This window comes from Mycoplana rhizolycopersici, from assembly GCF_013378445.1.
Taxonomy (GTDB): domain Bacteria; phylum Pseudomonadota; class Alphaproteobacteria; order Rhizobiales; family Rhizobiaceae; genus Mycoplana; species Mycoplana rhizolycopersici.
The window spans coordinates 1-86,368 of record NZ_JABXYK010000019.1 but is presented as its reverse complement, the minus strand read 5'-3'; the positions used below and the strand labels follow the sequence as shown (position 1 = coordinate 86,368).

Genomic DNA, 86,368 nt, shown 5'->3' with positions numbered 1-86,368 from the left:
GCGCAGGTCCATCATGTCATTGGTCATCGGTGGTCTTTCCATCAGGTTGTGCTTGAACAACCCAACCCTACCGGAAAAAGCCGATGACCACCGCTAGCCTGATACACCACCTCTCGGGACGTCATCCCGGTGCGACTTAGACTGCCTGTACTTGTGCATCGAATCGGTGGCCGCAGTGCTTGCATACGTTCGCTGCAAGAAGCACCGTCTCAGCACATTCCGGGCAAGCCTTAATAGGTTGAGCGAGCTGAGGCGTAGGCGTCGCAGCGACAACCCGCTCCCGCTTCAAACTCGATAGGCACGCAACTATGATCAACGCAAATACTCCGAAAATGCAGCCGAGCAGGAACCAACCGAAACCGCTCCGACCTTTCGACGACGCAACAACGCCGGCCGCAACCCCGAACAAAATCCAGATTATCAAGAATATCATTGTGACCCCCAATTCCCTCAATAAGCGAAAATTGACACGATGCACGCGTGAGTCAAGCGGGACGAGTTGTAACTTCCTCTACAGGCTGTCGGAGAAACAGACACTGTCACGACACGGGGACAAGACTTCGCGACGTTGGCCCTCAACAGTCAGCCCCATGCTACGAACCATGTCAGATGGATTTGCCGCGTGCGGCCGAAACCTTTGAAAACTCAAGGCCACTCAGCCGCAACTTGAAAAGCAACAAAGGCGTCGGATAAACGACGCCTTAAGCTTTTTATTTAATGCGGGAAATAAGTGGAGGCCTCGCCGAGAATCGAACTCGGGTGCAAGGATTTGCAGTCCTCTGCGTCACCACTCCGCCACGAGGCCATCCGTATGCTTAAAAGCGTGTGGTGTCGGGCGTTTAGAACGAATCCATTTTCCGTGCAAGGGGCTATTTCCGAAATATGCCCTCTCGGAATTCTGAAATGAGGTTTCCACAGCCACGGTCATTGCCCGGCACGCCCAAGGTTTGCAGGAAAAGGCGCCACAACCTTTTCGACAACCGGCTGCTCGCGGCAACAGAAAGCCCCGGGGGCATTTTTTTCGACCCCCGGAGCTTTGGCAAGGCTTAGAAGCAGGGCTGCGTCAGGCGACGTTCAGGACGGCTTCGGGCGATACCATCTCGTAGCCCAGCGCGTCTGCGACCGCCTTGTTGGTGATGCGACCGCGGTGAACGTTGAGGCCGGCCCGCAGGTGACGGTCCTCGGTGATTGCCTTCAGACCCTTGTCGGCCAGTTGCAGGCCATAGTGCAGCGTGGCGTTGTTCAACGCCTGGGCCGAGGTGATCGGCACCGCGCCCGGCATGTTCGCGACGCAATAGTGGATAACTCCATCGACCTCGTAGGTCGGATCGGAATGGGTGGTCGCATGCGAGGTTTCGAAGCAGCCGCCCTGGTCGATTGCCACGTCCACGATCACCGAGCCCCTCTTCATGCCCGACAGCATTTCTCGCGTGACGAGCTTCGGTGCCGCCGCGCCGGGGATGAGAACGGCGCCGATGACGAGGTCGGCGGCGAAAACCTCCTCCTCCAGCGCGTCGATCGTCGAATAGCGCGTGTGGACGCGGCCGTTGAAGATGTCGTCAAGCTGGCGCAGGCGCGGGATCGAGCGATCGAGAATCGCCACGTCGGCGCCAAGCCCGGCGGCCATCCTGGCGGCATGCAGGCCGACCACGCCGCCGCCGATCACCGCAACCTTTGCCGGCGGAACCCCCGGAACGCCGCCGAGCAGGATGCCGCGGCCGCCATTGGCCTTCTGCAGCGCCGTCGCCCCGGCCTGGATCGAAAGCCGGCCAGCAACCTCCGACATCGGCGCCAGCAGCGGCAGGCCGCCGCGCTCGTCCGTCACGGTTTCGTAGGCGATCGCAGTCACCCCGGACGCCAGCAGGCCCTCGGTCTGCTCCGGATCGGGTGCCAGATGAAGATAGGTGTAGAGAATCTGTCCGTCGCGAAGCTGCGCCCATTCGGCGGGCTGCGGCTCCTTGACCTTTACGACCATGTCGGCCTTTTCGAAGATGTCCCTCGCGGTGGGGACGATCTTTGCGCCGGCAGCGCGGTAGGTGTCGTCATCCGCGCCGATGCCGGCGCCGGCCTTCGTCTCGACGATCACCTCGTGGCCGTGCGCCACGTATTCGCGCACCGAGCCGGGCGTCAGGCCGACACGGTACTCGTGGTTCTTGATTTCCTTCGGGCAACCGACACGCATCCGCGTTCCTCTCATCTGATTTGCCAATCCTGAAATGCCCGCCACTCCCTGCGGGTCGACAGGAATTGGATCAGAAGTCACGCGCAATGTCCTTGCGAAGACGGTTGGAAGATGGAGCGTTTTCCGCGTATCCTTGCTTAGAACACGCCAAACTTCGAAGGAAATTGCATTGAGCGAGCTGGATTCGATAGATACTGCAATGCTACGCATCTTGCAGCAGAACGGGCGCATCTCCAACGCGGAACTGGCCGAGCGCGTCGGGCTATCGCCTTCCGCCTGCTCCCGCAGGCTCGACATCCTGGAAAAGTCAGGCGTCATCAGCGGCTACCACGCGCACCTTTCGCAAAAGGCGCTGGACTACCGGATGATCGCAATCGTGCACATTTCGTTGTCGGGACAGTTCGCCAAGACGCTGGCGGAGTTCGAAGCGGCGGTCAAACTCTGTCCGAACGTGCTGGTCTGCTACCTGATGTCGGGCGAATACGACTATATCCTGCGGGTGGCGGCAAAGGATCTCGCCGACTACGAGCGCATCCACCGCGACTGGCTTTCCGCCCTGCCCCATGTGGTGAAGATCAATTCGAGCTTTGCCTTACGCGAAATCATCGACAGGCCGAATGTCGGCGTCTGACGATTCCTTGCCGACGACCCGGTTGCGGCCGCGGTGCTTGGCGGCGTAAAGGCGCTGATCGGCCGCCGACAGCAGGCCGTTCAGCGTGCCGCCATCGTGCTCGGTGCTGGCCACGCCGATGCTGACCGTCACCGGCGCACAGTCCGGCCGGAGGATGCGTTCGGCCACGGCGAGGCGGATCTGTTCGGCGCGTGCAAGCGCGCCCTCGTGCGAAAGCCCCTCGCACAGGATGACGAATTCTTCGCCGCCGAAGCGATAGACGCGGTCGCCGGCGCGCAGACCGTCCTGCAATGTCGCTGCCGCCTCCTTCAGCACCTGATCGCCAACGAGATGGCCGAAGGCATCGTTCACCGCCTTGAAGTGATCGGCATCGACGATCAGCAGGCTCGTCACCGTGCCCGCCGCATTGGAGGCCTGCAGAAGACGCGGCCCCTCGAACTCCAGGCGGCTACGGTCGAGCACGCCGGTGAGCGCATCGTGCCCAGACCGATCGAGCAGATCCTCATAGCGTTCGCGGAAGGTGAGGTCGTTGAAGATGTCGGCGATCGGGCGCGACGATGCGGGAACGGCGGCTAGGCGGGCAAAGCTCAGGTAGGCCGTCGTCAGCAGAGCGAACAGCGCCGCCGCCATCATCTTCGCCAGCCACCCGCCCCACAGGACGGACATCGGCGCATCGTTGAGCAGGTTGAGCGCGGCGAAGAAGCCAAGCTGATCGAATGTGAGGACCCCAGCGCCGGACACGAACAGGCGAAGCGCCATCGGCATCCATCTTCCCCGCCCCAGCCGCTCGTAGAGCAATATGATCGCCAGCGCATCGACATAGAGCAGCGTCGTGCCCCACAGCATCAGCCAGCCCATCTCGTCGATGAAGGTGAGATCCACCACGCGGCCGGGCACGACGCTGATCGTCTCGTGATACTGCAGGATCGCAGCGAGGATGACGGTCATGAAATTGCCGGCAAGCAGGCCATAGATGGGCGCCCGGACAGTCGCTGCATCCTCCTTGATATAGAGGAGCAGGATCATCATCAGCTTCCCGGAGAAAAGCACCGAGGAGCCCGGCGAGAGCACGCCGAACGGCAGCTCGACGTAGAAGACCGCCGCCAGGTAGGTTTCCAGAAAGTGCATCACGCCCAGTGCGATGATGAAAACGCCGATCCCGATGCGATGGCGCTGGTGCAGCAGGCTCACCATGAAGGCGAAATAGACCAGCGCCTCCACGAAAAAAAGGATAAGATTCTTTATTTCCATGCACTTGCCTGCAGAAATCGTCCGGAGCGCAACACGCCGACGTTCCGAGGCATATCAAGCAATATCTAAGAATTGAACAAGATCAGAGCCTGCACTCAGCAGTGTGTACAAACCGCTTCGTCAAACGGATCGGGACTGCTCACCGTCGGAGAAGAGCGACGGCCCGTTCTGATCGACGATCTGCTTGGCCTTGCGGAAGGCGGTGGCGACCGCATCATCCCGGCTCGTGAAGAGGTCGGCGCGAATGAAGCTGCGCACGAGCACGACGTCCCCGTCGTGCTTCTCGATCCGGCCCGCCAGGCGAAACTGCGCCCCCTCCTTCATCGGCGCGGCGATGAGGACAAGGTCGTTGTAGATCTCGCGATCCTCAGGCGTCGCCGCCGGAGGTTCGGATTTGCCGGAAAGACCGAAAAGCTTGGAAAAGAACGATGCCATGGCGGAGTGGTAACACAGCATGGCATCGTGTCAACGGTTGCCGACAAACAGCTCGGCCTTTGAGGACAGCCGGGGCGGCCCCTGCCGCGGCTTGGCCAAGGCAGGGCAGCCTCCTGCATGCTTCGCAGGGCAGCCTCGAGGCGCTTCAGATGATCAGGTTGGACAGGATCTCGTTTTCCGTGATGTCCTGATAGCGCAGGCCCACCCGGTCAAAGGCCGCCTTCAGCACGTCGAAGTTTTCCGGCGCCTTGGTCTCGATGCCGATCAGGATCGAACCGAAATTGCGTGCCGATTTCTTCAGGTACTCAAAACGGGAGATATCGTCCTCAGGCCCCAGCAGGTTGAGGAAGTCCCGCAGCGCACCCGGGCGCTGCGCCATGCGCAGGATGAAGTATTTTTTCAGGCCGCGGTGCCGCATGGCCCGTTCCTTCACGTCGGGAAGGCGCTCGAAGTCAAAATTGCCGCCCGAGACAACCGCCACCACGGTCTTGCCCTGCAGTTTCTCGCGCCCCAGCGCCTCCAGCGCCGTGATCGAAAGCGCGCCTGCCGGCTCCAGCACCACGCCCTCGACGTTGAGCATGTCGATGATCGTGACGCAGATCGCGTTTTCAGACAGGAGCATGGCCTGCTCCGGCCGAAACTTCCGGAGCCGATCGAAATTCAGCTCGCCGATTCGGCCGACGGCGGCACCGTCGACGAAGTTGTCCACTTGGTCGAGCGTGACCACCTCGCCCGCCTCCAGGCTGCGGCGGAGGCTCGGCGCGCCTTCCGGCTCGCAGAACAGGAAGCCGTCGTCCGGAACGTCCCCTTTGAGATAGCCGGTGACGCCGGCGGCAAGCCCGCCGCCGCCGACCGGCAGTATCACCAGATCCGGATGAACGCCGTCTCCCAACTGCACCGCGACCTCGGCTGCGACCGTCGCCTGTCCCTCGATGATGTCGGCGTGGTCGAACGGCGGCACCATGATTGCGCCGCTGTCACGCGCATGGTCCTGCGCGGCACGGTAGCACTCGTCGAAGATGTCGCCGACGAGCCGGATCTTCACGAAATCGCCGCCGAAGATGCGCGTCTTGTCGATCTTCTGCTGCGGCGTCGTTACCGGCATGAAGACCGTTCCCTGCACGCCGAAATGGCGGCAGACGAAGGCAAAGCCCTGGGCGTGGTTGCCGGCCGAGGCGCAGACGAAGCTGTTGCCGGTCCCCTTCTGCGCGATGACCTTGCGGAAGAAGTTGAAGGCGCCGCGAATCTTGTAGGACCGGACCGGAGAGAGATCCTCGCGCTTGAGATAGACCTGGGCGCCGTAGCGGACGCTCAGATGCTCGTTCAGTTGCAGAGGGGTTTCGGGGAAAAGCGTGCGCAACGCGTCGGTTGCACGCTCGACATCCTGTTTCATGACAAGCCGTCGTCCTTGAGTTTGATTGCGGCTATCGCTATTGCATATCGAAGAAGCGGAGGCCACCCGTCTTTCACCACCGGGACATGGCAGCGGTCAAGCCAGAACGAGACGCATTTGAACGCCACGATTCATCGCTCCGCCATCAATATCGCGGCCACCTGCGGTCTCTACCTTTCGCTGTCGATGCTGCTGCCGATGGCGGTGGACCTCTATTACGGCAGCCCCGACTGGGAAATTTTCGGCGTATCGGCCTTCCTGATGGGCGGGCTTTCGGCGGCGACCGCCATGGCGACGCGCGCCGGCCCTCCGCCCTACACCAAGAAGATGGGCTTTCTCGTCGTCAATTTGCTCTGGCTCGTCTTCTGCCTGCTTGGCGCCGTCCCGTTCTGGATGTCGTCGTTGAAGATGGACTTCGCAGAAGCCTTATTCGAATCGGTCTCGGCCGTGACCACGACCGGCTCGACGGTCATCGTCGGCCTGGAAAACGCGCCCCCCGGCATCCTGATGTGGCGGTCACTGCTGCACTGGCTAGGCGGTATCGGTATTCTGGCACTCGGCCTGTTCATCATGCCGTACCTGCGCGTCGGCGGCCTGTCGTTCTTCAAGCTCGAATCATCCGATACAAGCGACAAGCCGTTTGCGCGCATGGCAGTCTACACCCGCGCCTTTCTTCTCATCTATGTGCTGCTGACGCTCTTCTGCGCGATCACCTACAACGCGCTCGGCATGAGCCGCTTCGATGCGATCAATCATGCGATGTCCACCGTGGCGACCGGGGGATTTTCAACCCACGACGCCTCGTTCGGCTATTTTAACAGCCTGCCGCTTTTGTGGGCGGCCTCGTTCTTCATGACGCTCAGCAGCCTGCCGTTCTCCGTGCTCATCCTGTTTCTGGTGCGCGGCCGGCTGGACACGCTGAAAGATCCGCAGATCATCGTCTTTCTGGCTTATGTCGCGCTGTTTTCGATCGCCGCCAGCCTCTACCAGCGGCTGGAGAACGGCGTGCCGTTCCACGAGGCGCTGGCGCATGCCTTTTTCACCGTGACCTCGATCCTCTCGACGACCGGCTTTGCCAGCGACGACTATACGAAATGGGGCCACTTCATCGTCATTCTCGCCTTCATCGCCACCTTCATGGGCGGGTGCTCGGGCTCGACGGCCGGCGGCATCAAGGCCTACCGCATCATTATCCTGTTCAACTTCGTCCGCTCCGGCCTGTACCGGCTGATCTATCCGAACGGGATCCACGCGGTGCGCTACGGCCCGATCACCGTAGATGCAGACGTGCAGCGCAATGTGTTCCTGTTCTTCATCAGCTACATGATGGTCTGCGTTGCCGGTAGCCTCCTTCTCGGGCTTCTAGGCTATGATGCGCTGACGTCGGTGTCCGCCGCAGCGACAGCCCTTTCCAACGTCGGGCCAGGCGTGACGCCGTCAATCGGACCGAGTGGCACGTTTGCAGAGATGAGCGATCCGGCGCTCTATCTCCTGTCCTTCCTGATGCTGCTTGGACGTCTGGAAGTCTTGACCGTTCTCGTCATCCTGACTCCTCTGTTCTGGAAGAGCTGAAGTCAAAAGGCGCAGCCAAAACACTTTCTTGACTGGCCTGAAGCATCTGCGCATCTTTCGTGGACGATCCGAAGGAGGCCGCATGCCCGCAATGCCGTCCGCATCCGCACTACCGCTTGCCGCAATGCTCGGCCTCTGGGCCCTTCCCGCCGCCGCCGGCATGCTGGTGGATGCCGCCACGAAGGCGGAACAACTGGCAACGTCCGGCAATCCGGTCGGCGCGCACGAAGCTTTGCGCGAGGCCTTCGGCACCTTTTCTTCAACGCTGCCCTTCTCGATCGGCAAGGCGACCTTCGTCGCCGATCCGCCCGAGGGTTACGGCATGTACACGCCCCGCGCCAACGCGGTCTACAAGCCCGGCGAATCACTGATTTCCTATGTGGAACCCGTCGGCCTCAGTTGGCGGCCCATCGACGGCGGCAAGGTCGAGGCTCAGTTCACCGTCGATCTCGAGCTTCTGAACGACAAGGGCGATACGCTGGCCGAACAGAAGGCCTTCGGCTCGTTCACCTTCCGCGGCTTCGTGCGCAACCAGGAAGTCTTCGCCAAGCTGACGCTCAGCGTCGAAGGGCCACCGGCCGGCGAGTACGTGTTGCGCTACCGGTTCCGCGACGCGATCAGCGGTGCAGTCGCGCTTTCGGACCAGAAATTCTCGATCGTGCCGTAGGACGCCGCGGTTCAGGCTGCCGATCATCCAGGGTCGAGAGATACCCGGTCATCCGGATTTTTCAGCTGAAATATACGGCAACGTGGTGCGGACGACGGGGATCGAACCCGTACGGATTGCTCCGAGAGATTTTAAGTCTCTTGCGTCTACCAGTTTCGCCACGTCCGCCTGCCCGTGTTTTCAACAACTTGCGCCCAAAAATCAAGGCCATGTTTTTCGGGAGGTCCTTTGCGTTTTGTAGATTGTAGCGGCGTCGCGTGGCCGGATGATGGGCTGCACGCGACCAAAAAAGGAAGCGGCGGAAAATGGCCACCCAACGAATGCCCGATACCAGTGTCAAATTTAATAGATGGCCAGCCATACAAGGCGCACACTGCCTGATCGCTTCCACATGAATGGCAGGAACGACTGGGAGATGGCAGCTTCCGCCCCAACCGAGGGAGGTGTCTCGTGTCTACGTCCTTATACTACGACGCCGCCGGCTATCCGGTCTTTCCATGCGGTTCCAGCACGAAGGTGTTCAGCCCTGACGATCTGAACCGGCTTCAGCACATCTTCGACGACTGCCTGCACGAATGCAACTTTTCCATCGACAGCCAGGCTGCTGAATCGCTGGGAGTGGCCATCATCCGGCTCTACTCCCAGGGACAACGCGATGGAACGTTTATCAAGGCAGCGCTTTTGCCGTCGTTCAAGCGACGATCATAGCAACCGCTTGCCTGAGCCGGGGCCATAGCGGACCGCGGTGATGAAAATCTCGATCCGGCGGACCGGCGCCGCCGGAAAAACTCCCGCTCCTTCCTGCCTATCGACCAGCAAGGGCAGCCGTCAGACGAGTTCGACGTCGACGACGCCAGGGGCGGAACGGAGCGCGGCGGCGATCTCGGGCGAGATACGGTAGCGCTCGTTGAGCTCCACCTCGATCTCCCGGTCGCCGTTGTCCTTGATCACGATGAAGGAAACAAGGCCGTCGCCCTTGGCGTTCAGGTGCGCGGCGATCGACCGCAAGGGACCGGAATCGCGCAGGAACACGCGTAGCGCCTTCTGCTGCTGCAGGGCCTCTTCCTCCAGCGAACGCAGCGTCTGTATCCTGAGGCCGATGCCCTCCGGGCGCTCTTCGGCCTGCACCGTCATGACCAGAGACTTGCCGGGTTCCAGCAGGTCCCGATACTGGTGCAACATCTCCGAAAACAGCACGGCCTCGAACTGACCGGACGCATCGGAGAAGGCGACGATGCCCATCTTGTTGCCGGTGCGGGTCTTGCGTTCCTGCTTCGACGTGACCGTGCCCGCCAGACGTCCGGCCGTCGCGCCCTGCTTCACCGAGACGGCGAAGTCGGCGAAGTTCTGCACGCGCATCTTTGCGAGTATCGGACTGTAGGTGTCGAGCGGATGGGCGGACAGGTAGAAGCCCAGCACCTGGAATTCACGGTGCAGCTTCTCCGAGGCGAGCCACGGCGCATAGGAGGGAAAGGAGATCACCTCCGGGCCGGTCGCGGCCCCTGCCCCGAACATGTCGCTCTGGCCGCTCGTCTTGTTTTCCTGCGCGCGCTGGGCATAGCCGAGCAGCCGGTCCATACCGGCAATCAGGGCGGCGCGATCATGGCCGAAGCAATCGAATGCGCCGGCGCAGATGAGGCTTTCGAAGATCCGCCGGTTGACCAGCTTCGGGTCGATCCTGAGGCAGAAATCCTCCAAGCTCTCGAACGGCCTGTCGCCGCGCACCTCGACGATATGGTGCACGGCGGCTTCGCCCACGCCCTTGATCGCGGCCAGCGCATAATAGATGCAGCTCTCTCCGGTCTCGAAATGCGCATAGGAGGTCTGGATCGACGGCGGAAAGACCTTGATGCCGAGACGGGCCGCGTCCTGGCGGAAGTCGTTCAGCTTGTCGGTGTTCGACATGTCGTAGGTCATCGACGCGGCCAGGAACTCGACCGGATAATGCGCCTTGAGATAGGCCGTCTGGTAGGAGACGATCGCGTAGGCCGCAGCATGGCTCTTGTTAAAGCCGTAGTTGGCGAACTTGGCGAGCAGGTCGAAGATCAGGTCGGACTGCGGCTTGGAAACGCCGTTTTTCACCGCGCCTTCGACGAAGCGGGCGCGCTGCTTGTCCATCTCCTCCTTGATCTTCTTGCCCATGGCGCGGCGCAGGAGGTCGGCCTCGCCGAGCGAATAGCCCGACAGGACCTGGGCGATCTGCATCACCTGCTCCTGGTAGACGATGACGCCCTGGGTCTCTTTCAAAAGGTGATCGATCATCGGATGAATCGATTCGATCTCTTCCTCGCCGTGCTTGCGGGCATTGTAGACCGGAATGTTCTCCATCGGGCCCGGACGATAGAGCGCCACGAGCGCGATGATATCCTCGATGCAGTCCGGCCGCATGCCGATCAGCGCCTTGCGCATGCCGGCACTTTCAACCTGGAACACGCCGACGGTCTCGCCGCGCGAGAGCATCTCGTAGGTCAGGCTGTCATCGAGCGGCAGGCTCGCGAGGTCGATCTCGATGCCGCGCTTGCGGGCGAAGTCGACGGCGGTCTTCAGCACTGTCAGCGTCTTCAGGCCGAGGAAGTCGAACTTCACCAGCCCCGCCTGCTCCACCCACTTCATGTTGAACTGGGTGACGGGCATGTCGGAGCGCGGATCGCGGTACATCGGCACGAGCTTGGACAGCGGGCGGTCCCCGATCACGATGCCGGCTGCGTGCGTCGAGGCGTGGCGATAGAGGCCCTCGATCTTCTGGGCGATATCGAGCAGGCGCGCGACAACCGGCTCCTTCTCCGCCTCTTCCTGCAGCTTCGGCTCCTCCTCGATCGCCTTGGAGAGCGGGGTGGGATTGGCCGGGTTGTTCGGCACGAGCTTGCAGATCTTGTCGACCTGGCCGTAGGGCATTTCCAGAACGCGGCCGACGTCGCGCAGCGCCGCGCGCGCCTGCAGCGAACCGAAGGTGATGATCTGCGCCACCTGCTCGCGGCCATACTTGCGCTGGACGTAGCGGATCACCTCTTCGCGCCGGTCCTGGCAGAAGTCGATGTCGAAGTCCGGCATCGAGACGCGTTCCGGATTGAGGAAGCGCTCGAACAGCAGCGAGAAGCGCAGCGGATCGACGTCGGTGATCGTCAGCGCGTAGGCGACGAGCGAACCCGCACCTGAACCGCGGCCGGGACCGACGGGAATGTTCTGCTGCTTGGCCCACTTGATGAAGTCCGCAACGATCAGGAAATAGCCCGGAAACTTCATTCGCTCGATGACGCCGAGCTCGAAGTCGAGCCGCTCGCGGTAATCCTTTTCGCTGTAGCCCGGTGACAAGCCGAGCTGCGCCATTCGCCCCTCCAGGCCTTCAACGGCCTGCCGGCGCAGTTCCCTCGCCTCGGCGCGCTCGGCCTCCTCCGCATCGTCGGTTGCACCGGTGAAGCGCGGCAGGATCGGAGCACGGGTCTTGAGCACAAAGGAGCAACGCCGTGCGATCTCCACCGTGTTCTCCAGCGCCTCGGGAAGATCGGCGAACAACGCCGCCATCGCCGAGCGGCTTTTCAGGTAGTGGTCCGGCGACAGGCGGAACCGATTGTCGTCGGAAACCATGGCATTGTGCGCCACCGCCATCAGCGCGTCGTGCGCCTCGTAGTCGTCGGGTGCGGGAAAGAACGGCTCGTTGGTCGCCACCAGGGGCACGTCATGCGCATAGGCAAGTTCGATCATGCGCCGCTCGTGCCGGCGGTCATAGCTGGCGTGACGCTGCAGCTCGACATACAGCCGGTCGCCGAAGACCCGTTTCAGCTCCAGAAGCCGCGCTTCAGCCATCGCCGGCTGGCCCGCGGCAAACGCCATGTCCACCGGGCCGGTCGTCGCACCGGTCAGCGCGATGAGCCCTTCGGTCCCCGCCTCCAGCCAGGAACGGCAGATGTGGACGGAATGGCCGCCACCCTCGCCATCCAGATAGGCCCGACTTACGAGGTCGACAAGCCGCGCATAGCCGGCATCGGTCGCTGCCAGCAACACGAGCGACGGAGGCTTGGCGAGTGACTGCGCGCCGTTGCGGCGCTCTCCCTCGACGCTGTCTTCCATGTCGATCGAAAGCTGGCAGCCGATCAGCGGCTGAATACCGTCGCCGACCGCCTTCTGCGAAAACTCAAGTGCTGCGAAGAGATTGTTCGTGTCAGTAATGGCGATTGCCGGCTGGCTGTCGCTGACCGCCTTGCCGAGTATCTTCTTGATCGGCAGTGCGCCCTCGAGCAGCGAGAAGGCCGAATGGACGCGCAGGTGGACGAATTGCACGTCCCGCCCCGCCGCCTGCCCGACAACCGTCCCCGACGCAGCATCCGCCATCTTCAGCACTCCTTTTCAGAGCGACAACGATAAGCGGATTCTGGCAACGAATGTCCAGTCAAAGGTTCAGGACGGATGCCTTATCCCCGGCCTGCCCAATCCCAGGCACGCTCAGGGGCAGAAAGTCCTCACAGGCCAAGCGCGAGGATAGAGAAGCTCGCAATGAACAGGGTAATGGATGCAAAGGCGGCAAGATCGCGCATGAATTCGGTCATTTGACGGCTCCAATCTGTTTATGTTTGCATTTTGTTCCATCTTTGTTCGCTCGTCAACCACTAAACTGAAAATTGCTTGTCCGCCCGGCCGCGACGACACTTCGCGGTCTCTGGACGCTGTTGAACGGATTGCATATGGTCGCGCTGGACAACTTTTGAGGACCTATCATCATGAGAACCCTACGGATGCTTGTACCGATCCTTCTGTTTTCCGGTCTCGCTGTTGCCGCGCCGGCGCAGGACTTTCCTGCCGAGCGGATCTTTGCCGCGGCCATGGGCGACTGGAACAGGGACGACAGCCAGGATCTGGTGGTGATTGCCCAGCCGGCCGAGGGCAGCGACGAGGACAATGGCGTCTACATCTATCTCGCCGATCCCTCGGAAGCCCGACTGAAGCTGACGGTCGCCGCCCCGAACAAGGTGTGGGGAAACCTGACGCTGTTTGGCCAGGAGCCAGGCGTCACGGCACTTGCGAACGGTTCGATCAAGCTGACGTCGCAAAACAGCGCGGTCGGACGAGACCGTTGGGAACAGAGCCTCACGATCGCCTACCGCAACGGCCAGTTCGTCGTGGCTGGCTACACCTATTCGTCCTACGACACGCTCGAACCCAACAACACCTCGCAATGCGATCTCAACGTGCTGACCGGCAAGGGAACGGCCAACGGCAAGCCGATTGCGGCGAAGGCCGAGCCGGTAACGTTCGAGGCATGGAACGACGAGATCGGCCAGAAGGCCTGCGGCTTCTCCGCGCGATAGCAGCGATGGACCGATGATGCAGCAGGGTGCGAGATTCTGGCGTGCAGCAGAGCGGCAAACGCCATTCCCTACATCCCGTTCGACGGATCCAGTTCGACTGCACTTGCGGCCGGGGCAATCGAGCATCCCGCCGTGCGGCGGCGGGTACTCCCGCTCAGCGAAGTTCGCGGACCTTGCCGTCCTCGATCGTGACCTTGCGATCCATGCGCCCGGCGAGCTCCAGGTTGTGCGTCGCGATCAGCGCCGCAAGGCCCGACTGGCGCACCAGCGCCTGCAGTGCCTCGAAGACGTAGCCCGCCGTTTCCGGATCGAGATTACCGGTCGGCTCGTCCGCGAGCAGCACGATCGGCGCGTTGGCGACGGCGCGCGCAATCGCCACGCGCTGCTGCTCGCCGCCGGAAAGTTCCGATGGCCGGTGGTCCGCGCGATGGCCGATGCGCATGTAGTCGAGCAACTGCTTTGCCCGCTCGCTCGCCTCGGAGCGAGGCAGGCCGCCAATAAGCTGCGGCATCATGATGTTCTCCAGCGCCGAAAACTCCGGCAGGAGGTGATGGAACTGGTAGACGAAGCCGATCTCGTTACGACGAATGGCGGTCCGCTCCTCGTCGCCGAGCTGCGCGCAGGAGTGGCCGTTGACGATGACGTCGCCGCCGTCCGGCTTTTCCAGCAGGCCGGCGACGTGCAAAAGCGTCGACTTCCCCGTACCCGACGGCGCCACCAGCGCCACGATCTCGCCGCTCCTCAAGGAGAAATCGGCACCCTTCAGGATCGTCAGCAGCCTGTCGCCCTGACCATAGTGCCGGTCCACGCCGGCGAGTTGCAATGCCACGCGCGCGTTCATCGATCGTTCCGTTTCATTCATACCGCAGCGCCTGTACGGGATCGAGCTTGGACGCCCGCCATGCCGGGAAGATCGTCGCCAGGAACGACAGCAGCAACGCCATGATAACGATCGACATCGTTTCACCGAAATTCATGTCTGCGGGGAGCTGACTGAGAAAATAGAGTTCGGGATCGAACAGCGTCTGTCCCGATAGCCATGAGAAGAACTGCCGGATCGACTCGACGTTCAGGCAGACGACGACGCCGAGCAGCACGCCGGCAATGGTGCCGACCGTGCCGATCGCAGCCCCCGTCATGAAGAAGATGCGCATAATCGAGCCCGACGTCGCCCCCATTGTGCGCAGGATGGCGATGTCGCTGCCCTTGTCCTTCACCAGCATGATCAGCCCGGAGATGATATTCAATGCCGCGACGAGGACGATCAGCGTAAGGATCATGAACATGACGTTGCGCTCGACCTCCAGCGCCGAGAAGAAGGTCCGGTTTCGCTGCCGCCAGTCGGTTACATATATCTGCCGCTCGGCTGCCGCCTCGATCGGTTGGCGCAACTGGTCCACCGCGTCGGGATTGTCGACAAACAGCTCGATCGACTGCACCAGTCCGTCGGCGTTGAAGTAAAGCTGCGCCTCTTCGAGCGGCATGTAGATGATCGAGGCGTCGTATTCCGACATGCCGATCTCGAAGATCGCCGATACCGGATAGCTCTTCACGCGCGGATTGACGCCGAGCGGCGTGACGTCGCCTTCCGGGGAAACGAGGGTGATCGTGTCGCCGGCGGAAATGCCGAGCTGTTCGGCCATGCGCGCGCCGATCGCGACGCCGGTGCCGGCGGCAAAGCCGGTGAGATCGCCCGACGTGATATGGTCGGACACGGTCTTGAGCTTGGTCAGGTCGTCTGCGCGGATGCCGCGCACAAGCGCCCCGGTACCCGCGCCATCCTTGCCGGAGGCCAGCGTCTGGCCTTCAACCAGCGGGATGGCCAGCCTGACGCCCGGCACCTGCGAAAACCTTTCGGCCAGTTCGGCATAGTTATTCAGGGGACCGTCGATCGGCTGGACAATCATGTGGCCGTTGATGCCGAGGATGCGCGAAATCAGTTCGGTGCGGAAGCCGTTCATCACGGCCATGACGATGATCAGCGTCGCCACGCCCAGCATGATACCGATGAAGGAAAAGCCGGCGATCACGGAGATGAAGGCCTCCTTGCGGCGCGATCGCAGGTAGCGCCAGGCGACCATCCGCTCGAAACCGGAGAACGGACGACTTGCGGGCGCCGCCTTCGCCTTGGTCGCGCTGCCCTCGCCGGTCGTTTCTGCCATGATGCCTCCGGTCGTCTTGCCGGGGCGTATCGGCGACCTGCGGCCGCGAACGATGCCCCACTCCAGCCATGCGCTCCGCGCATCGTCTGCGACGCGCGAAAGCCGAATGTTCAGATCCTGCACGATCCCATTGCACGGCGCCGGGCCAGCAGGGGAATCATGCAGGAGAAGTCTGCGCACAAAGCCTGTCGAAAAGCGATCCCAACGGATCGAAATCAGGCTGCCACCAGGCGGGCGATCGCAGCCTCGATGGTGAGCGTCTCGCGCTCGCCGGTCTTGCGATCCTTCACCTCGACTTCGCCGGCTGCAACCGAGCGCGGCCCGACGATGACCTGGAACGGGGCGCCGATCAGGTCGGCGGTGGCGAACTTGGTGCCGGCGCGCTCGTCCTTGTCGTCCAGCAGCACGTCGATTCCGGCCTTGCCGAGCGCCGCATAAATCTGTTCGCTTGCCGCGTCGCAGGCCGCATCCCCCGCCTTCATGTTGATGACGACAACCTCGAAGGGCGCCACCGAACGCGGCCAGATGATGCCGTTCTCGTCATGAGAGGCCTCGATGATCGCTGGCACGAGCCGCGTCGGACCGATGCCGTAGGAGCCCATGTGCACGGCATGCTCCTTGCCATCGGGGCCCTGCACCTTGGCGCCCATCACCTCGGAGTACTTGGTGCCGAAGTAGAAGATGTGGCCGACCTCGATGCCGCGTGCGGAAAGACGCTCGCCCTCGGGGACCGCGGCAAATGCCGCCTCGTCGTGCATTTCCGAGGTGGCTGCATAGCGCGACGTCCACTTTTCGAAGATCGTCTTCAGGCCGGCGACATCGTCAAAATTCGTGTCCTCGCCCGGAATGTCGAAGCCCAGGAAATCCTTGTGGCAGTACACTTCGGATTCGCCCGTATCCGCAAGGATGATGAATTCGTGGCTAAGATTGCCTCCGATCGGGCCGGTATCGGCGCGCATGGGGATCGCGCGCAGGCCGAGGCGCGTGAAGGTGCGCAAATAGGCAGCGAACATACGGTTGTAGGCGTGCTCCGCCCCTTCCCGCGTCAGATCGAAGGAATAGGCATCCTTCATCAGGAACTCGCGCGAACGCATGGTGCCGAAGCGCGGACGGATCTCGTCGCGGAACTTCAGTTGGATGTGATAGAGGTTGAGCGGCAGGTCCTTGTAGGACTTGACGTAGGAGCGGAACACATCCGTGATCATCTCCTCGTTGGTCGGGCCATAGAGCATGGCACGGTCCTGGCGGTCCTTGATGCGCAGCATCTCCTTGCCATAGGCATCGTAGCGCCCGCTCTCCTGCCAGAGTTCGGCCGACTGCAGCGTCGGCATCAGCAGTTCGATGGCGCCAGAGCGGTTCTGCTCCTCGCGAATGATCGCGTTAACCTTGTCGAGCACGCGCTTGCCCAGCGGCAGCCAGGTGTAGATGCCGGCGGACTGCTGCTTGATCATGCCCGTGCGCAGCATCAGGCGATGCGAGACGATTTCCGCCTCCTTGGGATTTTCCTTGAGGATGGGCATGAAGAAGCGGGAAAGGCGCATGGCGGGTTCCAAATTGACAATTTTCGCCTAGCGATGGAATCGGGCGAAATGACGTTGAATTCGTGCGTTCATAGACGCTTCGCACGGCGAAGTGAACCCGCGTGCGCATGCCCATCACCAAATCGGCCGAGCGAGCCGCCGGACCGGCTAATCATGGAAAACGGGGCCGGTAATAACGGAAATTTCAGTTTCGAAGTCAACGGAAAAATTTTCCGCGACTGTAACAAATATGCAAAAAATCGGATGACAACGCCCAACCTTTGGGCTAGTTTCAGGCCACAAAACAGGCAAGGAGTATAAATTCTTGCCAATTTCGCGGTCAAGTCTTGGGAGGATCAGATCTTAGGCGCGCGCAGACGCTGCCACCGGCGACGGATAAAGATCACGCGATACTTTAAAAACAAGGCTTCCGGCCTTGTTTTTTTTTGTCTTTCGCAGCGTTGCTGTCCCTAACCTGCGATCATGACGGCTGAATGACAGACGCCTGCGGCAAACGCGCACATGCGCGCAACACCGCTGAAACAATGTACGAAGGCGATCGTTTGCAGGTCCGCAAGTGCGGGCTCAATCGAACTTCGGGTAGAGCTGTGGTATCGCGTCGATCCCGAAGCCGAACTTGACCGACAGAAGGTACCAGCCGAAGTGGATCACGGCCGCGGCAACAGTCGTGATCAGCACCACCCTCCCGCCGCGGAAACGCGCCGGCGCGCTCTCGACCGTGCCCGGCACCACGTCGTTTTCCTCGGCCTGGGTCCGCAGGCCGAAGGGCAAAACGGCAAAAAGCGTCACCCACCAGATGATGAAATAGACGGCGAAGAGTGAAAACAGAGGCATGAGCCTATCCCGTCGGGCGCGAACCGGACGGCGCGGCTCCACGGAACCGAACACCTGCCGCCAAGCGTATTGATACAAGACCGGGCCTCACACCCGAACATTTCCGGCATTGATGCCCGGCTCGGCCACCTGCCACTTTTAACGCCGACCGCAGTGGAATTCAAACCCGATCGCAGCGGCCAGCTGTCACACTTCTTCCAGTTCGATCAGCGTGCCGAAAAAATCCCTCGGATGCAGGAACAGGACAGGCTTGCCGTGGGCGCCGATCTTCGGGTTGCCGTCGCCGAGCACGCGTGCGCCACTGGCGGCAAGCCGGTCGCGCGCAGCCAGAATGTCGTCCACCTCGTAGCAGACATGGTGCATACCGCCGCCCGGCGACTTCTGCAGGAAGGCAGCAATCGGCGACGTCTCCCCCAGGGGCTCGAGGAGCTCGACCTTGGTGTTCGGCAGATCGACGAAGACGACGGTCACGCCGTGCTCCGGCAGCGCCTGCGGCTCCGTCACCCGTGCGCCGAGCACGTTGCGGTAGGACGCGACCGCCGCTGCCAGATCCGGCACGGCGATCGCGATATGATTTACTCGTCCAAGCACGCCTGGCCTCCCAAAGACAAACTCATGACGCGTCCCGGCACGCCCTTCAGGCGCGGGTGACAAACACCGTTACGACCGGCTTCTTGCCCCAGACTTCGTTCGCCATCGCCCGCACGGCCCTACGAACCGCTTCCCGGATCGTCGCCAGATCCTTGCGGCGCGCCCGCGGAATGCTCTCAACAGCGCCTAGGACCGCGTCGTAGAGCGTATCACCCATGTCCTCGCCCTCGTCGTCGAACTGCGGCAGGCCGAAGGGAACGATCTCCGGGTCGCCACGGAAGTCGTAACGGGCATCGAGCACGACGTTCACGGCAACATGCCCGACGAAGGAGAGCTTGCGGCGGTCGCCGATACCCATTTCCTCATAGTCGCCGATCAGGTTTCCGTCCTTGAAGATGCGGCCGAACGCCACCTCGTCCAGCACCTCCGGGACGCCCGGCGCCAGCCGCAGCATCTGTCCGTCGCGAACGCGCGGCACCACACCGATGCCGGACTGTTCGGCAAGCGCCGCGTGCGCCACGAGATGGGCTGCCTCGCCATGGACCGGCACCACGATCTGCGGCCGGGTCCAGGCGTACATCTGCTGCAATTCGCTGCGACGCGGATGGCCGGAGACATGGACCAGTGCCTCGCCGTCGGTGATGACGTGGATGCCCTGGTCGACGAGGCCGTTCTTGATGTCGTTGATCGCCTTCTCGTTGCCGGGAATGGCGCGCGAGGAGAAGATGATCGTGTCGCCGGCGGTAAACGCTACGTTGCGCATCTCGTCGCGTGCGATCTTGGCGAGTGCTGCACGCGGTTCGCCCTGGCTTCCGGTCAGGATGACGACGACCTTATCGCGCGGAATGTAGCCGAACTCGTCCTCGTCGATGAACGGCTTGATGCCTTCCATCAGCCCGATGTCGCGCGCCACCGCCGTCACTCGCTTCATCGAGCTGCCGAGCAGAAGCACCTCGCGTCCCGCCGTCTCGGCCGCCTTGGCGATGGAACGAATACGGCCGACATTCGACGAGAAGGTCGTGATGCCCACGCGGCCTTCCGAGCTTTCGATGATCTTCGCCAGGCTCTCACTCACCTCCTCCTCGGACGGGGAGACGCCATCGCGCAGGGCGTTGGTGCTGTCGCAGACGAGCGCCAGAACGCCCTCGTCGCCCAGCTTGCGGAACCGCGTCTCGTCGGTCAGCGGTCCGAGCGATGGGTGAAGGTCGATCTTCCAGTCACCGGTGTGGATCACCGTGCCGAGCGGTGTCTTGATCGCCAGCGACATCGGCTCGGGAATGGAATGGTTGACGCCGATGCCCTCGATTTCGAACGGACCGACATTGATGCGGTCGCCCTGCTTGAAGATCGTCACCGGGATCTCGGTGCGGCTGCGCTCGAAATCGCGCTTGGCTTCCAGCATGCCGGCCGTGAAGGGCGAGGCATAGACCGGCACGTTCAAACCCGGCCACAGGTCGTTCAGGGCGCCGTAGTGATCCTCATGGGCATGGGTGATGACGATGCCCTTGAGGTTCTTGCGCTCTTCGGCGAGGAAACGAATGTCGGGGAGCACGAGATCCACGCCCGGCAGGTCGGGTCCGGGGAACGTCACGCCGCAGTCGACCATGATCCATTTGCGATTGCCCGGTGTGCCGTAGCCATAGAGCGCGAGATTCATACCGATCTCGCCAACCCCGCCAAGCGGCAGGAACACCAGGTCTTCTTGGTTCGCCATATTCTACAAAAATCCGATTATTCGAAGAAAACATCGCCGGCTGCGATCAGGCGTACATCGCCGTCGTCAGTCTCAAGCTTCAGCAGACCACTATCATCAATTCCGACGAAACGCCCGGAAATTGATTGGGTCGGCAAATTGACCGTAATACGTTCACCGATACCGCCGGCGGCCTTTCTCCAGCGGGCCATGATCTCCCCGATCCCGTTGGCGCTGTCCCACAGCCGCAGGATATCTGCCATTTCCCGGAAGAGATGGGCGAAGAGTTCGGCAGGCCCGACCGTGCAGCCATAGTCAGTGAGGCGCGCGACCGGGTACAGCCCCGTCTCCGGCGCCACTGCCACATTGATGCCGCAGCCGATGACGATCGCCTGGCGACCGTCGGCCATCGTTTCCGCCTCGATCAGGATGCCGCAGATCTTCCTCCGCTCAATCAGCAGGTCGTTCGGCCACTTGATCTTCACCGGCGGCGCATCGATCGGCATTACAGAAGAAATCGCCGACTGAACCGCCACGGCGACCGCCAAAGGCAGCGAACCGAGCCGCTCCATGGGAGCCGGATCGATCAGCAGCAGCGATGCATAGAGATTTCCCGCCTCCGACGTCCACGGGCGACCGCGCCGCCCCCTGCCCCCGGTCTGCCGCGCCGCGGTGATCCACAGACCGGAAAGCGCGCCCCTGCGGGCGCGCTCAAAACAATCCGCATTGGTGGAGGAGGTCTCGACCAGCGCCTCGTGCCGGAAATCATCCAGCGTCAGCCGGCCGGTGCCCGTCCGCCCTGTCAAAAGAAGGTCCGCGCGGCCGCTTCGGCCGCTTCGCCGATCGGTCCGCCGATCAGGACGTAACCTGCCACGAACAGACCGGCGAGACCGAAGACGAGCTTCAGCTCGCCCGGCGTGCGGGCGAATTCGTCCGTCGCCGGATCGAACCACATCACCTTCACCAGGCGCAGGTAATAATAGGCGCCGACCACCGACGACAGCACGCCAATGATGGCAAGCGCATAGAGATCCGCCTCGATCGCCGCCATGAAGACGAAGTACTTGGCGAAGAAGCCTGCCAGCGGCGGGATGCCGGCGAGCGAGAACATCATCACCGTCAGAACGCTGGCCATGAAGGGATTGGTGGTGGAGAGACCGGCGAGATCGTCGATCGATTCCACGTTGCCGCCTTCACGACGCCGCATGGCGAGAATGCAGGCAAAGGTACCGAGCGTCATCACCATGTAGATGAGCATATAGAGAGCGACGCCGCGCACACCGGCCATTGAGCCCGCAGCAAGGCCGACGAGCGCATAGCCCATGTGACCGATCGACGAATAGGCCATCAGCCGTTTGATGTTCTTCTGGCCGATCGCTGCGAAAGAGCCGAGCAGCATCGAGGCGATCGAGATGAAGACGATGATCTGCTGCCAGTCGGCAACCACCGGCTCGAAGGCATCGATGACGATGCGCACGAGCATGGCCATCGCGGCAACCTTCGGCGCTGCCGCGAAGAAGGCGGTCACCGGCGTCGGCGCGCCCTCGTAAACGTCCGGCGTCCACATATGGAACGGAACGGCGGAGATCTTGAAGGCCAGGCCTGCGAGGACGAAGACGAGACCGAAGACTAGGCCGAGCGAACGGCCCTCGGCCGACAGCGCGGCTGCAATCTGCTCGAAGTTGGTGTGGCCGGTGAAACCGTAGACGAGCGACATTCCGTAGAGCAGCATGCCCGACGAAAGTGCGCCGAGCACGAAGTACTTCAGGCCGGCTTCCGTGGAGCGGACGCTGTCACGGTTGATCGCGGCGACCACATAGAGAGCCAACGACTGCAGTTCCAGCGCCAGATAGAGCGAAAGCAGGTCGTTCGCCGAAATCATCAGCAGCATGCCGAGCGTCGCCAGCACGATGAGAACGGGAAACTCGAACCGGTCCAGCTGCTGCGAGCGGGCATGGCCGACCGTCATGACCAGCGCCGTGATCGAACCGATCAGCGTCAGGATCTTCATGAAGCGGGCGAAGGGATCGGAGACGAAGGCGCCCCCGAAGGCAATGCCCTCGGGGCTCTTCATCACCAGCATCAGGCCGGCGATGATCAGAAGAGCCACGGCCAGCCCGGTGACGGTTGTCGCCGAGCGTTCGCCGGAGAACACGCCGATCATCAGGAGAGCCATCGCACCCAGAGCCAGAATGACCTCAGGCGTCGAGAGCTGAAGGCTGGCAAGGAGGAGTTCAGCAGTCATATCGAATGATCCCGTCGTCAGTTCGCCGAGAGCGCAACGGATTGCGCTGCTTCGAGGGCCGCGGTGTAATTGTTCAGGAGGGCATCGACCGAGGCGGCGGTCACGTCAAAGACCGGCATGGGATAGACACCGAAGAAAATCGTCAGGGCCACGAGCGGATAGAGAATGGCCTTCTCCCGTCCCGACAGGTCGAGCAGCGCCTTGAGGCTTTCCTTCTCGAGCGGACCGAAGATCACGCGGCGGTAGAGCCACAGCGCGTAGGCGGCCGACAGGACGACGCCCGACGTTGCGAAGAACGCGACCCAGGTGTTGGCGCGGAAGGCGCCGAGCAGCGTCGTGATTTCACCGACGAAGCCGGAGGTGCCGGGCAGACCGACATTGGCCATCGTGAAGATCATGAAGGCGACGGCGTATTTCGGCATGTTGTTCACAAGTCCGCCATAGGCGGAGATCTCGCGGGTGTGCAGGCGGTCGTAGACGACGCCGACGCAAAGGAAGAGCGCGCCGGAGACGATACCGTGCGAGAGCATCTGGAACAGCGCACCCTGCACGCCCTGCTCGTTGGCCGCAAAGATGCCCATGGTCACGTAGCCCATGTGTGCAACTGATGAATAGGCGATCAGCTTCTTGATGTCTTCCTGCACCAGCGCGACCAGCGAGGTGTAGATGATCGCGACGACCGAAAGCGTGAAGACGAACGGCGCAAAATAATCGGATGCCAGCGGGAACATCGGCAGCGAGAAGCGCAGGAAGCCGTAGCCGCCGAGCTTCAGGAGAATGCCGGCCAGGATGACCGAACCCGCCGTCGGCGCCTGAACGTGCGCGTCGGGCAACCAGGTGTGGACCGGCCACATCGGCATCTTCACCGCGAACGAGGCGAAGAAGGCAAGCCACAGCCAGGTCTGCATCTGCTCGGGGAAGCCGTAGGCGAGCAGTTCGGGAATGCTGGTCGTGCCGGCCTGCCAGTACATCGCCATGATGGCGAGCAGCATCAGCACCGAGCCGAGCAGCGTGTAGAGGAAGAACTTGTAGGATGCGTAGACACGATCCTTGCCGCCCCACACGCCGATGATGATGAACATCGGAATGAGGCCTGCTTCGAAGAAGACGTAGAACAGGACGATGTCGAGCGAGACGAAGACGCCGACCATGAACACTTCCAGGACGAGGAAGGCGATCATGTATTCCTTCAGGCGCTTCTCGATCGAGTTCCAGCTCGCCAGCACGCAGAACGGCATGAGGAACGTCGACAGGATGACAAACAGCATCGAGATGCCGTCGATGCCCAGATGATAGGCAATCCCGGTGCCAAGCCATTCATGCTTCTCGACCATCTGGAAGCCGGGGTTCGAATAGTCGAAGCCAACCCAGATGAAGACCGACAGGATGAAGGTGAAGACAGTCGTCAGCAGCGAGACGTTCAGGATGTTCCGCCGCCCGTAAGGGCTATCCTCGCGGGTCAGCAGCAGCAGCGCCACGCCAACCAGCGGAAGAAAGGTGACCGCGGAAAGAATCGGCCAATCGGTCATCAGATGGAACTCCCGAGCATCATCCAGGTAACGAGTGCCGCAATTCCGAGCAGCATCGCAAAGGCATAGTGATAAAGGTAACCGGTCTGCAGGCGGACGACGCGGTCGGTCACGTCGAGGACGCGCGCGGCGATCCCGTTCGGACCGAGGCCGTCGATGATCGCCCCATCACCGCCCTTCCAGAACACGCGGCCGAGCCAGAGCGCCGGGCGCACGAACAGGAAGTCGTACAACTCATCGAAGTACCACTTGTTCAACAGGAACTGGTACAGACCGCGGTGCTGTTCTGCCAGGTACTTCGGCAGGTCCGGACGGCGGATGTACATGAACCAGGCGGTGACAAAGCCCAGAGCCATTGCGGCGAACGGGCTCCACTTCACCCACAGCGGAACGTGGTGATACTCTTCCAGGATCTCGTTTTCCGGACCGGTGAACAGCGCACCCTGCCAGAATTCGACATAGTGGTGGCCGAAGAAGTAGTCGTGGAACAGGAAGCCCGCGAGCACCGCGCCGGCGGCGAGGATATAGAGCGGAACCAGCATGATCGCCGGCGATTCATGGACGTGGTGCATGACGTCGGAGGAAGCGCGCGGCTTGCCGAAGAACGTCATGAAGGCCAGGCGCCACGAGTAGAAGCTCGTGAAGAGCGCTGCGATCACCAGCAGGGTGAAGGCGAAGCCGGCAACCGTGCTGTGCGACGCGAAGGCGCTCTCGATGATCGCATCCTTCGAGAAGAAGCCGGCAAATCCGATGACGGTGCCCGGAATGCCGACACCCGTCAGCGCCAGCGTACCGATCGTCATCATCCAGAAGGTGACCGGAATATGCGTGCGCAGGCCGCCCATGTAACGCATGTCCTGCTCGCCATCGACGGCATGGATGACCGAGCCGGCGCCAAGGAACAGCAGCGCCTTGAAGAAGGCGTGCGTGAAGAGGTGGAACACAGCCGCGCCATAGGCGCCGACGCCAAGCGCCACAAACATGTAGCCGAGCTGCGAGCAGGTCGAATAGGCGATGACGCGCTTGATGTCGTTCTGCACCAGGCCGACGGTCGCGGCAAAGAAGGCCGTGATCGCGCCGATGATGGTAACGACAGTGAGCGCATCCGGCGACAGTTCGAACAGAGGCGACATGCGGGCGACGAGGAAGACGCCGGCGGTGACCATGGTCGCGGCGTGAATGAGTGCTGAGACCGGGGTCGGGCCTTCCATTGCGTCCGGAAGCCAGGTGTGCAGCAGGAACTGCGCCGACTTACCCATCGCGCCCATGAAGAGCAGGAGGCAGGCCGCGGTGATCGCATTGGCCTTGTCGAGGTGCATGCCGAACAGCGTGATGACGGGCTCTGCGGCATCTGCAGCGCCTTCGGCCGGCAGATAGGTCGCAGCCGTCGCGAAGATCGTCTCGAAGCTGACGGAGCCGAAGAGATAGAAGACGGTGAAGATGCCGAGCGCGAAGCCGAAGTCGCCGACACGGTTGACGATGAAGGCCTTCATGGCGGCGGCGTTCGCCGAAGGCTTCTTGAACCAGAAGCCGATGAGCAGATACGACGCCAGGCCCACGCCTTCCCAGCCGAAGAACATCTGCAGCAGGTTGTCCGACGTGATGAGCATCAGCATCGCGAAGGTGAACAGCGACAGGTAGGCAAAGAAGCGCGGCCGATGCGGGTCATGATGCATGTAGCCGATCGAGTAGACATGCACGAGCATCGACACGGTGTTGACGACGACGAACATTACCGCTGTCAGCGTATCGACGCGGAACGCCCATTCGACATCGAACCCGCCGGACTGCATCCAGCGCATCACCGAGACCTTGATCAGTTCTTCGTGGCCGAGGGCGACCTGGAAGAAGACGAGCCAGGAAAGCGCACAGGCGATCACCATGAAGCCGCTGGTGACGAATTCGGAAGCCTTGGCGCCGATGGTGTTGCCACCGATACCCGCGATCAGAAAGCCGATCAGCGGAAGGAAGACGATTGCCTTGATGACGGTATCCATGACCGATCAACCCTTCATCACGTTGACGTCTTCCACGGCGATGGAGCCGCGGTTACGGTAGAAGACGACGAGAATTGCAAGACCGATCGCCGCTTCGGCAGCCGCGACCGTCAGGATGAACAGAGCGAAGACCTGGCCGACGATGTCGTTCAGGAAGGCCGAGAAGGCGACCATGTTGATGTTGACCGCGAGCAGGATCAGCTCGATCGACATCAGGATGACGATGACGTTCTTGCGGTTGATGAAGATGCCGAAGACGCCGAGCGTGAACAGGATCGCGCTGACTGTGAGATAGTGGGAAATACCGATTTCCATGATGCGAATTCCTTAAGTCCAGCGCGCCTTAGAGACCCTGCCCCGGTTTCACCTTGACCACCTCGACGGCGGTTGCCGGCGTACGGGCCACCTGAGCGGAGATGTCCTGCCGCTTGATTCCCTCGCGATGGCGCAGCGTCAGCACGATCGCCCCGATCATGGCTACCAGCAGCACCAGGCCGGCGATCTGGAAGAAGTAGACATAGTCCGTATAGAGCACGTCGCCGAGTGCTGCGGTGTTCGTGCGCTCCGCGATCGGCGGGATCGGGTGCGCAGCGTTACTCGCAATCTCTGGCGCAAGCGTCGAGCCGCCGACGACGATGATCAACTCCGCCGCCAGGACGAGGCCGACCAGCGCACCCACTGGCGCATGCTCGATAAGACCGGAGCGAAGGGCTGCGAAATCGATGTCCAGCATCATGACGACGAAGAGAAAGAGAACCGCAACCGCGCCGACATAGACGACCAGCAGGATCATCGCCAGGAATTCGGCGCCGGTCAGAAGGAAGAGACCCGCGGCGTTGAAGAACGTGACGATCAGGAACAGCACGGAATAGACCGGGTTCCTTGCCGCGATCACCATGAACGCGGACGCCACCGCCACGAAGGCGAACATATAGAAAAAAAGAGCCTGCAGACCCATTTTGGTGCCTTTTCGTCTTCCCCGGAAAGAACCGCGCCAAGGCCGCCCTTCTCCGTCGAAGCTTGGCGGCCCGTCGCCACCAAGCACTTGTCCAGTATTGATGCCCGTCGCCCGTCAGGGCGGCAGTCCCCTTCCCGACCGCGTCTCAGCGGTAGGGCGAATCCATTGCGATGTTGCGGGCGATTTCCCGCTCCCAGCGATCGCCGTTCTCGAGAAGCTTCTGCTTGTCGTAATAGAGCTCCTCACGGGTCTCCGTGGCGAACTCGAAATTCGGCCCCTCGACGATGGCATCGACCGGGCAGGCCTCCTGGCAGAAGCCGCAATAGATGCACTTCACCATGTCGATGTCGTAGCGCACCGTGCGGCGCGTGCCGTCGTTGCGGCGCGGTCCCGCCTCGATCGTGATGGCCTGAGCCGGACAGATCGCCTCACACAGCTTGCAGGCGATGCAGCGTTCCTCGCCGTTCGGATAGCGGCGCAGCGCATGCTCGCCGCGGAAGCGCGGGCTTACCGGTCCCTTTTCGAAGGGATAGTTCAACGTCGCCTTCGGCCGGAAGAAATAGCGCATCGACAGGAAGAAAGCGCCGACGAACTCCTTCAGGAACAGCGAATTTACGGCTTGCGAAAGACTAGCCATTACTGAGCTCCAATGCTGCTGAAACGACCGGCCGCCATCAGGCGCCCCAACCGGTGAGCTTCAGCACGAATGCAACGATGACGACCATGGCGAGCGACAACGGAAGGAAGACCTTCCAGCCGAGACGCATCAGCTGGTCGTAGCGGTAGCGCGGCACGAATGCCTTGACCATCGCGAACATGAAGAACACGAGGCAGGCCTTCAGGGCGAACCAGACGATGCCCGGCACCCAGTTGAGGAACCACACGTCGACCGGAGGCAGCCAGCCGCCGAGGAAGAGGATCGTCGTCAGCGCGCACATCAGGCAGATGGCGGCATATTCGCCGAGCATGAACATCATGTACGGCGTGGAACCGTATTCCACCATGAAGCCGGCGACGAGTTCGGATTCAGCCTCCGGAAGGTCGAAGGGCGGGCGATTCGTCTCGGCAAGCGCGGAGATGAAGAAGATCACGAACATCGGGAACAGCGCCAGCCAGTTCCAGTCCAGGAACGAGCCCGGCAGGCCGATCATCGTGCCCAGTCCGTCACGCTGAGCGTTGACGATGTCGGTCAGGTTCAGCGAACCGACCGTCAGCAGAACGGTGACGATCACGAAGCCGATGGAGACTTCATAGGAGACCATTTGCGCTGCCGAACGCAGGGCACCCAGGAACGGGTACTTCGAGTTCGACGCCCAACCGCCCATGATGATGCCGTAGACCTCGAGCGAGGAGATGGCGAAGACGTAGAGAATGCCGACGTTGATGTTGGCGATGACCCAGTTCTCATTGAGCGGGATGACCGCCCAGGTGGCCAGCGCCAGCGTCACCGAAACGAGCGGCGCCAAAAGGAAGATCGCCTTGTTGGCGGTGGCCGGAATGACCGGCTCCTTGAACACGAACTTCAAAAGGTCGGCAAAAGACTGGAACAGCCCCCACGGACCGACGACGTTCGGACCGCGACGCAACTGCACGGCCGCCCAGATCTTGCGGTCAGCCAGCAGGATATAGGCGATGAAAAGGAGCAGCGCGACCAGCAGCAGCAGAGACTGGCCGATCATGATGACCGCAGGCCATACGTAGCTCGAAACAAAAGCGTCCATAATGCTTATTCCCTCGCGCTTATTCCGCTGCGGCTTTGAAGTTGTTGCGGGCGAGTGCCGAGCACTCGGCCATGACCGCGGAGGCACGCGCTATCGGGTTCGTCAAATAGAAGTCTTTGACGGGAGACGCAAACCCGGATTTCGTCATCTTCCCGCCTTTTTTCGAAAGAGCGGCCAGTTCGGCGCTGTCGGCGGGGGCGATCTCGTCCACGCCTGCAAAATGGGGGTGCGCCGCATAGAGCCTCGAACGAAGCTGGGCCAGCGAATCAAACGGCAGCTTCTTGCCGAGCACGTCGGAAAGGGCGCGAAGGATGGCCCAGTCTTCACGGGCTTCGCCCGGCGCGAAACCGGCACGGTTGCCCTGCTGGACCCGGCCTTCCGTGTTGACCCAGGTGCCGGATTTTTCAGTGTAGGTCGCGCCCGGTAGGATCACGTCGGCGAGATGCGCCGCGTTGTCGCCGTGTGAGCCGATATAGACGGTGAAGGCCGACTTGTTGGCGAAGTCCATCTCGTCAGCACCAAGCAGGAAGAGGACGTCGGTACCGGTCAGCATTTCGGCTGCCGTCTTGCCGCCCTCGCCCGGAACGAAGCCGAGGTCGAGCCCGCCGACGCGTGCGGCAGCCGTATGCAGGATGCCGAGACCGTTCCAATCGGCGCCGATCGCACCGACAGCTTCGGCCAGCTTCACGACATTTGCCAGAACGGCAAGGCCGTCTTCGCGCGCCAGAGCGCCCTGGCCGACGATGATCATCGGGTTCTTGGCGTTCTTCAGCGTCTCGGCGAACTTGCCGTTGCCGGCAACGAGCTCGGCCAGAGAATCCGGACCCGCGCCGAGGTATTCGTAGCCGTAACGCAGTTCCGCTTGTTCGCCGATCAAGCCGATCGGGAAGCCGTCCATGCGCCAGCGCTTGCGGATGCGGGCGTTCAGCACCGCGGCCTCGACGCGCGGATTCGCACCGACGATGAGAAGGGCGTCAGCCTGCTCGATGCCGACGATGGTCGGATTGAAGAGATAGCTCGCGCGGCCGAACGATGGATGCAGCGCCGTGCCATCCTGCCGGCAATCGATGTTGGCGGAGCCCAGCGCCGACATCAATTCGCGCAGGGCGTACATTTCCTCGACCGAAGCGAGATCGCCCGCAATCGCGCCGATCCGGTCGCCCGGCTTGCCGGCAACGGCAGCCTTGATGGCGCCAAAAGCCTCGGCCCAGCTTGCCGGCTGCAAACGGCCGTCCTTGCGGACGTAGGGGCGGTCGAGGCGCTGGGTCTTCAACCCGTCCCAGATGTAGCGGGTCTTGTCGGAGATCCACTCCTCGTTGATCTCTTCATTGACGCGCGGCAGCACGCGCATCACTTCGCGGCCGCGGGTATCGACGCGGATCGCCGAGCCGACGGCGTCCATGACGTCGATCGATTCGGTCTTGTTCAGTTCCCATGGACGGGCGGTGAAGGCGAAGGGCTTGGAAGTCAGCGCGCCGACGGGGCACAGGTCGACGACGTTGCCCTGCAGCTCCGAAGTCATCGCCTGCTCGAGATAGGTGGTGATTTCCGCATCCTCGCCGCGACCGATCAGGCCGAGTTCGCTGATGCCGGCCACCTCGGTGGTAAAGCGGACGCAGCGCGTGCAGTGGATGCAGCGGTTCATGATCGTCTTGACGAGCGGGCCGATATACTTGTCCTCGACGGCGCGCTTGTTTTCCTGATAGCGCGAACTGTCGATGCCGAAAGCCATCGCCTGGTCCTGCAGGTCGCATTCGCCGCCCTGGTCGCAGATGGGGCAGTCCAGCGGATGGTTGATCAGCAGGAATTCCATCACGCCTTCACGGGCCTTCTTGACCATCGGCGTGGTGGTGAAGACTTCCGGCGGCTCGCCGTTCGGTCCGGGACGCAGGTCGCGAACGCCCATGGCGCAGGAGGCCGCCGGCTTCGGCGGGCCGCCCTTCACTTCGACCAGGCACATGCGGCAGTTGCCGGCAACCGACAGCCGCTCGTGGAAACAGAAGCGCGGAACTTCGGCGCCGGCCTCCTCGCACGCCTGCAACAGCGTGAAATGATCCGGAACCTCGATCTCTTTTCCGTCGACTTTCAGTTTTGCCATATCCGTCTTCCCGCTTCCGATGCACCGCTTCCGCCGTGCCAGCGCCATGTCACTCGCGGCCGGTAGCGGCTAGCCCGCTTCCCGTCCGCGTCAGTCCGTTTCGTCCGCCGGTACGCTCCGGGCCTTCAGCCCTTCGCGCTTGCCAGCGCCTTCGCCTGCTCCACCCAGCCATCGCGGGCAATCCGCCCGTCGAGGCCGAGTTCGGCTTCGATCTTCTCCACGTCGGCGCCGGACCAATGCGCAATATCGGAAAAGCGGAAAATCCCCTTGCCGTTCAGCACCTGTTCCAGCTTCGGCCCGATGCCCGAAATCATCTTCAGGTCATCGCCCTTGCCCGCATTCTTCCCGCCCGCATTAGGCCCGGAACCTTTCCGAACCGTTGCCGGCGCCTTCGTCTTCGCGGCGACCGGGCCGGCTTTCGCCTTCACCTTGCCCGCCGCAATTCCCGTCTTCACCGGCTCTGCCGGCGTCGCGGGCTTTTTCACCTTCACCGCAGTCGCCGACCGGCCCGCCGAGCTGGCACGTCGCGCCTTGGCGTCCGGCTTCGGCGGCGCGGACGCGATGCCTGCGTCTCCTGCCCCGTGCGTATCCGGCATCTTTGCCGGCGTAGCCTCGCTCCGAGCCTTCAGCGCCTCCGCCTCGATCCCAGCCGCCTCGTCGAGCAGGGCCCTGGCGCGCTCCGCGCTTGACTGCATCGCTCCCATCATGATCCCGGCCAGATGGCTGGTCATGCCGAAACCGATCGCGGTTGCGGCAGCCATCGCCGCCATCGGGTGCGCCATCAGCGGCGGGATCGCCATCGACGGCATTTCCTTCAACCAGGGCGACAAGCCGAACGGATCGTCGCTCTCCGCTGTCGCCGGCGGGAACTGGGTTGCTTCTGCTTCCTGTCCTGCCGGCTTTGTCATCGCCTTACTCCGCTGCCTCGAGCACGGCGCCATGCGCCATGGCTTTGTGGGTGTACTGGTCGATCCGCTTTTCCATCTCGGGGCGGAAATGGCGGATCAGGCCCTGGATCGGCCAGGCGGCCGCATCACCGAGCGCGCAGATGGTGTGGCCCTCGATCTGCTTGCTGACGTCGAACAGCATGTCGATCTCGCGCTTCTGCGCATTGCCCTTCACCATGCGCTCCATGACGCGCATCATCCAGCCGGTGCCCTCACGGCACGGCGTGCACTGGCCGCAGCTCTCGTGCTTGTAGAAGGCAGCCAGCCGCCAGATCGCCTTCACGATGTCGGTCGACTTGTCCATGACGATGACGGCAGCGGTGCCGAGGCCGGAGCCCAGCTCGCGCAGGCCGTCATAGTCCATGATCGCGTCCTTCATCTGCGCGCCGGGCACGCAGGGAACGGAGGAGCCACCGGGAATGACGGCGAGAAGATTATCCCAACCGCCGCGGATGCCACCGCAATGGGTCTCGATCAGTTCCTGGAAGGTGATCGACATGGCATCCTCGACCGTGCAGGGACGGTTGACGTGGCCGGAGATCGAGTAAAGCTTGGTGCCGTGGTTGTTCGGGCGGCCGAAGCTCGTGTACCAGCTGGCGCCACGACGCAGGATCGTCGGCGTGACGGCGATGGACTCGACGTTGTTGACCGTCGTCGGGCAGCCGTAGAGCCCCATGTTGGCCGGGAACGGCGGCTTCAGGCGCGGCTGGCCCTTCTTGCCTTCAAGGCTTTCCAGGAGCGCGGTCTCTTCGCCACAGATATAGGCGCCGGCGCCATGATGAACGACGATGTCGATGTCGTAGCCGAGCTTGTTGTTCTTGCCGAGCAGGCCATAATCATAGCACTCGTCGATCGCCGCCTGCAGCGCCTCACGCTCGCGCATGAACTCGCCGCGTACGTAGATGAAGGCATGGTGCGCGCCCATGGCGAAGGAAGCGATCACGCAACCCTCGATCAGCGTATGCGGATCGTGGCGCATGATATCGCGGTCCTTGCAGGTACCGGGCTCGGATTCGTCGGCATTGACGACGAGATAGTGCGGGCGGCCGTCGCTTTCCTTAGGCATGAAGGACCACTTCAGGCCGGTCGGGAAGCCGGCGCCGCCACGGCCGCGCAGGCCGGAAGCCTTGACCTCGTTGATGATCCAGTCGCGCCCCTTTTCAAGAAGCTGCTTGGTACCATCCCAGTGGCCACGCGCCATCGCCCCCTTCAGGGATTTGTCCTTCAGGCCGTAGATGTTGGTGAAGATGCGATCCTGGTCTCTAAGCATGTTTCACCTCTTTACCGCGGCTTCTTGCCGAAGACGCGGATATATTCCGCTTCGCCGCCCTTTGCGAGCGCCTTGGCCTGCTTGACCCAGTCGTCGCGCTCGATGCGGCCCTTGAAATTCAGATAACCGTCCACCCATTCGCGCTCGGCCTTCTTCCACGAAGCGACCTGCGTATAGGTGAAGATGCCAAGATCGTTGAGCGTCCCGGCGATCTTGGGACCGACGCCCGAAATCAGCGTCAGGTCGTCCGGAGCATCGGGCTTGGCAACGCCGGCGGGACGGTTCTTGTCGTCAAGCGACGGCTTGCCGCCCTCGGCGCGCGTGTCGCCCTTGACCCTGGCATTTTCTGCCGCTTCAGCCTTGGCGGTCGCCGGCGTCTTCAGCGACGGATCGGTTTCCTCGGCATCGGTCCTGGCGCGCGCGGCGTTCGACGGCGGAACGCTGACGGCTTCCTCGGCGCTCTTCCTGGCACGCGGGGCAGACGGCTTCTTTACGGCCGCATCCGGCTCGCTGAGGGACGTCAGGCCGCCTGCGGGCGCGGAGAAGATGCGATCGACCTGCGGCCCGGGCTTGACGTCGGCGCCATGGCCGGCCTCGAACTGGTCGATGATCTCCTCAAGCCGTTCTGGCGTCAGATCCTCGTAGCTGTCCTTGAAGATCATCACCATCGGCGCATTCACGCAGGCGCCCTGGCACTCGACTTCTTCCCAGGACAACGTGCCACCATCATTGGTGTGGAACGGCTCGGGATGGATCTTGTGCTTACAGATGTTGATGAGGTCCTCGGCGCCACGCAGCATGCAGGGCGTGGTCCCACAGACCTGCACATGGGCGCGCGTTCCGACCGGCTTCAGCTGGAACTGGGTGTAGAAGGTCGCCACTTCGAGCACGCGGATATAGGCCATGCCAAGCATCTGCGCGATCTTCTCGATCGCGGCCTTGGTGACCCAGCCGTCCTGCTCCTGCGCCCGCATGAGAAGCGGGATCACGGCGGATTGCTCGCGACCTTTCGGATACTTGTTGATCGTTGCCTGAGCCCAGACCGCATTCTCCTCGGAGAAGGCGAAGCTTGCGGGCTGCACGGCCTCATCGGCCAATCGACGAACGGACATTCTTTGGCGCCTTATTCAGTGATCAGGCCGCAGCGCGTCGTCGTCACGGTGACGAACTGACAGGCATAGGCCGTCTTGTCTTTCTGCATGAACACGATGTAGCGGCTGCTGGCCTGAGCGGTGCCCTTGATCTCGTAGCCATCGGCGAGAAGCCGGGCCATCGTCGACTGGGTCGCCCCACCCTCTCCGCCGGCTTCGGCGTCCTGGGCATTGGCGATGCCAGTCGAGGCGATCAGTGCGGCAAGGGCGAAGCTCAGTCGAAGCATCAGCGATCCACCTCACCGAAAACGATGTCGAGCGAGCCCAGCACGGCCGAAACGTCGGCAAGCTGGTGTCCCCGACAGAGGAAATCCATCGCCTGCAGATGCGCATAACCGGGAGCGCGGATCTTGCAGCGATACGGCTTGTTGGTACCGTCGGCGACCAGATAGACGCCGAACTCGCCCTTGGGCGCCTCGACGGCGGCGTAAACTTCGCCTGCCGGCACATGGTAGCCTTCGGTGTAGAGCTTGAAGTGATGGATCAGCGCTTCCATCGAGCGCTTCATCTGGCCGCGCTTCGGCGGCACGACCTTGCCGTCCAGCGAGGAGACAGGACCGACCTTCGCATCGCCGAGAAGCCGATCGACGCACTGACGCATGATCTTCGCCGACTCGCGCATCTCGATCATGCGGATCAGGTATCGGTCGTAGCAATCGCCGTTCTTGCCGATCGGGATGTCGAATTCGAGGTCCGAATAGCATTCGTAGGGCTGCGAGCGGCGCAGGTCCCATGCTGCACCCGAACCGCGCACCATCACGCCCGAAAAGCCCCAGGCCCAGGCGTCTTCCAGCTTGACCACGCCGATATCGACGTTTCGCTGCTTGAAGATACGGTTGCCGGTCAGAAGCTCGTCGATGTCGTCGAGCGTCTTCAGGAACGGATCGATCCACTTGCCGATATCTTCCACCAGCTGGTCGGGAAGATCCTGGTGGACGCCACCGGGACGAATATAGGCAGCGTGCATGCGCGAGCCGCACGCACGCTCATAAAACACCATCAGCTTCTCGCGCTCTTCGAAGCCCCACAGCGGCGGCGTCAGTGCGCCGACGTCCATGGCCTGGGTGGTGACGTTCAGAAGATGCGACAGGATACGGCCGATTTCCGAATAGAGAACGCGGATCAACTGACCGCGGATCGGCACCTCGGTGCCCAGCAACTTTTCGACGGCCAGGGCAAACGCATGCTCCTGGTTCATCGGCGCCACGTAGTCGAGGCGGTCGAAGTAGGGCACTGCCTGCAGGTAGGTCTTCGTCTCGATCAGCTTCTCGGTGCCGCGATGCAGCAGGCCGATATGCGGGTCCACGCGCTCGACGATCTCGCCGTCCAGCTCGAGGACGAGACGCAAAACCCCGTGCGCCGCAGGGTGTTGCGGACCGAAGTTGATGTTAAAGTTGCGGACGTTGTGTTCCGTCATGCCGCTTGCTCCAATGGATGCCGCACCTTTGAGATGCACACCCCAAAATCAGTTCGTCTTCGCCTTCTCGTCGCCCGGCAGCACGTAGTCCGTACCTTCCCAGGGAGAGAGGAAGTCGAAGTTGCGGAATTCCTGCCTCAACTGGACCGGTTCATACACGACGCGCTTGACTTCGTCGTCATAGCGAACCTCGACGAAGCCCGTCGTCGGGAAGTCCTTGCGCAGCGGATAGCCCTCGAAGCCGTAATCCGTCAGGATGCGGCGAAGGTCCGGATGACCGGTGAACAGGATGCCATACATGTCGTAGGCCTCGCGCTCGAACCAGTCGGCACCCGGATAGACGCCGCACGCAGACGGCACGGGCTCGAACTCCGAGGTCGCGACCTTGACACGGATGCGAAGGTTCTGCTGCGGCGAAAGCAGGTGATAGACCACATCGAAACGCGCCTCGCGCGCCGGCCAGTCCACACCACACACGTCGATCAGGTTGACGAAACGGCACTCCACGTCGTCACGCAGGAACGTCAGAAGCGCGATGACATTTTCGTTCGTCGTCGTCACGTTCAGCTCGCCATAGGCAAGCGTCGCCTCGGAAATCAGGTTTCCGCGCACTTCGCCGAGATAGGAAGCAAGCTCCTGGAGGGCCTCGCTCATGATATACGTCCCCTGCCCTTAACGCTCGATCGTGCCGGTGCGGCGGATTTTCTTCTGCAGCAGAAGCACGCCGTATAGGAGCGCTTCTGCCGTGGGAGGACAGCCCGGCACATAGATGTCGACCGGCACCACGCGATCGCAGCCGCGCACCACCGAATAGGAATAGTGATAGTAGCCGCCGCCGTTCGCGCAGGAGCCCATCGAGATGACGTAGCGCGGCTCGGGCATCTGGTCGTAGACCTTGCGCAGAGCGGGCGCCATCTTGTTGGTCAGCGTGCCGGCGACGATCATCACGTCCGACTGGCGCGGTGAGGCGCGCGGCGCGAAACCGAAGCGCTCGACGTCATAGCGCGGCATCGAAAGCTGCATCATCTCGACCGCACAGCAGGCGAGACCGAAGGTCATCCACATCAGGGAGCCGGTACGCGCCCAGTTGATAAGCTCGTCGGTCGAGGTGACGAGAAAGCCCTTGTCGGCCAGCTCGTTGTTGATCTCGCCGAAAAAGGCGTCGTCGCTGCCGACCGGCTTGCCGGTCGCGGGATCGATGATGCCCTTTGCCTTCGGGGCCACGAGCGTGGTGCCGGATGTCAGTTCCATTCCAGCGCTCCCTTCTTCCATTCATAGATGAAGCCGATGGTGAGCACGAACAGGAATGCCATCATCGACCAGAAACCGAACCAGCCCAGCTGATGGAACGAAACCGCCCAGGGGAACAGGAACGCCACCTCGAGATCGAAGATAATGAAGAGGATCGACACCAGGTAGAAACGGATGTCGAACTTCATGCGCGCATCGTCGAACGCATTGAAGCCGCATTCATAGGCAGAAAGTTTTTCCGAATCGGGCGCCTTGTAGGCCACGGCAAACGGCGCGATCAGAAGCGCGATGCCGATCACGAGCGCGATGCCAATGAAGATGGCGATCGGAATGTAGGAGCCAAGAAGTTCAGTCATTTTCGTCCGTCCTGCCTGCATCGGGCGTCGGAGAAACGCCGTTGGGTCGCTAGACCTGCAAGCCGAGAAAGTATGTTGCAACGCCCACGTCGTTAGCGCAGTGAGCGCCCCCGCGCAAGGCTTTGATCGGGCATTCGCCCACTCATTGCGCACATTTCCTCCCATCCGCGTCCGGGCACAAAATGTGAACCGGCGCAGTCGCCGGGCCTGACTCCCGACTTAAGCCCCATGACAACCGACAACACGGACACCAGTCGGCCGTACCGCAAGCAGCGCAGCATTCAGCAGGCCGTCAGCTTCAGCTGGCAGAGTGGCGAGATCCGATCCTCATCGAATCGTCATCAGGAATGAGAAGAGTGAATTTGGGCGTCGTACTTATCGCCGGACTCATCGCCGCAATTTGCGCCATTCCGCTTGTGCCGCACAAGTCGTCGCCGGCATCCCTGTCGTCAGCACAGATGCAGGCGCCATTAAGCTGGCGGCACATCTTCATTTCATTTCCAAAGGATGAATGGCGCGAGTGACGGGGCTCGAACCCGCGACCTCCGGCGTGACAGGCCGGCACTCTAACCGACTGAGCTACACCCGCGCATTTGGCCGTTTCGGCCTTGATGCTTTCGAATATCCGGCTTTTGGAAGATGGCGCGAGTGACGGGGCTCGAACCCGCGACCTCCGGCGTGACAGGCCGGCACTCTAACCGACTGAGCTACACCCGCTTTTACCTTCCAAGTCCGGATGCCCGAGGCACCCTCTCGAAGCGGCCGGGGCCGTTCGATGAGCGGCTAACTAAGGGGTTCCCTTATGGGTGTCAAGCAGGTTTGAAGACAAAACGATGACGCGGCGCGAAATGTTGAAAACTGTCCGGGATACGCCGCCGAGACACGCCGCGTACACGCCCTGGCTTGCCGGCGCTTTCGCAGTCGAGCCCCACCGCCGGCAAAGCGAAGATCGATTGCAGCTTATCCACATTCGGGAATACGCTCATAGTATGGGAACCGTCTCGAGAAACGCCGCGGTCGCGTGTTGCGCTCCGTCTCACCTGCGCAGATCAAATCGCGAGACACGGCCAGCTGCCAGATTTTTTCTCAGCCCCCATATCCTCAGCACTGGCGCGCGCGCCTCCATGCGCAGACTCTATAGTATATCGGGGCGAGCGGCCTGTTCGGACGCTCTCCCCCCGGGGCCTGCCTATCACAAGCCCGTCCCACCGGGGTCATCCACACCCCGCTGCAAATTTTTGCGAAAATCGTCAAAACGCCTCTTGCGGTTTTGTCCGGTTCCGCATAGATCACGGCCACCAACGCGGCGGGCGATTAGCTCAGTTGGTAGAGCGCCTCGTTTACACCGAGGATGTCGGCGGTTCGAGTCCGTCATCGCCCACCATTTTCTCCCAAGAGTTAGTACATCAGCCCTGCGAATTCGGGGCTTTTTGGCTTCACGCGGACGCGCGATGACCTCGCCTTTCCCGGTGTGGCAGCTTTGCTTTCTCTTCGATCGTTCGCTGCACTATTCTCCCATCGGCCCGACACACCGGATTTTCCTGATCCGCCGACGACAATCCCGGCTTCCATGTTGAACGCCTCAGGCGGCGCACGTAGTGTCGCGCAAACCGAGACTGAGAAGGAGAGCGGATGGCCCGCGAAATGATGTTCCGCAACGGACGCCTTGCCGACGGGCAATTGGTGGATATCCGCGTTGCCGACGGCGTGATCGGCGCGATCGTGCCCGCCGGCGGCTTATCCGAATCGACGCCTTCGACCGACCTTTCGGGTCGGCTGGTCGTTCCGGGGTTCATCGAGGGCCATATCCACCTCGATACCAGCTTCTACGGCGACGCCTGGAAGCCGCACCGCCCCTGCACCAACGGCTTCGACGTTCGCGAGCGGGTCGCCTTCCAGGCGGACAACATGGCGAACGCCGCTCCGATGGACGTACGCGCGCGCAATCAGCTCGAACTCTGCATCGCCAATGGTGCGACGCACATGCGCAGCCACGTCATGGTGGACGGCTCGGTGGGGCTGGAATCGCTCCGGACGATCCTTGCCGTGCGCGAGGAATATCGCGATCACATCGACATTCAGCTCGTAGCGTTCCCGCAGAGCGGCATCCTTTCCAGCCCCGGCACACCCGAACTGCTCGACGAAGCCATAGCGCTTGGCGCCGATCTGGTCGGCGGGCTCGATCCGGCCAGTTTCGACCGCGATGTCGAGCGTCACCTGGACGTCGTCTTTGGCGTGGCTGACAAACACGGCATCGGCGTCGACATCCACCTGCACGACATGGGCACGCTCGGCGTCTTCGAGATCGAGCAGATCTGCGCCCGCACGCGCACGCTTGGGATGGAGGGTCAGGTGGCGATCAGCCACGCCTACGGGCTGGGAGACGTCCCCGAATCGGTCGCAAGAAAGACCGGCGCGCTGCTTGCGCGTTCCGGCGTATCGATCATGACGAATGCGCCGGGGGACCATGCATTCCCGCCGGTAGCCCTTCTCAGAAGCGAAGGCGTGACCGTCTTCTCCGGCAGCGACAACATCCGTGATTCGTGGTGGCCATTCGGGGACGGCGACATGCTGAGCCGGGCCGGCGTCATCGCCTACCGGTCTGGCTTCTATACCGACGACATGCTGGCGGCCGCCTTCGATGTGGTGACGCACGCCGGTGCAGCAGCTCTCGGCATTGCCGACTATGGGCTGCGCGCCGGCGCGCGCGCGGATTTCGTCGTGCTCGACGCACCGCACATTCCACAGGCCGTCGTGGAAGTTCCCACGTCGCGCGACGTCTACAAGGGCGGCCGCCTGGTGGCCTCCAATGGCAAGGTGATGGCGCGATAGAGCAATCCAGCGAAGGTGCGAATCGTTTGTCCGGAAAGGCCCTGGCGATTGGCGGATTGCCGTGCACTTGGTTTTCGGAACGCAGCCGAACGCCCCTAGATTCTAAGGCACCTCAAACGAGAAGAGGCGCGGCAAACCGGCCGCGCCCTTCCCTTTTCGTGCAGATGATGCGTTTCAGCCCGCGATCTTGGCGGCCAGCTTCGCGACGTGGGCGCCCTGGAAGCGGGCGGCATCGAGTTCGACTGCCGAGGGCTGGCGGGAGCCGTCGCCGTCGGTAATGGTGGAGGCGCCGTAGGGCGAGCCGCCCTTGATCTCATCCACGCCCATCTGGCCCTGGAAGGCATAGGGCAGGCCCGCGACGACCATGCCGTGGTGCAGCAGCGTCGGGATGAAGCCGAGGATGGTGGATTCCTGGCCGCCGTGCTGGGTCGCCGACGAGGTGAAGACGGAGCCGACCTTGCCGACGAGCTTGCCGTTGAACCAAAGGCCGCCGGTCTGGTCCCAGAAATTGCGCATCTGCGAGGCGACGGTGCCGAAGCGCGTGCCGGCGCCGACGATGATCGCGTCGTATTCTGCAAGTTCCTCGATGGTCGCGATCGGGGCGGCCTGATCGAGCTTGAAGTGGGACGCCTTGGCGACTTCTTCGGGCACGAGCTCGGGTACGCGCTTGACGACGACGTCCGCGCCAGCGGACTTCGCGCCTTCGGCCACGGCATTTGCCATCGTTTCGATGTGGCCGTAGGCCGAGTAGTAGAGAACCAGAACTCTTGCCATTCAAATCTCCTGTCGCGTCTGAATTGCGGCGTTTCCGCTTGATTGCGGTCGGCGCGAAGATGTAGCAGTGGGAGCCGTGACGCCAGCAGCTTGCCGGGCAACAGACTGTTCACATTCGATTGACAGTCATTGTGTCGCAGCGGGCGTCCATCCCGCATCAGGAGATTTTTCAATGGGTTCCGCGAAGATCATCACCGCCGCCATGCTTGCCATTGGCGACGAACTGCTGTCGGGACGCACCAAGGACAAGAATATTGGCCACCTTGCCGACATGCTCTTCCTCGCCGGCATAGACCTGAAGGAGGTGCGGATCGTCGGCGACGAAGAGGAGATGATCGTCGAGGCGCTGAATGCGCTGCGCAGCCGATACGACTATGTCTTCACTTCCGGCGGCATCGGCCCTACGCATGACGACATCACGGCGGACGCGGTCGCAAAGGCCTTCGGCATCCCCTGCACGCACGATAAAGCCGCGATGGAACTGCTCGGCGCGATGTATGCCCGCCGCGGCGTGGAGTTCAACGAGGCCCGCCAGCGCATGGCGCGGATGCCTGTCGGCGCCCGGCACATTCCGAACAGCGTCTCGACCGCACCGGGCTTTACGGTCGGCAATGTCCACGTCATGGCCGGCGTGCCTCAGGTGTTCGTCGCCATGCTGGACGTTCTGCTTCCAACGCTTGAAACCGGTTCGCCCGTGCTCTCGCGCAGCGTCGCCTCCCCCTTCGGCGAGGGCGATATCGGCTCCCGGCTGTCGGAGATCCAGAAGGCGCACCCGGAGACTTCGATCGGCTCCTATCCGCGCTTCGACGGAAACCGGTTTTCGACCGAGATCGTCATCCGAAGCCGGGACGAGGCGCCGGCAGCGGCAGCAGAGCGGGACGTGCTCGCCATGATCGCCGATATCGCTACGGCCAAGGCTGCGGGTTGATCGGCGTCAACGTCGATTGCTCCGCCGCGCTCTAGATTGCATCCACGCGCCCTGACATCGCAGGGTTTTGAACGAATCGATGGCCACATCCGCGGATTGCTCTTGAATAAGAGGCGATTTGGGGAAAAGATCATCGTAGAATTTCAAGGCGTTACGGCAACCTGGCCACATGGCCCGGTGCCCTGAAGAAGAGCGTGGGTTCGAATTGGAGATCGCCATGACCTACAAGACCATTACTGCCGTCCTCAGCACTGCGGACGACGCGGAAAAGGTGACGCAGCACGCGCTTGCCCTGGCGGAACGGCACGGCGCACACGTGATCGGCGTGCATGCGGAGACGCCGATCGTCGTCACCATCGCCGCACCGATGGAATTTCCCGATCCCAACGCCATCATGGAGCAGCAGGCGCAGGCACAGGCCGTCTCGCGCTCGATCGAGACGACCTTTCGCACGCTGGCGCAGCGATCGGGCGTCTCGCATGAATGGCGGCTTTTCACCGGCAGCGCCGGCTATAGTGCCAGCGGCATCATCGACAGCGCGCGCGGCAGCGACATCGTGGTCGCCGTCCAGCTCGATCCCGCAGGCGACGGCCCTTCCCGCGCAGATATCGAGGACCTTCTCTACGAAAGCGGCCGGCCGCTGTGCCTGATCTCCGACGCAGTGGCAGGCCCCGAGGCGCCGAGCCGCGTGCTCATCGCCTGGAACGGAACACGCGAGTCGGCGCGCGCCGTCTTCGACGCGCTCCCGCTGCTCCAGGAGGCCAGGGAGATCGAGGTTTTCACGGTGGACGGTCATGACGACGCCACGCAGCATGCCGCTTTTTCCGGCACCGAGATCGCATCGACGCTGACGCGTCACGGCCTCAACGTCACCGTCAATTCCGCAAGCTCGAACGGCGATACGGTGGCGCATGTCATCAACCGGCGCGTTTCGGCAACCGGCGCCAACCTGCTCGTGATGGGCGCGTTCAGTCATTCGTGGCTACGCCATCGCCTGTTCGGCGGCGTTACCAGCGCAATGCTGAAGGATTTGCGTGTTCCAGCGATCATGTCGCGCTGAGATCGCGCAAATTGCGTCGTTTCGCTGTGGATCGCGAAGGGGAACGGTTCCGCTCCGTTTCCCTTCGCTAATCTTATGCCCTAGAAAGGCGGAATTATCCGTAATTCTGCCGGCCGCCGGCGATAGGAGCCTGCCATGTCGCTTCCCGACAAAGCCTTTCCCGTCTCCTGGGACCAGTTTCATCGCGACGCCCGTGCGCTGGCCTGGCGCCTTTCCGACAACGACCGCGAATGGAAGGCGATCGTCTGCATCACCCGCGGCGGGCTGGTTCCCGCGGCCATCATCTCGCGCGAGCTGAACATCCGCCTGATCGAGACCGTCTGCGTGGCGTCGTATCACGACTACCTGTCGCAGGGAGAAATGCATGTGCTGAAGGGGATCTCACCCGAGCTTTTGCAGAACGACGGCGAAGGCATCCTGATCGTCGACGACCTGACCGACACCGGCAAAACCGCAGCCCAGGTGCGCTCCATGCTGCCGAAGGCGCATTTCGCCGCCGTTTATGCCAAGCCAAAGGGACGTCCGCAGGTGGACACCTTCATCACCGAAGTCAGCCAGGACACCTGGATCTACTTCCCCTGGGATATGGGCTTCACCTACCAGGAACCGATCGCCAAGGGCACCCGCGGCTGACGGCGCATTGCGCGCCGTCCTTCTCCGATCCGGCATTCTATATGATGAAGAAGTCGCTGTGAGACAGCGACAGGTGCGGCGCGAGCTTTGCAAACTGAGTCGCGCCGCCCTTCGCGCTGCCGTTGTCATCGTAGAGAAGATCGCCGGTATCGCGCTCGTAGACGATCCGGTCACGGGCGTCCTCCGCCTTGCCGGAGCCGTTGCTGACAAAGGCGTCCGCCCCCAGAACGCCATGTGAGCCGAGTGCTGTGAAAACGGCGCTATCAAGCCGGAACAGATCCTCGCCTACCGTAAAATCGAACAACTTATCGACGTTCTTCGCGGCATCCAGCCGGGTGGAGAAGACGAAGACGTCCCTTCCCCCTCCGCCCGCGAGGTAATCGTTGCCGGCGCGGCCGTCGATGATGTTGTCACTTGCGTTGCCGGTGATGCGGTTCGACAGCCCATTGCCCGTGGCCTTTGCATCCGCGTCGCCGATCAGGGTCAGGTTCTCGATACCGGTGAAATGGCCGAGCCAGCGCGTGATCGTTGAGGTGATCGTGTCGTTGCCAGACGTGTCTGTGATCCGATCCGACCCGGCGCTCAGGACATAGGTATCGTTGCCGGCACCACCGATCAGACGGTCCCGGCCGCCGGCCCCGTCCAGAAGGTTATTGCCGGAATTGCCGGTGATCGTGTTGTTCGACGCGTTGCCGTGACCGTTGATGTCGCCGTCGCCCAACAGCCTGAGGTTCTCGATCACCGGATAGGTCGTCAGCGAGCGGGATATGGTCGAGGTGATCGTGTCGTTGCCGGCGCTGTCCTCGATCCTGTCCTTCTCCGCGCCTAGCACATAGGTGTCGTCCCCCGCACCGCCGATCAGCGTGTCGCGCCCGGCGCCACCGTCCAACACATCGTTACCGATGTTGCCGGTAATGACATTGTCCAGCGCATTGCCGCGCCCCGTCAGGCCGCCCGTCCCCAGCAGCCGCAGATTCTCGATCGCCGGATATGCCGCCAGCGAACGGGAAATCATGGAGGTGATCGTGTCGATGCCCGCACTGTCGATCACCGTGTCGCGCCCCGCCCCCAGCACATAGGTATCGTTGCCGGCACCGCCCACGAGCACATCCTTTCCCGCGCCGCCGTTCAGGATGTCGTCCCCCGCAGCAAGCGGATCAGCTTCGACGGGATTAGGCAGTGTCAGGTTCAGGGTGTAGCTGGCGCCGGCAGGCAGCACACCGTCGCCCGGGTAGAGCGAAACGCGAACGTAATAGAGCCCCGGCTTCGTCACCGTATAGGAGATGAAGCTCTGAAAGCCGTAGCCCTCGTCACCGGGGTCCGAGGCGGAATCCTCGTTCTGCGTCAGAATGTTGCCGCGGCTGTCGATCAGCTGGAGGTGCGAATCCATCGTCCCGTCGGTATCGAGGATCACCTGCCCCGCTGCGCGCACGGTGAACGAATAGAAATCCATGCTCCAGTCGCCGGACCCCGACACCTTCACGGTCGGATTGGTGTCCGAACGCTGGATATTAGGGTCGTGGCGCATGCCGATCGCCTTGTCCAGCGACAGCGCGGATGCGCGCGTATCATGCCGCAGGCCGCCCGGTTCGAAGAAAACCCCCGGGCCGAGATAGGCCTTGCCGGCGCGGTTGTCGCCATAAAGGATGTCGTCGCCATAGCCGCCAGACAGCCGGTCGTTGCCGGCACGCCCCGTCAGTATGTCGTTGCCGTTATTGCCGTAGAGCCGGTTGTCGGCGGCGTTGCCGGCAATGTCGTCCTTCGCCGAGCCGCCCCTGGCGTTTTCGATCAGGGAGCGGGTGTCACCCTCGTACTGGAGGGCGTTGTAGACGTTGCCGTTCGCTCGCGCCGTGTAGCCCAGCTGCGCGCGCTGGTACTGGGAGACGAGCGACCAACTGCCGGGTGCGAGGTCAATGAAGGCGTCCTGATCGTAGTTCGAAAAGTCGTAGGTGTCGTTGCCGCCACCGTCCCAGATGGTCAGGAAGACACGGTTGGCCGCCCCCCCCTTGCCGTCGCCCGGCGCGCCCTGCCCCTTGCCGTTGACGAACATTTCGCCGGTGTCAGGCGACCAGGTGTAGACGGTGCTGCCGGCATTGGTGGAAAAGTTCGCACCGTAGAGATGCTGAATGGCGGCGATGTCCGACATCATCAGCGTCTGCGGAGAGCCGTACTCCTCGGCGGAATAGGGCGCCACCATGCCGCCCAGGAAGGAGCGATAGGTCATGACGGAAAATTCGATGCTGTCGCGATCCCGGGGCAACGCCAGCTTGAAGCCGTCGATATCCGTTCCGGCGTCGTGACCGTGGCTCAAGCCCAGCGCATGGCCGATCTCGTGGATGTGGGTCAGCCAGGCGTAGGTACCGAGCTGCGGCGTACGGTAGTCGTTGAACGTCCCGGCATAGTCGTTGCCGAACCAGAGGTCGCCGTCGGACGCCTTGCCGGTGGTGCCGACGAAGGTCAGCACTTCTGCCGTCGGCAGGTTCGCGCCGTCGATATGGTCCGCCTGCCCGATCATGATGTCGGACTTTCCGGCGGGATTCGCAGCGAGCGCCAACTGCACATTGGAGATCTGGGCAAAGGATCCGTAGGTGAACGGCGCCGAGCCGGAGGTCACCTTCCCCTCCAGGATCGACTGGATCGCGTCTTTCTGCTGCTTGCTGACGGCGCTGAAGCCGGTGACCGGGTGGCCATAGTCGGCACCGTAGTCCGATATCGCGTCCGGGAAGCTATAGGTGATCCGGCCGCTCCACTGCGTGCCGTAGAGGATGCCGTCGATATATGGATTGCCCGTCGGAACCGACCTGATGCCTGCAGCCATGTAGCCTCCCATTCAGCATGTGAACGGGCCGGAACTCCAACACAATCCGCATGCCATAGCCGAGTCTAGCGCGGCACGCGCCACGGTTACAATCGACATACTACTAATTTAGGTTCTTCTTTCAAAAAGCGACTTTGTGAAGGCACCTTTGAGGGTATTCGGGGGCTATCGTGTAAGCGGCCAGTCGCCGCAACCACATCCGCCGTCCCATGGCAATCGCGCTGTGGCAGAGAGGCCGCAAACTACCCTTAATTTTGGCCCCTTATTTCTTGGGTTCTCCACAACTGATTGGCGCAAGCTTCAACTGCGGCACCTCAACCGGCTGGAATTCCAGCATTTACCACATGTCCCCATTTTCCACAGGCACCGCACACAACATCTAGCGTCCACAAATCCGTCATAAACCACCCCTTGACGGAATCGGGTGCCATGTCGTTAATGGTTTCCACGCTGCAACTGCGGCAGGGCGCGAGAGTTTTAAGTCCGGGCCCTTCAATCAATAAAATGCGTTTTGTGACCATGCGTCGAGGTGGATGGACCGCCGGCCGCAGGGGAGGTTTTTGCGCACGATTTTCTGATGGCAGGAGCAGCCAAAAGACTGGCGTAAAGAAGCTGTTAATACTATATTTAGTGTTTGCAGCAATGCTCAGCACAAGATACAGGGTTCCGCAAGAACGGGTTTCCCGAACAGAATGAAGAATTTGAGCTGGCTGCGAAGAACCGCGGCCGGTCATGGACAATTGCGCCCCGGCCACGGGTGGCGCGCGACAACCAAAGGGACAACGGACCATGCGCATAGAACGTCGCTTCACCAAGCAGGGCCAATCGGCCTATGCAGAGATCGAATTCCGCAAGGCCACCAGCGAGATCAAGAACCCGGACGGCTCGATCGTCTTCCGGCTCGCCGACATCGACGTTCCCGCGCAGTTCAGCCAGGTCGCAGCCGACATCCTGGCGCAGAAGTATTTCCGCAAGGCGGGTGTTCCTGCGAAGCTGAAGAAGGTCGAGGAGAACGACGTCCCCTCCTTCCTGTGGCGTTCCGTTGCCGACACCGAAGCCCTGAAGGCGCTCCCCGAGGGTGAGCGCTACGGCTCGGAGACCGATGCCCGCCAGGTGTTCGACCGTCTCGCCGGCACCTGGACCTACTGGGGCTGGAAGGGCGGCTACTTCGCATCGGAAGAAGATGCGTCCGCCTTCAAGGACGAGCTCGCCTACATGCTCGCCACCCAGCGCGTCGCCCCCAACTCGCCGCAGTGGTTCAACACCGGCCTGCACTGGGCCTACGGCATCGACGGTCCCGGCCAGGGTCACTTCTATGTCGACCCCTTCACCGGCAAGCTCACAAAGTCCAAGTCGGCCTACGAGCATCCCCAGCCGCACGCCTGCTTCATCCAGTCGGTCGAGGACGATCTCGTCAACGAGAACGGCATCATGGACCTGTGGGTGCGTGAAGCGCGCCTCTTCAAATACGGCTCCGGCACCGGCTCCAACTTCAGCCACCTGCGCGGCGAAGGCGAAAAGCTTTCCGGCGGCGGCCGTTCCTCCGGCCTGATGAGCTTCCTCAAGATCGGCGACCGTGCGGCGGGCGCAATCAAGTCGGGCGGCACGACTCGGCGCGCGGCCAAGATGGTCGTGGTCGACATCGACCATCCGGATATCGAGGAATACATCAACTGGAAGGTGAAGGAAGAGCAGAAGGTCGCAGCGCTCGTCACCGGCTCAAAGATCGTCGCCACGCACCTGAAGGCGATCATGAAGGCCTGCATCAACTGCGCGGCCGACAACGACGCCTGCTTCGATCCCAACGAGAACCCCGCCTTGAAGCGCGAGATCCGCGCGGCCAAGAAGTCCCTGGTTCCGGAAAACTACATCAAGCGCGTGATCCAGTTCGCCAAGCAGGGCTACAAGGACATCGAGTTCAAGACCTACGATACGGACTGGGATTCGGAAGCCTACCTGACCGTTTCGGGCCAGAACTCCAACAACTCCGTCTCGATCAAGGACGATTTTCTGCGCGCAGTGGAAAATGACGGGGAATGGAACCTGACGGCCCGCAAGGACGGCCGCGTCATGAAGACGCTGAAGGCGCGCGACCTGTGGGAATCGATCTCGTATGCCGCCTGGGCATCCGCCGATCCGGGCCTGCACTTCAACACAACGATGAACGACTGGCACACCTGCCCGGCCGCCGGCCCGATCCGCGCGTCCAACCCGTGCTCGGAATACATGTTCCTCGACGACACGGCCTGCAACCTCGCCTCGCTGAACCTCCTGCAGTTCAAGGACGCGACGACGAAGAACATCAACATCGCCGACTACGAGCATGCCGTCCGACTGTGGACGATCGTGCTGGAAGTCTCGGTCATGATGGCGCAGTTCCCGTCCCGCCAGATCGCCGAGCTCTCCTACGAATACCGCACGCTCGGCCTTGGCTATGCGAATATCGGCGGCCTTTTGATGTCGTCGGGCATTCCTTACGACTCGGCTGAAGGCCGCGCCATCGCCGGTGCCCTGACGGCGATCATGACCGGCGTATGCTATGCGACGTCTGCCGAAATGGCCGGCGAGCTCGGCACCTTCCCGGGCTTTGCGCCGAACCGTGACAACATGCTGCGCGTCATGCGCAACCACCGCCGCGCAGCTTACGGCGAGACGACCGGCTACGAGAAGCTCTCGATCAACCCGGTCGGCCTCATCCATGACGATTGCCCGGACCAGGACCTGATCACCCACGCGATGCTCGCCTGGGACAAGGCCGTCGAGCTCGGCGAGAAGCACGGCTATCGCAACGCGCAGGTCTCGGTGATCGCGCCGACCGGCACGATCGGCCTCGTCATGGACTGCGACACCACCGGCATCGAGCCAGACTTCGCGCTGGTGAAGTTCAAGAAGCTCGCCGGCGGCGGCTACTTCAAGATCATCAACCGCGCCGTTCCCGAAGCGCTGCGCACGCTCGGCTACTCGGAAGCCCAGATCGCCGAGATCGAGGCCTATGCGGTCGGCCACGGCAACATGAACCAGGCGCCCGGCATCAATCCCGGCTCGTTGAAGGCCAAGGGCTTCACGGACGAGAAGATCGCCGCCGTCAACGGCGCGCTGAAGGCCGCCTTCGACATCAAGTTCGTCTTCAACCAGTGGACGCTCGGCGCCGACTTCCTCAAGGAGACGCTGAAGGTCACCGACGCACAGCTTGCCGACGTGGGCTTCAACCTGCTCGAGCACATCGGTTTCTCGCGCAAGGACATCGAGGCCGCCAACATCCACGTCTGCGGCGCGATGACGCTGGAGGGCGCGCCGTTCCTGAAGGCCGAGCACCTGCCCGTCTTCGATTGCGCCAACCCCTGCGGCAAGATCGGCAAGCGCTACCTCTCGGTCGAAAGCCACATCCGCATGATGGCGGCCGCCCAGCCGTTCATCTCGGGTGCGATCTCCAAGACGATCAACATGCCGAACGAGGCGACCGTCGAGGACTGCAAGAACGCCTACATGCTTTCGTGGAAGCTGGCCCTGAAGGCCAACGCGCTCTACCGCGACGGTTCGAAGCTGTCGCAGCCGCTCAACGCCTCGCTGATCGAGGACGAGGAGGACGAGGATGCGGTCGAGGAACTGGTCGCAGCACCTGCGGCCGCCCAGGCCGTCACCGTGACCGAGAAGATCGTCGAGCGGATCATCGAGCGCGTCACCCGCGAGCGCGAGAAGCTGCCGAACCGCCGCCAGGGCTATACCCAGAAGGCCGTCGTCGGCGGGCACAAGGTGTATCTGCGCACCGGCGAATTCGGTGACGGCCGCCTCGGCGAGATCTTCATCGACATGCACAAGGAAGGTGCTGCCTTCCGGGCGATGATGAACAACTTCGCGATCGCCATCTCGCTCGGCCTGCAATACGGCGTGCCGCTGGAAGAATACGTGGAGGCCTTCACCTTCACCAAGTTCGAGCCGGCCGGCATGGTGCAGGGCAACGACGCGATCAAGAACGCGACATCGATCCTCGACTACGTGTTCCGCGAACTCGCCGTCTCCTATCTCGGCCGCCACGACCTCGCCCATGTCGACACCTCCGACTTCGGCAACACCGCACTCGGCAAGGGCATCCAGGAAGGCAAGACCAACCTCGTCTCGACCGGCTGGACCCGCGGCTACAAGCCGACGCTCGTCTCCGGCGGCGAGCGCCAGCTCGGCGAACCGAAGGGCGCGGCGACGGCGGCTCCCGCCAAGGCTTCCGGCGGCGGCAACGTCACCGCCTTTGCCGGCAACGCCGCCCGCAAGCTGGAAACGGCCACAGCAATCTCGACTTCGGAAATCGTCGCCTTCAAGCGCGACTACGAGGAGCGCGCTGTCGAACTGGCCGAAGAGATCGCAGAGGAAGCGTCCGTCGAGGTCACGACCGAAGCCGAACAGGGCGTGACCGCCCTCTTCTCCGACAAGGCCGCAGCCGAAGCGGCATCCGCCAAGGCGGAGGCGAAGAAGGTGGAGAACGAACGCCGCATGCGCTCGATCGCCCAGGGCTACACCGGCAACATGTGCTCGGAGTGCCAGAACTTCACGATGGTGCGCAACGGCACCTGCGAGAAGTGCGACACCTGCGGTGCGACGAGCGGGTGCAGCTGATCCGGCATATAGACCGATAACGCAACGCCAGGACCTGGCCTCAAGAATTGCCGTAAGCCCGCCGTTTGAGCGGGCTTATTGCATTTTGGGGCACGGCATTCGGAGTGTCGGGATGCGGAACTTTCCATCTGTCGCATACGTCGGCCGCCACTCAACCGACGCCACCGAAACAGCAATCCATGATTGCGTTCAGTTCGTGGAGCACCCTTTACGAATCACCTAGCGTCACCCCAGACCGAGAGGAGTTGACCATGAACGGGGACACCTGGGAAATCTATCAGAGCGGCGGGCGGTGGCGCTGGCGCAGGACTGCGGCAAACGGTCGGATCGTCGGCGCTTCCACCGAGTCCTACGTGAACCGGAGCGACTGCCTCGACAATGCCCGCCGCAACGGGATGGCGTGCAATCCGGCGTAGCGCGGAACAAGCCCCGCACTCACAGCCAGCCGCCGGAGAAGCCGGCGCGCCGCAAGCCCACGACCAGCGGCTCGCAGTGGCGCATGATGTTCCACAGGAGCTCGCTCCTGTAGTTCTCGATCATCAGGACGACGGGCCCCTGATCGATGCCGAAGTGGTAGGGACTGACCCACCAGCCGGTGTGACCGTTTTCCATCGCAAAGGATCGATTGAAGGAGGGCTTGAAGCCGTAGAGATGCGTCATGCCGAGATCCATGCGCGCGAAGTGGCTGATGGTGGGGATGACGATCTCGGGTGCGAACGGCAGCGAGGCGACGACCGCCCAGGGCGCCACCGTTCCGTCGTCGGGGCCATAAGGAGCACCGCGGGCGATGTAGTCGAAGAACTCCCTGTCGATGCCATCGACGTTGCGTTTGGTCCAGCCGGGACCGTCGCAAGCCGTGAAGCCCCAGCAATGTTCGCCGTAGCCGGCGAAATTCATCGGGTTGCGAATGGCGTATTCCTGCTGGACGAATGTGGCGTGCCGGCTGTTCAGGAAATAGTCGCTGTTGTGCTCGCGCATGAACGCGTCGCGGATGCCCCGGAAATCGATCCACATGTGCGACAGCTGATGGGTGAAGAGCGGCCCCGAATAAAGCAGTTCGCGCCCGTAAATGTTGCGCCACTCATAGCTGCCGGTGTAGGCGGCATAGGAGTCCGCCGGCAGCGGATGGGTCGGCGAGCCCAGACCGAGGATGTAGAGAAGCAGGCCTTCGTCGTAGCCCCGCCAGCGATAGGGAATGAAGCCGTTTTCCGGCCGCCAGCCATGGCTCAGCGTGAGGCCGCCGTCGCGCGCCCAGTTCCAATCGGCCCGTTCGTAAAGTGCGTTTGCGAGGCGGCGGATCTCGGCTTCTTCTACCACCGGCCCATCGAAATAGGCTGCCACCGTCAGGGCGCCGGCAAAGAGGAACGCCGAATCGATCGTCGACAGTTCGCATTCCCAGACCCGACGCCCCGTCTCGATATCGAGGAAATGATAGAAGAACCCCTTGTAGCCAGAGGCGTCGGGTTCCGGCCCTTGCGGCAGCTCCAGCAGGAATTCCAGTCGCCGGCGGGCGATCTTGGCGGCGAACTTGCGAATGATGATGCCGCGCTCGACGAGGACGGGAATGGTGGCGAGCGCCATGCCGATGGCGGCGATGCTGGCCGGCGCATCCGGCTGGGTCTTGTCACGGACGAGCCCGTTATCCGGATTGGTGCAGTGCAGGTAATAGAGAATGGTGGTGAACTGGAGCCGACCGAGATCCTGCTCGGTCGGCATCCGCTTCAGTTCGGGATCGGTCGACAACAAATTTGACATGGCCAATCAACTGCCGGATGTGCTTTGCGGTTCCCTCCACTCCGCGCAAGACAACGTCATTTTCGGAGCGCACCCGGTGTTGCGGTACCCGCAGGTGCCGAAGCGAGCCGTCATGCGTTGTCGCCTTCCGTGGACGTCGCTGCGGCAGCCTTCGCCCCTTCCTTCACGCCCCATTTCCATCCGCTGATCGAAGGCATGTCGTCGCCGTGCTTCTCGATGTACTCGCGATGCTCGATCAGCTTGGCCTGGATCGCCTGCTTGAAATAGGCCGCGCGCGCGCCGAGCTGCGGCAGACGGTCGATGACGTCACCGACCAGGTGGAACCGGTCGAGCTCGTTGAGGACCACCATGTCGAAGGGCGTCGTCGTCGTGCCCTCCTCCTTGTAACCGCGCACGTGGAGATTGCCGTGGTTCGTCCGGCGATAGGTCAGCCGGTGGATCAGCCAGGGATAACCATGGAAGGCGAAGATGATCGGCTTGTCGCGCGTGAACAGTGCATCAAAATCGCGATCCGACAGGCCGTGCGGATGCTCTTCCGCCGGCTGCAGCTTCATCAGGTTCACCACATTGATCACCCGCACCTTCAGTTCGGGCAGGTGCTCGCGCAGGAGTTGGACGGCAGCGAGCGTCTCCAGGGTCGGTACGTCGCCGCAGCAGGCCATCACGACATCCGGCTCCCCGCCCCTGTCGTTGCTCGCCCACTCCCAAATGCCGAGGCCCATGGCGCAATGGCGGACGGCTTCCGGCATCGTCAGCCATTGCGGCGCCGGCTGCTTGCCTGCGACCACCACGTTGACGTAATTGCGGCTGCGCAGGCAGTGGTCGGTCACCGAGAGCAGCGTGTTGGCATCCGGCGGCAGGTAAACACGGACGACCTCGGCTTTCTTGTTGACGACATGGTCGATGAAACCCGGATCCTGGTGGCTGAAGCCGTTGTGATCCTGCCGCCAGACATGCGAACTGAGGAAGTAGTTCAGCGAGGCGATCGGCCTGCGCCAGGGGATTTCGTTGCACACCTTCAGCCACTTGGCATGCTGGTTGAACATGGAATCGATGATGTGGATGAAGGCCTCGTAGCAGGAAAAGAAGCCGTGCCGACCGGTCAGCAGGTAGCCCTCCAGCCAGCCCTGGCACTGGTGCTCGCTGAGCACTTCCATGATGCGGCCATCCGGGGAGAGGTGGTCGTCCTCCGGATAGATCTCCGCCATGTAGCAGCGGTCGGTTACCTCCAGCACGTCCTGCCAGCGGTTGGAATTGTTCTCGTCAGGGCTGAACAGGCGGAAATTGCTGTCGCCGAGGTTCTGCTTCATGACATCGCGCAGGAATTTTCCCATCACCCGGGCGGATTCCGCCGTCGTGGCGCCGGGACTTGGAACCTCGACCGCGTATTTACGAAAGTCCGGTATCTTCAGGTCGCGCAGCAGAATACCGCCATTGGCATGCGGATTGTCGCTCATCCGCCGCCGCCCCACCGGCGCCAGCGCTGCGATTTCCGGCTTCAACCGCCCGTCGCCGTCGAACAGTTCGTCCGGACGATAGCTCTTCATCCATTGCTCGAGGATGCGGATGTGCTCCGGCTTGTCCATGTCGCCCATCGGCACCTGGTGCGAGCGCCAGTAGCCCTCGCATTTCTTGCCGTCTATCTCTTCCGGGCACGTCCAGCCTTTCGGCGTGCGGAAGACGATCATCGGCCAGGCGGGCCGCTTGAGGTTGCCGTTCTCGCGGGCGTCGGCCCAGATGTGGCGGATCTCGCTGACGGCCGTGTCCATGACGTCCGCAAGCTGGCGATGGACGTCCTCCGGCTCATGGCCTTCGACGAAGTGCGGCTTGTAGCCCATGCCCTCGAAGAATTTCTGCAACTCCTCCTTGGGAATGCGGGCGAGGAAACAGGGATTGGCGATCTTGTACCCGTTCAGGTGCAGGATCGGCAGCACGCAGCCGTCTCTGGCCGGATTGAGGAACTTGTTTCCCTGCCAGCCGGTGGCAAGCGGCCCGGTCTCCGCCTCGCCGTCGCCGACGACGCAGGCGACGATCAGGTCGGGATTGTCGAAGGCGGCACCATAGGCGTGGCTCAGCGCGTAGCCGAGTTCGCCGCCTTCATGGATGCTGCCGGGCGTCTCGGGCGCGACATGGCTCGGAATGCCGCCGGGAAAGCTGAACTGCTTGAACAGCCGTTGCATCCCCTCCGCATCCTGGCTGATGTTCGGATAGAACTCGCTGTAGGTGCCTTCCAGATAGGCATGCGCCACCAGCGACGGCCCGCCGTGTCCGGGACCAATCACGTAGATCATGTTCAGGTCGTCGCGCCGGATGACCCGGTTGAGATGCACGTAGAGCATGTTAAGGCCGGGAGACGTGCCCCAGTGGCCGAGCAGGCGTGGCTTGATGTGTTCGCGCTTCAGCGGCGCCCGCAGCAGCGGATTGTCGAGCAGGTAGATCTGGCCCACGGACAGGTAGTTCGACGCCCGCCAGTAGGCATCGATCAGACGAAGCTCATCCGGGTCCAGCCCAGCCGCCCTTCCCTTCGGGGCGGCCGCCTCTTCCTTCGTCGCTGCCATTTCAACCGAAGCCATGCCAGCCTCCCGATCAGAAAGACATCGTTACTCTTTGAAACTTGCCGTCGCCAGCATAGGCGCAGCTTGTGGCAGGGCTGTGATGGCCGCGCATCCATCGCAGATGCACGCGTTTGACCGCGCCGAAGCCCCGACGGGCTTGCCACTCTAGCCGGGCAAGAGTGCAGGGAAATGTTCGACCACGCCTCTGACGCCGTGGACGCCTTCGGCTACGACCCGCGCCGCCTTGCGGCATTCAACCGTCTCCACCTTGCCCCAGAGATGTACCGTCCCGTCCACGACCGTGACGTCGATGCCCAACCCTTCGAGGCCGGTGTTCTCGCCGAGCCGGACTAGGATGCTTCGCCGGATCGCGTCGTCGCCGGTCTGCATCTCGTCCTGCTTGGCGGCCAGGATTGCCTCCAGGAGATCGGCGCGGCTGACGATGCCGACCAGTTGGCCGTCGCGCATCACCGGGATCCGCTTCACGCCGCGGTCCTGCATCATCATCGCGACGCGCGAGACCGAGGCGTCCTCGTCGATGGTGACCGGGTCGGCAGTCATCGCATCCCCGACCTTCCACGAACTGCGCTTTACATAGGCGCTTGCCCGCGTCTCGGCAGGGATCGCCGGATCGGCCGGTGTGCCGGCCACACCGCTGCAGAGCTCGGTGCGACGAATGAGATCACCCTCGGTGATGACGCCGACCACATGCCCCTCGTCGTCGACGACCGGGAGACCGCTTATGTGGTTGTCGAGCATGAGCCTTGCGGCCTGCCTGACACTGTTGTCGGGTGAAAGCCTGACGACGACCTTCGACATCACATCCTTGACGCGCATCTGTTCCAACTCCGGCAAAGCCCTGAAACCGTCACCAGTCTCAACCAAACTAAACCCGGCGGGAAGCTTCGACAACCGCTTCCTTCCGCCGCATCCGACCCGACGGCCACCTGTGGACGGTCAGGAGATCGGCCAGTCGGCTTGCCGTGCACCCACCGCGACAATTGTCGCAAAACCGATACATGCTGCCTCTAAAGGCTAGAACGACTCTAAACCGGGAGTCCGCGACAGCTATTGGAGACCGTCTTATGACCGAACATTTCTCTCAAAAGATCTTCCCGACGACGCAACTCGAGGAGGCGGACGGCGACGGACATAATCCGAGCCTGAATCCGACGATGGGCGAAATCATCGGCAAGCGGTTTTCGCGCCGCGGCTTCCTGCAGGGTTCCCTGGCTGTCTCCGCGATCGCAGCGACCGTCGGCCCCGTCGCGCTCATGAGCGCCGACAAGGCGCGTGCGGCCAGCGGTTCCGCCTTCTCGTTTACCGAAGTCGAAGCCGGCGTCGATGCGACACACCACGTGGCTGAGGGCTATGATGCCGATGTGCTCCTGCGCTGGGGCGATGCGCTTTTTACAGATTCTCCCGCGTTCGACCCGGTGGCGCAGACTGCCGCGGCACAGGAGCGCCAGTTCGGCTACAACAACGACTATGTCGGCTTCATTCCGCTTGAAGGCTCGTCCGAGCACGGGCTGCTCGTGGTCAACCACGAATACACCAATCCCCACCTGATGTTCCCCGGCCTCGTCACCATCGTCGACGGCAAGGTGAAACAGGGCGCATTGTCGAAGGATCAGGTCGACGTCGAGATGGCCGCCCACGGCGGCACTATCGTCGAGATCCGCAAGGTGAACGGCAAGTGGCAGGTGGTGCCGGAGGGCAAACTGAACCGCCGCATCACCGCCAACACCGAGATGCAGCTCACGGGCCCTGTCGCCGGCCACGACCGCGTCAAGACCGGCGCCGACGCCACCGGCCGGAAGGTCTTCGGCACGCTCAACAACTGTGCCGGCGGGGTTACCCCGTGGGGCACCTACATCATGGCGGAAGAGAACTTCCACGGCTACTTCTCCGGCGAACTGCCGGCCGATCACGCAGAAGCCAGCAACTACGAGCGCTACGGCGTTCCGGAAGGCGGCCACGAGTGGGCCAACTTCTACGATCGCTTCGACCTTGCCAAGGAACCGAACGAACCGAACCGCTTCGGCTGGATCGTCGAAGTGGACGTGATGGATCCGACGTCCGTGCCGAAGAAGCGCACCGCACTCGGCCGCACCAAGCACGAGGGGGCCGAATCGATCGTGGCTGCGAACGGCAAGGTCGTCTTCTACCTCGGCGACGACGAGCGCTTCGACTATGTCTACAAGTTCGTCACCGATGGCGCTTACAATCCCGACGACCGCGCCGCCAATATGGACCTGCTCGACGCCGGCACGCTCTATGTCGCAAAGTTCAACGAGGACGGCACCATGCAATGGCTGCCGATGGTGCATGGCGAAGGCCCGCTGACGGCCGAGAACGGATTTGCCAGCCAGGCCGACGTGCTGATCGAGACCCGCCGCGCTGGCGACCTGCTCGGCGCCACCAAGATGGATCGTCCGGAGGACGTCCAACCGAACGGGGTCAACGGCAGGGTCTACGTGATGCTGACCAACAACACCAAGCGCAAGGCCGACCAGGTCGACGCCGCCAATCCGCGCGCCGAAAACGCCTTCGGCCACATCATCGAGATCACGGAAGACGACGGCGACTTCACCGCCACTTCGGGCAAGTGGGAGGTTCTCCTGAAATGCGGCGATCCCTCCGTCGCAGAGGTCGGTGCCACCTTCTCCACCGCAACAACGAAGAACGGCTGGTTCGGCATGCCGGACAACTGTGCCATCGATGCTGCCGGCCGCCTCTGGGTGTCGACCGACGGCAACTCGAACAAGGCGACGGGTCGCGCAGACGGGCTCTGGGCGGTCGATACCGAGGGCGACGCGCGCGCGACCTCGAAGCTGTTCTTCCGCGTGCCGGTGGGAGCTGAAATGTGCGGCCCGCTGTTCACCCCGGATGACGAGACGGCCTTCGTCGCCGTGCAGCATCCGGCTGACGGTGGCGAGGACTGGGACGGCCACGGCCGCCCGTCCTACTACGAGGACCTCTCCACCCGCTGGCCGGACTTCAAGGACGACATGCCGGTCCGCCCGGCCGTCGTCGCCATCACCAAGATCGGCGGTGGCAAGATCGCCGTGTGATCGTTGTCCTCTGTCGTATCTGTCCCAGATTGGCCGGGCATCGTCCCGGCCAATCGCATTTTTCAGGAAGCCGGGATCAAATCCCCATCACGATCTATTGTGTCGTAGTTTCAGATCGATAGCGCACAGCATCCACGTGAAATTCACGGATCGACCATTCCCGGACCTGCGTTTTCGGCGTCACAGCCGCCACTTTTGCGCGCCGTAAAGATTGGATTCAGTCTTTTTTGGTAATTCTCCGTTAGCAATTATTCAGAGTGCTTCCGCGGCGGAATTGCCGCCATCCGTATTTGTTTTGCGTAACGGGTTCCCATGCGTCTTTCGGCTGTACCAGCAATCCTTCTCGTCGGCCTCGCGCTATCCGGCTGCTCGCGTTCGGGCGTCGATGATCTCCGGGCCGGTCTGACCTCGAAGGAGACGACGAGTTCCATCGTCCGTCCCGCGGCCCCCGTTCCGGCCAACGATGTCGGCGAAGCCGACACCGACCAGGCTGCCCCACATGAACTGGCTTGGGCAGGTCCCGTCCCGGACCAGGAACCCTTCAAGAACCTGACGCGCACCGCAGCGATGCCGACGCAACGCCCGCTGGAGGCAATCGCACCGGTCGAACCCGCCATCACCATCAAACCCGGCAAGCGCTCGCGCATCTATAACCAGCGCTTCCGCGATGCCAAGCCGATCAATTTCGGCAAGATCACCCCTCGACATCATGCAGTCCACGGCGTCGACGTATCGCGCTGGCAGGCCGACATCGACTGGGTGACGCTGCGAACCCAGGGCGCGAACTTTGCCTTCATCAAGGCCACCGACGGCGGCGACCATCTCGACCCGATGTTCAAGACGAACTGGCGCAAGGCGAAGGAAGCGGGCATCAAGCGTGGTGCCTATCACTTCTTCTACTGGTGCCGGACGGCAGGCGAACAGGCCGACTGGTTCATCCGCAACGTGCCCAAAGATCCCGACGCGCTGCCGCCGGTCATCGATGTGGAGTACAACGGCGAATCGAAGTGCAAGCGCCGGCTTTCCCGCGCCACCGTCGTGGAGAAGATGCAGGTCTTCATGGACAAGCTCGAGCGCCACTACGGCAAGCGCCCGATCATCTATACGGCCCCGGATTTCTATGCGGACAACCTGACGGGCGAGTTCAAGGACTATCCGTTCTGGCTTCGCTCGGTCGCAGCACACCCCTCCGTGCGTTATCCGAACCGCAAGTGGGTGTTCTGGCAGTATTCCGGCTCGGGCCTGTCGCAGGGTGTCGACGGCAAGATCGACCTGAACGTATTCCGCGGCAGCGAGGCGGACTGGCACAACTGGGTCGCAGGCCAATCGAGCTGACATTCGGTACGACAGCTTCGGCTGGAATGTTCTAGTCGAAATCTACGACCTCGTTGTTCAGCGGCAACTGGTTGATGTGCTCGCCGGACGTCGCCTTGACGATACTGGCGGGCTCGCCGCGCTGAATCGCCTCGTCGGAGCCGGGCGCCAGCTTGCCCTGGCTGGAAAACCGCTTGAAGACGAATGGTAGCCCGTTGGCGTCGAGCGGCGACGGCCCGTCCATGACATGAAAATGCAGGTGCGGCGCCGTAGAGTTTCCGGTATTGCCGAGCAGGCCGATCACCTCGCCCGTCTTGACGCGATCACCAAGCTTCACCTTTAGGCTGCCGCGCTGGAGATGGGCGTAGAAGGCATAGGCGCCGCCGCCGATATCAACCACCAACATGTTGCCGCCGATGTTTTCGGTGGTGATGCCCTTCGCATCCCCGCCGGGCACCTGCTCGTCCGCCTCGTCATAAAGATTGACGACGATGCCATCGGCCGCGGCCAGTACCGGCGCGCCGTAATAGGGATAGCTTTGCAGCTTCGAGACGTCGCCTTCGAACAGCCTGCCTTTGTCGTCGATCTTCACCCAGTCGATCGCAAAGCGCTCAGGCACGCGCAGCCGGCCATTGATCGACATGACGGCGCCGCGATGCGACGTTATCTCGTCGCAACAGCCGTTGACTGCGACCCAGCCAGCTCCCTTGAGCGGCGGCGCCACCGCCACGGCGGGCTTGCCGATACCGGTGCCGGCGCCGGTAAAGGTGAAGGTTTCCGGTATCGGGCTGTCCTTCGGCATGGGCTGGGCCTTGCCGTCCGCCCCCGCCGCCATCCGCTTGGCGGTGATCCGTGCGAACAGGTCCGACGGCAGGGGTGCGCCGACAGCAAAGCTGACATCCATGAAAACGGTCGCAGACCCCCCTGGAGGAATCTCCAACCCCGTTCCGGCATAGGGCGTGGTCATTTTCGAAAGCGCATCACCCTCCATCGATCCGAGCAAGCGCCTCTCTGCTTCGATGGCTTCCACCTTGTGAAGAGTGACGTATAAACGGCTCGGATTGACGACCAGAAGCTCATAGGCGAGATGCACCCTCTCGTCCGCACCTGTGACCGGATCGGGGGCGCTGAGCGGTCGCACCGCGATGGAGCTGAAAACCTCCTCCGCCTTCAAGGACTGGGCGTATAAAGGCTGTCCCGCAAGGATCGTGACGACCGCCGCGAGCACGGGCGAAAGAATGCGCATGGACTTCTCCGCTTTCAGGTCGCTGGACGTAGCGGGCATTTTCGGGCCGCCCCATACGCGCGAGCCTGCCACATCGCCACAACGGCGACTAGCGGCCAGATTTCGCCACAAGGGACCAGACATCCCAGACCAGCTAGAGTATGAAGTCGGTCTCCTTCAGGTTCAGGATGCCTTCCAGCACGATCGCGAAGTCCGCCTTCCGGTCGCCATTCACGTCGGCGGTGACCAGCGTATCGCCGTTCTTGTGCTCGTAGCGCAGTTCCCCGGCCTTCTTGTCGAAGGCCTCCTTGCCGATGAAGACGAACGCGTTGTTGCCGGCAGCACCGATCTTCGCATCGATCAGCTTCAGGTCCATCTTGTCCTGTCCGCGGGTGAAGTCAGAGATCTTGTCGCGCCCTTCCGATTTCACCGTCGAGTCGCCGATCGCACGGAAGACAAACGTGTCCCGTCCGGGACCCCCTCCCATCTTGTCGTGACCGGCACCGCCGATGAGGGTGTCGTTTCCGGCACCGCCGAACAGCTTGTCATTGCCGGTCCCGCCATCCACCTTGTCTTTGCCCGAGCCGCCGTCCATCCGGTCCTTGCCGGTCCCGCCAAGCAGCGTGTCGTTGCCGCCATAGCCGTAGATTCGGTCATTGCCGCTGCCGCCGGAAAGATAGTTGTTGGCCGCATTGCCGTTGATGACCTCGTGGATGTCGTCGTCGTTGGCGATCGTCGCACGGCCTGCCGTGATCACATTCTTGACGATGCCTCCCGCAGGCGCCGTGACAAGGAGAGAAAAGGTCTCGTCGCCCTCCAGTCGCTCGTCCTCGACGAGATCGACGGTAACGGCCGCCACGCTCTGTCCGGCCAGAATTGTCACGTTGCCCTTCTTGCCGACATAGTCGCTGCCATTTTTGGCGGTGATGTCAGCGGTCCTGAATGCGAAGGTGAGGTTCTTGTCATAGGCTTGCGAGAGATGGATTTCGAACACGGCTTTCCGATCGCCGTTGTCGCCCTCGTACACCGTCGGGCTGGAAACGAAGGCCGAGAGATTGCTGCCCGTGCCGTTATTGTCCTGGACGACGCCGAGCACCCTTTCGATCTTGTGATTGCCGGCAAAGCGCGCATTCGTCGCGCTGGACAGTTCCAGCCAGACCGACTCATCCACCTCATCCAGGTAATCCTGCCGTACGCGCACGGAAACGAAACCGACGCGGCTGCCGGCCGCAATCACCAGCGTTCCCGTTTCCGGCGCGAAATCGCGGCTGTTAGTAGGCGCGTCGGCGGCTGAACCGACAAGTGTGCGATAGTCGATGCGAACCTCCTCGTCGGTCGCGCGTGACAGGACGACGCGGAACTGCATGGTCCCGCCTTCCGTCTGGTCCGCCCGCTCGACCGAGATGACCGGCTGCGACTTGCTGGTATCGTCATCGAGTATGGACGCCACGCCGCTGCTGCCGGAAAAGCCGTTCTTGATGGCGCTGTTCGGGGTTACCAGCAGCGAGAAGAACTCGTTGATCTCCTGCACCGTGTCCTCGACAAGATCGATGGCGATCGTTGCCGTCGTTTCGCCGGCGCCGATCTTCACCGTCCCCTGCTTGGCCAGGTAGTCGCTACCGGCACGCGCAGATCCGTCAACGGTCCTGTAGCTGAAGGTCATATCGCTTGCCTGCGCCTCGGATATGTGCACCTCGAAGATCGCCTTCCTGTTTCCGCCATGCCCCTCGACCACCGTCGGGCTGGACACGAAGAGCGCGAGGTTCGAGCCTGTTCCATCGTTATCTTTGGCCACCCCGAGCGTGCGCAAGACCGCCGGGTTTCCGGCAAATGCGGCACCTTTCGGATTGAACAGCTCGAGCCAGAGGGATTCGTCGGTCTCGTCCTCGTAATCGTGCCGCACCCGCACCAAGATCTCCGCTTCCGTCTGGCCGGCCGGAATGACGAGCGCGTCGAGGCCGTAGAGCGACGGCACGCCGCGCGAAACCGTATAGTCCTGCGCATTCAGCGGCGCGTTCCGGGCCGTCCCTTCGATTGCGCGATAGTCGATGCGAACTTCGTCGCTGGTCGGTGCGCTCAGGCGCACCACGAAGCGGGCATAGCCATTCTCCAGGCTTTCGGCGCGCGCAATGCTAATCGTGGGAACAGCCATTTCTTCTCTCCATGAACAATCGAGTAGAGGCGAATTCGCCGACCGGGCACGCACAGGCGCACCTCGTTCAGCAACTCAGCCAGACGAGCCCATTGCAGGATTTGTATATTAGCACATGCTTTATCACGAAGATGAAGAGCGCGGGATAGCTCTTCTTATCTAGTCTGCCAGGAATTCTGATAAGTCTTTGGCGGGCGTTCGACTTTTCTAGCTTCGACCTTCTGGAACTTTGGCCATTTCGGACACACTATATCCCGGGCGAGGTATGTTTCGTTTGCGCGAGGTGCTGCCATGCCGCTGACTGCAAGATTGCTCTGCGTCGCCTTGGTCCTGTCGTTTGCGGCACCGGCGCTTGCCGACGAGCGCGCCTTCCTGCATTCGCTCGCGGGAAACTGGAGTGGTAAGGGTACGGTCATCATGCGGATCGGCACGCCGGCGATCAGCGTCAATTGCCGTTTGCGTTCAACCGCCGGCGTTGCGTCGGTCTCGATGAAGGCGACCTGTCGCGGTATGCTCGTGGTCAATCGAACGATTTCGGCCGACCTCACGGCCCGCGGCAATCGCTACGTCGGCATCTATGTCGGACCGGCCGGCGGGCGATCGACGCTGTCGGGACGCCGCAAGGGCGATGCGATCGATCTTGCGGTCCGCTGGAACAAGATCGTCAACGGGGATCGCGCAGCCGAAATGATCATCGAAAAGGTCGGTGCAAGCGGCCTCAGGCTACGAACAATCGATCGCGATCCTTCCACCGGCAAGACGGTGACGACGAGCGACATCGCGCTCAACCGTGGCTGACTTCAACCACCCGTTTTCAGCCTGCCAACTTCACGCTGGAACCCTGTCCATTTTCGCTGGCTGCCCTATGATTGAGATCGAGGCCGGGACGTGACACGCTGCATGCATTGCGGGCGTCGCGCAGTTGCCGTCCCGCCTCGCGATGAAAACAGGGTCCGAAGGAAGTCCGCATGAGCCGCAGTCCTTACGAAGTCCTCGAGGTGAGCAAGAACGCGACCCAGAAGGACATTCAGAGCGCCTACAGGAAACTCGCCAAGAAGCTGCATCCAGACCTCAACCCCGGCGACAAGCAAGCCGAAGAGAAGTTCAAGGCCGTGTCTGCGGCCTATGCGCTGCTCGGCGACGAGGACAAGCGAGGGAAATACGACCGCGGCGAGATCGACGAAACCGGCGCGGAGACGCCGCCGCGGCAGTACTACCGTGACTACGCATCGGCGGGCGATACCGCAGGTCGATATGAAAGCACGCACAGCTTCTCCGATTTCGGCGACGCCGACGACATCTTTTCCAGCTTCTTCTCGCAACGCGGGCGCCGTCAGCAGAGCGGCCGCGGCCGCGACACGCATTTTTCGATGGAGATCGATTTTCTGGAGGCGGCGAACGGGGCTAAAAAGCAGATCAGCCTGCCGGACGGGCCACCACTCGACCTCACCATCCCGCCAGGCACGCGCGACGGCCAGACGCTGCGGCTTCGCGGCAAGGGTGAACCAGGCTTCAACGACGGACCGGCAGGCGACGCTCTCATCGAGATCAGCGTCTTGCCGCATCCGTTCTACAGGCAGGACGGCGACGACGTGCGATACGAGGTTCCGATCTCGCTGAGCGAAGCCGTACTCGGCGGCAAAATTCGCGTGCCGACACTCGACGGCGCCGTCAACGTGACGATTCCCGCAAATTCTAACACCGGCAAGACGCTGCGCCTGAAGGGCAAGGGACTGCACAGGAAGGCCGGCGGACACGGCGACGCCTATGTCACACTGCAGGTGGTGCTGCCACAAGTGCCCGATCCGGAACTGACCGCGTTCGCCGAAAGCTGGGAGACCGGCAAGGCGCACAACCCGCGCCGGCACATGGGAGGCTGACATGAAGGACACCGAACTCTGCCGTTCCCTCGAAATCGAGATCTCCGTCCTCGAACTCTGGGTCGAACACCGCTGGCTGGTCCCGGAAGAGCAAGAGGGCACCCGCACCTTCCATGATGCCGACCTGGCGCGTGCACGGCTTATCCAGGACCTCGTCGGGCCAATGGGCGTCAACGAGGACGGCGTCGACATCGCCATGCAACTGCTGGATCAGATCCACGGCCTGCGCAGCAAGCTCGGCATTCTCATGAACGCAATCCGCAGCCAGGACGAAGACATTCAACGCCGCATCCTGGCGCTGCTCGACAAGGATCCATCCGCCTGACTGACCCCATCCTAATCATACGGGAGAACGCACATGGCAAAGACCGACCCCGGCAAAAAGCCCGCCCCCAAGGGCGGGACCATGCCCCCCAACGACAAGAAAAAGGCAAAGGAAGACGAATATCTGGACGAGGCTCTGGAAGAGACTTTTCCGGCGAGCGACCCGATCGCTCCCCCTCGCTTCGACGACAGCAAGAATTGACGGCCGACGCCGAGCTCGTGCCGCCGCCAACCCGGCGGCGGCCTGTTTGCTGCATCGGCCCATTGCCGCGGCTGCCAACCGATCCTTAACCGCTGAAGCCTATATTAGCGCCCTGCAATGACAGCGCAGGATCGCAATGACACAGATCAGCTTCCCCTACACCCACTACGATCTCCAGGACATCCGCGAGGGTGTTGTCATCGAGATCACGCTTTCGGCCATTGCCAATGTCAGGCTGATGACGCATGCCGATTTCGACCTGTTCAAGAACGCCAGAAAGCACAAGTTCGTCGGCGGCGTCGCGAAAAAGTCGCCCATCCGCCTGAAGATCCCGAAGGATGCGCACTGGCACGTGGTCATCGACATGGAGGGCCACAAGGGCACGGTGGAATCGTCCATCCGCGTCGTGCCGAAGCCGAAGGCACCAGCCGGTCCGCGATTCTCCCCGCCCGCCCGGCAGTCCGCCCAACGCTGAGATCTGAAAACCGGGCCGACGGCATTTCCTGGCGGCTCAGCCGTTGCGCTCGCGCCTCAGCTTGGCCCACCAGTCCAGCCGCTTGCGGATATCGCGCTCGAAGCCGCGCTCCGGCGGATCGTAGAAGGTCTGCCTTCCCATCTTCTCGGGGAAATAGTCCTGCCCGGAAAAGGCATCCGGCTCGTCGTGGTCGTAGCGATAGCCTTCGTTGTAGCCCTCGCTCTTCATCAGCTTCGTGGGAGCGTTCAGGATGTGCTTGGGCGGAAGCAGCGAGCCGTTTTCCTTCGCCGCGCGGGTGGCGGCCTTGTAGGCAGTGTAGACGGCGTTCGATTTCGGCGCGGTGGCGATGTAGACGCAGGCCTGCGCGAGCGCCAGTTCCCCCTCCGGCGAGCCCAGGAAATCATAGGCGTCCTTTGCCGCATTGCAGATCACCAGCGCCTGCGGATCGGCAAGCCCGATGTCCTCCACCGCCATGCGCACCAGCCGCCTGCCGATGAACAACGGATCCTCGCCGGCATCCAGCATCCGGCAGAGATAGTAGAGGGCTGCATCCGGGTCCGAGCCGCGCACCGACTTGTGCAGCGCCGAAATAAGATTGTAGTGGCCGTCCTGGGCCTTGTCGTAGACCGGCGCCCGGCGCTGGACGATGCCAAACAGCGCGTCCTGGCCGAAGGTCTCGCCCGGGCGTGCCGCCCGCCAGACCTCCTCGGCAAGGGTCAGCACGGCGCGACCGTCACCATCGGCCATGCGGACCAGTGCGGCGCGGGCATCTGCGTCCAGCGGAAGCGGCTTTTCCTCGGCCGCCTCGGCACGCTTCAGCAGTTCCTCGAGACTCGTTTCGTCGTGCGACTTGAAGGTCAGCACGCGCGCCCGCGACAGAAGTGCGGCATTCAGTTCGAAGGAGGGATTTTCGGTCGTCGCGCCGACGAGAATGATCGTGCCGTCCTCCATCACCGGGAGGAAACTATCCTGCTGCGCACGGTTGAAGCGATGGATCTCATCGACGAAAAGCAGTGTCTGGCGACCGCCCATACGACGCTGGCGAGCGGCGTCGAATACCTTCTTGAGGTCCGCCACGCCGGAAAAGATCGCCGAAATCTGTTCGAAGGCGAGCCCCGTCTCGCCGGAAAGAAGCCTTGCCACGGTCGTCTTGCCCGTACCGGGCGGCCCCCAGAAGATCATCGAGCCGAGGGAGCCCGACGCGATCATGCGCGACAGCACCCCGTCCTCGCCGGTCAGGTGCTCCTGCCCCGCCACCTCCCTGAGCGACTGCGGGCGCAGCCGATCGGCCAGCGGCCGCTTGGTCGCCATCCCTGCCGGTTCGGACGGGGTAAAGAGATCATTCATCGGAAGAACTGCCGGATACGCTGGCCGTCCCGCTCGATCTCGACCCGCCAGACCGAGGGATCTTCGGAAACGAGACCTTCCAGAACCTCGGTCGAGGCGACGGAGGTGCCGTTGAGCTCGATAATGATGTCGCGCGGCTGCAGGCCGATGCGGGCGGCAGCCGAACCGCGGTTGACATCGGTGACGACCACCCCGACCGAGCCTGCCGGCATGCGCAGTTCGTCTGCGACGCGCGGCGAGAGATTGGCGACGACTGCGCCGGAGAACGGATTGCGGCCCTCGATCAGCCTTTCGTCGCGCGGCGTGGTTTCCGGCGGACGGTCGAGCGCGATCGTCAGATGTTCCTCCTTGCCGCCGTCGCTGACCGTCAGCTTCGCCGTTCCGCCGATGCCGACCGTCGCGAGGCGATAGCCGAGTGCATCGGGATGCTCGACGGCGATGCCGTTCACCGCAAGTACGACATCGCCCGGCTTCAGCCCGGCCTTCTCCGCAGGGCTCCCCGTAAGAACCTTAGAGACGAGCGCGCCGCGGGCCTTGTGCAGGCCAAGCGCCTCGGCCACGTCGGAAGTGACGGCATCGAAGGTCGCGCCAACGAAGGGCCGGTCGAAGGTGGTGTTGCCGCCGATGGCGCTTGCGACGAAGACCTTCACGAGATTGGCCGGAATCGCGAAGCCCACCCCGTTGGATCCGCCGCCGCGGGAGAAGATCGCTGTGTTGATGCCGATCAGTTCGCCCTTCATGTCGATCAGGCCGCCGCCGGAATTGCCGGGGTTGATCGAGGCGTCGGTCTGGATGAAGAAGCCGAAATCACCGGCCTTGACCTGGTTGCGCGCCAATGCCGAGACAATGCCGCTCGTGACCGTCTGGCCGACGCCGAACGGATTGCCGATCGCAAGCACGAGATCGCCGACCTCGACGGCGTCGCTGTCGCCGAGCGGCAGCGCGTCGAACGTCTCCTTGGCCTGGATCTTCAGGACGGCGAGATCGACGCGGTCGTCCTTGAGCAGCACCTTGCAGGGATATTCGCGGCCGTCGCTGAGGGCGACCTTGATGTCGTCCGCGCCCTCGATCACATGGTTGTTGGTCACCACGATCCCGTCCTTGCCGACGATCACGCCGGAACCGAGCGAGGATTGCTTCTGCGTCCTGTTCGGCATGCGTTGGCCGAAGAACTCTTCGAAGAAGGGATCGTTGAACAGCGAGCGACGCTCGACGACGCGCTCGGCATAGACGTTCACCGTCGCATTCGCAGTCTTCTTCACGAGCGGCGCGAAGGAAAGCTGCATCTCCATCTGCGAGGCAGGGACGGTCTTGTCCTGGGCGATAGCGGGTGAGAAGGCAGTGAGCAGGAGGAGTGTTGCGGTCGCGAGGCCTTGGCCGAATTTCATAAAAGATTCTCCCTTTCGTTGCCGCCACGTTCAGATAAGATTTCGCACGAAAAAAGGCAAATGCGCCAACGGTCGCGGGTGCAAATGCCACTCACGGCCGGCACACGAAATTGTGCTCGGCGACGCGGGGGTCGCGACTGTAACTTTGGCGTCATTCCTTACGTACATACACGGTGACTGCACTTGTCAAAGGAACTCACCAATGGCTGCCTATCACCCGCCGAAGATCGCGTCGCATGAAATCACACCGGAAAGCCTGTTCATGAGCAGGCGCGCCTTCATGGGCGCGGCAGCAGGCAGCTTGCTGCTGACATCATCCGCCGGGGCGATTGCAGCCGATCTCAAGGCATCACCGTCGCCGTTCAAGGTCGGCGAACCGCTCACGCCGGAAAAGGACGTCACGAACTACAACAACTTCTATGAGTTCGGGATGGGAAAAGGCGACCCGGCAGCGAACAGCGGCGACTTCAAGCCGTCTCCCTGGACCATCAAGGTCGATGGCATGGTCGCCAAGCCGAAGGAATTCGGCCTCGATGAACTGATGGCCATGCCACTGGAGGAACGGACCTACCGCATGCGCTGCGTCGAGGCATGGTCGATGGTGATCCCGTGGATCGGTTTTCCGCTGGCAGGCCTGCTCGACAAGGTGGAGCCGCTCGGCAGCGCCAAATATGTGGCTTTCGAGACAGTGGTCAGGCCGGAGCAGATGCCCGGCCAGTCCGGCTACTTCCAGCCGCTTGCCTGGCCCTATGTCGAGGGACTGCGGCTCGACGAGGCGCGCCATCCGCTGACGATCCTGTCCGTCGGTCTCTACGGCAAGACGCTGCCGAACCAGAACGGAGCGCCGGTGCGGCTGGTCGTCCCCTGGAAATATGGCTTCAAGGGCATCAAATCGATCGTGAAGATCACGCTGACGGAGAAGGAACCGCCGACGACCTGGAACCGCTCCGCTCCCAACGAATACGGCTTCTACGCCAATGTGAACCCGGCCGTCGACCATCCGCGCTGGAGCCAGGCGACCGAGAACCGCATCGGCGAAGGCGGCTTCTTCGGCGGCAGCCGGCGCAACACGCTCCCCTTCAACGGCTATGCCGAAGAGGTTGCCGGCCTCTATGCCGGCATGGACCTCGTGAAGAACTTCTGATGATGATCGCGCTGCCTTCCCTGCCCCGCAAGTATCACAGCGCCTCTGTCTGGGCGCTTTACATCGTGGGCTTCATCCCCGCTGTCTCCGCCTTCTATCTCGGCGCGACCGGACAGTTGCCGGGCAACGCCATCAAGGAGTTCGAGCACCTGCTCGGCATCTGGGCCCTGCGCTTCCTGATCGCCACGCTCTGCATCACCCCGATCCGCGATCTCTTCGGCATCAACTGGATGCGCTATCGCCGGGCCCTCGGGCTTCTGGCCTTCTGGTACGTGGTCATGCACTTTTCCACCTACATGATCCTCGACAAGTATCTGGACTTTGCCTCGATCATCGCCGACATCGCCAAGCGCCCGTTCATCACGATCGGCATGGCCGGCTTCGTCATGCTAGTTCCGCTGGCGCTGACGTCGAACAACTGGTCGATCCGCCGGCTCGGGCCGCGCTGGAACAGGCTGCACAAGCTCGTCTACGTCATCGCGGCGGCCGGCGCGCTGCACTTTACCATGTCGGTGAAGGTCGTGGGGCCGGAGCAAATGATCTATATCGCGTTGGTTGCAGCACTGCTCGTCTGGCGGCTGTTGCGCTCGCGGTACAATCAGTGGCGGCGCGAACGCGCGCGGCCGAGCTACGGCGCCGCGCAATAGGACGCCGGAGCTGGTTGTGACGATCGGTTGCGTCAACGTTCGCCCTCACCCGGCTGACGGGGCGAAAACTGCCCCTCATCCGCCTACCGGCACCTTCTCCCCGCGAGCGTGGAGAAGGACACATGCCGAGACGCTTCCGCCATCCTCTGCTCCAACGTAAGCCACGTCCCCTCTCCCCGCCTGCGGGGAGAGGGTCAGGGTGAGGGGCTGTGTCCGCCCGACGCGGCAATGAGGGCGACGCTCCCGCGTTCTATTCCCGGCGCAATGCGCTCGGCTTTCCGGCGTATCGCAAACAGGAAAAAGGCCGGGCGCTTTCGCACCCGGCCTCTTCCATTCATTCCGTTGCCCGAAAATCAGGCGGCTTCGGCAGCAGCCTCGGCTTCGACGCGGGCCTTGTCGGCGGCGCCCTTGGCGGCGACGTCACGGTCGACGAACTCGATGACGGCCAGCGGGGCGTTGTCGCCCGTGCGGTAGCCAGCCTTCATGATGCGCAGGTAGCCGCCGTTGCGGGTGGCGTAGCGCGAGGCGATCGCGTCGAACAGCTTGGAGACGACGGCGGCGTCGCGGATCTGCGAGATCGCCTGGCGGCGAGCGTGCAGGTCGCCGCGCTTGCCGAGGGTGACGAGCTTTTCTACGATCGGGCGAATTTCCTTCGCCTTCGGCAGGGTGGTGACGATCTGCTCATGGGTGATGAGCGAAGCAGCCATGTTGGCGAACATCGCCTTGCGGTGGCTGGCGGTACGGTTCAGCTTGCGGCCGGCTTTCTGGTGGCGCATTGCTATTCTCCTTCAATGCAGGGCTCCCGATCTCTCATCGGTCCTGCCGTTTCCTGGCACATACAGGCGACCTGCCTGCTGTCTGACGGGGAAAGGCAGTGGCATTACCCTGCCTTCGGTTGCTTTCAATCGGCGCGACGTGCGAGCGGCAAGACCGCCCGCACGCTTTCTCGTGCCGCTCAGTACTGGTCTTCGTAGCGCTTGGCGAGATCTTCGATGTTCTCGGGCGGCCATGCCGGCACTTCCATGCCGAGGTGCAGGCCCATGGAAGCGAGAACTTCCTTGATCTCGTTCAGCGACTTGCGACCGAAGTTCGGGGTCCGGAGCATTTCCGCTTCCGTCTTCTGGATCAGGTCGCCGATGTAGACGATGTTGTCGTTCTTCAGGCAGTTCGCCGAACGGACCGAAAGCTCCAGCTCGTCGACCTTCTTCAGAAGCGCCGGGTTGAACGCCAACTCGGTGACCGACTCTTCTTCGGCTTCCTTCTGCGGCTCGTCGAAGTTGACGAAGACCGACAGCTGGTCCTGAAGAATGCGGGCAGCGAACGCGATCGCGTCCTCACCCGTGACGGAGCCATCGGTCTCGATGGACATCGTCAACTTGTCGTAGTCGAGAACCTGGCCCTCGCGGGTGTTTTCGACCTTGTAGGACACCTTCTTGACCGGCGAGTAGAGGCTGTCGACCGGGATGAGACCGATCGGCGCGTCTTCGGCGCGGTTGCGGTCAGCCGGCACGTAGCCCTTGCCGTTGTTGACGGTGAACTCCATGCGGATCTCGGCGCCCTCGTCGAGCGTGCAGATCACGTGGTCCGGGTTCAGGATCTCGATATCGCCGACCGTCTGGATGTCACCGGCGGTGACGACGCCCGGGCCCTGCTTGCGCACGACCATGCGCTTGGAATCGTCGCCATCCATCTTGATGGCGATTTCCTTGATGTTGAGCACGATGTCGGTCACGTCTTCCCGGACGCCCGGGATCGAGGAGAACTCGTGCAGAACGCCGTCGATCTGCACTGCGGTGACGGCAGCGCCACGCAGCGACGACAGCAGAACGCGGCGAAGCGCGTTGCCGAGGGTCAGACCGAAGCCGCGCTCGAGCGGTTCCGCCACGAGGCTCACCTTCGTGCGGCCCGACGAGGCGAACTCGACCTTGTTCGGCTTGATCAGTTCCTGCCAGTTTTTCTGGATCATATCTTTTGCCTTCCGTTCGCCACCACCATCCAATCGTGGCGGCCGAGCCTTGAAGAGCCGTCGGCGCGAGAAGCGCGCCAGCCGGCATGACGATTGCGAATGATCAGACGCGGCGCTTCTTGCGCGGACGGCAGCCGTTGTGCGGGATCGGCGTGACGTCGCGGATCGAGGTGATCATGAAGCCGGCGGCCTGCAGTGCGCGCAGAGCCGATTCACGACCGGAACCCGGGCCGCAGACTTCGACTTCGAGCGACTTCATGCCGTGCTCCTGAGCCTTCTTGGCGCAGTCTTCAGCAGCGATCTGGGCAGCGAACGGGGTCGACTTGCGCGAACCCTTGAAGCCCTTTGCACCAGCGGACGACCAGGCAATCGCGTTGCCCTGTGCGTCGGTGATGGTGATCATCGTATTGTTGAACGACGAATTGACGTGAGCAACACCGGAGGTGATGTTCTTGCGTTCGCGACGGCGGACGCGTGCGGCTTCCTTGGCCATGGGTATTCCTTTCGTTGATCTCTACACCGCCGTAGTTCCAGCGGCTCCACCGGGTGGGAGCATTCTCGCCCCTGCCCTGATTGTGTTATGTGCACGTCACCTTCGAAGGCTACCGTGCGGCGATATCGTCACTGCCGTAACGCCAGCAGCTCCACCGACCGGGACGACCATGAAAACGGTCACCGCACATGCGGTCCAGGCCCCGTTCGAAACTCAAAAGAGGCCGGCGCAAACGCCAGCCTCCAAATCTCCCATATCGGGAAATTACTTCTTCTTGCCCGCGATGGCCTTCGCCGGACCCTTACGGGTACGGGCGTTGGTGTGCGTGCGCTGGCCACGAACCGGCAGGCCGCGACGGTGACGCAGGCCACGGTAGCAACCAAGGTCCATCAGACGCTTGATGTTCATCGACGTCTCGCGGCGCAGGTCGCCTTCGACCTGGTAGTCGCGGTCGATCGCTTCGCGGATCGACAGCACCTCGGCGTCGGTCAGCTGATGGACGCGACGGTCAGCGGGAATGCCGACCTTCTCGATGATTTCCTGTGCAAACTTCGGACCGATCCCGTGGATGTAGGTCAGCGCGATGACAACGCGCTTTGCAGTCGGGATGTTGACGCCAGCGATACGAGCCACGCCTGTTCTCCTTGCTTCCAGTTGCCATCCGGCAAGTGGGTTTCTTCGTCATGCGACCCTGCGGCCGCGCGTTCAATTTCGAGGTTCGGGACATGTCAAAAGCGACCGCCTCCGGATCTCGTTCTTGTCGAGAAATCCGCGCCGATCGCTAGCTTGTCGCGAGTTGGCGCTCTCTTAAGAGGAATCGGCCGGAAAAGTCAACCCCGGCCGCTCCGAATGACAGATTAATGGCCTTAAGCCAGGATCCTGCCGATCTGTTCCGTCACCACCTTGACGTCGGCCATGCCGTCGACCGTCTTCAGCATTCCGGTCGAGGAATAGTATTCCGACAGCGGCGCCGTCTTCTCGCGGTATTCCGTCAGCCGCCGTTTGAAGGCTTCGGGATTGTCGTCGGAGCGGACGTTACCGCCGGCCGCGATCGTCTCGGCCACGCGGTTCTCCATCCGCTTGACCAGCGCTTCCTCGTCAACCTTGAGCTCGATGACGGCGTCGAGGCGAAGCCCCTTGCCGGCGAGCATCTCATCCAGCGCCCGCGCCTGTGGCACGGTACGCGGATAGCCGTCGAGAATGAAACCGTTGCGACAATCGGGCGAATCGATTCGATCGGACACGATTTCGTTGACGATCGCGTCGGAGACGAGCTGGCCGGCATCCATGACCGCCTTCGCCCGCTTGCCGACGTCCGTCTCAGCGGCGACGGCGGCGCGAAGCATGTCGCCGGTGGAGAGCTGGGGAATACCATGCCTCTCCGTCAGGAGCTTTGCCTGCGTGCCCTTGCCGGCACCCGGCGGCCCCAAGAATATCAGTCTCATCGTCCCCTCTTTCCTCCACGCAGCTTAGACTTCTTGATCAGCCCTTCATATTGCTGGGCAATCAGATGACCCTGAATCTGTGCTACAGTATCAAGGGTCACGCTGACAACAATCAAAAGCGACGTACCACCAAGGTAGAACGGCACGCCGGTCTGCGCGATCAGGATTTCCGGAAGGATGCACACGAATACCAGGTAGATGGCGCCGAGCACCGTGATACGGGTCAGCACGTAATCGATATATTCCGCGGTCCGCTCGCCGGGACGAATGCCCGGAATGAAGCCACCATGCTTCTTCAGATTGTCCGCCGTGTCCTTCGGATTGAAGACGATGGCGGTGTAGAAGAAGGCGAAGAAGGCGATCATCGCGGCGTAGAGCGCCATATAGAGCGGCTGGCCGTGACCAAGCGCAGCAATGATCGTCGTCGCCCAGCCGGGCAGCTCGGTGGTGCTGGAGAAGCCGGCAAGGGTCGCAGGCAGGAGCAGCAGCGACGAAGCGAAGATCGCCGGGATGACGCCGGCTGTGTTGAGCTTCAACGGCAGGTGCGACGTATCGCCCTGGAACATGCGGTTGCCCACCTGGCGCTTCGGATACTGGATCAGCAGGCGGCGCTGGGCGCGCTCGACGAAGACGATCAGCGCGATGACGCCTACGGCCATGACGACGACGGCTGCAATCACGCCGAAAGAGAGCGCGCCGGTGCGGCCGAGTTCGAGCGTTCCGGCCATGGCGGTCGGCAGATGCGCGACGATGCCCGCGAAGATGATCAGCGAGATACCGTTGCCGATGCCGCGCGAGGTGATCTGCTCGCCGAGCCACATCAGGAACATGGTGCCGCCGAGCAGCGAGATCACCGTGGAAATGCGGAAGAACCAGCCCGGATCGACGACGAGCCCCTCCCCGCCTTCAAGACCAACGGCAATGCCATAGGCCTGCAGCGTGCCGAGCAGCACCGTGCCGTAGCGGGTGTACTGATTGATGATCTTGCGGCCCTGCTCGCCCTCCTTCTTCAACTGCTCCAGCGCCGGAACGACCGACGTCATCAGCTGAACGATAATGGAGGCCGAAATATAGGGCATGATGCCGAGCGCGAAGATCGCCATGCGCTCGACCGCACCGCCCGAGAACATGTTGAACAGGCCGAGGATACCGCCGCTCTGGCCCTGGAAGGCGCGGGCGAAGGCGTCGGCGTCCAAGCCGGGAAGCGGAATGTAGGTGCCGAGACGATAGACCAGCAGCGCACCCAGCGTGAACCAGAGGCGCTTCTTGAGATCCTCGGCCTTGGCGAAGGTCGAAAAATTGAGATTGGAGGCGAGTTGTTCCGCTGCCGATGCCATGCGTTTCTCCGCGTAACCATGCCCGGGAAGAGGCCGGAGTGCCGGACCCGGGCTATGGCTGAACCGTTGCAGCGCGCGTTCTCGCGGAAGGCCTTCCGTTCAAAGCGCACGCTCGAAAATTTTCCCCCGGCCTTGCCAGGGCAAAGCAGGCGGCACGGAGGGTAAACCGGGCGAAACCTCGATTGTCAAGCAATCCGACCCCTCGCCCGGTCGAAACTCCCCGGAAACAGGCAGCGGATGTCTCCCCCGCCCCTGCCGAATTCCTTAAAGCCCATCGGATCTAAGGAATTGGGCAGCGCTCTCCCAAACCATAGCGCGACCATTTGCCCCCTCGGGACAGGCTCACATATGGGAGCGAAAACGCCCGGAGTGAAGCACCCCGGGCGCAGAAAATCCGAATGGATTATTCGGCAGCAGCCGAAAGCAGCTTGATGCTGCCGCCAGCCTTTTCGATCTTCTCGATGGCAGCCTTGGAAGCGCCAGCGACTTCGATCGTCAGCTTGGCATTCAGCTCGCCGTCGGCGAGGATGCGAACGCCATCCTTCGGGCGACGGATGACGCCGGCAGCCTTCAGGGCAGCAGCATCGACGGTCGCCTTCGGGTCGAGCTTCTTGGCATCGATCGCGGTCTGCAGGCGCGCCAGCGAAACGGTGACGAACTCAGATGCGAAGATGTTGTTGAAGCCGCGCTTCGGCAGGCGACGATAGATCGGCATCTGGCCGCCCTCGAAGCCGTTGATCGCAACGCCCGAACGAGCCTTCTGACCCTTGACACCGCGGCCGCCGGTCTTGCCCGAGCCGGAACCGATACCGCGGCCGACGCGCTTGCGGTTCTGGGTAGAACCTTCGTTGTCCTTGATTTCGTTCAGTTTCATGATCTTATCCCCCTCACTTCTCGTCGACGACGCGAACGAGGTGCTGGACGGCACGGATCATGCCACGAACGGAAGGCGTATCTTCCAGCGTGCTGACCCGGTGCATCTTGTTGAGACCGAGGCCGATCAGCGTCTGGCGCTGAATGGCCGGGCGGCGGATCGGCGAACCGATCTGCTCGACGGAGACCGTCTTCTTTGCAGCTTCTTTCTTAGCCATTGGTCAAGCTCCCTTATTCTTCGGAAGCGACGCCGGCGGAAGCGCGGCGGGCCTGCAGCGTTGCATACTTCAGGCCACGCTGTGAAGCGATGTCCTTCGGATGCATCTGGCTCTTCAGCGCGTCAAACGTCGCACGGATCATGTTGTAGGGGTTCGACGAACCGGTCGACTTGGCGACGACATCGTGGATGCCGAGCGTTTCGAAGACGGCACGCATAGGGCCACCGGCGATGATACCGGTACCGGCCTTGGCCGAACGCAGGAGAACCTTGCCGGCGCCGTGGCGACCCTGCACATCGTGGTGCAGCGTGCGGCCCGAACGCAGCGGAACGAAGATCAGTTCGCGCTTGGCAGCTTCGGTAGCCTTGCGGATGGCTTCCGGAACTTCACGGGCCTTACCGTGACCGAAGCCAACGCGGCCCTTCTGGTCACCAACGACGACGAGGGCTGCAAAGCCGAAACGACGGCCGCCCTTCACCACCTTGGCGACGCGGTTGATTGCTACGAGCTTGTCGACAAATTCGCTGTCGCGCTCTTCGCGGTTCTGGCGGTCTTCACGACCGCGTCTTTCCTGTGCCATTGTCCTTTTCCTTTTTCTTTTCCGGGTGCAATCGGCAGATTGACAAAAGTCGCCTGCCCTGTTTCGGGCAAGCGACCGATACCCACTGACCGAAGATGGCGGGCGTAAAGCCCGCCAGGATCGATCAGAAGCTCAGGCCACCTTCACGGGCAGCTTCGGCAAGAGCCTTGATGCGGCCGTGATAGATGAAGGCGCCGCGGTCAAATACCACTTCCTTGACGCCTGCCTTGGTGGCGCGCTCAGCAATGAGCTTGCCGACGGCAGCAGCAGCTGCCGTGTCGGCGCCCGTCTTCAGCGACGAGCGCAGATCGGTGTCGAGCGTGGAGGCGGACGCAAGCGTCTTGCCGGCCACGTCGTCGATGACCTGTACGTAGATGTTCTTCGACGAGCGATGAACCGACAGGCGCGGACGGCCGTTGGCGACCGCCTTGATGGAACGGCGCACGCGGTTGGCGCGGCGCACGAGAGCTTCTTTCCTGCTAGCCATTTCGCGTGATCCTTACTTCTTCTTGCCTTCTTTGCGGACAATCCGCTCTTCGGCATACTTGACGCCCTTGCCCTTGTAGGGCTCGGGGCCACGGTATTCGCGGATCTCCGCAGCGACCTGGCCGACCTGCTGCTTGTTGATACCGCTGACGATGATTTCCGTCGGCTTCGGAACAGCGATGCTGATACCGACCGGCGGCTCATAGACCACGTCATGGCTGAAGCCGAGCGCCAGCTGCAGGTTCTTGCCCTGGAGCGAGGCACGGTAACCGACGCCGTTGATTTCGAGCTTGCGCTCGTAACCGTCCTTGACGCCCTTGAAGATGTTCTCGACCATCGTGCGGGACATGCCCCACTTGGAGCGAGCATCCTTGCTAGCGTTGATCGGCTGAACAACAACGGCGTTGTCTTCCAGCTTTACCGAAACTTCGTCATTGGCGACGAAGAACAGTTCGCCCTTGGGGCCCTTTGCGGTGACCTTCTGACCATCGACGGTCGCGGTGACACCAGCGGGAACCGGAACGGGCTTCTTACCGATACGAGACATTGTTTTATCCTGTCTGTTCGTTATGGAGATCCCTGCCCTGCCTTAGAAGACAGAGCAAAGAATCTCGCCACCAACGTTCTGTTCGCGTGCCTGGTGATCGGCCATCACGCCCTTCGGGGTCGAAAGGATGGTGATGCCGAGGCCGTTCGCGACCTGCGGAATGGACTTGACCGAGACATAAACCCGGCGGCCCGGCTTGGAGACGCGGTCGATCTTGCGGATCACGGACGCGCCTTCGTAGTACTTCAGTTCGATGTTCAGCTCGGCCTTGCCGTTGTCGAATTCGACTTCGGAGTATCCGCGGATGTAGCCCTCAGCCTGAAGGACGTCCAGAACGCGGGCGCGCAGCTTGGAAGCCGGCGTGGAAACGCTCGACTTGCGGCGTGCGGCGCCGTTGCGGATACGGGTGAGCATATCGCCCAAAGGATCAGTCATTGCCATGTACCCGTCTCCTTACCAGCTCGACTTGACGATACCCGGCACCTTGCCGAGATTGCCCAGTTCGCGAAGCGCGATACGCGACATCTTGAGTTTGCGATAGAATGCGCGCGGACGGCCCGTGACTTCGCAACGGTTGCGAATGCGGGTCTTGGAGCCATTGCGCGGCAGGGCGGCAAGCTTCAGGGTGGCCTTGAACCGGTCTTCGATCGGCAGAGACTGGTTCTGGATGATCGCCTTCAGGGCCGCACGCTTCGCGGCATGATTGGCAACCAGTTTGCGGCGGCGCTTGTTCTTCTCGACTGCGCTCGTTTTCGCCATAACAGTTATCCTTCTTTACGCTTGTCGTTACGGATTACTGGCGGAACGGGAAGTTGAGCTCTTTCAGGAGAGCGCGAGCTTCGTCGTCCGTCGTGGCCGTCGTGCAAACGATGATGTCCATGCCCCACATCTGATCAACCTTGTCGTAGTTGATTTCAGGGAACACAATGTGCTCCTTGATACCCATGGCGAAGTTGCCACGGCCATCGAAGGACTTCGGGTTCAGACCACGGAAGTCGCGTACGCGGGGCAGCGCGATGTTCACGAGGCGATCCAGAAATTCGTACATGCGAACGCCGCGAAGGGTGACCTTGGCGCCGATCGGCATGCCTTCGCGGAGCTTGAAGCCCGCGATGGAATTGCGGGCACGGGTGATCACCGGCTTCTGGCCGGCAATCGCCGCCAGGTCGGCCGCAGCAACCGAAGGCTTCTTCGAGTCGCCCGTCGATTCACCGACGCCCATGTTGATGACGATCTTCTCCAGGCGCGGGATCTGCATCTCGTTGGCGTACGAGAACTGCTCCCTCAGCGCCGCACGGATGCGCTCGACATAATCCTTCTTGAGCCGCGGCTCATACTTGGTGTCAGCCATCGATCGACACTCCCGAACGCTTTGCCACACGAACCTTCTTGTCGCCTTCGATCTTGAAGCCGACGCGGGTCGGCTTGCCGTCCTTCGGGTCGGCGATCGCGATGTTGGACAGGTGGATCGAGGCTTCCTTGCTGATGATGCCGGCTTCCTGCGACTGGGTCTGGCGCTGGTGGCGCTTGACCACGTTGACACCACGCACGATCGCGCGATCTTCCTTCGGCATGACCTGAACGACTTCACCGGTACGGCCCTTGTCCTTACCGGTCAAAACGACGACTTTGTCGCCCTTGCGAATCTTCTGCATTGCCATCGCTCCCTTAGAGTACTTCCGGAGCCAGCGAGATGATCTTCATGTGGTTCTTGGCGCGCAGCTCGCGCGGAACCGGTCCGAAGATACGGGTGCCGATGGGCTCTTTCTTGTTGTCGATCAGGACGGCCGCGTTGTTATCAAAACGAATAACGCTACCATCTGCACGGCGGATGTCCTTGGCGGTACGAACGACCACCGCCTTCATCACGTCGCCCTTCTTCACGCGGCCGCGCGGAATAGCTTCCTTGATCGAGACGACGATGATGTCGCCGACAGAAGCGTACTTGCGCTTGGAGCCGCCCAGCACCTTGATGCACATGACACGACGTGCGCCGGAATTATCCGCGACGTCGAGGTTAGTCTGCATCTGAATCATGTCAGGTCGCCTTCTTGTTGTAACCGGACCGGTTGGGCAGGATAGCCCCCTGTTCCAGCTTATGAGAATCTATGTTTTTCGCGCGGGATGGGTCTTGCCAAGGTGGTTTCCTCGTCGGTTCCGCCTGGCGAAACCCGGGACCTTCCATGCGCTCAAAGCAAAAGAACGCCCGATTCCGAGCGTCCTTGCGCTGCTTCATACAGGATTTCGCGCAAAGGGCAACCCCTTGCGCGAAAAGTGCATGAATTAAGCCTGGGCGGAAACGACCGTCCAGCGCTTGTCCTTGGAGATCGGGGCGCATTCCTGGATGGAAACGACGTCGCCGATCTTGAACTGGTTGCTTTCGTCATGTGCCTTGTACTTCTTCGAGCGACGAACGGTCTTCTGAAGAAGCGGGTGTGCAAAGCGGCGCTCGACGCGAACGACAACAGTCTTGTCGTTCTTGTCGCTGACTACAGTGCCCTGCAGAATGCGTTTCGGCATTTTTCTTGGTCCTTAGGCCTTGGCTTCTGCCGCCTTCTGGCGGGCAATGGTTTTCACGCGGGCGATGTCCTTGCGGACTTCGTTGATACGCGAGGACTTTTCGAGCTGGCCGGTCGCCTTCTGGAAGCGCAGGTTGAACTGCTCTTTCTTCAGCTTTGCGAGCTCGTCATTAAGCTGGTCGGCGCTAAGTGCGCGAACATCTACGGCTTTCATGGCTCAATCCTTACTCTGCAATGCGCTGAACGAAGCGCGTCTTGACCGAGAGCTTGGCCGAACCCAGACGAAGAGCTTCGCGAGCGATCTCTTCGCTGACGCCGTCGATCTCGAACATCATACGGCCGGGCTTCACCTTGGCTGCCCAGTATTCGACCGAACCCTTGCCCTTACCCATGCGAACTTCGGTCGGCTTGGCGGTTACCGGGGTGTCCGGGAACACGCGGATCCAGACGCGACCCGCACGCTTCATGTAGCGGGTGATCGCGCGGCGGGCCGCTTCGATCTCGCGTGCGTTGACGCGGTTGGGTTCCTGAGCCTTCAAGCCGAACTCGCCGAATGCGAGGTCCGAGCCGCCCTTGGCGACGCCCTTGATGCGGCCCTTGAACTGCTTGCGGTACTTAGTACGCTTTGGCTGCAACATTTTTCTATTCTCCGATCTGCTCGCCTAAAGCGAATTAAGCGTTTTCACGGCGACGGCGTTCGCCCTGGCCTGCGCCCTGGGCATCACCTTCGGTCGCGCGGCGCTCGGAGGCCATCGGATCGTGTTCAAGGATTTCGCCCTTGAAGATCCAGACCTTGATGCCGCAAATACCGAAAGCGGTTTCCGCTTCTGCCGTACCATAGTCGATGTCCGCACGCAGCGTGTGCAGCGGAACGCGGCCTTCACGGTACCATTCGGTACGCGCGATTTCCGCGCCACCCAGACGGCCGGCGCAGGTGATCTTGATGCCTTCGGCGCCAAGACGCATGGCCGACTGAACAGCGCGCTTCATCGCACGGCGGAAAGCCACGCGGCGCTCGAGTTGCTGGGCGATCGACTGGGCAACCAGCGTCGCGTCGGTCTCGGGCTTGCGCACTTCAACGATGTTGAGGTGCGTTTCCGAATTGGTCATCTCGGAAAGCTTCTTGCGCAGCTTCTCGATGTCCGCACCCTTCTTGCCGATGATCAGACCCGGGCGAGCCGAGTGGATCGTGACGCGGCACTTCTTGTGCGGGCGCTCGATGACAACCTTGGAAATGCCGGCCTGCTTCAGTTCCGTCATCAGATACTTGCGGATCTTCAGGTCTTCGTGAAGGAGCTGGCCGTATTCGGCGTTGTCGGCGAACCAGCGGCTATCCCAGGTACGGTTGATGCCGAGGCGGAAGCCGATCGGATTGATTTTCTGACCCATTATGCGGCCTCCCCTTTGGCTTCGACTTCGCGGACGACAATCGTCAGGTGCGCGAAGGGCTTCTCGATGCGCGATGCGCGACCGCGGCCACGGGCGTGGAAGCGCTTCATGACGATCGACTTGCCGACGAAAGCCTCAGCGACGACGAGCGAGTCGACGTCGAGATCGTGGTTGTTTTCGGCGTTTGCGATTGCCGATTCCAGCGTCTTCCTGACGGTGCCGGCAATGCGCTTGCGGGAAAATTCGAGTTCGGCCAGAGCGCGGTCGACCTTCTTGCCGCGGATCATCGCGGCAACCAGGTTGAGCTTCTGGGGGCTGACGCGGATCGTGCGCGCAACTGCTTGCGCCTCGTTATCCTTCAGCCGACGTTCGGCTTTTGCCTTGCCCATCGTTACTTCCTCTTCGCCTTCTTGTCCGCACCGTGACCGTAGTAGGTCCGGGTCGGAGAGAATTCACCGAACTTGTGTCCGACCATGTCTTCGTTGACGCTGACCGGGACGTGCTTGCTGCCGTTGTAGACGCCGAAGGTGAGACCGACGAACTGCGGCAGGATCGTGGAGCGACGGCTCCAGATCTTGATCACTTCGTTGCGGCCGCCTTCACGAACCTTCTCAGCCTTCTTGAGAAGATAGCCGTCAACAAACGGGCCTTTCCATACTGAACGAGCCATTCCTGACTACCTCTCTTACTTCTTCTTCAAGTGGCGCGAGCGCATAATGAACTTGTCGGTCGACTTGTTCGACCGGGTCCGCTTGCCCTTGGTGGGCTTGCCCCACGGGGAAACCGGGTGACGACCACCAGACGTGCGGCCTTCACCACCGCCGTGCGGATGGTCGACCGGGTTCATGACGACACCGCGGTTATGCGGGGTCTTGCCGCGCCAACGAGTACGACCGGCCTTGCCGTCGTTGATGTTGCCGTGATCCGGGTTGGAAACCGCGCCGATCGAAGCCAGGCAGGAGCCGTGCACAAGGCGCTGCTCGCCCGAGTTCAGGCGGAGGATCGCCATGCCCTGGTCGCGGCCGACGAGCTGCACGAAGGTGCCTGCCGAACGGGCGATCTGGCCGCCCTTGCCCGGCTTCATCTCGACGTTGTGAACGATCGAGCCAACCGGGATGTACTGCAGGGGCATGGTGTTGCCCGGCTTGACGTCGACAGCCTTGTCCGAAGCGATGACCTTGTCGCCGGCAGCGAGGCGCTGCGGAGCGAGAATGTAGGCCTGTTCGCCATCGGCATAGTTGACGAGCGCGATGAACGCGGTGCGGTTCGGGTCGTACTCCAGACGCTCGACGGTGCCTTCGACGTCGAACTTGCGACGCTTGAAGTCAACCAGACGGTAGGTGCGCTTGTGACCGCCACCGATAAAGCGGGCCGTGATACGACCGAGGTTGTTACGGCCACCGCTCTTGGAGAGACCTTCGGTCAGCGCCTTGACCGGCTTGCCCTTGTAAAGGCCCGAACGGTCGACGATGACCAGCTGACGCTGGCTCGGGGTGGTCGGATTGAAACTTTTCAATGCCATTTTCTTATGTCCTCTTTAGCCGACTGCCCGATTAGAGCCCGGTGGAGACGTCGATCGACTGGCCGTCAGCAAGCGTGACGACAGCCTTCTTGACATCTCCCTGCCGGCCGGAGAAGCCGCGGAAACGCTTGACTTTGCCCTTGCGGACGAGCGTGTTCACAGCCGTGACCTTGACGCCGAAGAGCGCTTCGACTGCAGCCTTGATCTCAGGCTTGGAAGCGGTCTTGGCAACGTTGAAGACGACCTGGTTATGCTCGGATACCAGCGTCGACTTTTCGGTAATCGAAGGAGATACGATCACATCGTAGTGGCGAAGATCCGTCATTTGAACCGCTCCTCGAGGGCTTCTACCGCAGCCTTGGAAAGCACGAGCTTGCCGCGACGCAGGATGTCGTACACGTTGATGCCCTGGATCGGCAGAACGTCCACGTTCGGGATGTTCTGGGCTGCGAGCTTGAAGTTGTTGTCGAGCTCAGCGCCGCCGATGAAGAGGGCGTTGGTCAGGCCGAGGCTGGCGAACGAGCCGGCCAGCGCCTTGGTCTTGGCTTCGTTGGCAACGAGATCATCAACGATGATGACGTCTTCTGCCTTCAGCTTGGCCGAGAGGGCGTGACGCAGGCCGAGGGCGCGAACCTTCTTCGGAAGGTCGTGAGCATGGCTGCGAACGACCGGGCCGTGGGCCTTGCCGCCGCCGCGGAACTGCGGAGCGCGAGCCGAATGGTGACGAGCGCGGCCCGTACCCTTCTGCTTGTACATCTTGGCGCCAGTGCGCGAAACTTCCGCGCGGCCCTTGGACTTGTGCGTGCCCTGCTGCTTCTTGGCGAGCTGCCAGCGAACGACGCGGGCGATGATGTCCTCGCGCGGCTCGAGGCCGAAGATCGCGTCGGAGAGGGAAACCTTGCCGGCGTCCTTCCCTTCGAGGGTCGTGACTTTGAGATCCATAACCAGGCTCCCTTACTTAGCTGCAGCGCGGACAGCGGCAGGACGCGGAGCGTCGGCCGGCGTGCCGGACTTGATGGCATCGCGAACGACGATCCAGGCACCCTTGGAGCCCGGTACTGCGCCCTTGACGAGGATCAGACCACGGTCCTCATCGGTCGAAACGACCTCGAGGTTCTGGGTGGTGACGCGCGTCTGGCCCATGTGACCAGCCATGCGCTTGCCCTTCCAGACGCGGCCCGGATCCTGGTTGGAGCCGGTCGAACCATGCGAGCGGTGCGAGACGGACACGCCGTGCGTGGCGCGCAGACCGCCGAAGTTGTGACGCTTGATCGCGCCGGCAAAGCCCTTACCGATCGTCGTGCCCGTCACGTCGACCAGCTGGCCGGCGAGGAAGTGGCTGGCGGAAAGCTCCGCGCCGATTTCGATAAGGTTGTCGGCGGAAACGCGGAACTCGACGAGCTTCGCCTTCGGCTCGACGCTGGCGGCAGCGAACTGACCGCGGAGCGCCTTCGACGTGTTCTTAACCTTCGAGCGGCCCGCACCGAGCTGTACTGCGGTGTAGCCGTTCTTGTCTTCCGTGCGATGAGCGACGACCTGGCAGCCGTCCAATCGCAAAACCGTTACGGGAACGTGCTCTCCTGCGTCGTTGTAGACGCGAGTCATTCCCACTTTCTGTGCAATCACACCTGAACGCATGGTTCATTCCTCTTAGAAGTCCTGTGGGGGCAACGCCCCTACACGCCTCTTGTTTAAGGATTCCGCGGAGGCCATCCGACCTTCGGGTTTCCCGTTCCTAGAAGCCGTTGGCGTTACCGCCACGTACCTTCCTTGTTATTCGGCTTGCGCCGGACTTTCACAAAGTCCTGATTAGAGCTTGATCTCTACGTCGACGCCGGCGGCGAGATCGAGCTTCATCAGGGCGTCAACCGTCTGAGGGGTCGGGTCGACGATATCGAGAAGACGCTTGTGAGTGCGCATCTCGAACTGTTCGCGGCTTTTCTTGTCGATGTGAGGCGACCGGTTGACCGTGAATTTCTCAATACGTGTCGGGAGCGGCACGGGACCGCGGACACTGGCACCGGTACGCTTGGCCGTCGACACGATTTCGCGCGTGGAGGCATCGAGGATCCGGTGATCAAACGCCTTGAGGCGAATGCGGATGTTCTGGCCGTTCATACGACTTGTCCTTGTTCTTGCTTATCGCGGCTCCCCTTAGGGAACACGCATTGAACTTCGTTTAATCTTCAGCCAGTCCGCTAACTTTTCAAAGATCGGAGGGACAGGGTTTCCCCTGCCCCTTCCTATTTGAGCGGCCAAGGCTGGCCTTATTCCTGGCGATCGCACCGGACGAAGCACGGTGCAAATCACGCTTGCGCGCCATTTGCACTATTTTCGCGTCGTCGGCAAGCGGTGCGACCGACTAATTCTTTCGTAGCGGCTATGCCAGGACCGCATAACACTGCGATCCCGGTTGCCCGCTGTCGTGCCGTCGACTACTCGACGATCGAGGCGACGATGCCGGCGCCGCGTGCAGATCGCGCTTGCGCGCCATCTGCACCACTTATCAACCGTCGGCAGCTTTCGGCCTCGTCGCTCGTCGATTACTCGACGATCGAGGCGACGATGCCGGCGCCGACGGTGCGGCCGCCTTCGCGGATCGCGAAGCGCAGCTTTTCTTCCATCGCGATCGGAACGATCAGCTCGACGTCAACCGTGACGTT

Annotated in this window: 88 protein-coding genes and 5 tRNA genes; 22 read left to right on the top strand and 71 right to left on the bottom strand. The window is 62.2% G+C overall.

All coding sequences use genetic code 11. From position 1 onward, the window contains the following. Positions 1 to 136 precede the first annotated feature (136 nt). The 3 genes from HV823_RS27415 to ald form a co-directional block, all read right to left on the bottom strand. Entirely contained in the window at positions 137 to 433 is a 297-nt protein-coding gene (locus HV823_RS27415) for a zinc ribbon domain-containing protein (RefSeq protein ID WP_176951965.1), read from the bottom strand. A gap of 298 nt (positions 434 to 731) precedes the next feature. Further along, positions 732 to 805: transfer RNA gene (locus tag HV823_RS22765), tRNA-Cys, on the bottom strand. A gap of 258 nt (positions 806 to 1,063) precedes the next feature. Next, complete coding sequence (gene ald / locus HV823_RS22760) at positions 1,064 to 2,182, bottom strand: alanine dehydrogenase (protein WP_176951964.1); 1,119 nt, start codon at positions 2,180 to 2,182, stop codon at positions 1,064 to 1,066. Between the two features lie 169 nt (positions 2,183 to 2,351). On the opposite strand from ald, the gene HV823_RS22755 reads away from it, so the two are divergent. Beyond that, positions 2,352 to 2,813 carry an Lrp/AsnC family transcriptional regulator gene (locus tag HV823_RS22755; RefSeq protein ID WP_176951963.1) on the top strand — a complete coding sequence of 154 codons (462 nt, stop codon included), beginning with the start codon at positions 2,352 to 2,354 and terminating at the stop codon, positions 2,811 to 2,813. On the opposite strand, the gene HV823_RS22750 is transcribed toward HV823_RS22755, so the two are convergent. The 3 genes from HV823_RS22750 to ilvA form a co-directional block, all read right to left on the bottom strand. Next, positions 2,775 to 4,064: a GGDEF domain-containing protein gene (locus HV823_RS22750; protein WP_176951962.1), complete on the bottom strand. Its 1,290-nt coding sequence runs from the start codon at positions 4,062 to 4,064 to the stop codon at positions 2,775 to 2,777. The genes HV823_RS22755 and HV823_RS22750 overlap by 39 nt on opposite strands. 120 nt (positions 4,065 to 4,184) lie before the next feature. Beyond that, positions 4,185 to 4,499, bottom strand: a complete 315-nt coding sequence (locus HV823_RS22745; RefSeq protein WP_176951961.1) for an HlyU family transcriptional regulator — start codon at positions 4,497 to 4,499, stop codon at positions 4,185 to 4,187. A 145-nt stretch (positions 4,500 to 4,644) separates the two neighbouring features. Beyond that, positions 4,645 to 5,892 carry a threonine ammonia-lyase gene (ilvA, locus tag HV823_RS22740; protein ID WP_176951960.1) on the bottom strand — a complete coding sequence of 416 codons (1,248 nt, stop codon included), beginning with the start codon at positions 5,890 to 5,892 and terminating at the stop codon, positions 4,645 to 4,647. A gap of 117 nt (positions 5,893 to 6,009) precedes the next feature. Here ilvA and HV823_RS22735 point away from each other — a divergent pair, with 117 nt between their 5' ends. Together HV823_RS22735 and HV823_RS22730 are read left to right on the top strand one after the other, a co-directional pair. Continuing rightward, positions 6,010 to 7,464 carry a TrkH family potassium uptake protein gene (locus tag HV823_RS22735; protein ID WP_176951959.1) on the top strand — a complete coding sequence of 485 codons (1,455 nt, stop codon included), beginning with the start codon at positions 6,010 to 6,012 and terminating at the stop codon, positions 7,462 to 7,464. A gap of 82 nt (positions 7,465 to 7,546) precedes the next feature. After that, complete coding sequence (locus HV823_RS22730) at positions 7,547 to 8,131, top strand: hypothetical protein (RefSeq protein WP_246301882.1); 585 nt, start codon at positions 7,547 to 7,549, stop codon at positions 8,129 to 8,131. Positions 8,132 to 8,214: 83 nt separating this feature from the next. Here HV823_RS22730 and HV823_RS22725 read toward each other — a convergent pair. Beyond that, positions 8,215 to 8,299, bottom strand: a tRNA-Leu gene (locus tag HV823_RS22725). A 282-nt stretch (positions 8,300 to 8,581) separates the two neighbouring features. On the opposite strand from HV823_RS22725, the gene HV823_RS22720 reads away from it, so the two are divergent. Next, on the top strand, positions 8,582 to 8,839 hold the full coding sequence (locus HV823_RS22720; RefSeq protein WP_176951958.1) for a hypothetical protein: 258 nt from the start codon (positions 8,582 to 8,584) through the stop codon (positions 8,837 to 8,839). Positions 8,840 to 8,959: 120 nt separating this feature from the next. Here HV823_RS22720 and dnaE read toward each other — a convergent pair whose 3' ends face one another. After that, positions 8,960 to 12,460, bottom strand: a complete 3,501-nt coding sequence (dnaE, locus tag HV823_RS22715) for a DNA polymerase III subunit alpha (protein WP_176951957.1) — start codon at positions 12,458 to 12,460, stop codon at positions 8,960 to 8,962. Between the two features lie 386 nt (positions 12,461 to 12,846). Between dnaE and HV823_RS22710 the strand changes: the two genes are divergently transcribed. After that, entirely contained in the window at positions 12,847 to 13,434 is a 588-nt protein-coding gene (locus tag HV823_RS22710) for a hypothetical protein (RefSeq protein ID WP_176951956.1), read from the top strand. Positions 13,435 to 13,588: 154 nt separating this feature from the next. Here the strand turns inward: HV823_RS22710 and HV823_RS22705 are convergent, their stop codons facing one another. The 23 genes from HV823_RS22705 to HV823_RS22595 form a co-directional block, all read right to left on the bottom strand. After that, positions 13,589 to 14,275: an ABC transporter ATP-binding protein gene (locus tag HV823_RS22705; protein WP_176951955.1), complete on the bottom strand. Its 687-nt coding sequence runs from the start codon at positions 14,273 to 14,275 to the stop codon at positions 13,589 to 13,591. Positions 14,276 to 14,288: 13 nt separating this feature from the next. Then, complete coding sequence (locus HV823_RS22700; RefSeq protein WP_176951954.1) at positions 14,289 to 15,596, bottom strand: lipoprotein-releasing ABC transporter permease subunit; 1,308 nt, start codon at positions 15,594 to 15,596, stop codon at positions 14,289 to 14,291. A gap of 215 nt (positions 15,597 to 15,811) precedes the next feature. After that, a complete protein-coding gene (proS, locus tag HV823_RS22695) occupies positions 15,812 to 17,137 on the bottom strand; it encodes a proline--tRNA ligase (protein WP_176951953.1) in 1,326 nt (441 codons plus the stop codon). Between the two features lie 564 nt (positions 17,138 to 17,701). After that, a complete protein-coding gene (locus HV823_RS22690) occupies positions 17,702 to 17,971 on the bottom strand; it encodes a DUF1467 family protein (protein ID WP_176951952.1) in 270 nt (89 codons plus the stop codon). Positions 17,972 to 18,157: 186 nt separating this feature from the next. Next, entirely contained in the window at positions 18,158 to 18,562 is a 405-nt protein-coding gene (gene mce, locus HV823_RS22685; protein WP_176951951.1) for a methylmalonyl-CoA epimerase, read from the bottom strand. A gap of 46 nt (positions 18,563 to 18,608) precedes the next feature. Further along, positions 18,609 to 20,276, bottom strand: coding sequence for a ribonuclease J (locus HV823_RS22680; protein WP_176951950.1), 1,668 nt, complete (start codon positions 20,274 to 20,276; stop codon positions 18,609 to 18,611). A gap of 17 nt (positions 20,277 to 20,293) precedes the next feature. After that, on the bottom strand, positions 20,294 to 21,034 hold the full coding sequence (locus HV823_RS22675) for a biotin--[acetyl-CoA-carboxylase] ligase (protein WP_176951967.1): 741 nt from the start codon (positions 21,032 to 21,034) through the stop codon (positions 20,294 to 20,296). A gap of 23 nt (positions 21,035 to 21,057) precedes the next feature. Continuing rightward, positions 21,058 to 22,500, bottom strand: a complete 1,443-nt coding sequence (nuoN, locus tag HV823_RS22670; RefSeq protein ID WP_176951949.1) for an NADH-quinone oxidoreductase subunit NuoN — start codon at positions 22,498 to 22,500, stop codon at positions 21,058 to 21,060. A gap of 17 nt (positions 22,501 to 22,517) precedes the next feature. Further along, the gene (locus tag HV823_RS22665) at positions 22,518 to 24,029 is read right to left on the bottom strand and encodes an NADH-quinone oxidoreductase subunit M (RefSeq protein ID WP_176951948.1); all 1,512 of its coding nucleotides are present in this window, start codon (positions 24,027 to 24,029) and stop codon (positions 22,518 to 22,520) included. Beyond that, the gene (gene nuoL, locus HV823_RS22660) at positions 24,029 to 26,026 is read right to left on the bottom strand and encodes an NADH-quinone oxidoreductase subunit L (protein ID WP_176951947.1); all 1,998 of its coding nucleotides are present in this window, start codon (positions 26,024 to 26,026) and stop codon (positions 24,029 to 24,031) included. The genes HV823_RS22665 and nuoL overlap by 1 nt, the downstream gene beginning before the upstream one ends. A gap of 6 nt (positions 26,027 to 26,032) precedes the next feature. After that, the gene (gene nuoK / locus HV823_RS22655; protein ID WP_097142128.1) at positions 26,033 to 26,341 is read right to left on the bottom strand and encodes an NADH-quinone oxidoreductase subunit NuoK; all 309 of its coding nucleotides are present in this window, start codon (positions 26,339 to 26,341) and stop codon (positions 26,033 to 26,035) included. Positions 26,342 to 26,369: 28 nt separating this feature from the next. Beyond that, positions 26,370 to 26,984 (bottom strand): NADH-quinone oxidoreductase subunit J, encoded by a 615-nt coding sequence (locus HV823_RS22650; RefSeq protein ID WP_176951946.1) that lies wholly within the window; start codon positions 26,982 to 26,984, stop codon positions 26,370 to 26,372. Between the two features lie 145 nt (positions 26,985 to 27,129). Next, the gene (gene nuoI, locus HV823_RS22645; RefSeq protein WP_097142126.1) at positions 27,130 to 27,621 is read right to left on the bottom strand and encodes an NADH-quinone oxidoreductase subunit NuoI; all 492 of its coding nucleotides are present in this window, start codon (positions 27,619 to 27,621) and stop codon (positions 27,130 to 27,132) included. A gap of 37 nt (positions 27,622 to 27,658) precedes the next feature. Beyond that, entirely contained in the window at positions 27,659 to 28,705 is a 1,047-nt protein-coding gene (gene nuoH / locus HV823_RS22640; RefSeq protein ID WP_176951945.1) for an NADH-quinone oxidoreductase subunit NuoH, read from the bottom strand. Between the two features lie 19 nt (positions 28,706 to 28,724). Then, on the bottom strand, positions 28,725 to 30,803 hold the full coding sequence (nuoG, locus tag HV823_RS22635; RefSeq protein ID WP_176951944.1) for an NADH-quinone oxidoreductase subunit NuoG: 2,079 nt from the start codon (positions 30,801 to 30,803) through the stop codon (positions 28,725 to 28,727). A 125-nt stretch (positions 30,804 to 30,928) separates the two neighbouring features. Next, positions 30,929 to 31,711: an NADH-quinone oxidoreductase subunit E gene (locus HV823_RS22630; protein ID WP_176951943.1), complete on the bottom strand. Its 783-nt coding sequence runs from the start codon at positions 31,709 to 31,711 to the stop codon at positions 30,929 to 30,931. A 4-nt stretch (positions 31,712 to 31,715) separates the two neighbouring features. Next, positions 31,716 to 33,020 (bottom strand): NADH-quinone oxidoreductase subunit NuoF, encoded by a 1,305-nt coding sequence (gene nuoF, locus HV823_RS22625; RefSeq protein WP_176951942.1) that lies wholly within the window; start codon positions 33,018 to 33,020, stop codon positions 31,716 to 31,718. A gap of 11 nt (positions 33,021 to 33,031) precedes the next feature. Then, positions 33,032 to 34,132 (bottom strand): NADH-quinone oxidoreductase subunit E, encoded by a 1,101-nt coding sequence (locus tag HV823_RS22620; protein ID WP_176951941.1) that lies wholly within the window; start codon positions 34,130 to 34,132, stop codon positions 33,032 to 33,034. An 11-nt stretch (positions 34,133 to 34,143) separates the two neighbouring features. Continuing rightward, the gene (locus HV823_RS22615) at positions 34,144 to 34,398 is read right to left on the bottom strand and encodes a hypothetical protein (RefSeq protein WP_176951940.1); all 255 of its coding nucleotides are present in this window, start codon (positions 34,396 to 34,398) and stop codon (positions 34,144 to 34,146) included. After that, on the bottom strand, positions 34,398 to 35,588 hold the full coding sequence (locus tag HV823_RS22610; protein WP_176951939.1) for an NADH-quinone oxidoreductase subunit D: 1,191 nt from the start codon (positions 35,586 to 35,588) through the stop codon (positions 34,398 to 34,400). Before HV823_RS22610 ends, HV823_RS22615 begins: the two co-directional genes overlap by 1 nt. Before the next feature lie 48 nt (positions 35,589 to 35,636). Beyond that, positions 35,637 to 36,242: an NADH-quinone oxidoreductase subunit C gene (locus tag HV823_RS22605; protein ID WP_176951938.1), complete on the bottom strand. Its 606-nt coding sequence runs from the start codon at positions 36,240 to 36,242 to the stop codon at positions 35,637 to 35,639. 18 nt (positions 36,243 to 36,260) lie between these two features. Then, on the bottom strand, positions 36,261 to 36,839 hold the full coding sequence (locus tag HV823_RS22600) for a NuoB/complex I 20 kDa subunit family protein (protein ID WP_176951937.1): 579 nt from the start codon (positions 36,837 to 36,839) through the stop codon (positions 36,261 to 36,263). Further along, positions 36,830 to 37,195, bottom strand: coding sequence for an NADH-quinone oxidoreductase subunit A (locus HV823_RS22595; protein ID WP_176951936.1), 366 nt, complete (start codon positions 37,193 to 37,195; stop codon positions 36,830 to 36,832). Before HV823_RS22595 ends, HV823_RS22600 begins: the two co-directional genes overlap by 10 nt. Before the next feature lie 356 nt (positions 37,196 to 37,551). Between HV823_RS22595 and HV823_RS22590 the strand changes: the two genes are divergently transcribed. Next, positions 37,552 to 37,719 (top strand): hypothetical protein, encoded by a 168-nt coding sequence (locus HV823_RS22590; RefSeq protein ID WP_176951935.1) that lies wholly within the window; start codon positions 37,552 to 37,554, stop codon positions 37,717 to 37,719. Here the strand turns inward: HV823_RS22590 and HV823_RS22585 are convergent. Then, positions 37,708 to 37,784, bottom strand: a tRNA-Asp gene (locus HV823_RS22585). The two genes, HV823_RS22590 and HV823_RS22585, sit on opposite strands and share 12 nt — an antisense overlap. A 51-nt stretch (positions 37,785 to 37,835) precedes the next feature. Next, positions 37,836 to 37,912 (bottom strand) — tRNA-Asp (locus HV823_RS22580). A gap of 591 nt (positions 37,913 to 38,503) precedes the next feature. Here HV823_RS22580 and HV823_RS22575 point away from each other — a divergent pair. Both HV823_RS22575 and HV823_RS22570 read left to right on the top strand, forming a co-directional pair. Next, positions 38,504 to 38,579: transfer RNA gene (locus tag HV823_RS22575), tRNA-Val, on the top strand. Between the two features lie 248 nt (positions 38,580 to 38,827). Beyond that, complete coding sequence (locus HV823_RS22570) at positions 38,828 to 40,027, top strand: amidohydrolase family protein (protein WP_176951934.1); 1,200 nt, start codon at positions 38,828 to 38,830, stop codon at positions 40,025 to 40,027. A gap of 174 nt (positions 40,028 to 40,201) precedes the next feature. Here HV823_RS22570 and wrbA read toward each other — a convergent pair whose 3' ends face one another. Beyond that, on the bottom strand, positions 40,202 to 40,801 hold the full coding sequence (wrbA, locus tag HV823_RS22565; RefSeq protein WP_176951933.1) for an NAD(P)H:quinone oxidoreductase type IV: 600 nt from the start codon (positions 40,799 to 40,801) through the stop codon (positions 40,202 to 40,204). 172 nt (positions 40,802 to 40,973) lie between these two features. Here wrbA and HV823_RS22560 point away from each other — a divergent pair, with 172 nt between their 5' ends. The 3 genes from HV823_RS22560 to gpt all read left to right on the top strand — a co-directional run bounded on the left by HV823_RS22560 (position 40,974) and on the right by gpt (position 43,422). Then, positions 40,974 to 41,729 carry a competence/damage-inducible protein A gene (locus tag HV823_RS22560; RefSeq protein ID WP_176951932.1) on the top strand — a complete coding sequence of 252 codons (756 nt, stop codon included), beginning with the start codon at positions 40,974 to 40,976 and terminating at the stop codon, positions 41,727 to 41,729. A gap of 217 nt (positions 41,730 to 41,946) precedes the next feature. Next, a complete protein-coding gene (locus HV823_RS22555) occupies positions 41,947 to 42,789 on the top strand; it encodes a universal stress protein (RefSeq protein WP_176951931.1) in 843 nt (280 codons plus the stop codon). Positions 42,790 to 42,924: 135 nt separating this feature from the next. Continuing rightward, positions 42,925 to 43,422 carry a xanthine phosphoribosyltransferase gene (gene gpt, locus HV823_RS22550; RefSeq protein WP_097142112.1) on the top strand — a complete coding sequence of 166 codons (498 nt, stop codon included), beginning with the start codon at positions 42,925 to 42,927 and terminating at the stop codon, positions 43,420 to 43,422. A gap of 37 nt (positions 43,423 to 43,459) precedes the next feature. On the opposite strand, the gene HV823_RS22545 is transcribed toward gpt, so the two are convergent. Together HV823_RS22545 and HV823_RS22540 are read right to left on the bottom strand one after the other, a co-directional pair. Beyond that, a complete protein-coding gene (locus tag HV823_RS22545; protein WP_176951930.1) occupies positions 43,460 to 46,240 on the bottom strand; it encodes a M10 family metallopeptidase C-terminal domain-containing protein in 2,781 nt (926 codons plus the stop codon). A gap of 314 nt (positions 46,241 to 46,554) precedes the next feature. Continuing rightward, a complete protein-coding gene (locus HV823_RS22540; RefSeq protein ID WP_176951929.1) occupies positions 46,555 to 46,974 on the bottom strand; it encodes a hypothetical protein in 420 nt (139 codons plus the stop codon). A gap of 55 nt (positions 46,975 to 47,029) precedes the next feature. On the opposite strand from HV823_RS22540, the gene HV823_RS22535 reads away from it, so the two are divergent. Together HV823_RS22535 and HV823_RS22530 are read left to right on the top strand one after the other, a co-directional pair. Continuing rightward, positions 47,030 to 50,848: a vitamin B12-dependent ribonucleotide reductase gene (locus tag HV823_RS22535; RefSeq protein WP_176951928.1), complete on the top strand. Its 3,819-nt coding sequence runs from the start codon at positions 47,030 to 47,032 to the stop codon at positions 50,846 to 50,848. A 251-nt stretch (positions 50,849 to 51,099) separates the two neighbouring features. Continuing rightward, entirely contained in the window at positions 51,100 to 51,264 is a 165-nt protein-coding gene (locus HV823_RS22530; protein WP_176951927.1) for a YegP family protein, read from the top strand. Positions 51,265 to 51,283: 19 nt separating this feature from the next. On the opposite strand, the gene HV823_RS22525 is transcribed toward HV823_RS22530, so the two are convergent. The 3 genes from HV823_RS22525 to HV823_RS22515 all read right to left on the bottom strand — a co-directional run bounded on the left by HV823_RS22525 (position 51,284) and on the right by HV823_RS22515 (position 55,995). Beyond that, the gene (locus HV823_RS22525; RefSeq protein WP_176951926.1) at positions 51,284 to 52,603 is read right to left on the bottom strand and encodes a glucoamylase family protein; all 1,320 of its coding nucleotides are present in this window, start codon (positions 52,601 to 52,603) and stop codon (positions 51,284 to 51,286) included. A gap of 110 nt (positions 52,604 to 52,713) precedes the next feature. Then, positions 52,714 to 55,176 carry a phosphoketolase family protein gene (locus tag HV823_RS22520; RefSeq protein ID WP_176951925.1) on the bottom strand — a complete coding sequence of 821 codons (2,463 nt, stop codon included), beginning with the start codon at positions 55,174 to 55,176 and terminating at the stop codon, positions 52,714 to 52,716. Between the two features lie 147 nt (positions 55,177 to 55,323). After that, complete coding sequence (locus HV823_RS22515; RefSeq protein WP_176951924.1) at positions 55,324 to 55,995, bottom strand: CBS domain-containing protein; 672 nt, start codon at positions 55,993 to 55,995, stop codon at positions 55,324 to 55,326. A 248-nt stretch (positions 55,996 to 56,243) separates the two neighbouring features. Between HV823_RS22515 and HV823_RS22510 the strand changes: the two genes are divergently transcribed. Then, positions 56,244 to 58,232 carry a PhoX family protein gene (locus HV823_RS22510; protein WP_176951923.1) on the top strand — a complete coding sequence of 663 codons (1,989 nt, stop codon included), beginning with the start codon at positions 56,244 to 56,246 and terminating at the stop codon, positions 58,230 to 58,232. Between the two features lie 312 nt (positions 58,233 to 58,544). Beyond that, positions 58,545 to 59,567, top strand: coding sequence for a glycoside hydrolase family 25 protein (locus tag HV823_RS22505; RefSeq protein ID WP_176951922.1), 1,023 nt, complete (start codon positions 58,545 to 58,547; stop codon positions 59,565 to 59,567). Positions 59,568 to 59,598: 31 nt separating this feature from the next. On the opposite strand, the gene HV823_RS27110 is transcribed toward HV823_RS22505, so the two are convergent. Both HV823_RS27110 and HV823_RS22495 read right to left on the bottom strand, forming a co-directional pair. After that, positions 59,599 to 60,792, bottom strand: a complete 1,194-nt coding sequence (locus tag HV823_RS27110) for a M23 family metallopeptidase (protein ID WP_176951921.1) — start codon at positions 60,790 to 60,792, stop codon at positions 59,599 to 59,601. A 133-nt stretch (positions 60,793 to 60,925) separates the two neighbouring features. Next, a complete protein-coding gene (locus HV823_RS22495; RefSeq protein ID WP_176951920.1) occupies positions 60,926 to 62,923 on the bottom strand; it encodes a Calx-beta domain-containing protein in 1,998 nt (665 codons plus the stop codon). Between the two features lie 291 nt (positions 62,924 to 63,214). Between HV823_RS22495 and HV823_RS22490 the strand changes: the two genes are divergently transcribed. The 5 genes from HV823_RS22490 (at position 63,215) to HV823_RS22470 (ending at position 65,804) form a co-directional block, all read left to right on the top strand. Then, the gene (locus HV823_RS22490) at positions 63,215 to 63,721 is read left to right on the top strand and encodes a hypothetical protein (RefSeq protein ID WP_176951919.1); all 507 of its coding nucleotides are present in this window, start codon (positions 63,215 to 63,217) and stop codon (positions 63,719 to 63,721) included. A gap of 170 nt (positions 63,722 to 63,891) precedes the next feature. Next, entirely contained in the window at positions 63,892 to 64,803 is a 912-nt protein-coding gene (locus HV823_RS22485; protein ID WP_176951918.1) for a DnaJ C-terminal domain-containing protein, read from the top strand. Position 64,804: 1 nt separating this feature from the next. Next, a complete protein-coding gene (locus HV823_RS22480) occupies positions 64,805 to 65,128 on the top strand; it encodes a chaperone modulator CbpM (RefSeq protein WP_176951917.1) in 324 nt (107 codons plus the stop codon). A gap of 33 nt (positions 65,129 to 65,161) precedes the next feature. After that, positions 65,162 to 65,329 (top strand): hypothetical protein, encoded by a 168-nt coding sequence (locus tag HV823_RS22475; RefSeq protein ID WP_176951916.1) that lies wholly within the window; start codon positions 65,162 to 65,164, stop codon positions 65,327 to 65,329. Positions 65,330 to 65,465: 136 nt separating this feature from the next. Beyond that, positions 65,466 to 65,804, top strand: a complete 339-nt coding sequence (locus HV823_RS22470; RefSeq protein ID WP_176951915.1) for a DUF1883 domain-containing protein — start codon at positions 65,466 to 65,468, stop codon at positions 65,802 to 65,804. Between the two features lie 36 nt (positions 65,805 to 65,840). On the opposite strand, the gene HV823_RS22465 is transcribed toward HV823_RS22470, so the two are convergent. Both HV823_RS22465 and HV823_RS22460 read right to left on the bottom strand, forming a co-directional pair. Beyond that, positions 65,841 to 67,151 (bottom strand): replication-associated recombination protein A, encoded by a 1,311-nt coding sequence (locus tag HV823_RS22465; protein ID WP_176951914.1) that lies wholly within the window; start codon positions 67,149 to 67,151, stop codon positions 65,841 to 65,843. Next, entirely contained in the window at positions 67,148 to 68,539 is a 1,392-nt protein-coding gene (locus HV823_RS22460) for a DegQ family serine endoprotease (RefSeq protein WP_176951913.1), read from the bottom strand. Before HV823_RS22460 ends, HV823_RS22465 begins: the two co-directional genes overlap by 4 nt. Positions 68,540 to 68,741: 202 nt before the next feature. On the opposite strand from HV823_RS22460, the gene msrP reads away from it, so the two are divergent. Next, a complete protein-coding gene (gene msrP, locus HV823_RS22455) occupies positions 68,742 to 69,683 on the top strand; it encodes a protein-methionine-sulfoxide reductase catalytic subunit MsrP (RefSeq protein WP_176951912.1) in 942 nt (313 codons plus the stop codon). A 2-nt stretch (positions 69,684 to 69,685) separates the two neighbouring features. Continuing rightward, positions 69,686 to 70,330, top strand: coding sequence for a protein-methionine-sulfoxide reductase heme-binding subunit MsrQ (gene msrQ / locus HV823_RS22450; protein ID WP_176951966.1), 645 nt, complete (start codon positions 69,686 to 69,688; stop codon positions 70,328 to 70,330). A gap of 353 nt (positions 70,331 to 70,683) precedes the next feature. Here the strand turns inward: msrQ and rplQ are convergent, their stop codons facing one another. From rplQ to HV823_RS22310, 28 genes are all read right to left on the bottom strand, one after another. After that, on the bottom strand, positions 70,684 to 71,106 hold the full coding sequence (gene rplQ / locus HV823_RS22445; RefSeq protein WP_176951911.1) for a 50S ribosomal protein L17: 423 nt from the start codon (positions 71,104 to 71,106) through the stop codon (positions 70,684 to 70,686). Between the two features lie 179 nt (positions 71,107 to 71,285). Next, on the bottom strand, positions 71,286 to 72,296 hold the full coding sequence (locus tag HV823_RS22440; RefSeq protein WP_097142088.1) for a DNA-directed RNA polymerase subunit alpha: 1,011 nt from the start codon (positions 72,294 to 72,296) through the stop codon (positions 71,286 to 71,288). A 103-nt stretch (positions 72,297 to 72,399) separates the two neighbouring features. After that, positions 72,400 to 72,789, bottom strand: coding sequence for a 30S ribosomal protein S11 (gene rpsK / locus HV823_RS22435; protein WP_023513823.1), 390 nt, complete (start codon positions 72,787 to 72,789; stop codon positions 72,400 to 72,402). Between the two features lie 264 nt (positions 72,790 to 73,053). Beyond that, a complete protein-coding gene (rpsM, locus tag HV823_RS22430; protein ID WP_176951910.1) occupies positions 73,054 to 73,422 on the bottom strand; it encodes a 30S ribosomal protein S13 in 369 nt (122 codons plus the stop codon). Positions 73,423 to 73,655: 233 nt separating this feature from the next. Beyond that, positions 73,656 to 74,234 (bottom strand): adenylate kinase, encoded by a 579-nt coding sequence (locus HV823_RS22425; protein ID WP_176951909.1) that lies wholly within the window; start codon positions 74,232 to 74,234, stop codon positions 73,656 to 73,658. Beyond that, complete coding sequence (gene secY, locus HV823_RS22420) at positions 74,231 to 75,571, bottom strand: preprotein translocase subunit SecY (RefSeq protein ID WP_176951908.1); 1,341 nt, start codon at positions 75,569 to 75,571, stop codon at positions 74,231 to 74,233. Before secY ends, HV823_RS22425 begins: the two co-directional genes overlap by 4 nt. A 403-nt stretch (positions 75,572 to 75,974) precedes the next feature. Then, the gene (gene rplO / locus HV823_RS22415) at positions 75,975 to 76,445 is read right to left on the bottom strand and encodes a 50S ribosomal protein L15 (RefSeq protein WP_176951907.1); all 471 of its coding nucleotides are present in this window, start codon (positions 76,443 to 76,445) and stop codon (positions 75,975 to 75,977) included. Between the two features lie 13 nt (positions 76,446 to 76,458). Then, positions 76,459 to 76,662 (bottom strand): 50S ribosomal protein L30, encoded by a 204-nt coding sequence (gene rpmD, locus HV823_RS22410; RefSeq protein WP_097142083.1) that lies wholly within the window; start codon positions 76,660 to 76,662, stop codon positions 76,459 to 76,461. 13 nt (positions 76,663 to 76,675) lie between these two features. After that, on the bottom strand, positions 76,676 to 77,242 hold the full coding sequence (gene rpsE / locus HV823_RS22405; RefSeq protein WP_176951906.1) for a 30S ribosomal protein S5: 567 nt from the start codon (positions 77,240 to 77,242) through the stop codon (positions 76,676 to 76,678). A 124-nt stretch (positions 77,243 to 77,366) separates the two neighbouring features. Beyond that, positions 77,367 to 77,729 (bottom strand): 50S ribosomal protein L18, encoded by a 363-nt coding sequence (rplR, locus tag HV823_RS22400; protein WP_097142081.1) that lies wholly within the window; start codon positions 77,727 to 77,729, stop codon positions 77,367 to 77,369. Between the two features lie 12 nt (positions 77,730 to 77,741). Further along, on the bottom strand, positions 77,742 to 78,275 hold the full coding sequence (gene rplF, locus HV823_RS22395; protein WP_097142080.1) for a 50S ribosomal protein L6: 534 nt from the start codon (positions 78,273 to 78,275) through the stop codon (positions 77,742 to 77,744). Positions 78,276 to 78,317: 42 nt separating this feature from the next. Then, positions 78,318 to 78,716 carry a 30S ribosomal protein S8 gene (gene rpsH, locus HV823_RS22390; protein ID WP_097142079.1) on the bottom strand — a complete coding sequence of 133 codons (399 nt, stop codon included), beginning with the start codon at positions 78,714 to 78,716 and terminating at the stop codon, positions 78,318 to 78,320. Between the two features lie 12 nt (positions 78,717 to 78,728). Beyond that, positions 78,729 to 79,034 (bottom strand): 30S ribosomal protein S14, encoded by a 306-nt coding sequence (rpsN, locus tag HV823_RS22385; protein ID WP_097142078.1) that lies wholly within the window; start codon positions 79,032 to 79,034, stop codon positions 78,729 to 78,731. A 34-nt stretch (positions 79,035 to 79,068) separates the two neighbouring features. After that, the gene (gene rplE / locus HV823_RS22380; protein ID WP_176951905.1) at positions 79,069 to 79,626 is read right to left on the bottom strand and encodes a 50S ribosomal protein L5; all 558 of its coding nucleotides are present in this window, start codon (positions 79,624 to 79,626) and stop codon (positions 79,069 to 79,071) included. Continuing rightward, a complete protein-coding gene (gene rplX / locus HV823_RS22375) occupies positions 79,619 to 79,930 on the bottom strand; it encodes a 50S ribosomal protein L24 (RefSeq protein WP_097142205.1) in 312 nt (103 codons plus the stop codon). Before rplX ends, rplE begins: the two co-directional genes overlap by 8 nt. A gap of 13 nt (positions 79,931 to 79,943) precedes the next feature. Then, on the bottom strand, positions 79,944 to 80,312 hold the full coding sequence (gene rplN, locus HV823_RS22370) for a 50S ribosomal protein L14 (RefSeq protein WP_003495199.1): 369 nt from the start codon (positions 80,310 to 80,312) through the stop codon (positions 79,944 to 79,946). Positions 80,313 to 80,558: 246 nt separating this feature from the next. Then, positions 80,559 to 80,795, bottom strand: a complete 237-nt coding sequence (rpsQ, locus tag HV823_RS22365) for a 30S ribosomal protein S17 (RefSeq protein WP_176951904.1) — start codon at positions 80,793 to 80,795, stop codon at positions 80,559 to 80,561. A gap of 12 nt (positions 80,796 to 80,807) precedes the next feature. Then, positions 80,808 to 81,008: a 50S ribosomal protein L29 gene (gene rpmC / locus HV823_RS22360; protein WP_097142075.1), complete on the bottom strand. Its 201-nt coding sequence runs from the start codon at positions 81,006 to 81,008 to the stop codon at positions 80,808 to 80,810. A 10-nt stretch (positions 81,009 to 81,018) separates the two neighbouring features. Beyond that, positions 81,019 to 81,432 carry a 50S ribosomal protein L16 gene (rplP, locus tag HV823_RS22355; protein ID WP_097142074.1) on the bottom strand — a complete coding sequence of 138 codons (414 nt, stop codon included), beginning with the start codon at positions 81,430 to 81,432 and terminating at the stop codon, positions 81,019 to 81,021. A gap of 34 nt (positions 81,433 to 81,466) precedes the next feature. Next, entirely contained in the window at positions 81,467 to 82,183 is a 717-nt protein-coding gene (rpsC, locus tag HV823_RS22350; RefSeq protein ID WP_176951903.1) for a 30S ribosomal protein S3, read from the bottom strand. Then, positions 82,183 to 82,572, bottom strand: coding sequence for a 50S ribosomal protein L22 (gene rplV, locus HV823_RS22345; protein ID WP_097142072.1), 390 nt, complete (start codon positions 82,570 to 82,572; stop codon positions 82,183 to 82,185). Before rplV ends, rpsC begins: the two co-directional genes overlap by 1 nt. Positions 82,573 to 82,574: 2 nt before the next feature. Next, positions 82,575 to 82,853: a 30S ribosomal protein S19 gene (rpsS, locus tag HV823_RS22340; RefSeq protein WP_075627127.1), complete on the bottom strand. Its 279-nt coding sequence runs from the start codon at positions 82,851 to 82,853 to the stop codon at positions 82,575 to 82,577. A gap of 15 nt (positions 82,854 to 82,868) precedes the next feature. After that, positions 82,869 to 83,705, bottom strand: a complete 837-nt coding sequence (gene rplB, locus HV823_RS22335; RefSeq protein WP_112599131.1) for a 50S ribosomal protein L2 — start codon at positions 83,703 to 83,705, stop codon at positions 82,869 to 82,871. A 31-nt stretch (positions 83,706 to 83,736) separates the two neighbouring features. After that, positions 83,737 to 84,030: a 50S ribosomal protein L23 gene (locus HV823_RS22330; RefSeq protein ID WP_176951902.1), complete on the bottom strand. Its 294-nt coding sequence runs from the start codon at positions 84,028 to 84,030 to the stop codon at positions 83,737 to 83,739. After that, the gene (rplD, locus tag HV823_RS22325) at positions 84,027 to 84,647 is read right to left on the bottom strand and encodes a 50S ribosomal protein L4 (RefSeq protein WP_176951901.1); all 621 of its coding nucleotides are present in this window, start codon (positions 84,645 to 84,647) and stop codon (positions 84,027 to 84,029) included. The genes HV823_RS22330 and rplD overlap by 4 nt, the downstream gene beginning before the upstream one ends. Before the next feature lie 12 nt (positions 84,648 to 84,659). After that, entirely contained in the window at positions 84,660 to 85,343 is a 684-nt protein-coding gene (gene rplC / locus HV823_RS22320; RefSeq protein ID WP_176951900.1) for a 50S ribosomal protein L3, read from the bottom strand. 171 nt (positions 85,344 to 85,514) lie between these two features. Beyond that, positions 85,515 to 85,823, bottom strand: a complete 309-nt coding sequence (gene rpsJ / locus HV823_RS22315) for a 30S ribosomal protein S10 (RefSeq protein WP_003547547.1) — start codon at positions 85,821 to 85,823, stop codon at positions 85,515 to 85,517. Between the two features lie 425 nt (positions 85,824 to 86,248). After that, positions 86,249 to 86,368, bottom strand: a 120-nt coding sequence (locus HV823_RS22310; protein WP_149343352.1) for an EF-Tu C-terminal domain-related protein, incomplete at its 5' end; no start/stop codon positions are given.

Bases quoted from the DNA above. Each gene is read 5' to 3' on its own strand.
- HV823_RS27415 (WP_176951965.1), bottom strand. From the start codon at position 433: ATGATATTCTTGATAATCTGGATTTTGTTCGGGGTTGCGGCCGGCGTT.
- ald (WP_176951964.1), bottom strand. From the start codon at position 2,182: ATGCGTGTCGGTTGCCCGAAGGAAATCAAGAACCACGAGTACCGTGTC.
- HV823_RS22750 (WP_176951962.1), bottom strand. From the start codon at position 4,064: ATGGAAATAAAGAATCTTATCCTTTTTTTCGTGGAGGCGCTGGTCTAT.
- HV823_RS22745 (WP_176951961.1), bottom strand. From the start codon at position 4,499: ATGGCATCGTTCTTTTCCAAGCTTTTCGGTCTTTCCGGCAAATCCGAA.
- ilvA (WP_176951960.1), bottom strand. From the start codon at position 5,892: ATGAAACAGGATGTCGAGCGTGCAACCGACGCGTTGCGCACGCTTTTC.
- HV823_RS22730 (WP_246301882.1), top strand. From the start codon at position 7,547: ATGCCCGCAATGCCGTCCGCATCCGCACTACCGCTTGCCGCAATGCTC.
- dnaE (WP_176951957.1), bottom strand. From the start codon at position 12,460: ATGGCGGATGCTGCGTCGGGGACGGTTGTCGGGCAGGCGGCGGGGCGG.
- HV823_RS22710 (WP_176951956.1), top strand. From the start codon at position 12,847: ATGAGAACCCTACGGATGCTTGTACCGATCCTTCTGTTTTCCGGTCTC.
- HV823_RS22705 (WP_176951955.1), bottom strand. From the start codon at position 14,275: ATGAACGCGCGCGTGGCATTGCAACTCGCCGGCGTGGACCGGCACTAT.
- HV823_RS22700 (WP_176951954.1), bottom strand. From the start codon at position 15,596: ATGGCAGAAACGACCGGCGAGGGCAGCGCGACCAAGGCGAAGGCGGCG.
- proS (WP_176951953.1), bottom strand. From the start codon at position 17,137: ATGCGCCTTTCCCGCTTCTTCATGCCCATCCTCAAGGAAAATCCCAAG.
- HV823_RS22690 (WP_176951952.1), bottom strand. From the start codon at position 17,971: ATGCCTCTGTTTTCACTCTTCGCCGTCTATTTCATCATCTGGTGGGTG.
- HV823_RS22680 (WP_176951950.1), bottom strand. From the start codon at position 20,276: ATGGCGAACCAAGAAGACCTGGTGTTCCTGCCGCTTGGCGGGGTTGGC.
- nuoN (WP_176951949.1), bottom strand. From the start codon at position 22,500: ATGACTGCTGAACTCCTCCTTGCCAGCCTTCAGCTCTCGACGCCTGAG.
- HV823_RS22665 (WP_176951948.1), bottom strand. From the start codon at position 24,029: ATGACCGATTGGCCGATTCTTTCCGCGGTCACCTTTCTTCCGCTGGTT.
- nuoL (WP_176951947.1), bottom strand. From the start codon at position 26,026: ATGGATACCGTCATCAAGGCAATCGTCTTCCTTCCGCTGATCGGCTTT.
- nuoK (WP_097142128.1), bottom strand. From the start codon at position 26,341: ATGGAAATCGGTATTTCCCACTATCTCACAGTCAGCGCGATCCTGTTC.
- HV823_RS22650 (WP_176951946.1), bottom strand. From the start codon at position 26,984: ATGGGTCTGCAGGCTCTTTTTTTCTATATGTTCGCCTTCGTGGCGGTG.
- nuoI (WP_097142126.1), bottom strand. From the start codon at position 27,621: ATGGCTAGTCTTTCGCAAGCCGTAAATTCGCTGTTCCTGAAGGAGTTC.
- nuoH (WP_176951945.1), bottom strand. From the start codon at position 28,705: ATGGACGCTTTTGTTTCGAGCTACGTATGGCCTGCGGTCATCATGATC.
- nuoG (WP_176951944.1), bottom strand. From the start codon at position 30,803: ATGGCAAAACTGAAAGTCGACGGAAAAGAGATCGAGGTTCCGGATCAT.
- HV823_RS22630 (WP_176951943.1), bottom strand. From the start codon at position 31,711: ATGACAAAGCCGGCAGGACAGGAAGCAGAAGCAACCCAGTTCCCGCCG.
- nuoF (WP_176951942.1), bottom strand. From the start codon at position 33,020: ATGCTTAGAGACCAGGATCGCATCTTCACCAACATCTACGGCCTGAAG.
- HV823_RS22620 (WP_176951941.1), bottom strand. From the start codon at position 34,132: ATGTCCGTTCGTCGATTGGCCGATGAGGCCGTGCAGCCCGCAAGCTTC.
- HV823_RS22615 (WP_176951940.1), bottom strand. From the start codon at position 34,398: ATGCTTCGACTGAGCTTCGCCCTTGCCGCACTGATCGCCTCGACTGGC.
- HV823_RS22610 (WP_176951939.1), bottom strand. From the start codon at position 35,588: ATGACGGAACACAACGTCCGCAACTTTAACATCAACTTCGGTCCGCAA.
- HV823_RS22605 (WP_176951938.1), bottom strand. From the start codon at position 36,242: ATGAGCGAGGCCCTCCAGGAGCTTGCTTCCTATCTCGGCGAAGTGCGC.
- HV823_RS22600 (WP_176951937.1), bottom strand. From the start codon at position 36,839: ATGGAACTGACATCCGGCACCACGCTCGTGGCCCCGAAGGCAAAGGGC.
- HV823_RS22595 (WP_176951936.1), bottom strand. From the start codon at position 37,195: ATGACTGAACTTCTTGGCTCCTACATTCCGATCGCCATCTTCATTGGC.
- HV823_RS22570 (WP_176951934.1), top strand. From the start codon at position 38,828: ATGGCCCGCGAAATGATGTTCCGCAACGGACGCCTTGCCGACGGGCAA.
- wrbA (WP_176951933.1), bottom strand. From the start codon at position 40,801: ATGGCAAGAGTTCTGGTTCTCTACTACTCGGCCTACGGCCACATCGAA.
- HV823_RS22560 (WP_176951932.1), top strand. From the start codon at position 40,974: ATGGGTTCCGCGAAGATCATCACCGCCGCCATGCTTGCCATTGGCGAC.
- HV823_RS22555 (WP_176951931.1), top strand. From the start codon at position 41,947: ATGACCTACAAGACCATTACTGCCGTCCTCAGCACTGCGGACGACGCG.
- gpt (WP_097142112.1), top strand. From the start codon at position 42,925: ATGTCGCTTCCCGACAAAGCCTTTCCCGTCTCCTGGGACCAGTTTCAT.
- HV823_RS22545 (WP_176951930.1), bottom strand. From the start codon at position 46,240: ATGGCTGCAGGCATCAGGTCGGTTCCGACGGGCAATCCATATATCGAC.
- HV823_RS22540 (WP_176951929.1), bottom strand. From the start codon at position 46,974: ATGACCGGCCGCGGTTCTTCGCAGCCAGCTCAAATTCTTCATTCTGTT.
- HV823_RS22535 (WP_176951928.1), top strand. From the start codon at position 47,030: ATGCGCATAGAACGTCGCTTCACCAAGCAGGGCCAATCGGCCTATGCA.
- HV823_RS22530 (WP_176951927.1), top strand. From the start codon at position 51,100: ATGAACGGGGACACCTGGGAAATCTATCAGAGCGGCGGGCGGTGGCGC.
- HV823_RS22525 (WP_176951926.1), bottom strand. From the start codon at position 52,603: ATGTCAAATTTGTTGTCGACCGATCCCGAACTGAAGCGGATGCCGACC.
- HV823_RS22520 (WP_176951925.1), bottom strand. From the start codon at position 55,176: ATGGCTTCGGTTGAAATGGCAGCGACGAAGGAAGAGGCGGCCGCCCCG.
- HV823_RS22515 (WP_176951924.1), bottom strand. From the start codon at position 55,995: ATGCGCGTCAAGGATGTGATGTCGAAGGTCGTCGTCAGGCTTTCACCC.
- HV823_RS22510 (WP_176951923.1), top strand. From the start codon at position 56,244: ATGACCGAACATTTCTCTCAAAAGATCTTCCCGACGACGCAACTCGAG.
- HV823_RS22505 (WP_176951922.1), top strand. From the start codon at position 58,545: ATGCGTCTTTCGGCTGTACCAGCAATCCTTCTCGTCGGCCTCGCGCTA.
- HV823_RS27110 (WP_176951921.1), bottom strand. From the start codon at position 60,792: ATGCGCATTCTTTCGCCCGTGCTCGCGGCGGTCGTCACGATCCTTGCG.
- HV823_RS22495 (WP_176951920.1), bottom strand. From the start codon at position 62,923: ATGGCTGTTCCCACGATTAGCATTGCGCGCGCCGAAAGCCTGGAGAAT.
- HV823_RS22490 (WP_176951919.1), top strand. From the start codon at position 63,215: ATGCCGCTGACTGCAAGATTGCTCTGCGTCGCCTTGGTCCTGTCGTTT.
- HV823_RS22485 (WP_176951918.1), top strand. From the start codon at position 63,892: ATGAGCCGCAGTCCTTACGAAGTCCTCGAGGTGAGCAAGAACGCGACC.
- HV823_RS22480 (WP_176951917.1), top strand. From the start codon at position 64,805: ATGAAGGACACCGAACTCTGCCGTTCCCTCGAAATCGAGATCTCCGTC.
- HV823_RS22475 (WP_176951916.1), top strand. From the start codon at position 65,162: ATGGCAAAGACCGACCCCGGCAAAAAGCCCGCCCCCAAGGGCGGGACC.
- HV823_RS22470 (WP_176951915.1), top strand. From the start codon at position 65,466: ATGACACAGATCAGCTTCCCCTACACCCACTACGATCTCCAGGACATC.
- HV823_RS22465 (WP_176951914.1), bottom strand. From the start codon at position 67,151: ATGAATGATCTCTTTACCCCGTCCGAACCGGCAGGGATGGCGACCAAG.
- HV823_RS22460 (WP_176951913.1), bottom strand. From the start codon at position 68,539: ATGAAATTCGGCCAAGGCCTCGCGACCGCAACACTCCTCCTGCTCACT.
- msrP (WP_176951912.1), top strand. From the start codon at position 68,742: ATGGCTGCCTATCACCCGCCGAAGATCGCGTCGCATGAAATCACACCG.
- msrQ (WP_176951966.1), top strand. From the start codon at position 69,686: ATGATCGCGCTGCCTTCCCTGCCCCGCAAGTATCACAGCGCCTCTGTC.
- rplQ (WP_176951911.1), bottom strand. From the start codon at position 71,106: ATGCGCCACCAGAAAGCCGGCCGCAAGCTGAACCGTACCGCCAGCCAC.
- HV823_RS22440 (WP_097142088.1), bottom strand. From the start codon at position 72,296: ATGATCCAGAAAAACTGGCAGGAACTGATCAAGCCGAACAAGGTCGAG.
- rpsK (WP_023513823.1), bottom strand. From the start codon at position 72,789: ATGGCCAAGGAAGCCGCACGCGTCCGCCGTCGCGAACGCAAGAACATC.
- HV823_RS22425 (WP_176951909.1), bottom strand. From the start codon at position 74,234: ATGAGACTGATATTCTTGGGGCCGCCGGGTGCCGGCAAGGGCACGCAG.
- secY (WP_176951908.1), bottom strand. From the start codon at position 75,571: ATGGCATCGGCAGCGGAACAACTCGCCTCCAATCTCAATTTTTCGACC.
- rplO (WP_176951907.1), bottom strand. From the start codon at position 76,445: ATGAAACTGAACGAAATCAAGGACAACGAAGGTTCTACCCAGAACCGC.
- rpmD (WP_097142083.1), bottom strand. From the start codon at position 76,662: ATGGCTAAGAAAGAAGCTGCAAAGAAGACGGTCTCCGTCGAGCAGATC.
- rpsE (WP_176951906.1), bottom strand. From the start codon at position 77,242: ATGGCACAGGAAAGACGCGGTCGTGAAGACCGCCAGAACCGCGAAGAG.
- rplR (WP_097142081.1), bottom strand. From the start codon at position 77,729: ATGGCTAGCAGGAAAGAAGCTCTCGTGCGCCGCGCCAACCGCGTGCGC.
- rplF (WP_097142080.1), bottom strand. From the start codon at position 78,275: ATGTCTCGTATCGGTAAGAAGCCCGTTCCGGTTCCCGCTGGTGTCACC.
- rpsH (WP_097142079.1), bottom strand. From the start codon at position 78,716: ATGGCAATGACTGATCCTTTGGGCGATATGCTCACCCGTATCCGCAAC.
- rpsN (WP_097142078.1), bottom strand. From the start codon at position 79,034: ATGGCGAAAACGAGCGCAGTCGAGAAGAACAAGCGCCGCCGCAAACTG.
- rplE (WP_176951905.1), bottom strand. From the start codon at position 79,626: ATGGCTGACACCAAGTATGAGCCGCGGCTCAAGAAGGATTATGTCGAG.
- rplX (WP_097142205.1), bottom strand. From the start codon at position 79,930: ATGCAGAAGATTCGCAAGGGCGACAAAGTCGTCGTTTTGACCGGTAAG.
- rplN (WP_003495199.1), bottom strand. From the start codon at position 80,312: ATGATTCAGATGCAGACTAACCTCGACGTCGCGGATAATTCCGGCGCA.
- rpsQ (WP_176951904.1), bottom strand. From the start codon at position 80,795: ATGCCGAAACGCATTCTGCAGGGCACTGTAGTCAGCGACAAGAACGAC.
- rpmC (WP_097142075.1), bottom strand. From the start codon at position 81,008: ATGAAAGCCGTAGATGTTCGCGCACTTAGCGCCGACCAGCTTAATGAC.
- rplP (WP_097142074.1), bottom strand. From the start codon at position 81,432: ATGTTGCAGCCAAAGCGTACTAAGTACCGCAAGCAGTTCAAGGGCCGC.
- rpsC (WP_176951903.1), bottom strand. From the start codon at position 82,183: ATGGGTCAGAAAATCAATCCGATCGGCTTCCGCCTCGGCATCAACCGT.
- rplV (WP_097142072.1), bottom strand. From the start codon at position 82,572: ATGGGCAAGGCAAAAGCCGAACGTCGGCTGAAGGATAACGAGGCGCAA.
- rpsS (WP_075627127.1), bottom strand. From the start codon at position 82,853: ATGGCTCGTTCAGTATGGAAAGGCCCGTTTGTTGACGGCTATCTTCTC.
- rplB (WP_112599131.1), bottom strand. From the start codon at position 83,705: ATGGCATTGAAAAGTTTCAATCCGACCACCCCGAGCCAGCGTCAGCTG.
- HV823_RS22330 (WP_176951902.1), bottom strand. From the start codon at position 84,030: ATGACGGATCTTCGCCACTACGATGTGATCGTATCTCCTTCGATTACC.
- rplD (WP_176951901.1), bottom strand. From the start codon at position 84,647: ATGGATCTCAAAGTCACGACCCTCGAAGGGAAGGACGCCGGCAAGGTT.
- rplC (WP_176951900.1), bottom strand. From the start codon at position 85,343: ATGCGTTCAGGTGTGATTGCACAGAAAGTGGGAATGACTCGCGTCTAC.
- rpsJ (WP_003547547.1), bottom strand. From the start codon at position 85,823: ATGAACGGCCAGAACATCCGCATTCGCCTCAAGGCGTTTGATCACCGG.